Source organism: Nostoc sp. JL23, from assembly GCF_017115065.1.
GTDB classification, from domain to species: domain Bacteria; phylum Cyanobacteriota; class Cyanobacteriia; order Cyanobacteriales; family Nostocaceae; genus Nostoc; species Nostoc punctiforme_A.
Window position 1 is genome coordinate 57672 of record NZ_JABXKN010000059.1, and the last position, 115343, is coordinate 173014.

The 115343-nt window shown below is 41.7% G+C and carries 89 protein-coding genes, 1 tRNA gene and 3 pseudogenes (1 of these 93 only partly in view); 43 read left to right on the forward strand and 50 right to left on the reverse strand.

From position 1 onward, the window contains the following. The 4 genes and pseudogenes from HWQ42_RS12030 to HWQ42_RS12045 all read left to right on the forward strand — a co-directional run. Positions 1–572, forward strand: partial view of a Gfo/Idh/MocA family oxidoreductase gene (locus tag HWQ42_RS12030; protein ID WP_292812231.1) — the 3' portion only. Its footprint begins 445 nt before the window's first position; 572 of the gene's 1017 nt are visible here — the last part of the coding sequence; the start codon falls outside the window, past its left edge; it ends in the stop codon at positions 570–572. Beyond that, positions 572–1348, forward strand: coding sequence for a type I methionyl aminopeptidase (map, locus tag HWQ42_RS12035; RefSeq protein WP_292812233.1), 777 nt, complete (start codon positions 572–574; stop codon positions 1346–1348). Before HWQ42_RS12030 ends, map begins: the two co-directional genes overlap by 1 nt. Before the next feature lie 304 nt (positions 1349–1652). Then, positions 1653–2279 (forward strand): Uma2 family endonuclease, encoded by a 627-nt coding sequence (locus tag HWQ42_RS12040; RefSeq protein ID WP_292812235.1) that lies wholly within the window; start codon positions 1653–1655, stop codon positions 2277–2279. Positions 2280–2530: 251 nt separating this feature from the next. Next, positions 2531–3146, forward strand: a pseudogene (locus HWQ42_RS12045) (Uma2 family endonuclease). Positions 3147–3166: 20 nt separating this feature from the next. Here the strand turns inward: HWQ42_RS12045 and HWQ42_RS12050 are convergent. Both HWQ42_RS12050 and chlP read right to left on the reverse strand, forming a co-directional pair. Next, a complete protein-coding gene (locus tag HWQ42_RS12050) occupies positions 3167–4519 on the reverse strand; it encodes a pentapeptide repeat-containing protein (RefSeq protein WP_292812238.1) in 1353 nt (450 codons plus the stop codon). Between the two features lie 820 nt (positions 4520–5339). Then, a complete protein-coding gene (chlP, locus tag HWQ42_RS12055) occupies positions 5340–6560 on the reverse strand; it encodes a geranylgeranyl reductase (RefSeq protein WP_292812240.1) in 1221 nt (406 codons plus the stop codon). Between the two features lie 186 nt (positions 6561–6746). Between chlP and yidD the strand changes: the two genes are divergently transcribed. Next, positions 6747–7253: a membrane protein insertion efficiency factor YidD gene (yidD, locus tag HWQ42_RS12060; protein ID WP_292812243.1), complete on the forward strand. Its 507-nt coding sequence runs from the start codon at positions 6747–6749 to the stop codon at positions 7251–7253. A gap of 94 nt (positions 7254–7347) precedes the next feature. Further along, positions 7348–8364: a sulfate ABC transporter ATP-binding protein gene (locus HWQ42_RS12065; protein ID WP_292812245.1), complete on the forward strand. Its 1017-nt coding sequence runs from the start codon at positions 7348–7350 to the stop codon at positions 8362–8364. 284 nt (positions 8365–8648) lie between these two features. On the opposite strand, the gene HWQ42_RS12070 is transcribed toward HWQ42_RS12065, so the two are convergent. Beyond that, positions 8649–11465: a pitrilysin family protein gene (locus HWQ42_RS12070; RefSeq protein ID WP_292812247.1), complete on the reverse strand. Its 2817-nt coding sequence runs from the start codon at positions 11463–11465 to the stop codon at positions 8649–8651. A gap of 360 nt (positions 11466–11825) precedes the next feature. Between HWQ42_RS12070 and HWQ42_RS12075 the strand changes: the two genes are divergently transcribed. Further along, positions 11826–12293, forward strand: coding sequence for a hypothetical protein (locus tag HWQ42_RS12075; RefSeq protein WP_292812250.1), 468 nt, complete (start codon positions 11826–11828; stop codon positions 12291–12293). A 410-nt stretch (positions 12294–12703) separates the two neighbouring features. Here the strand turns inward: HWQ42_RS12075 and HWQ42_RS12080 are convergent, their stop codons facing one another. Continuing rightward, on the reverse strand, positions 12704–13180 hold the full coding sequence (locus tag HWQ42_RS12080) for a Uma2 family endonuclease (RefSeq protein WP_292812252.1): 477 nt from the start codon (positions 13178–13180) through the stop codon (positions 12704–12706). Positions 13181–13346: 166 nt separating this feature from the next. On the opposite strand from HWQ42_RS12080, the gene HWQ42_RS12085 reads away from it, so the two are divergent. Further along, on the forward strand, positions 13347–16895 hold the full coding sequence (locus HWQ42_RS12085; protein WP_292812254.1) for a YlcI/YnfO family protein: 3549 nt from the start codon (positions 13347–13349) through the stop codon (positions 16893–16895). Positions 16896–16923: 28 nt separating this feature from the next. Here HWQ42_RS12085 and HWQ42_RS12090 read toward each other — a convergent pair whose 3' ends face one another. From HWQ42_RS12090 to HWQ42_RS12115, 6 genes are all read right to left on the reverse strand, one after another. Then, positions 16924–18993 carry a prolyl oligopeptidase family protein gene (locus HWQ42_RS12090; RefSeq protein WP_292812257.1) on the reverse strand — a complete coding sequence of 690 codons (2070 nt, stop codon included), beginning with the start codon at positions 18991–18993 and terminating at the stop codon, positions 16924–16926. A 217-nt stretch (positions 18994–19210) separates the two neighbouring features. Continuing rightward, positions 19211–25039 (reverse strand): response regulator, encoded by a 5829-nt coding sequence (locus tag HWQ42_RS12095; RefSeq protein WP_292812260.1) that lies wholly within the window; start codon positions 25037–25039, stop codon positions 19211–19213. A 98-nt stretch (positions 25040–25137) separates the two neighbouring features. After that, complete coding sequence (locus HWQ42_RS12100) at positions 25138–28077, reverse strand: methyl-accepting chemotaxis protein (protein WP_292812262.1); 2940 nt, start codon at positions 28075–28077, stop codon at positions 25138–25140. A 14-nt stretch (positions 28078–28091) separates the two neighbouring features. Then, on the reverse strand, positions 28092–28622 hold the full coding sequence (locus tag HWQ42_RS12105) for a chemotaxis protein CheW (RefSeq protein WP_292739221.1): 531 nt from the start codon (positions 28620–28622) through the stop codon (positions 28092–28094). Between the two features lie 13 nt (positions 28623–28635). Beyond that, entirely contained in the window at positions 28636–29001 is a 366-nt protein-coding gene (locus HWQ42_RS12110; protein WP_069073698.1) for a response regulator, read from the reverse strand. Positions 29002–29415: 414 nt separating this feature from the next. After that, a complete protein-coding gene (locus HWQ42_RS12115; RefSeq protein ID WP_292812263.1) occupies positions 29416–30582 on the reverse strand; it encodes a response regulator in 1167 nt (388 codons plus the stop codon). Positions 30583–30966: 384 nt separating this feature from the next. On the opposite strand from HWQ42_RS12115, the gene hmpF reads away from it, so the two are divergent. Continuing rightward, positions 30967–32727, forward strand: coding sequence for a pilus motility taxis protein HmpF (gene hmpF, locus HWQ42_RS12120; protein WP_292739224.1), 1761 nt, complete (start codon positions 30967–30969; stop codon positions 32725–32727). A 257-nt stretch (positions 32728–32984) separates the two neighbouring features. Here hmpF and HWQ42_RS12125 read toward each other — a convergent pair whose 3' ends face one another. The 3 genes from HWQ42_RS12125 to HWQ42_RS12135 all read right to left on the reverse strand — a co-directional run bounded on the left by HWQ42_RS12125 (position 32985) and on the right by HWQ42_RS12135 (position 34654). Next, complete coding sequence (locus tag HWQ42_RS12125) at positions 32985–33206, reverse strand: hypothetical protein (RefSeq protein WP_292812266.1); 222 nt, start codon at positions 33204–33206, stop codon at positions 32985–32987. Positions 33207–33228: 22 nt separating this feature from the next. Next, positions 33229–34245, reverse strand: coding sequence for a tRNA lysidine(34) synthetase TilS (tilS, locus tag HWQ42_RS12130; RefSeq protein WP_292812268.1), 1017 nt, complete (start codon positions 34243–34245; stop codon positions 33229–33231). 67 nt (positions 34246–34312) lie between these two features. Next, positions 34313–34654, reverse strand: a complete 342-nt coding sequence (locus HWQ42_RS12135; protein WP_292812271.1) for a KGK domain-containing protein — start codon at positions 34652–34654, stop codon at positions 34313–34315. A 409-nt stretch (positions 34655–35063) separates the two neighbouring features. On the opposite strand from HWQ42_RS12135, the pseudogene nrdJ (HWQ42_RS12140) reads away from it, so the two are divergent. The 6 genes and pseudogenes from nrdJ (HWQ42_RS12140) to HWQ42_RS12165 all read left to right on the forward strand — a co-directional run. After that, a pseudogene (gene nrdJ, locus HWQ42_RS12140) lies at positions 35064–36293 on the forward strand (ribonucleoside-triphosphate reductase, adenosylcobalamin-dependent); the annotation flags it as partial. A 285-nt stretch (positions 36294–36578) separates the two neighbouring features. Beyond that, positions 36579–37652, forward strand: a pseudogene (gene nrdJ, locus HWQ42_RS12145) (ribonucleoside-triphosphate reductase, adenosylcobalamin-dependent); the annotation flags it as partial. A gap of 195 nt (positions 37653–37847) precedes the next feature. Then, positions 37848–38066: a hypothetical protein gene (locus HWQ42_RS12150; protein WP_292739235.1), complete on the forward strand. Its 219-nt coding sequence runs from the start codon at positions 37848–37850 to the stop codon at positions 38064–38066. 270 nt (positions 38067–38336) lie between these two features. Beyond that, positions 38337–39527, forward strand: coding sequence for a pyridoxal phosphate-dependent aminotransferase (locus HWQ42_RS12155; protein WP_292812273.1), 1191 nt, complete (start codon positions 38337–38339; stop codon positions 39525–39527). An 86-nt stretch (positions 39528–39613) separates the two neighbouring features. After that, a complete protein-coding gene (locus tag HWQ42_RS12160; protein WP_292812407.1) occupies positions 39614–40051 on the forward strand; it encodes a secondary thiamine-phosphate synthase enzyme YjbQ in 438 nt (145 codons plus the stop codon). Between the two features lie 183 nt (positions 40052–40234). Then, positions 40235–41287: an aromatic ring-hydroxylating dioxygenase subunit alpha gene (locus HWQ42_RS12165; protein ID WP_292812275.1), complete on the forward strand. Its 1053-nt coding sequence runs from the start codon at positions 40235–40237 to the stop codon at positions 41285–41287. A gap of 1 nt (position 41288) precedes the next feature. Here HWQ42_RS12165 and HWQ42_RS12170 read toward each other — a convergent pair whose 3' ends face one another. Continuing rightward, positions 41289–41966, reverse strand: coding sequence for an SDR family oxidoreductase (locus HWQ42_RS12170; protein WP_292812278.1), 678 nt, complete (start codon positions 41964–41966; stop codon positions 41289–41291). An 11-nt stretch (positions 41967–41977) separates the two neighbouring features. Next, positions 41978–42961: a dienelactone hydrolase gene (locus HWQ42_RS12175; RefSeq protein ID WP_292812280.1), complete on the reverse strand. Its 984-nt coding sequence runs from the start codon at positions 42959–42961 to the stop codon at positions 41978–41980. A 310-nt stretch (positions 42962–43271) separates the two neighbouring features. Here HWQ42_RS12175 and HWQ42_RS12180 point away from each other — a divergent pair, with 310 nt between their 5' ends. The 5 genes from HWQ42_RS12180 (at position 43272) to HWQ42_RS12200 (ending at position 49575) form a co-directional block, all read left to right on the forward strand. Then, positions 43272–43667, forward strand: a complete 396-nt coding sequence (locus HWQ42_RS12180) for a hypothetical protein (protein WP_292739247.1) — start codon at positions 43272–43274, stop codon at positions 43665–43667. Positions 43668–44072: 405 nt separating this feature from the next. Then, on the forward strand, positions 44073–45842 hold the full coding sequence (locus HWQ42_RS12185) for a WD40 repeat domain-containing protein (protein ID WP_292812282.1): 1770 nt from the start codon (positions 44073–44075) through the stop codon (positions 45840–45842). A gap of 1028 nt (positions 45843–46870) precedes the next feature. Then, entirely contained in the window at positions 46871–47863 is a 993-nt protein-coding gene (locus HWQ42_RS12190) for a hypothetical protein (protein ID WP_292812285.1), read from the forward strand. 284 nt (positions 47864–48147) lie between these two features. Then, complete coding sequence (locus HWQ42_RS12195) at positions 48148–48339, forward strand: hypothetical protein (protein ID WP_094351187.1); 192 nt, start codon at positions 48148–48150, stop codon at positions 48337–48339. 90 nt (positions 48340–48429) lie between these two features. Further along, positions 48430–49575 carry an AI-2E family transporter gene (locus HWQ42_RS12200; RefSeq protein ID WP_292739255.1) on the forward strand — a complete coding sequence of 382 codons (1146 nt, stop codon included), beginning with the start codon at positions 48430–48432 and terminating at the stop codon, positions 49573–49575. 324 nt (positions 49576–49899) lie between these two features. Here HWQ42_RS12200 and HWQ42_RS12205 read toward each other — a convergent pair whose 3' ends face one another. Next, entirely contained in the window at positions 49900–50790 is an 891-nt protein-coding gene (locus HWQ42_RS12205; RefSeq protein ID WP_292812289.1) for a DUF4231 domain-containing protein, read from the reverse strand. Positions 50791–51212: 422 nt separating this feature from the next. Between HWQ42_RS12205 and HWQ42_RS12210 the strand changes: the two genes are divergently transcribed. Beyond that, positions 51213–52382, forward strand: a complete 1170-nt coding sequence (locus HWQ42_RS12210; RefSeq protein ID WP_094351489.1) for a homocysteine biosynthesis protein — start codon at positions 51213–51215, stop codon at positions 52380–52382. A gap of 90 nt (positions 52383–52472) precedes the next feature. On the opposite strand, the gene HWQ42_RS12215 is transcribed toward HWQ42_RS12210, so the two are convergent. Further along, positions 52473–53498: a hypothetical protein gene (locus HWQ42_RS12215; RefSeq protein ID WP_292812292.1), complete on the reverse strand. Its 1026-nt coding sequence runs from the start codon at positions 53496–53498 to the stop codon at positions 52473–52475. 378 nt (positions 53499–53876) lie between these two features. On the opposite strand from HWQ42_RS12215, the gene HWQ42_RS12220 reads away from it, so the two are divergent. Then, positions 53877–54770, forward strand: a complete 894-nt coding sequence (locus tag HWQ42_RS12220; protein WP_292739262.1) for a tetratricopeptide repeat protein — start codon at positions 53877–53879, stop codon at positions 54768–54770. Between the two features lie 95 nt (positions 54771–54865). On the opposite strand, the gene HWQ42_RS12225 is transcribed toward HWQ42_RS12220, so the two are convergent. From HWQ42_RS12225 to HWQ42_RS12240, 4 genes are all read right to left on the reverse strand, one after another. Then, on the reverse strand, positions 54866–55483 hold the full coding sequence (locus HWQ42_RS12225) for a TMEM165/GDT1 family protein (protein ID WP_292812294.1): 618 nt from the start codon (positions 55481–55483) through the stop codon (positions 54866–54868). Between the two features lie 310 nt (positions 55484–55793). Continuing rightward, positions 55794–56246 (reverse strand): DUF29 domain-containing protein, encoded by a 453-nt coding sequence (locus HWQ42_RS12230; RefSeq protein WP_292812297.1) that lies wholly within the window; start codon positions 56244–56246, stop codon positions 55794–55796. Between the two features lie 238 nt (positions 56247–56484). Next, positions 56485–57444: a protochlorophyllide reductase gene (locus tag HWQ42_RS12235; protein ID WP_292739268.1), complete on the reverse strand. Its 960-nt coding sequence runs from the start codon at positions 57442–57444 to the stop codon at positions 56485–56487. A gap of 227 nt (positions 57445–57671) precedes the next feature. Beyond that, positions 57672–58547, reverse strand: a complete 876-nt coding sequence (locus HWQ42_RS12240) for an MBL fold metallo-hydrolase (RefSeq protein WP_292739270.1) — start codon at positions 58545–58547, stop codon at positions 57672–57674. Positions 58548–58850: 303 nt separating this feature from the next. Here HWQ42_RS12240 and HWQ42_RS12245 point away from each other — a divergent pair, with 303 nt between their 5' ends. After that, the gene (locus HWQ42_RS12245) at positions 58851–62390 is read left to right on the forward strand and encodes a GAF domain-containing protein (protein ID WP_292812299.1); all 3540 of its coding nucleotides are present in this window, start codon (positions 58851–58853) and stop codon (positions 62388–62390) included. A gap of 66 nt (positions 62391–62456) precedes the next feature. Continuing rightward, positions 62457–62657 carry a response regulator gene (locus tag HWQ42_RS12250; protein ID WP_334811893.1) on the forward strand — a complete coding sequence of 67 codons (201 nt, stop codon included), beginning with the start codon at positions 62457–62459 and terminating at the stop codon, positions 62655–62657. A 21-nt stretch (positions 62658–62678) separates the two neighbouring features. Here the strand turns inward: HWQ42_RS12250 and HWQ42_RS12255 are convergent, their stop codons facing one another. Both HWQ42_RS12255 and HWQ42_RS12260 read right to left on the reverse strand, forming a co-directional pair. Beyond that, positions 62679–63635 carry a heme o synthase gene (locus HWQ42_RS12255; RefSeq protein ID WP_292739274.1) on the reverse strand — a complete coding sequence of 319 codons (957 nt, stop codon included), beginning with the start codon at positions 63633–63635 and terminating at the stop codon, positions 62679–62681. A gap of 241 nt (positions 63636–63876) precedes the next feature. After that, entirely contained in the window at positions 63877–64791 is a 915-nt protein-coding gene (locus HWQ42_RS12260) for a heme A synthase (RefSeq protein WP_292812302.1), read from the reverse strand. A gap of 404 nt (positions 64792–65195) precedes the next feature. On the opposite strand from HWQ42_RS12260, the gene HWQ42_RS12265 reads away from it, so the two are divergent. The 5 genes from HWQ42_RS12265 to HWQ42_RS12285 all read left to right on the forward strand — a co-directional run bounded on the left by HWQ42_RS12265 (position 65196) and on the right by HWQ42_RS12285 (position 72947). Further along, complete coding sequence (locus tag HWQ42_RS12265; protein ID WP_292739277.1) at positions 65196–66278, forward strand: cytochrome c oxidase subunit II; 1083 nt, start codon at positions 65196–65198, stop codon at positions 66276–66278. A gap of 129 nt (positions 66279–66407) precedes the next feature. Next, entirely contained in the window at positions 66408–68144 is a 1737-nt protein-coding gene (gene ctaD / locus HWQ42_RS12270; RefSeq protein WP_292812305.1) for a cytochrome c oxidase subunit I, read from the forward strand. Between the two features lie 116 nt (positions 68145–68260). Further along, a complete protein-coding gene (locus tag HWQ42_RS12275; protein WP_292812307.1) occupies positions 68261–68887 on the forward strand; it encodes a heme-copper oxidase subunit III in 627 nt (208 codons plus the stop codon). Between the two features lie 1569 nt (positions 68888–70456). Further along, positions 70457–71701 (forward strand): serine/threonine-protein kinase, encoded by a 1245-nt coding sequence (locus tag HWQ42_RS12280; protein WP_292739283.1) that lies wholly within the window; start codon positions 70457–70459, stop codon positions 71699–71701. Between the two features lie 169 nt (positions 71702–71870). Next, on the forward strand, positions 71871–72947 hold the full coding sequence (locus HWQ42_RS12285; RefSeq protein ID WP_292812310.1) for a substrate-binding domain-containing protein: 1077 nt from the start codon (positions 71871–71873) through the stop codon (positions 72945–72947). Between the two features lie 281 nt (positions 72948–73228). Here HWQ42_RS12285 and HWQ42_RS12290 read toward each other — a convergent pair whose 3' ends face one another. From HWQ42_RS12290 to HWQ42_RS12340, 11 genes are all read right to left on the reverse strand, one after another. Next, positions 73229–73564, reverse strand: a complete 336-nt coding sequence (locus tag HWQ42_RS12290; RefSeq protein ID WP_292812312.1) for a XisI protein — start codon at positions 73562–73564, stop codon at positions 73229–73231. Then, a complete protein-coding gene (locus HWQ42_RS12295; protein ID WP_292812314.1) occupies positions 73552–73968 on the reverse strand; it encodes a XisH family protein in 417 nt (138 codons plus the stop codon). The genes HWQ42_RS12290 and HWQ42_RS12295 overlap by 13 nt, the downstream gene beginning before the upstream one ends. Positions 73969–74059: 91 nt before the next feature. Then, entirely contained in the window at positions 74060–75889 is a 1830-nt protein-coding gene (locus HWQ42_RS12300) for a tetratricopeptide repeat protein (protein ID WP_292812317.1), read from the reverse strand. Beyond that, on the reverse strand, positions 75879–77171 hold the full coding sequence (locus HWQ42_RS12305) for an ATP-binding protein (RefSeq protein WP_292812320.1): 1293 nt from the start codon (positions 77169–77171) through the stop codon (positions 75879–75881). Before HWQ42_RS12305 ends, HWQ42_RS12300 begins: the two co-directional genes overlap by 11 nt. Before the next feature lie 682 nt (positions 77172–77853). Then, positions 77854–78150, reverse strand: a complete 297-nt coding sequence (locus HWQ42_RS12310) for a type II toxin-antitoxin system RelE/ParE family toxin (protein WP_292728932.1) — start codon at positions 78148–78150, stop codon at positions 77854–77856. Next, positions 78147–78455, reverse strand: coding sequence for an addiction module protein (locus HWQ42_RS12315; protein ID WP_292812322.1), 309 nt, complete (start codon positions 78453–78455; stop codon positions 78147–78149). The genes HWQ42_RS12310 and HWQ42_RS12315 overlap by 4 nt, the downstream gene beginning before the upstream one ends. A gap of 156 nt (positions 78456–78611) precedes the next feature. Further along, entirely contained in the window at positions 78612–79910 is a 1299-nt protein-coding gene (locus HWQ42_RS12320; protein ID WP_292812325.1) for a DNA sulfur modification protein DndB, read from the reverse strand. Between the two features lie 124 nt (positions 79911–80034). Next, entirely contained in the window at positions 80035–80244 is a 210-nt protein-coding gene (locus HWQ42_RS12325; protein ID WP_292812328.1) for a hypothetical protein, read from the reverse strand. 887 nt (positions 80245–81131) lie between these two features. Further along, positions 81132–81707, reverse strand: a complete 576-nt coding sequence (locus tag HWQ42_RS12330) for a Uma2 family endonuclease (RefSeq protein ID WP_292812330.1) — start codon at positions 81705–81707, stop codon at positions 81132–81134. A 53-nt stretch (positions 81708–81760) separates the two neighbouring features. Further along, positions 81761–85747, reverse strand: a complete 3987-nt coding sequence (locus HWQ42_RS12335) for a magnesium chelatase subunit H (protein ID WP_292812332.1) — start codon at positions 85745–85747, stop codon at positions 81761–81763. A gap of 319 nt (positions 85748–86066) precedes the next feature. Then, positions 86067–86669, reverse strand: coding sequence for a hypothetical protein (locus HWQ42_RS12340; protein ID WP_292812335.1), 603 nt, complete (start codon positions 86667–86669; stop codon positions 86067–86069). A gap of 20 nt (positions 86670–86689) precedes the next feature. Here HWQ42_RS12340 and HWQ42_RS12345 point away from each other — a divergent pair, with 20 nt between their 5' ends. Then, entirely contained in the window at positions 86690–86839 is a 150-nt protein-coding gene (locus HWQ42_RS12345) for a hypothetical protein (protein WP_292812337.1), read from the forward strand. Positions 86840–86855: 16 nt separating this feature from the next. Here the strand turns inward: HWQ42_RS12345 and HWQ42_RS12350 are convergent, their stop codons facing one another. Both HWQ42_RS12350 and HWQ42_RS12355 read right to left on the reverse strand, forming a co-directional pair. Beyond that, positions 86856–88157, reverse strand: coding sequence for a response regulator (locus HWQ42_RS12350; RefSeq protein WP_292812340.1), 1302 nt, complete (start codon positions 88155–88157; stop codon positions 86856–86858). A gap of 133 nt (positions 88158–88290) precedes the next feature. Further along, entirely contained in the window at positions 88291–90702 is a 2412-nt protein-coding gene (locus tag HWQ42_RS12355) for an ATP-binding protein (protein ID WP_292812342.1), read from the reverse strand. A gap of 384 nt (positions 90703–91086) precedes the next feature. Here HWQ42_RS12355 and HWQ42_RS12360 point away from each other — a divergent pair, with 384 nt between their 5' ends. The 3 genes from HWQ42_RS12360 to HWQ42_RS12370 all read left to right on the forward strand — a co-directional run bounded on the left by HWQ42_RS12360 (position 91087) and on the right by HWQ42_RS12370 (position 93614). Further along, positions 91087–92445, forward strand: a complete 1359-nt coding sequence (locus HWQ42_RS12360) for a lipid-A-disaccharide synthase (RefSeq protein ID WP_292812344.1) — start codon at positions 91087–91089, stop codon at positions 92443–92445. A gap of 36 nt (positions 92446–92481) precedes the next feature. Then, positions 92482–93015: a hypothetical protein gene (locus HWQ42_RS12365; RefSeq protein ID WP_292812347.1), complete on the forward strand. Its 534-nt coding sequence runs from the start codon at positions 92482–92484 to the stop codon at positions 93013–93015. Between the two features lie 143 nt (positions 93016–93158). Next, the gene (locus HWQ42_RS12370; RefSeq protein WP_292812349.1) at positions 93159–93614 is read left to right on the forward strand and encodes an ankyrin repeat domain-containing protein; all 456 of its coding nucleotides are present in this window, start codon (positions 93159–93161) and stop codon (positions 93612–93614) included. A 70-nt stretch (positions 93615–93684) separates the two neighbouring features. Here HWQ42_RS12370 and HWQ42_RS12375 read toward each other — a convergent pair whose 3' ends face one another. From HWQ42_RS12375 to HWQ42_RS12400, 6 genes are all read right to left on the reverse strand, one after another. Then, a complete protein-coding gene (locus HWQ42_RS12375; protein WP_292812351.1) occupies positions 93685–94071 on the reverse strand; it encodes a hypothetical protein in 387 nt (128 codons plus the stop codon). Positions 94072–94212: 141 nt separating this feature from the next. After that, positions 94213–94902 carry a Uma2 family endonuclease gene (locus HWQ42_RS12380; RefSeq protein WP_292812354.1) on the reverse strand — a complete coding sequence of 230 codons (690 nt, stop codon included), beginning with the start codon at positions 94900–94902 and terminating at the stop codon, positions 94213–94215. Between the two features lie 159 nt (positions 94903–95061). Further along, positions 95062–95134: transfer RNA gene (locus HWQ42_RS12385), tRNA-Phe, on the reverse strand. 74 nt (positions 95135–95208) lie between these two features. Further along, positions 95209–96078, reverse strand: a complete 870-nt coding sequence (locus HWQ42_RS12390) for a metal ABC transporter permease (protein WP_292812356.1) — start codon at positions 96076–96078, stop codon at positions 95209–95211. 12 nt (positions 96079–96090) lie between these two features. Next, entirely contained in the window at positions 96091–96864 is a 774-nt protein-coding gene (locus HWQ42_RS12395) for a metal ABC transporter ATP-binding protein (protein ID WP_292812359.1), read from the reverse strand. A 78-nt stretch (positions 96865–96942) separates the two neighbouring features. Next, a complete protein-coding gene (locus tag HWQ42_RS12400; RefSeq protein WP_292812361.1) occupies positions 96943–97956 on the reverse strand; it encodes a metal ABC transporter substrate-binding protein in 1014 nt (337 codons plus the stop codon). Positions 97957–98287: 331 nt separating this feature from the next. Here HWQ42_RS12400 and HWQ42_RS12405 point away from each other — a divergent pair, with 331 nt between their 5' ends. Next, the gene (locus HWQ42_RS12405; RefSeq protein WP_292812363.1) at positions 98288–99910 is read left to right on the forward strand and encodes an iron uptake porin; all 1623 of its coding nucleotides are present in this window, start codon (positions 98288–98290) and stop codon (positions 99908–99910) included. A 263-nt stretch (positions 99911–100173) separates the two neighbouring features. On the opposite strand, the gene HWQ42_RS12410 is transcribed toward HWQ42_RS12405, so the two are convergent. Together HWQ42_RS12410 and HWQ42_RS12415 are read right to left on the reverse strand one after the other, a co-directional pair. Next, positions 100174–100797: a TenA family protein gene (locus HWQ42_RS12410; RefSeq protein ID WP_292812365.1), complete on the reverse strand. Its 624-nt coding sequence runs from the start codon at positions 100795–100797 to the stop codon at positions 100174–100176. A gap of 36 nt (positions 100798–100833) precedes the next feature. Further along, positions 100834–101604: a pentapeptide repeat-containing protein gene (locus tag HWQ42_RS12415; RefSeq protein ID WP_292812367.1), complete on the reverse strand. Its 771-nt coding sequence runs from the start codon at positions 101602–101604 to the stop codon at positions 100834–100836. A gap of 626 nt (positions 101605–102230) precedes the next feature. Between HWQ42_RS12415 and HWQ42_RS12420 the strand changes: the two genes are divergently transcribed. Together HWQ42_RS12420 and HWQ42_RS12425 are read left to right on the forward strand one after the other, a co-directional pair. After that, positions 102231–102497 (forward strand): toxin HicA, encoded by a 267-nt coding sequence (locus tag HWQ42_RS12420; RefSeq protein WP_012411632.1) that lies wholly within the window; start codon positions 102231–102233, stop codon positions 102495–102497. After that, positions 102481–102693, forward strand: a complete 213-nt coding sequence (locus tag HWQ42_RS12425) for a type II toxin-antitoxin system HicB family antitoxin (protein WP_292812408.1) — start codon at positions 102481–102483, stop codon at positions 102691–102693. Before HWQ42_RS12420 ends, HWQ42_RS12425 begins: the two co-directional genes overlap by 17 nt. 356 nt (positions 102694–103049) lie before the next feature. Here the strand turns inward: HWQ42_RS12425 and HWQ42_RS12430 are convergent, their stop codons facing one another. Further along, positions 103050–104111: an L-histidine N(alpha)-methyltransferase gene (locus HWQ42_RS12430; protein WP_292812372.1), complete on the reverse strand. Its 1062-nt coding sequence runs from the start codon at positions 104109–104111 to the stop codon at positions 103050–103052. Between the two features lie 263 nt (positions 104112–104374). Here HWQ42_RS12430 and HWQ42_RS12435 point away from each other — a divergent pair, with 263 nt between their 5' ends. The 5 genes from HWQ42_RS12435 (at position 104375) to HWQ42_RS12455 (ending at position 110687) form a co-directional block, all read left to right on the forward strand. Beyond that, positions 104375–105790 (forward strand): WD40 repeat domain-containing protein, encoded by a 1416-nt coding sequence (locus HWQ42_RS12435; protein ID WP_292812374.1) that lies wholly within the window; start codon positions 104375–104377, stop codon positions 105788–105790. 89 nt (positions 105791–105879) lie between these two features. Continuing rightward, positions 105880–107664 carry an ABC transporter ATP-binding protein gene (locus HWQ42_RS12440; protein WP_292812376.1) on the forward strand — a complete coding sequence of 595 codons (1785 nt, stop codon included), beginning with the start codon at positions 105880–105882 and terminating at the stop codon, positions 107662–107664. Positions 107665–107750: 86 nt separating this feature from the next. Continuing rightward, positions 107751–109553, forward strand: coding sequence for an ABC transporter ATP-binding protein (locus HWQ42_RS12445; protein WP_292812379.1), 1803 nt, complete (start codon positions 107751–107753; stop codon positions 109551–109553). Positions 109554–109754: 201 nt separating this feature from the next. After that, positions 109755–110009 (forward strand): TIGR03643 family protein, encoded by a 255-nt coding sequence (locus tag HWQ42_RS12450; RefSeq protein ID WP_292729005.1) that lies wholly within the window; start codon positions 109755–109757, stop codon positions 110007–110009. 144 nt (positions 110010–110153) lie between these two features. Next, positions 110154–110687, forward strand: a complete 534-nt coding sequence (locus HWQ42_RS12455) for a dihydrofolate reductase family protein (protein ID WP_292812381.1) — start codon at positions 110154–110156, stop codon at positions 110685–110687. 53 nt (positions 110688–110740) lie between these two features. Here HWQ42_RS12455 and trxA read toward each other — a convergent pair whose 3' ends face one another. Continuing rightward, complete coding sequence (gene trxA, locus HWQ42_RS12460; protein WP_292729011.1) at positions 110741–111079, reverse strand: thioredoxin; 339 nt, start codon at positions 111077–111079, stop codon at positions 110741–110743. 220 nt (positions 111080–111299) lie between these two features. Next, positions 111300–111653, reverse strand: coding sequence for a hypothetical protein (locus HWQ42_RS12465; protein ID WP_292812383.1), 354 nt, complete (start codon positions 111651–111653; stop codon positions 111300–111302). 664 nt (positions 111654–112317) lie between these two features. On the opposite strand from HWQ42_RS12465, the gene HWQ42_RS12470 reads away from it, so the two are divergent. Further along, a complete protein-coding gene (locus HWQ42_RS12470; protein ID WP_099101757.1) occupies positions 112318–112533 on the forward strand; it encodes a hypothetical protein in 216 nt (71 codons plus the stop codon). Positions 112534–112690: 157 nt separating this feature from the next. Here HWQ42_RS12470 and HWQ42_RS12475 read toward each other — a convergent pair whose 3' ends face one another. The 3 genes from HWQ42_RS12475 to aroB form a co-directional block, all read right to left on the reverse strand. Beyond that, on the reverse strand, positions 112691–113011 hold the full coding sequence (locus HWQ42_RS12475; protein ID WP_292812386.1) for a hypothetical protein: 321 nt from the start codon (positions 113009–113011) through the stop codon (positions 112691–112693). A gap of 255 nt (positions 113012–113266) precedes the next feature. Next, a complete protein-coding gene (locus HWQ42_RS12480) occupies positions 113267–113845 on the reverse strand; it encodes a Uma2 family endonuclease (protein ID WP_292812388.1) in 579 nt (192 codons plus the stop codon). A gap of 87 nt (positions 113846–113932) precedes the next feature. Beyond that, positions 113933–115024, reverse strand: a complete 1092-nt coding sequence (aroB, locus tag HWQ42_RS12485; protein ID WP_292812391.1) for a 3-dehydroquinate synthase — start codon at positions 115022–115024, stop codon at positions 113933–113935. 220 nt (positions 115025–115244) lie between these two features. On the opposite strand from aroB, the gene petL reads away from it, so the two are divergent. Next, complete coding sequence (gene petL / locus HWQ42_RS12490; protein ID WP_084227316.1) at positions 115245–115340, forward strand: cytochrome b6-f complex subunit PetL; 96 nt, start codon at positions 115245–115247, stop codon at positions 115338–115340. Positions 115341–115343: the final 3 nt, after the last annotated feature.

Genomic DNA, 115343 nt, shown 5'->3' on the forward strand with positions numbered 1-115343 from the left:
TTGGTGAAGTGTTTTATGTTCGCTACAGCACCATCAATCCCCAGAATCCTGCACCCCGCAAATGGACTTATAACCACGAGTTGTTCGGTTTTCCCTTAATTGGGGCCCTGTCTCGCCTACATCGTCTCATCGATTTATTTGGTACAGTATTTACTGTTAACTGTCACCAGCGATATTGGGAAATAGAACCGGAATATTACCGAACTTGTTTCTGCACTAGTGAACTGTCCTTTAACAGTGGACTTTTAGCCCAAGTAGTGTATGGCAAAGGCGAAAGTATTTGGCAATCAGAACGCAAGTTTGAAGTTCACGGTGAAAAAGGTGGTTTAATTTTTGATGGCGACACCGGAATATTCGTCCAGCCAGGAGAAACAACACCTATAGAGGTTGGGCCTCGCCGGGGTTTGTTCGCCAAAGATACAGCTATGGTGTTAGACCATCTTTTTGACGGGACTCCTTTGTACGTTACCCCAGAGGAGAGCTTGTATACCCTAAAGGTTGCTGATACTGCACAAAGAGCTGCACAGACAGGGTTAACTATGTTTATGAAAGATACTTTAGATAAAAGTTAATGAAAACTGAACTAATTGTTATATTATCCCAACGAGAAATAGAGAAAATGCGTCAAGCTGGGCGTTTAGCTGCTAAACTCCTTCAGCATCTGGAACCGTTTGTGAAACCAGGGGTTAGCACTCTTGAACTAAACGATGAAGCCGAACGTTGGACGCAAGCGCATGGCGCAAAAAGTGCACCTCTTGGCTATAAGGGTTATCCAAAATCGATTTGTACCAGTGTCAATGAGGTAATCTGTCATGGCATTCCTAACGCCAAGCAGATTCTCAAAGACGGTGACATTATTAATATTGATGTAACGCCCATTGTTGAAGGGTATCACGGCGATACATCCAAGACATTTTTTGTTGGCACTCCTTCCCCAAAAACGAGAAAGCTGGTAGAGGTGACAGAGGAGTGTTTGCGTCTGGGTATTTCTGAAGTGAAACCTGGGGCACGCATTGGCGATATTGGTGCAGCTATTCAAGAGTATGCTGAAGGGCAAGGCTTTTCTGTAGTGCGAGATTTTGTTGGACACGGCATCAGTAACATTTTTCACACTGCACCGGATGTTCCTCATTATGGTACTCGCGGTAAAGGCAAGCGCCTGAGACCGGGGATGGTTTTTACTATTGAGCCAATGATTAATGAAGGTACTTACGAAGTCGAAGTTCTCAGCGACAAGTGGACTGCGGTAACGCGCGATCGCAAGCTTTCTGCTCAATGTGAGCATACCTTAGCTGTAACTGAAGATGGCGTTGAAATTCTCACTCTACCTGAAGGCGAGAATTACTAAACTGGTAGGTTTTTCTACTACTTAATTAACACAATAACTCCAACTCTTGCTGCGGAAAACGCCACACTAGAGTAACTAATATTGCTCTATGGATTAGAGTTAGTTAATTCGGAAGAATTATTTCGAGAGTGATAAGATGACCTATCAAAACTCACTAACTTACATTTTTGGTGTCCGTAACGGGGGCAATAAGTTGTCTAGTCTACTCCAGATTTTGAAGCATATTAGTCAATTGCCTAATCAAAGATAGTTAGAATAATCAAGAGCAGCAATACCTGCTCTTGTTCTGAACCTGGAAGGACAAATGTCTATGGTCTCAGCCATTATTAATACAGGTACTATTAGCTCTGAGACATTCGTTGCTGGCTATCTGGATGATGGACGCTACGAGTTAATTGACGGAGAAATAATCGACTTGGAACCTACTGGACTTCATGAACAGGTTGCTGGGTTAATTAATCGTAAGCTTAACGTAGCAATTGATCTGCTCAACTTGCCTTGGTTTATTCCCATGAAATGCCTAATTAAGCCATTAGGTCAAAATTCAGCCTTTAGACCCGATGTTGTGATTCTTGATCAGACGAGTTTGGCAAATGAACCATTATGGAAAACTGAGCCAGTTATTACACTAGGCAAGTCTGTAAAGTTAGTAGTAGAGGTTGTCAGTACTAATTGGCAGAATGACTATGCTCGGAAAGTTGAAGACTACGAAGCTTTAGGTATTGGGGAGTACTGGATCGCGGATTATCTAGGTCTAGGAGGCAAACGCTACATTGGCTTATCCAAAGAACCTGTGATTACAATTTATCAGTTAGTCGATGGAACTTATGAAGGACAGCAGTTTAGGGGAACAGAACGCCTCATTTCCCAAACATTTCCCGGACTGAATTTAACCGCAGAAGAGATATTTGTTGCGGGTAGCTATAGTTAAAAATTGAGAAACACGTGGCGCTCTTTGAGGATAAATATTTACAGTGCTTAAAGCTAATCAAAAATTGGTATAACTAGCCCTTTCAAGGTAAGTGCTAAAATCTCTTGTTTTTTCTCTGTACTCTCTGTACTTCTGCGGTTTAAATACCTTGCAATCTGCAATTGAATATGTACAACAAAAATGCGAATTTTTTCAACCAAAAATCAATATTTATTGCATGATAAAGTAAAACATTCTATGGAGGTAAGATTATGACCCAAGCGTTGCCCAAATTAATCACTTTCAATGAATTTATTGAATGGTATCCCAATGATGGTAAATACTATGAACTGTACAAAAGAATAATTGTTGAAATACCACCCTCAACCGGAGCGCATGAAAAAGTTATTGCATTTTTGTCGCGGAAATTAACCGTGGAGTTTGATCGCCTTAAGTTTACCCTATGGAATCCCCAAAACTGCATTAGTCAAAACTCCTTCTGCCGAATCCGCTTATTCGCCTGATGTGTTGCTGCTAAATCTTGATAATCTCGACAATGAACCGCTTTTTCAAAAACAGTCAACAGTAAGCCAAGCAGCATCGGTTCCAATAGTCATCGAAGTTGTTTCAACCAACTGGCGAGATGATTACTACAATAAATTTAGGGATTATGAAGAAATGGGCATTCCTGAATATTGGATTGCTGATTATGCTGCATTGGGTGCAAGAAAGTTCATCGGTAATCCCAAACAACCAACTATTTTTATATGCGAATTAGTTGATGGTGAATATCAAATGACAGCGTTTCAAGGTAACACCGCGATTTCATCACCTACCTTTCCCCAATTAAATTTAACTGCACAGCAGATTTTTAATGCGGCTAACTAATTTTTTATCTAGTCTTATAATTATCTTCCCAACTTATTAGGAATACCTTCACAACCACCAGGAATAGTAGCTCTAGTTTTTTCGCCACCCCAAGTACAACAGTAGCAACGTGCAGACTCAGACATCCGTTGCACATTACTGAAATCGGCATTTTCCACTACAGCGCCAGTTTGTTCGCCGGTTTGATAATTTGGTGGTTGAGTGCGACTACGGGGTGATGCTTTATCTACTACACCATAGAATAGGCGAATCCCGTTGATGTCAGCACCAGTGAGATTAGCATTATATAAAATTGTGCGGGAGAGGTTGGCTTTTACTAAATCACAACCACTCAGGTTAGCGCGGACAAGATTAGCTTCGCTCAGGTCAGTCCAACGCAAATCAGTACCAGAAAGGTCTGCTGCGGCTAGCGTTACGCCTAAATCGATGACACGCACACCTTCTAGGCGGTCTTCTGCATATCCGCCACACCCGTCGAGAATGGCTCGACCTAATAGCCGATCGCGTTGTAAGGGTGAGAGCAACTTGGAACGTGAGAGAAAGCGGAGAATTTTCGCTTTACCACTGCCATCTACGCTACTTAAAATTGCCGCAGTGCGTCCTTCGGCGATCGCTCTCTCTTGGGGCCAATCTTCTAATAATCCTTCTTGATCTAATACTAAGTCTGAAACGCCTTGGAAATAGGAATCAATTGTCTGTTGCTGGGTGATGATGTTTTGCTGAACCGTTAGCAGGTTTTGCTGAATTGTCAAGTCTTTGGAAATAACATATTGTCGCCACGCCACGTAAACGGCGATGACGGCGATCAGAATTTGCCCCAAAGCACCAAACCAATCTGCTAGGGTTCCAGCAATGTCCCAGTCAATCTGGCGTCCCCAAAGCAGTAAGCGATCGCCCACACCTGTGAATCTGATCAAGCCGATGATGGCTACTAATAGTCCCAAAAAGGCTACAAACAGGGTGCGTTCTTGGGGTGAAAACCACTCGTCTAAAACTTCTTGGAACCAAGGCAATAATATCGCCAGGGATAACAGCAAAGTTATCAGTGTTCCGATAATGCCAACGATCCAGTTATTGAGGATAATTCCAATAAAGGTGATGGCGATCGCTATTAGAGTAATCAGCAATGCCCTCGGCTTAACTGTGAGTTGTTTGGGAGTGGGTTGCTTGACCTCAGAACGGGCTTGTTGTAAAGCATTTGTATATTGCGGAGATTTTAAAGACGCGATCGCCGCTAGTGCTTGTTGTGTCGCCAGTACTTCTGAGCTTAGGTTTTTCTCAGTTGCACTTCCGTCAAAGTCATCAGGCTGCAAATCGTTTTCGGGGATAGGTTCTGGGGTTGGTAGATTAGAGGAATCGGATTCAATTGTCATGTTTTCTATTTTGCCCTCTCAATCCACGTTATGCAGCGTTTCTAGCGTAGTAAATTCTTAAAAAACAGGCTGAAGATTATTTTTGCTTGTCCTTTTGGCAACTACGACTATTGCCCTAACAGTCATCGCTAGACCTCTTACTCACCTGACTTTAACAGCCTGGAGCGATCGCCTTCAGTTGCGAGTCTGAGATATCCTCTGGACGTTGAGACTCTTTGCACTGCCGTTAATTCTTTCGGGAACGCTAAGAGCTAACAAGTCGGGGAACCCGCCCAACGCACTGGCTTCTCTGTGCCTCTGCGGTTTCAAAGTAATTTATATAACCACAGAGACGCAGAGAACACAGAGAAAAGAGAAATTATTGTCCAAAAATTTCACCACCTTGAAAGGGCTACTTCAAAAACTAGCCCTTTCAAGGTGACTCGTAAAATCTCTGTTTTTCTCTCTGCGCTCTCTGTGCCTCTGCGGTTTAAAAGTAATTTATTTAACCACAGAGACGCAGAGAACACAGAGTTAAGAGATTAAAGAGGAATTTTTTGAGCAAAATTTTTACTCACCTTGAAAGGGCTACTTCAAAAACTTACGCATTGACAAAAAATACTAGATATACATTATTTGAAGAACTTGGTCATAGAGGCAATATTCTGTGGGAAGCAGCTTTGCGTCTACATGAATTGCCCCTATAACATGGGTCTATTTACTATCAAATGATAAAAATATATATTGTGGGGTGAGCATCTTGCACGCCCTGATTAATAAGCGTTCAAGATGTCCACCCCACAAAATTGGTAATTTATAATTTCCAGCCCTTTGCCCTCAGTTAAGGTGCAAGGGCATTACCCCGAATTAGACTACCAATGGTTTTGGCAGTAATCTTCAATTGGGTGATGGGATTAGCTGGGACAACCGTTTTATACAGATAGCTATCGAATGTTAGCCGTTGTACATCGAGGTCATCACACATTTCCACAAACGCTTCGCGGGTAGCGTCGGAACGATAGAACACACTTTGCAGAATGTCCAACACCTTATAAGTGAGTCCGTATCTTTTATCCCAACGCTTCAGGTAAACCTTGAGGTCGCCTTCTGTAGGAATACGGCTACCACTGTTAGATGTTTCTACAATGGTTTCGGCACACATCCGCCCAGATTTAGCGGCAAAATAAATACCTTCACCAGAGGACTTGGTAACATAACCAGCAGCATCTCCCACCAAAGCGATGCGACCAACGACACGACGGGGACGGGGATGTTCAGGAATGGGGTGCGCTTCAACTTTGATGATTTTACCGCCTGCCAATTTTTCGGAAGCACGGGCGCGGATACCAGCTTGTAACTGTTTGATGCTGGCTTTATTGATGTGCATTGTGCCAGTACCGACAGCTACGTGGTCATATTTGGGGAAAACCCAAGCGTAGAAATCGGTCGAAACGTCATCACCGACATACATTTCGGCGAGGTCGTTATAGTAGGCCATTTTGTCTTCGGGTAAACGAATTCGCTCTTGGAAAGCGATCGCATAATTGTAATCCCCAGCGTCCATTTCTTTAGCAACGCGGGAATTAGCCCCATCTGCCCCAATAATTAGATCCACTTTCAGAGTTTTGGCAATACCCTGTGATATACCATCTGTGTGGTCAATGTAATGAATCGTATAGGGATCGGTATTGTTTCCTGGTATCTCGAGTTTATGAACAGTGGCATTAATTAAATTTGCGCCTAGTTTGGCCGCGCGATCGCGCAAAAAACCATCTAGCACTTCCCGGCGGCACATTCCTATATATTCATCTTCATTTACCAGATTAATATCAACTTCCCGATTAGAAGGTGAAATCATTTTCATCTTCCGTACCCGGCGATCGATAATCTCTGGTGGTAAGTCAAATTCACTCACCATACATAGGGGAATTGCGCCCCCACAAGGCTTTGCATTGTCTAGCTTCCGCTCAAATAGGTAGGTTTCAATCCCAGAGGCTGCCAGTGTTTCAGCGGCAGATGAACCAGCAGGGCCTGACCCAATAACAGCAACCCGTAGTGTCAAAGGTCTTTCTCCCAATCTTCACATTTACCGAGAGCATACTACCACGGTCTTTCTAGTGATTTGGCGCTTTTCCTCTAGGTTTCTGCACAAATGCAATATTCCTTAATGTTTCGATACGAATTAGAGTTGGCTATTGGGCATTGGGAAGAATGAAGAATATTGCCTATCTAGTCCCCAGTCCCCAATATGCAGATTTCTTTATTCGATTCTTTGACTAGACAAGTTGGTACTGCCGCAATTACTGGATATCAAAAGCACATTTCCCCACACAAAGGTTTTGCTTGTGCCCACAGAATACTATATGGCGGCGAATCTTGCTCTCAATACATTAAGCGAGTAGTTGCCAAGGAAGGGTTAAAAGTAGCTTTTGTTAATTCCCGCGAACGATTTCAAGCTTGCAAGGAAGCTAACCAAATTTTGCGAATGCATAGCGAGAACTCAGAAGAATCCCCAGAGGAGAAAGCAGACAGGCAGCAACGACAAGCATCTGGTAAAGTTACTCAAAAATCCTCATTTATTAGTAACGACAATACTAACTGTTTTGATTGTGCCGATTTGGGCTGCAATTGTGCCGAGATCGTTAGCATGACTCCTGATTGTGGTTCTCTAGATTGTGGTGCTGCTAATTGCAGTTCCCTAGATTGTAGTGGTGCTGACTGTAGCTTCCTTGACTGTGGCAGTTGCGGTAGCTAAATATTGTTCATCTCTCAATAACGATATATGGTATATATAAGACACAGTAATCCTAGCAAGGATCTGTAGATTTAGTTGCAGAGGGATAGCAGCAGTGGGCATAGTAGTTGAGAACGTCTCCAAACAATTCGGGAGTTTCAAGGCAGTCGATCAAGTCAGCCTAGAAATTAAGAGTGGTTCGCTAGTTGCGTTGCTAGGGCCATCGGGATCGGGTAAATCCACGCTACTACGGTTAATTTCAGGTTTAGAAATGCCAGATAGCGGCAAAATCCTGCTTACCGGTAAGGACGCTACATACCAAAGTGTGCAACAGCGAAATATTGGTTTTGTGTTTCAACACTATGCCTTATTCAAGCATTTGACTGTCAGGCAAAATATTGCCTTTGGCTTAGAAATTCGTAAGGCACAGCCAAAGAGGATTAAGGGGCGGGTAGAACAGTTACTCGAATTGGTGCAATTGAGTGGATTAGGCGATCGCTATCCATCACAACTTTCTGGTGGTCAAAGACAACGGGTAGCTTTAGCCAGGGCTTTGGCAGTAGAACCGGAAGTTTTATTGCTAGATGAACCCTTTGGCGCACTTGATGCTAAAGTCCGCAAAGATTTACGAGCATGGTTACGCCGCCTCCATGATGAGGTTCATGTTACCACGGTTTTCGTCACCCACGACCAAGAGGAAGCAATGGAAGTTTCTGATGAGGTTGTGGTGATGAATAAAGGACGTGTGGAACAGGTGGGGACACCAGCCGAAATTTACGATAATCCCGCTACGGCATTTGTAATGAGCTTCATCGGCCCGGTGAATGTGTTACCCAGCAACTCGAAGATTTTTCAAAGTAGCGGCTTTGATACGCCACACCCACAAGTGTTTTTACGTCCGCAAGATGTGATTTTTGAAAAGGTTGCTAACGGTACGACTACGGCTGCGACAGTAAGCCGGTTGATACATTTGGGTTGGGAAATTCAGGTGGAATTAACTTTCGATGACGGGCAAGTAGTGATGGCGCATTTAACACGCGATCGCTTTAATGACTTAGAGTTAGAACCCCTACAGCGGGTGTATGTAAAGCCAAAGGATGCAAAGTCTTTCCCAGTGTCTTATTCAATTTGAAGAAGGCAGGAGGCAGGGGGCAGAAGACAGTCCCTATGAAACAAGTTTCAAAAGCCTTGGATTAAAGAATAACTGGAGACTGTTATTTTTACTCAGCACTCAGCACTCAGCCCTCAGCACGGGTTAAACGCCCCGCTACCGCTAACAGCACTCAGCACTTTCAAGTCAGGGGGAAGGAGCTAAATAATTAGTGAACAATGAAATCCCCGATTTCTCTAAGAATTCGGGGATCTTGTGATTGCGATTTTTACCAATCAAATCGCATTGCGATGTATTTGAGGTAATTAGTTGCCCTTCGTTACAGCATCTCCAGACCCGGCAGTGACAATCACCAGATTTTCTGGCTTAATTAAATCTTCAATTGCCTGTTGCATATTAGCCATAGTAACTGCTTGAATCCGCTGAGGAAACTCTCGGATTTCAGACCGTGAAAGCCCTAAAACAGCATTATCCAAAATGATACTTGATACACTGCTGGGATTAGCTAAATCCACGGGGTAGCTATTTGTAATTGAGCGTTTTGCTGTATTGAATTCAGCTTCAGTTACTCCTTGTTCGCGTAACTGTTTTAGTAAAGCGAGAGTACTGGCGATCGCTTTTTGGGCATCTCCAGGAGCAGTTTGCATTTGAATCAAGAACGGCCCAGGATTGATCCCAGCAGCAAAACCACTATATATACCGTAGGTTAGACCTTGGCGATCGCGCACTTCTGTACCCAGGCGGCTGGCTAAGGTATCACCACCCAAAATTTGATTTAGCACTAGTGCCGCATAATAACGTGGGTCTTTCCGAGAGATGCCACTGTAGCCGATGTAAGTAACAGCCTCAGCTTTACCGGGAATCACTTTGTTTAGTTGTGTCAAAGTTTTCGGAAATGGTACTGTTGGTATTTTGAGAACAGGTGGCTTACCTGTGGCTTGCCATTTACCAAATACCTGATTTAGCAAAGCTTTTACCTTAACTGAATCAAAATCTCCAACTATTGCGATCGTCGTGGTATCCGGTCGGTAGTGTGTCTGGTAGAAACCAAGCAAATCATCACGAGTAATAGTCTTTAAACTTTCGGCTGTGGGAAAGCTGTGGAATGGATGATTTTCAGGGTAAATTGCCTGTTGGAAGACTTGCCTTCCCAAACCTCTAGGGTCATCTAGCTGGACTTTCAGACTTGTCAGTGCCCTTTGGCGGCTCAGTTCTAACTGATCGGCGGGGAAAGTGGCGTTTTCTAACACATCTGCCAGAGTTTGAATCAATATTGGCAGATTTGCTGAAAGTCCCTCACCGCTGACGTTAACTCCCTCACGGCTAGCACTGAAGCTCAAACCTGCTCCCAGGTCTTCTAAGGTTTTTGCTAGAGTCAGAGCATTTTTAGTCTGCGTCCCATTCATTAAGTTGCTTGCAGTTAGATTCGCTAATCCAGCTTTTTGATTGCCATCAAATTCAGCACCAGCGTCAATTTGTCCACTTAAGTTAATAGTGGGAAGATTGCGATCGCTCAACAGCAGAACCTTCACACCATTCTTTAAGGTAAACTCTTCTGGTAGTGATTGTTTAGTTGAATCTGTTTCTGATGTAGCTGGTGGTAGATATTTCGCCAGTTCTGCTGGATCTACAGGCTTACCAGGGCTGAAATTTTCCACCGTGCGTCCAGAACCAGCGCTAGAAGTTCCTGGTTTACCATCTGGTTGAGTCGGCTCAAAGAAGCCGATTGTTTGTTGAGCCGGATTGAGGTAAGTTTTTGCTGCTTTCTGGACTTGAGCAGGAGTCACTTTCGCGATCGCAGCCAGATACCTTTCAATAAAATGATAATCCCCTGCGATCGTTTGGTTATAACCCAGTTGATTAGCCTGACTAGTGATATCTTGATTACCCAAAATATACAAGGCTTGCAGTTGCGTTTTCGCCCGTTTCAACTCTTCTGAGGTAACAGGCTGCTCTTGCAATTTTATTAAAGATTCTTGGAGTACCTGGGCAATTTTCCCCAACTCTTGACCGGGAGCCGCCGTAGCATCAATTTCATACCAACCCGGTTCGATGAGTTCGGCAGCACCACCACTCACTGAACTAGCGAGTCCAGATTCCACCAAAGCCTGATAAAGTCGAGAACTACGTCCACCTGTAAGAATGGCATCCATCAAATCAATTGCTGGAACATCAGGATGTTTGATATCTGGCAGAGGATATACCGCTTGCAATAGTGCTGTACTTCCAGGTTGCTTGAGGACAATCGGTGCTTTTTTTGCAACAGGGGTAGACGGCGAAGCGTCAGCAATAGAAGAAGATGCCGAGGAATTATCAATTGCTCTTCTGGAATTAGGGAGTGCCGTATTCTTTTTTGCTCGTTGCGATAACTTACCAAAAGTTTCTTGGACAACTTTGAGTGCGGGTTTTGTGGCAAAATCTCCCGTAATCACCAACGTGGCATTTTCTGGGCTGTAGTAAGTTTGGTAATAATTCCGCACCTGCTCCACCGTGAATTTCTCGACATCGGCTTTTGTGCCTCCCACCGATAAGCCATAAGCTCGATTGGGGAAAGCAGCTCGCATCACTGCCCGACTCAGACGATAGCCTGGTGAATTTTCGTATCCCTGTAACTCCGAGATCACCACCCGCTTTTCACTGGTGAGTTGTTCAGTCCCAATTAAGGAGTTTTCCATACGATCGGCTTCCAGTGTCAGCAGTGCTTCCAATTTGTCTCGCTGCACTGTGCCAAAGTAAGCTGTTTCGTCATAACTAGTAAAAGCATTGAACTGGCTACCCAAAGCACTAAACAACCGTCCAAACTGTACAGGACGGTCATTTGTGCCTTTGAACATCAAATGTTCTAGCTGGTGAGAAATACCATTTTCTCCCTTAACCTCGTTGCGTGAGCCAACTTTATACCAAACTTGCACACTCACCACAGGAGCAGTATGAACTTCTTTTGTTAGTACCGTTAAGCCGTTGTCTAATACAGTTTTTTGCACTCCTTGGGTGAATGAGACAGTAGATACAGGTGCAACGGCTGTTGGCGTTGCAGCATTACTGAAATTGCCAGACATTGGCACGATAGTTAAAAGAAGGCTGAGGAAAAATCCTAGAATCATGTATGGTCGCCGTTTCATAAGCAATACAAAATTTCCAATTTTAAAATAAAACCCCAAAGGGTATTTCAAAATCTAAATCTAACTCAAGTTGCTAGTGATGGAGGGATAAGACAAAAATGCAATCAAAAACTTATTGCTGCACTACTTTTTTGCCTATATCATACCTGGGTGCATTTGTTAAAACTACCCAAGGGTTATCAGGTTCGTAGCTAAAATTTTTACACAATATTAGAAATTATTGCAAATAGATTAACAAGCATTGCAATGTGTTTCATTTTACACGATTCTAGTAATATCTACTTTTAAAATTGGTTTGATACCTATTGTCATCCTATTCGGGTAAGCATCTCTGTCAAACTAGCAAAAACTTTTTTAGATATGCAAACAATAAACTTAATTGGCTCGTTCACATTAGGTATGCTGTTAACAGCAATACCTGTATTATCAGCTAATGCCTCAGAAGTAGTACCAAATTTATACCAGTTTCAAGGTAAGAATGTCAGCATTAGTTACTCAACGACAAGCTTTATTGGCAAGCCCCTTTTTACCTATAAAGATAAGCAACAGACATTAAACTTTCAAGGTACTGAGCAGATCCATAGTGTAGAAACAGAGATTGGTACACTAGTAACTGTAACTATCCGTAAGACAGTAGATACTGGCAATACCGTGTTTACTTTGATCTTACCCCGTGTAAACCTTGGAAAAAGCAACTCAGCCGCAGTAGAAACTAAGGGAATCACAACAACAAACCTCTTTTCTGTGATTCCTAAATTCAACCAAGGGCAAAGACAAACTTATACGACAATCCATTTGACTGGTACAGCCCAAGCTGTCGCGTTTTAACTACATAAGAAGGATAAAAATATTAAACTTCTTGTTCGCATCGGGAAAAGCGGTAATACTGTTCGGTTAAGGTAAGACGCGATGAATCGCCGTCTCTACAATAATCAGTCCTTCGTATAAACAGTGATTTATCGCATCTTTAACGATCTAGAATTTTCATCAAAAAACCTTAACCAAACCGTATTGAGGGTGAAGGTAAATAATTGTTTGCCTTCACCATTATCACTTAAGTTTTTGTCAAGGTTAATATCGCGTTATTTATGAAATAGATGATAATTTAAATTAAGTCAAGTTTCTTTTTATGCAATTTTTAATAAAGATTATCACTACTTTTAAGATGCATTTTAAAAATAAGTAATTTAGGCAATGCCTACGGCGGTAAACTACGCTCTCTCCCCTATTCTCTACAATTATCGTTTAATTTGCTTAGGAAACTGAGGAACTAACAAAGATTGCTCTAATTCACCTTGTTCATTATAAAATTTAATTTGACCTTGCTCATTACATAACCATACTTCAATAGCTTGAGCTTCTAAATATAAATTTCTTTTAAATTCCATTTCTTCCAAAGTGTTACCGATTGATTTGACTTCTACACAAATTTCTGGTGCAATAGAGGCTGATACTTCATCTTCAATTTGAGAAAATCTTTCTTCTGAACACCAGACAACATCAGCAACTTTCACACCATCTGATGTGTTGATAGCACATTCTGGCATTACTTCTCCTGTATTCAATAAAGATTCCAATAACCGTTGGATTCTTCCTTGATAAAAAGAATATTTAATTTTGACTGGACTCATAACGATTTGACCCCATTTATTTAATTCAATTTTGAAGGGTAAATCTTGTAATTGTTTGTGTTCGCAAACTTCTTCCCATTTCATAATTAATATTTGCCTAGAGTGAGGGATTGATTTAATTTTAACTCATCTATCAATATTAAAACTCACTCTCTGATTGCAGATAAGGAGAGTAGAAGCAAACCTAATCTTACTATTCTATGGGCACAATACAATAAATGGTATCCATATTCTAGTTACACTCATTGCTATGGAACGCGAAGCCTTAACAATCTGTTTTCCGCCTGACTTGCTTGCAAAAGCCAGGAAACTCAAGGAAGGTAGCGAATCATTTAATGATTTAATAGTTAAGGCTTTAGAACGGGAAATGCGACACCGCCAGGGATGGGCTGGCGATCGCACCAAGGCTGAAAACCTCTTTGTTGGTGGCGGCGAGATAGGTGCATTGTTGAGATCGCACGATTGGTCGCAAACGCCGCTAGGAACCGTCGAAACCTGGTCGGACAGCCTAAAAACGGCTGTGCAGATCCTATTAACAGAATTAGATCGAGTCCAGCAGCTAGAATCCGATCTGCTGCCGGAGCGCACATCAACAGATGCCTTGCGTCAAGCTGCTCAAGCTGATGCGTTTCGAGTCAAGCTCACCAATGCGCTACGCCCGCTGACTGACGCTAATGAGATTCAGGCGATCGCTGCCTTTGTTCTGGGCGAGTCTCTAGGGGCAAGCCGCGTTATTTACATTGAAGTGTTACCGGACGGCAAAGAGGTCATCGTTCATAAAAACTACACGAACGGCATTGCCGAACTGAACGGACTGTACCATCTAGAAGACTTTGGGCGCAACCTGACAGATGACCATCGAGCGGGGCGAACGGCGATCGTTCCCGATGTGACCAACTACTCTAAATACACAGCTAGCGAGAAGGCAAGGTATCAAACGATTGATATTGCCGCGCATATTGATGTGCCGTTGATCAAGAACGATCAATTTGTCGCGTTGCTGGCGGTGCATCAGGCAAACCCTCGCCAGTGGACGGAAGATGACGTGAGACTAGTCGAGGAAACAGCAGCGCAAACGTGGGCAGCCGTCGAGCGTGCCCGTGCTGAAGCAGCATTACGCGAGAACCGCACCGAACTCGAAAGGCAACTGCGGAAGTTCGACGCGATCGCCGCTGCAATTCCCGATTTTATTTACACCTTTGATTTGGCGGGACGGTTCACGTATATCAGCCCGGCGTTACTCAATCTTTGGCAGAAAACTTCGGATGAAGCTTTGGGAAAGAACTTTTTTGAGCTGGATTATCCAACCGATTTAGCGACCCGACTTCAGCAACAGATTCAACAGGCGATCGCCACGCGCCAGCCGATAAATGATGAAACACCCTACACTAGCGCAATCGGCACGCGCGCCTATGAATACATTTTCGTGCCACTTTTGGGCATAAACGGCGCAGTAGAAGCAGTGGCAGGTGTAACGCGAGATATCACCGAGCGCAAAAAAGTAGAGCAAGCCTTGCGCCAAAGCGAGGAGCAGACTCGAAATATTCTGGAGAGCATCGCTGAAGCTTTCTTTGCACTGGATGAGAACTGGCACTTTACCTATCTGAATCCATCTGCCGAAACACTACTCGATCGCACTCCAGACGATTTAGTTGGCAAGAATTTGTGGTCAGAGTATCTAGGACTGATTGGCAATGAGTTGGCGCAGGTCTACTTGAGCACCATGCGTGATCGTGTGGCTGCGTCAATGACTGCGTTTTACCCAGATCACGATCGCTGGTACGAAGTTCGCACCTACCCCGCCCCAAATGGCATCACCGTTTATTTCAGGAATGTTACCGAGCAAATTCAAGCCGAAGCCGCCCTGCGTCAATCAGAAGAACGCTACCGGACGCTGTTTGAGTCGATTGATGAAGGCTTCTGCATTGTTGAAGTGCTACTTGACGAAAATGATACGCCGATCGACTACCGCTTCTTAGAGATCAATCCCACCTTTGAGCAACAAACGGGAATTCAACAAGCTGTTGGTAAAACAGCGCGTCAGTTAAATTTAGAAGATCACTGGATTGAAATTTACGGTCAAGTCGCTCTGACGGGTGAATCCATTCGGTTTGAAAATAGCTCCAAAACCCTGAACCGTTGGTTTGATGTCTATGCCTGTTGCACGGATGAGCCGCAAGCGCGAAAAGTTGCCATTGTCTTTAAAGATATTAGCGATCGCAAACAGGCAGAACAAGACCTGCGGGAAGCGCAAGTGCAATTAGAGTCTGCTTTAGCAGCAGGAGCCATTTACACATGGCGGTGGCAGATTCCTGAGGATCGCGTGATTGTGAATAAAGCCTTTGCCCTTCTGTTTGGTGTTGACCCAGAGACGGCGGCGACTGGCTTGCCGATCGAACTGTTTGTACAAGCAATGCACGAAGAAGACTGTCCACGAGTGGTTGCAGCTATTAACCAGGCGATCGAAACTGGTGAAGAATATACCGCTGAGTACCGCGTTTATACAGCGGCAGGTGAGGAACGCTGGCTAGCAGCACGCGGTCGCGTTGAATATGCGGCTGATGGCAGACCGCTGGCTTTTCCTGGGGCACTGGCAGATATCACTGACCGCAAGCAAGCTGAAACTGAACGGGAACGACTGCTGACACAAGAGCAGGTTGCCAGAGAAGCAGCCGATCGCGCCAACCGGATCAAAGATGAGTTTTTGGCGGTGCTGTCCCATGAATTGCGATCGCCTCTCAACCCAATTTTAGGCTGGACACGCTTACTACAAAACGGCAAACTGAGCGAAGCCCGTAGAGCCGAAGCCTTGAAAACGATCGAGCGCAATGCCAATCTACAGAAGCAACTAATCGAAGACTTGCTCGACATCTCACGCATCATGCAGGGCAAACTAAGCTTAACAGCGGCTCCGGTAAGTTTGACTTTTGTGATTTCTGCCGCCATTGAAACGGTGCGTTTAGCAGCAGAAGCAAAAAATATTGCGATCGCTCTCGATCTTGACCCTGAGATCGCTCTGATTTCTGGCGATGTAGCCCGATTGCAGCAAGTGGTGTGGAATTTGCTTACCAATGCGGTTAAGTTCACACCCAACGGCGGACAAGTGACGATTGAACTGCGGCAATTCGATGGGCTAGCTCAGATTCAGGTAATCGATACTGGCAAGGGCATCAATCCACGGTTTTTGCCCCATGTCTTTGAGTATTTTCGGCAAGAAGACGGCTCAACGACACGCAAATTTGGCGGGTTGGGATTGGGGCTAGCGATCGTGCGGCAAATTGTCGAAATGCACGGGGGCAGGGTGACAGCAGAAAGTCAGGGTGAGAATCAAGGCGCAACTTTCATCATCCAATTGCCCCTCATGCAGCAGGCAACATCGATCGCATCTGAGCCAATCCCCACCCAGACAGAAGCTGAAGTGCCTTTAGACGGCGTTCAAATTTTGCTGGTGGATGATGAGCCAGATACCCGCGAGTTTCAGGCATTTGTGCTGTCACAAAGCGGGGCAAATGTGACAGCCGTCGCTTCTGGCTTAGAAGCTTTGCAAGCTCTAGAGCAGTTCACTCCTGACGTGTTAGTGAGTGACATAGGTATGCCTGAGATGGACGGCTATATGCTGATGCAGCAGATTCGATCTCGCTCACCGAATCAAGGAGGAAACATTCGGGCGATCGCACTGACTGCTTATGCCGCAGAAATTGACCAAAAAAGAGCACTTCAGGTAGGATTTCAAACTCACATTACAAAACCTGTAGAGCCAGAAAAGTTAGTAAGGGCAATAGTTAGTTTAGTCGCGTAGGGTAGGCAATGCCCACCCTACAAAGTTGCTAAAATTTCACATCCAAAACACGTACCAAAAAAGCCCATTTGTCTGCGGCTTCCTCGATAATTTTAGCCGTGGGTTTACCCGCACCATGTCCTGCTTTAGTCTCAATTCTAATTAGCGTTGGCGCATCACCAGTGTGAGCCTCTTGCAAAGCGGCGGCAAATTTGAAACTATGAGCAGGGACAACGCGATCGTCATGATCGGCTGTAGTAATTAAGGTTGCTGGGTAAGCTGTATTTGGTTTGATGTTATGTAATGGCGAATAAGCATACAGGGCTGGAAACTCTTCTGGATTATCCGCAGAACCATATTCAGAAGTCCAAGCCCAACCGATGGTAAATTTGTGGAATCGCAACATATCCATAACGCCGACGGCGGGTAAAGCTGCACCAAACAAATCGGGACGTTGCGTTATACAAGCACCCACTAATAAACCGCCGTTACTACCACCTGCGATCGCTAGCTTCTCAGTCTTAGTATACTTGTTAGCAATCAACCACTCAGCAGCACCAATAAAGTCATCAAAGACATTCTGCTTTTGATCCTTTATTCCTGCTTGATGCCATTCTTCGCCGTATTCTCCACCGCCGCGGATATTAGGCATCGCATAGACACCACCCATCTCCATCCACACCAATAGACTTACAGAAAAACTGGGTGTCATTGAAGCATTAAAACCACCATAGGCATAGAGATAAGTAGGGTTATTTCCATCTAATTTAATGCCCTTTTTGTGCGTAATAAACATTGGTACTCGAGTACCATCTTTGCTGTGATAAAAGACTTGTTTTGTCTCGTATTCATCAGGATTAAAATCTACCTGCGGTTGACGGAAAACCTCACTTTTTCCTGTCACCATGTCGTAGCGATAAATAGTGCCTGGTATGGTAAAGCTGGTAAAACTATAAAAAGTTTCAGTATCATAACGCTTACCATTAAAGCCTCCGGCTGAACCGAGTCCGGGTAGTTCTACCTCTCGAATAAATGCACCTTTGAGGTCAAAAATTTTGATTTGACTGTGAGCATCTTTGAGGTAATCTGCAACGAACTGATTATTAAGTATACCGACGCTTTCCAGAGTCTCCGCAGATTGGGGAATGATTTCTTGCCAATTTTCTGGTGCAGGGTTTTTCGTATCAATCGCAATAACCCTTCCCCGTGGTGCATTTAAATCTGTGCGAAAATAAAAGACGCTATCATCATTGTCGATAAAGCTATAATCTGCCTCAAATTGGTTAATTAGTTCTACAACTTCCGCATTAGGATTAGTTAAGTCTTTGGAAAAAACTAAATTTTTAAAGTCAGTGCCTAGCCAAATTGAAATTATTAGATAGCGTCCATCTTCAGTAACACCACCACTAAAACCCCATTGCTTTTGGTCAGGACGATGATAAATTAGTACGTCTTCTGATTGGGGTTTACCTAGTTGATGATAGTAGAGCTTTTGATAATAGTTAACATCTTCTAATCGAGTTTTTTCATTTGGTTCATCGTAGCGACTGTAGAAAAAACCTTGATGATCGTGTGTCCAAGATGCGCCAGAGAATTTAATCCACTTCAGATGGTCTTGGAGGTCTTCACCAGTTTCAACGTTGCGTACTTTCCACTCTTGCCAATCAGAACCGGAGGAAGATAGACCATAAGCTAAAAGCTTACCATCCTCGCTAATCGATAATCCCGAAAGAGCAACAGTGCCATCTTCTGAGAGTTTATTAGGATCGAGTAAAACTTGAGGTTGGTCGTCGAGGGTTTTCAAGGTGTAAAAGACACTTTGATTTTGCAGTCCGTCATTTTTGAAATAAAAGTAACGTTCGCCTTCTTTAAAAGGAATACCGTATTTTTCATAATCCCAAAGTTTGGTGAGGCGCTGTTTAATTTTTTCCCTAGCAGGAATTTCACTCAGGTAGCCAAAAGTAACTTGATTTTGTGCCTCAATCCAAGTTCTTGTTTCTTCGGAGTCAGGATCTTCTAACCAACGGTAAGGATCTGCGACTAAAGTACCGTGGTAATTATCAGCTTGATTGCTCTGATGGCTGGTTGGGTAAGTGAGAGATTTTTCAGAAGAAGGCATAGTCTTAGGTCAAAGTGCTTCTCTACATACTACAAAGATAGACCTAAGACTTGGGGTATACACTCTAATTGTTCTCAAAAAGAAAGCCCCGGCTTCTGACGGGGCAATACGTGCTATTTTTGCTTACAGAACAATTGTACTACTAAAGAATAGTATCAGCTTTAATCGAGGTAGAAGCGTGTACACTTTTCCCTCAAATCTAAATCTTTTGGTTGATTTAGTTAACGAGCTTCTCTCCTTTCAGCATCCGCGCCGCGGCTTCAAGTAGAGCTTCTTCGAGGTAGGGCTTGGTAAAGTAGCCACTAGCACCGAGTTGAGCGGCAATTTGTCTGTGCTTGTCTGCACCGCGCGAGGTGAGCATTGCGATCGGTAAGTGGTTAAGGTTAGAGTCTTTCTGGATGCGAGAGAGTAATTCCAGTCCATCGCAACGCGGCATTTCGATGTCGCAAAATACGATATCGCAAGGCAGACCAGAGCGGAGTTTATCCCAAGCTTCCTGACCGTCACGTGCCTGTTCTACGCGATAACCGGCTTTGTTAAATGTCAGGGATAGTAATTCTCGGACTGTGATTGAGTCATCGACAATCAGCACTGTCGGGTCAATCTTCGCGGGAGAGGTATCAGGAGGAGTGAGTTTTTGTTGCCAAGAATTGCCACCAGCTTGTGTAGAAATTCGTCCCTGGAAGATGTCAATTATTTCTAGTACGTCAGCAATGGGCATAATCCGACCATCACCCAGGACTGTAGCACCAGCGACACCAATGGGTTTAGGTGCTGGGCCTTCAAATTGCTTAATTACAATTTCTTGTTCGCTTAACACCAGGTCAATCTGTAGAGCAATCAGGGTATTTGCCGATCGCACCACAACCACAGAAACCATATCATCATCTCTGGTACCGCCATAGACATTACCGCGACTGATTTGGCGATTGAAGGTTAAAAGTTCCTTCAGAGGTCGGAATGGTAGCACCGTATCGCGCCAGGAAATAAATGATTGCCCATTGGCATCATGCTGAATATTTTTGACTGGAATATCCAGCGTATCTTCTACACCATCCATCGGGAAGGCGATTCTGGCGCGATCGGAGACGCAGCAGAGAGCTTTACAAATACTTAGAGTCAGTGGTAAACGAATCGTGAAGGTGGTTCCCTTACCGATCGCAGAATCGGTGTTAACTGTTCCCCGAATTTCGCTAATCTCGGAGCGCACTACGTCCATACCCACGCCACGACCAGAAATTTCATCGGCTTGGTCTTTAATCGTAAAACCAGACTGGAACAGTAGATCGTAGACTTCCAGACGAGACATCGCTTTTGCCTGCGCTTCTGTAATCATGCCAATCTTCACCGCCTTAGCCTTAACCCTGGCGGAATCGATACCTGCACCATCATCGCCTACAGATATGATCGTTTGGTTGCCTTGGTGGAAGGCACGGATAGTAATGATTCCTACAGGTGGTTTACCAGTAGCATGTCTCTCTTCTGGCGTTTCAATACCGTGAGCGATCGCATTATTCAACATGTGAGTCAGTGGATCGGTCAGATGATCCAAAATCATCTTGTCAATTAAGGTATCGCCACCTTCGATCACCAACTCTACTTGTTTGCCACACTTGATGGCGTTGTCGCGTACTCCTCGCCGCCAGCGATCAATAGTTTGAGCAAAAGGCACCATTCGCGCTCTAGTTAATCCCTCTTGTAGCTGGGTGGTTACTTGGCGGAACTGCCTGGCGACTCGTTCGGTTTCTTCGGTAACAAAATCAATGTCACTAGCCGACTCACGCACTCGTACAATGCGCTCAATCATCTGCTGTGAGAGTGTGTGGAAGGGAGTAAAACGATCCATTTCTAGCTCGCTAAAACCCCGATCGGCATTGGAATCAGGCACTTGGAAGCCGCCGGTGTCTTTCTTTTTGCGTCCAGCTAACAGAGACGCTTCCAGTAGCGATCGCTCGTACAACTCTTGCATCCTTGCCCCTACATCCGAGAGTTGTTGTACCTGAATCAGCAAGTTATCTAATGACTGTCGCAGTCGTTCATGATCCTGCTCTAAGGTATTACGATTTACCACCAACTCCCCAACTAAATTACTCATATCGTCCAGTTGCTTCACTGGAACTTTCATCGTTTCTTCAAATCTCGCAGCCCGACGAGTAGAGGGACCATTAGTTTTGTTGGTGTTCGATTTTACTACAGTAGAATGGGATATTGTTTGATTCGCTTCTGCCAGCAACTTCTCTAAGTCACCAAATTCATCTTTTATGGCTGGTGATGGAATAGCATTTTTAGCTGAGACTGGTTGAGTGTTGAAGGGCTGGCGTTGGCGTAGCCCGTCGTAGACATCGCTGTTGTTATCTGTACTTAGCAAGTCTTCCAGGGCAGCAAAATCTACTTCTGGTATCTTCTTAACTTTAGGGATGGGCGCTACGTCCTCTCCTAATAATGCTGCCAAGTCTGCAAATTCATCTTCTTGAGCAACTATTTCAGTGGTTTCTGTAAACAATAAATTATTTTCAACAACTGTATTTTCTGTTAACTCAAAGGTAGTTTCTAAATTATTATTTTCCTCTGTCTCTAAAAGTTCTGGGCTTGTGTAGGCTGAATCTGAAGTTTCCCCAAAGCTGATGGTTTCTGATAGTTCATCCACATTATTCTCTGTGGTGTCCATCTGAATATAGGTCAATTCAGTTGTAGCGACATCCTCAGAGTCGAACAAATCACCTAGCTGTGCTTGGAATGATGCTGAATCTGAACTTTCCCCAAAACTGATAGTTTCTGATAGTTCATCCACAGTATTCTCTGTGGTGTCCATCTGAATATAGGTCAATTCATTTGTGGCGACATCTTCAGAGTCGAACAAATCACCTAGCTGTGCTTGGAATGATGCTGAATCTGCATTTTCCCCAAAACTGATGGTTTCTGATAGTTCATCCACATTATTTTCTGTGGTGTCCATCTGAATATAGGTCAAGTCATTTGTAGCGACATCTTCAAACAGCGGTTGCGGATTCTCATCGAAAGAGCCGAATAAATCACTTGGCTGTGCTTCAGATGATGCTGAATCTGAACTTTCCCCAAAGCTGATGGTTTCTGATAGTTCATCCACATTATTCTCTGTGGTGTCCATCTGAATATAGGTCAAGTCATTTGTAGCGACATCTTCAAACAGCGGTTGCGGATTCTCATCGAAAGAGCCGAATAAATCACTTGGCTGTGCTTCAGATGATGCTGAATCTGCATTTTCCCCAAAACTGATGGTTTCTGATAGTTCATCCACATTATTTTCTGTGGTGTCCATCTGAATATAGGTCAAGTCATTTGTAGCGACATCTTCAAACAGCGGTTGCGGATTCTCATCGAAAGAGCCGAATAAATCACTTGGCTGTGCTTCAGATGATGCTGAATCTGCATTTTCCCCAAAACTGATGGTTTCTGATAGTTCATCCACATTATTTTCTGTGGTGTCCATCTGAATATAGGTCAAGTCATTTGTAGCGACATCTTCAAACAGCGGTTGCGGATTCTCATCGAAAGAGCCTAATAAATTAACTTCCAGATCAACAGCAGATATCTCTGGAGTCTGATTAGCAAATTCTGGAACAAAATCTAAAGATTCTGGTTGTTGCGGTCTGAGACTTTCTTCCCCAGGATGCTGTGCGAACAAAAGCGTTTCACTTGTGGAGGTATCGTTGATTACAGGAGAAATAGTTGAGCTACTTGATGTTAATTCATCAAATAAATTATCTCCAGAATCTGATGATAATATTAAATCTAGCTGTTCTTGATTCTGGAAATTAATATCAAAATCTTCTTCTATATCAAAACTGGCTATAGGAGAAGATATGGACTGCTGATTATCAGCAAAAATGTCATCAGCCGCCGCAGTAAAAAGACTTTCATCTAACGCCCTCTCCACATTCTGCTCAATTAAGGAATCGAATTCGTCCTTTTCCTTTGTGGTTTCCTGGTTCCAGAAGTTGCTCAGATCATTTTCTGATTCAGAAAACTCAGGTTCTGTTACTGGAGGCGTATCAAATAAATCATTGATTTCTAGTTCACTTGTCGATAGTTGTGGCTGTTCTTCCATTTCAGCAAACAGGTTGTCTAAAGACAAGTCTGTTGGCTGGGGTAATTCCATGTAGTCACTAGGGGTAATTTCTTCTACCCAATTTGCATTTTTAGTTTCTAAGAATAAGTTATCAAAATTATTTTGTTGGTTGGTAGATAGTTCTACACTGGTGAACGGCTCAGTTTCTGGTTGAGTGATTTCGCCTGTTGGCAATAGTTTATCATCTAACCCCAGTGTCAATAAATCTTCAACTAAACTATTTTCGATAATCTCGCCAGTAGTCTGGTTTGTATCACTAGGAATATCAATAAATTCTTGTAAAATTTCGGAAGAGGATGAGTCTAAATTTATATCAAATTCGTTAATATCGCTCAACTCTAGAGGCGTAGCAGATGTTTGTTGATTTTGCGGTTCTGAATTATCTTTTTCTAGGAAATGGTCGCCAAATAACAGGGATAAATCTTCTGTTGTCGCTGTGGTTGTTGGGTGTAGCGCGTTGCTTATATCTTCATTAAAGGAGAGTAAGTCAGATAAATCGTTATGAATGTCTTCAGCCTCAGTGCTGCTCAAATCAATTCCAAAATCATCAGTAGTAACAATATCTAAGGTTTCTTCTTGATGCCAGCTTTCATCTAGTTCGGGAGTCTCACCGTCAAATAAATCGGCAAGGGTATTTAACTCAGCTATTCCTACTTCTGGCCCACTGGAGTCAAGATTGTTACTGATTGGATGTGCTTCGTCATGTGTGATGAAAGTCAGACTAGTGTTTCTACTTTCATTTAGTGGTGTTCCTTGTAACTGAAGGGAGGGGCGATCGCCTTTGACGTTGGCGTAGCCAGACGCTTGTGGACTCGCTAACGCTGCGCGATCGCTGCTATCTTTGTCTAGATTCAGTTCTTCAGTTGTCTGGGCTAACGGCTCGGTGTTACCAGATAGAATTGACTCTGATTCTGTGAAAGCCGCAGACTGTTCATCAAACAAACCAGGGGTAACTTCTAATAACTCAAGTTCTGCAAAGCTCAAAAGTGCTTCTAGTTGCTGACTAATTGTAATTTCGGCTTCTCTACCTTGCAGGACTAATTCTTGAGCTTGTTTGATTTCGGTAATGACAATTTTAGCTAAAGTCAGATAAGTATTTTCGGGATTGCCGATCGCACTGGCTGCTGCTTGACATAAACCACACCATTTGCACAAATTCCAAGTTTCACCAAGTTTGACTAACTGGTGACAGCATTGCTGGAGGTTTTGCCGAGTTGAAGATGTTGTAGTTTGCTTAAATAATTGCAACATTTCCCGCAGTGTTTGCAGCACTTGGGCTTGAAACTCGCTCCAGTTATTATTTTCTTTAGCGGTGACTGGGGATAGCGCAGCGTTAGCGAGTCCGCGAGCGTCTAGTGCCTCTTGGGGTGCTACCGAGTTTAGAGATTCCTGATGGGTGTCTTCTACCAGATCGGGAATATCTCGCCGCATGAAAATTTCTGTAAGTGTGGAGACATTCTCTATAGAGGTTGTAAGTTCTGTTGCGTCAGAACTGCTGCCTACTCCACTCTTTGCTTGTTCTACAAGTAGTGCCAGATGCTGATACAGCCATTGAAAGACTGGCTCAGTTTCTGACATCAAAGTATTAGCTGCATCTTCAGAAAGACCATAAGGCCCACTCAAATGCTCTAACAGGGATTTTAGGGTATCAGAGACACCAAGAAATAAAGACTCTAGCTTTTGGTCAATCTGAACCGGATTATCTTTGAGAATTTTGAAACAATCTTCCAGACGGTGGGAGGTATGCTGGATGCTAGTCAATCCAAGCATCGCCGCTCCTCCTTTGATGGAGTGAGCAGCCCGGAAGACCTCACTGATCATTTCCGGGTCGTTCAGAGTACCCTCTAAATTCAGCAAGCCTTGCTCAATGGTATTCAGGTGATCCCTGGCTTCTTCGATAAAGTAACCCAAAATCCGCTGTTGTTGTTCCGGCAGCATAGTTTTTTAGTCAAGAGTCATTAGTCATTAGTTATTAGTCATTAGTCATTGGTCATTGGTCATTAGCAAAGAACAAAGAACAAAGGACAAATGACAATTTATCTGGTTTCCATAGTTTCTACTCGGAAACGTTCAACGGAGGCGATCAAGTCACGGGATACACCTACTAAGTGTTGTAAGGCACCTGAAACTCGCTGTGCTTCTTGGGAAGTTTCTTGCGCGGTCAGTTCTACTGATTGCATTACATGAGCGACGGCGCGGGAGGTTTCCGTTTGTTCCACAGTGTCGCTGGTAATGGAGCGCACAAGAATATCAATGCGATTCGCCACTTGAATAATATTTTCGAGCGATCGCTTGGCTTCTTCTGCCAATTTTGTCCCTTTAATTACTTGTTGTGTGCCTTCTTCCATCGCGGTCATTACTGAGCCTGTTTCGCTTTGGATTTGCATCACAATTTGTTCAATTTCCTTGAGGGATTTAGCAGATTTATCTGCTAACTGGCGCACTTCATCTGCAACGATCGCAAACCCGCGTCCAGCTTCTCCGGCTCTTGCCGCCTCAATACTAGCATTGAGTGCCAGTAAGTTTGTTCTGGAAGCAATTTGAGAAATCAACGCCACAATTTTAGAAATTTCTTGTGAAGATTCCGCCAACCGCTTCACTTTGCGAGTGGTTTCGGCAACGGTTTCTCGAATTTCTAAAATCCCTGCTACGGTATTTTCTACTGCTTCTCCACCCTTGATAGCGATCGTACTAGCATCGCGGGCGACGGTTTCGGCTTCTCGCGCCGCCTCTGCTACCCGATGAATCGAGTCGGTCATCACCTGTACAGAATTCAGCGTTACCGCTAACTCTTCTGCTTGGCGCAAAGCATCACTAGATAAGGCTCTGGCAAAGGTTTCGGAGTTGGTTGCACCTTTTGTCACATCTTTCGCGGCGACTTTTACCTGTTGAACGATATCCCGCAGGTTTTGAATTGTCAGGTTAAAGGCGTCAGCTACGGCTCCCAGTACGTCAGCTGTCACTTCCGCTTGGACTGTTAAATCGCCTCTAGCAGCTCCTTCCACATCATCTAAGAGACGAATCACCTGACGTTGCAGGTTTTCTTTGGCTTCCTCTTGTTCATCGGCTTTGCGTTGGGCTTCACTTGTGGTTGTGAAAATTACCCGCGCCATTTCATTAAAGCCAGTGGATAAATGCCCCAATTCATCTTCGGAATATACTGTGGCTTGAGCATTCAGATTTCCTTGACGTACAGCCTCAAACTGGGCTTGGAGGTCATCAGTTGTGCGCCGAATTTGTTTAAGCGCCAGATTCCCCATGAAGCCTGCGGTAGCAAAACCTGCAATCCCTGCTGCTAGTGACATTGCCCAACCTGTGTTTCTTACTGATTCTCGTTGTTGGGGTGGCGAAAATGTGGTGGCGACAAAGCTAACTGTAGCTACAACCAGCGCTGAGACAATGCCCACACTTCCAGCAATTAGCCATTGTTTGCGTTCGATGGAGGCATTTTCTAATGGTGCTAACCATCCCTGCTCGATGCTGACGTTGGGTTCTAGTTTCGAGATATCTGTTTGGCTAAAAACTGGAACGGCTTCATGGGAACCAGTCATTGAGAATAGTTCCTCTTCGCGATCGGCTGAATTACTTGCAAAAGCCTCCGCTACTTGAGGGCGTCCAGTGTCACTAGTTGCTGATGGAGCAGAAGGCATTGCTGCATTACCAAAGTTAGAATCTCCTTCGAGCAGGTCAAACCCCGGAATATTGCCTAAATCGTCAAATTCCTCAAAGTCATCTAAAAATTCGATATTACTCTTAGAATTTTCTCCATTTAGTATAGTGCTTGAGTTTTCATAAGAGTTTAAACCCTCTGAGCCGAAGGCAGACTCAAATGCTTCCATATCAAAATTTTCATCGTCATCGAAGCTATTTTTACCGATGAATTCACCTGATTTAAACTGCTTTTCTTTCCGAGGCAAATTACTATTAAAAGATGAGCTATCATTAGGTAAACTCGTCTGAAAATTTGATTCTGCCTCCACTTGTTCTGGTGTTAACCAGTTATGTGATTCGGTTTCAGAAAAGTTATCTTGACTGCCATATTCCAATTTATTTGTTGTTGGCGAATCATTTCTCAGTTCTTCTGCAACAATCAGTAAAGTTTCGTCTTCAAAACTAGATTTTTTATATTCTAAATTTCCCATACTCTGCTCTGGAGACTTTGGCTCACTGAACGAATCAGGGAAATTATTCTCGTTATTACCAGTTTGTGAATTAGAAGATGAAGAGTTATTATTGTCAATAGCTGAATTTCCGTGAGGAGAATTTATCCCATTATCTGAGAATTGACTATTTGCTAATGATTCTTCGGAAATATCTTCTGAGATACCTTCCTGCCAAAAAGCAGGCAACTCTAATTCTGTGTTCTCCTCCCAGCTTTTATTTGACTCTTCTTCCTGCGATTCTTCATTCATGGCAAAAGGATCATCACCAAAAGCCATAGAATAATCTGATATTTTTTCTGTTCCAATACTATCTTCTGTGGGCAGATCAAATGGACTTTTTGAAGATGTATCTTCAACGCCATTCATACTTTCTTGCTGCTCTACAAAAAAGTTTAAATCAAGGTTATCGCTGTCAAACTCCTCACTAGCACTCAAATTTTCTAATTCTAGTTCGCTATATGCAAGTACGTCAGATATCTCTGAGGAATTTATTTGTTCTTGACTTTCTGATGTATCAATCTGCCCACCGAATGACTGTAAATATTGATTGATATTTTCAATTCCATTATTGGCAAATGCAATAATTTCTTGATCGTTAGTCAAGCCTAACACCTGTTGATATTCTTCTTTTGCTACATCGTACTGCTGTAAAACATAGTAGATGTGACCCCGCAATAAATGGGTATTGGGGTCATCTGGTAAATTTTGCACCACTTGATCAACTAAAGTGGCCGCAACCTCATAATTTCTTTGAACATAGGCGGTCATCGCCTGTTGATATGTTGGCTCGTAATTATCAATACTTGCTGCCATTTCCTCCTCCAATTTCATCCTGCCCACCTAGCACTTCGTACAATTGCCATTTGATCGAGCAGTCGTAGACACTGATTCTTTTTAGCACCTAATGACCACTCTCCACGTAAAAAGGGAGCCATAGTATCTGGAACACTAGTTGGTGGCATAAGATTTTGGACATCCAACCAGTCCATACCACCGATTTCCTCTACTGCTAAACCCACTATTGTGTCTTGCTCTTCAATGGCAATCACCGAAATTTCAGCTCTATCCGTGTTTAATGCACCTGCTTCCCCCAGAAATTGACCCAAGTCGGCCACCCAAATAACTCGACCTCGTAAATTTAGAGTACCCAAAAGTAAAGGAGAAGCATTAGGAATCGGGGTGATTCTATCAGGACTTAGTTCAATTACCTCTCGGATGCCAGTTGCTTGTAGTGCAAACTCCTGATGCGAGGGAATGTAAAACCTCAAATGTAACTCACCTTCAGGACTTTCTACTTGTAATTCTGGTCGAAAGTGGTCTTGACCGCTGCCACTTAAAAAGTCCGGTTTGCTGACCATGTTGTTTTTATCCTTATCCTCGCAGCAGTTGTTTGACTGTTCCTACCAACTCGGTTGGTTGAAACGGTTTGGCTATGTAAGCGTCTGCACCCTGCTTCATACCCCAATAGCGATCAAATTCTTCGCCTTTGGAAGAACACATAACCACTGGGACATTTTGGGTTTTTGGATCGGATTTTAACCGCCGACAAACTTCGTAGCCGTTCATTCTGGGCATGACAATATCTAATACCACTAAATCTGGAGGTGCTATTTGAATTGCCTCTAACGCTTCTAATCCATCACTAGCATGGGTAACTGTTAGGCCAGTTGCTTTCAGGAGGTCTGTAATCATCTCCCTTTGCGCTATACTGTCTTCCACAATCAGAACTGTGCTCATAAGTGTCTATTTACCTCCTGATTTAGACGTTCCTAATTGGAACATTCTCTGATTCCTCCGCAAGTATTAACTGTATAAATTAATTTTATGTCTTCACTATTTTCCCGGAGATTGACGTTTCACTCAGTTAACTGACTCTGTGATAACATCTTTTAACTCATCTTTTAGTAGATCAACAAATCTTTGATCTCTTTATATGCCCCATGATGAGAGGGATGAGGGAGAAATCAATTCAAAATTCAAAATGACGCTCTCTACGAGACGCTAAAAGCGTAGCTTGCTTCTCTGTAAGAGTACGCGGACTCGCTCTAAGCGAAGCCATGCCGAAGTCTTTACGCTGCGCTAACAAAATTCAAAATTAAAGAACTCCTGCCTCCTGCCTCTTCTCCATGCCCAATGCCCAATGCCCAATTTTCATTGGTTGTTGATATATTTTTCTACGAGCATCAGTAATTCAGTGTCTGTAAACGGTTTTGTCAAATAATCTGTTGCCCCGACCATCCTAGCTTTGACTCTATCCATAAACCCATCTTTCCCAGTAAGCATAATAATCGGCGTGAGCCGAAATGCTGTTGAATGTCGCAGCATGGCACAAACCTCGTATCCTTCCAATTCCGACATAGCAATGTCGCATAAAATTAAATCCGGTTTGAGTTGAAAAACCAGACTCAGTGCCTCTAAAGGATTGGTGAGAGCGATCGCTTCATAACCTTGTGGTTGTAAGATGGAATTTATAGTCTCACCGATGGCGATCGCATCGTCAATACATACTATCCGCCCCATCGGTTTTTCTTTCAATTCCCAGCTATCTGGGTGATTAGTCTCTGAATATACTAGTTGTAGCCAACTTTGTTGCACATAAGGGTATATTGCCTTAGCGACTGTCAAAATGTCTCGGTTGAGATGGCGAGCTAGTTGTCGCAAAGATGTTTTACCATCAGCCCAATGTTGTAACTTATTCACAGTTGCTTCTGGTAAAGAAGACTGTAGCTGAACTTTGTCAGATAACACTGGCAATTGCTCTGGAGACTGAATGTGTGGATAGAATTGCTTCCACTGTTGCAGCTGCTTGGTGATTTTTGTCACCAATGGAGCAATCTCATAAGTGTTTAATTGCGGGGCAAGTGCTGCACCCTGATGGAAAATGAAGTTACCTTGGCGTAAACTTAGCAAATCAAAGAGAGTTTCATGCACCAAACCGTAAATGATACTACCAGCTATCTTTGGGTTGATAATATTCCGCTCCAAGAGTGCCCAAAGATAGGCATATTCTGGTGCATCGGTTGGTGGTAGGGAGGCAATTTGTTTGTCGGTGAGTCGCATCTCAACTCGATAATGACGTAAATAATCGCTAATTCTGGATAAACTACTCTCGCCTTCTTGGCAATAGATAATTTGTCCATTAAGGAAAAAAACGAACCAAGACTGTTGTTTAGGGCGATAAATGTTTGCTCCATCTCCACCCAGCTTGTTGTTATGGTGAGAGCTATAAGCTTCCACCCATAGTTGCCCAGTTCGCTGTCCCAATTCAATCAATTGCAGGATACTGCAAATATCAATTTCATTTAAATTTCCCTGCATTTAGCTAAAAAGTACTCCTTAAGTATTGCTGAATTGTGAATCGTGAATTATGACTTATTCTTTAAGTATTGATTATGGAGTATTGAAAAGATTTTTACTCTGTTCTGATTGTCACTAGGGAATACATTAAGCTATAAACCTTCATCTTTCGTAATACACTTTGACAAAGCTAGTGTTAACACGGAAGTCATCATCACTGTCATCAGTACAGAATATAAAGGCGCGATCAGATCGCTTGTATAAGTATCAAGACGTAACATCTTGCGTCTATAGTTTTGTCTGTCTTGTTCTGCTAAACCAAGGTTTAGTGAGACAAGTTAACAGAATTATTTAAGGTATATCTCAAAACACGAACTTTAAGTGCATCAATAAAGGACTAACGGTGTGCTGTATTTAGCAGAAGTACAAAAACAGAAAGGTGGTTTACTCAGTGGCGGTGGCAAAACCGAACTGAAACTGCTAGCTTGTCAGCGAACTGACCAGAATTGGAGTACTGTGTCGGAAGAGGTGATTGCCGCTGAGGACGCAAGCAAATTAAATGATGGCGCTTTGGTATTGGTTGAACTCAATCCCAATCGTCAAGTGCAGCGGATTCAAGAAGCAGGGCGTCCACTTGTCAACATTTTGCAGAATTTTTCCCGCCAGTTGGAGAAATTTAAGCTCAAGGAAGATGAGATCGATCAGTGGAAACAGTCACTCACATTTCAGGCGCAAGAGTTGAATCGCCGTGAAATGGACATGGAGGTACGAGCAGAACAGTTGCAGCAATTGGAGGATGAGGTACAACATCTAGAGGAGCAAAAACAGGAAGTTGACACCTCCCGCCAGGAAATTGAACGATTACAAGGAGAAATTGAGCGCAACCGCCAAGAGTTGGAAGGCGCTTGGGAGCATTTACGGGGTGAGCAGCGTCGCCTGGAAGAACGCCAAGCGGATTTTCAACAAGGGACGGTTTTGGATGAGGAGCAAAGTCGAGTAATGAGTGAGTTACTCGATCGCTTGTCTAGTCGTGTTACTCCTACGGAAAAAGTTAGAGAACACCTGCATCTAGCCTTTGAATTAGTCGAAAAGCAGCAAGCGACTCTTACCCCACACTGGCAAAAACTGGAGGAGCATAAAAGTGCGATCGCACAACAGCAAGAAGAAGTTGAGCGTTTATCACAAACTTTTAGCGATCGCCAAAATGCGTGTCAAGAAGCGCAAAATTCTCTAGTTCAGCAAACAGCACAATTGCAAATAAATACAGCAGACCTTACCAGTAAGCAAGAGTATTCTCGGCTCGTCAAAGAGCAGTTACGAAATGCCGAAGAGTTATATCAACAGATTCACTCTTTAGCTGCAACATCTAGTGACGTAGTTCTCGGCAAGCAAGCTGATGTTGAGGCTTTGGATAAAATGCCTTTAGAAGAACTACAAAAGATAGTCCAAGACTTGCAGCATAAGTTAGAAATTGATGCTAGCTTTGTTCACGATCAAGAACAAGAACTGAAATATAAACAAGAAGCTATAGAAGAACTCCAAACTAAATTAAATCAAGCATCTGACCATGACCACATCAATTTGGAACTAGAACTAACTGATGAAAAAGACCTTTATCAGATGCTAAATTCCAGTCTGGTGGGACAACGCCGCAATATGCTACAGCACCAGAAGTTTCTCAAACAACATCAAGCTGTACTGCTACGGCGGCAAGGACATAATGTTACTGAAGAAGAAAGTAACAACAAAATTAATTTAGAACCGATTCTGTTACAAATTGAAACCCAGCGACAACAATATTCACAGGAAATCCAAAAGCTGGAACGTGAAATTGAGCAGATTCGTTCTGGTGTTGAGCTAAATCAGGGAATGATTGACAATCAAACTCACGATCTAGATGAAAAGCGCCAAGAACTGAAAGCGATCGAGAAAAATTTGCTATCTTTACGAAGAACAACTGCTGAATTATCTGGTCAAGTGAATCTTTATCAAGAAGCACTACAACCAATTCAAGATTCTCTAGATGGATTACGGCAAAAGCTGCAAGGAATTGCAGAATCTTTGGATCAATTTGAGGAAACTGGTGATTATCAAGTCCAAGCGATCGCTCAGTTGCGTCATACTCTCCAGAGTTTAATGCCTCAGCCAGTATTACTAACGTCTTAACAAGTTTTGGGGCTTTAGCTAGGCTAAAGCCCAAGTACGAACTACGAGTTTAGTTATTACTCTATAAATAAACTAGATTCTACATGAAAAAACTCTCCCAGTTTCCGAGCTTGTTCTGTATTTATCTTCTCTTGTTCATTTAAAATATTATCAACCAAATTTTCTGTCCCTAAAACTGATACTAAATCATCTCTACTTATCTCAGATTCTTCTAAAAGAAATAACAACATAGACGTAAGATTATTTTGCTGGCTTGGCTAATAATATTCTTGTTCAAACTTTTCAATTAAAGTAATTAATAACTGATAAAATTCCTCTTCCTCTGGGGTGTGTTCCCGGTGCATTAAATCTCCCACTATCCCTAACGCTTGCTCGTTTTCAGCTTTACTTTTTATAAGTTTGGGAAGATACGCTGTTAATAATTCCTTGTATTTGTCTGGATTAAAAGTAAGGGTCATTTTTCCAGTTCTTTTTATCATATTCTGCAAAGCCTTTAAATAACTATTTCAAACAGATCCAGTCGCCTTCTACTTGAGCGATCGCACCACCCGGAAATGGATCGGTTTGCGATCGGTTGGGCGCTATAATTAAAGCCGTTAATTTTTCAATATGTTCAAAACTAGGGGCATCAGTCAGTATTTGCTGCAATACCTGACGCATCACGCGACGTTGCAACGCCAGTGGTGCTTTCTGCAATACCCGACGATTTAACCGTAAAGGAAGAAGAGAAGTAAGAGAATCTTCTTCATGCCCAATGCCCCATGCCCAATGCCCCATGCCCAATGCCTCATCCCGCAACTCCTGGGCAGCTTTTTCTAAATATTCCACTTCTGCTTGTAAAAGTTCTGCTGTTTGGGCTAAGGCTGATTCTACTTGGGGGTTGAAATTATTTTGCAAATATGGTATTAATTCTTGGCGAATACGATTGCGGGCATATTGCAAATCTTGATTGGTGGAATCTTCCCAAATAGGTAATTTAAGTTCTTGACAAAATTGCGCTGTTTGTATTCGAGTAATTTCTAAAAGTGGACGCACTAACACAATGCCTGTAGTTAGAGGCCGTTGCCAAGTCAAGGCTTGTAAACCATCAGCACCAGTACCGCGAATTAAATTGTAGAGGAGAGTTTCGGCGCGATCGCTGGCGGTGTGTCCTGTAACTATATATTGATAATTATTTGCTTGTGCGATCGCACTTAAAGCTTGATAGCGCCAATCGCGTGCAGCAGCTTCACTATTTATTGGTTTGTTCGCTGTCTCTAAATAAAAAGATATATCCCAAGTTTTCGCTAAGTTTTCGACGTGGTTAGCATTAGCCTCGGAGTCAGAACGCCAGCGATGATCGCAGTGAGCAATACCTAAATACCATTCCCATTTGGATTGTAAATCTAAAAGTAATTTTATTAAACACAGAGAATCTTGTCCGCCGGAAACAGCGATTAATAGCCGCTGGTTGCGCTCAAATAAGTGGCGCGATCGGATGGTGCGATGAATTTTTGCATGTAGGGGAGTCCATACCATTTTATTTTTTTCAGCACACACAGACATAGATAATTTTATATTATATCTGTGTATATCAACTTGGGTATTAGTTTTTACCTTCCTTTAGTTGCTGCCGAAGGTCGTCAAGGGGAGAGTTTTCGTGTTTGATGTCTAATCGATTATCTTCGATTTCAGTTTCGTCAGGGCAGAATTCTAGGCGTACTCTAATTTTACCTGTCCGCCATTGTTGACCGGGTATTAAAACACAACATTCAAATCCTTCTCCAAATACTCTTGATCCTGATGATGTACAGTGTTCTGCCCAAATTTTTTTGATTTCCTTGAATAACTGAAACACTATTTGAGTGCGGGGTAAATTTTCAAATGCTTCTTGATGAAAATGCACAACATCATCATCAGGATTTAAAGGTTCCCATTCATCATTCATAATCAATTTCCTGTAACTAAATTTATAGTTCCCAAGAGATTGAAGTTAATTGTTTGGATTTGACTGACAGCCGCAACTTATTTAACTATCACTGCTAGTTGCGGGAAACTAATGAAGAGTCCTGAGTACAGTTAGCAGTAGCGGAGCGTTGAGCAATTGCTGAGTAGCGATTATCACCCTGAAGATGGTGTAACAGAGATAATTTACTTAAAGAAGATAGTGCTAATTAAAACTTAGTATCTATCTCTTACCCAAGGGTAGGGGACATTATACATCATAAATTTTTGTTGTAATTAGTGCCGGGTAGAGCTAGCGTAAAGTGGGCAATTTGACAATCTTTAATACTCAAACTACTTGGCGTATAGTCATAATCTGTCCGCACGCAAGAAGAACGCAAGATACTTAATATATGGTTCAGAATCTCGAAAGAACACGCCAGAGTGCAAGGTTTCCAGAAACTGCACCGGCTGCTAATCCCGTATTTTTTAGAACTTATAGCCGCCGTACAAAGGCGGGACTTAGGGAAACATGGGATGAGGTATGCGATCGCACTATACTCGGCTTAGTCGAGTTGGGAAAGCTAACTCAAGAAGAAGCTGCCACATTGGATAAGATGCAGCGTAACTTGAAAGCTATGCCTAGTGGGCGCTGGCTATGGGTTGGTGGCACAGACTGGATAACCAAGCCAAAGAACTTTTCCGGGGCATATAATTGCACCTCTACCAATCTCGAAGACTGGAGTGCCTTCGGCTTAATGATGGATTTGGCAATGATGGGCTGTGGTACTGGAGCCGTCCTAGAACCACAATTTATTAACCAGTTGCCTCCGATTCGTAATCAACTGAATGTCACTGTCCAAGGTGAAATTGGCAGCACTCCTGTCCAACAGCGACGTGAATATACTGAAACTCATATAGAAGGCAATAACGTCACTATTCACGTTGGAGATAGCCGTGAAGGTTGGGTTGAATCATATCAAGCCTTATTAGAACTCTCTACTGATGAACAATTTTCAGCAGAAGTTGAAGTATTAGTTGATATCAGCGATATCCGAAAAGCAGGAGAAACTCTCAACGGCTTTGGAGGAGTTGCAAATCCTGTGAAATTGCCCGGACTTTATCAGCGTTGTGCTTCCATCCTGAGTAAAGCTGTAGGACGACAATTAAATTCAGTTGAATGCTGTCTGTTAATCGATCAAGGTGCGGTAACAATTGTTGCTGGAAATATACGCAGAAGTGCGGGGATGCGTCAGTTTGATTCTGGCGATAACCTAGCAGCCACCGCCAAAGATAATTTATGGCAGCAAGATGAAAATGGCAACTGGCGAATTGATCCAGAGCGTGATGCACTCAGGATGGCAAACCATACGAGAGTTTTTCACCGCAAGCCAACCTTAGAAGAATGTCTTGATGCTGTTCGCAAACAGTATTATAGCGGCGAGGGAGCGATTCAATGGGCTGGTGAAGCCGTAGCGCGATCAAACATTGATTTGCTGCCAACACAAGCTTTAAAAGTTGAGTTTTTACAAGCTTATGAACAAGGAACAGGAAAACAGTGGTTAGAAGAACGTTATTCAAATCTTGATGCTAATGAGTTAGAACATCGTTTAGCTCGCTATGGGCTAAATCCGTGTGGTAAGTGATTTTGCCTCACGTTAAAAACCTCGCAAAAACGGGGAAAGCTGAGATGCTAATCCCGTGGTAATCAAAGGAAGTAAAAAGTCTTTGACACCGTACAGCGTAGAGAGTGAAACTAGATGACATCAGAAATTTGTGTCTAGAATATAATCTCTCCAAGAGTGCGGGGGCGGATGTGAAAAACACTTTTATTATCTGAAGTCACATCTGCAAAATGTACGCGGAGCTACTGCAAATAATCAAGCAGTAGAACTAGGGGATAAAAAGCCTCTAGGGTAACAAATTTGGAAATCATCGGTAGTAACTTCCACTGCAATTTGTCAGAGGTTCACCTTAATCAAATCGACCCACGTAACTACAAAGAACAAGAAGAGGCTTTCACTGCTGGGGCATTATCTGTAGCAGCACTTTTAAATCACAAATTCCTGGAAACACGCTATCAATACAGCCGTGAATTAGACCCGATTGTGGGAGTTTCTTTTACAGGTTTATTTGATTTCTTTGTCCATGCTTTTGGTGTTGATTGGCTGCGTTGGTGGGAAGCAGGAAGACCAGCAACTCCACAAGGATTAGCTTTCAAGCGTGAGGAAGAAAAATATCTAAGTTCTTGGAGAGATATTGTACATCGTGTAGTTTGGGATTATTGCGATCGCCACAATCTCAAGCGTCCAAATCGTTGTACCACAGTCCAACCCAGTGGCACTAAGGCTTTATTAACTAATGCTAGTTCAGGATGGCATCCCCCGAAAGCCCAAAGATTCATTCGTCGGATCACCTTCGGTAAAAATGACCCAGTAGCTTTAGCTTGTATTGACTATGGTTACAACGTCATTCCCTCTCAATCAGACAAAGACGAGCAAGGCAATTTGCTTAATGATCCGTTTGATCCACGGGTGAGTGAATGGCTAGTGGAAATCCCTGTTTCTGTAACTTGGGCTGATTTATCTGGGGCTGATGAAATTGATGTTTCTAAGTTTTCAGTCTTAGCCCAATTTGATTTTGTCCTCCAGGTTCAACGTTGGTACGTTACTCACAACACATCAGCAACTTTAGAACTTCGCTCTGATGAAATCGAACCTTTAGGACAACGGATCTACGAAACTATCCAGAATGATGAAGGATATATTTCAGCTGCTCTTTTAGCCCGTTTTGACGATTTGCAATCATTCCCACGTTTGCCGTTTGAACCAATAGACAAATCAACCTATAACCGCTTGAATCAAGAGGTGAAAGCACGACGCAAAACAGATGATTTCTGTGCAGTACTAAGCCGCTACGATTTAGGCGAAATGACAGAGGCTGGCCCTAGTGGTTGTGATTCTGATAAGTGTATGTTTCCCGATCAACAACCAACCTCATAAGGTGAAGTGGCTGGGGAGTAGGGAATGGGTAGCAGGGGAGATAAGGTGAGACAAGAGGTGAGAACTTGCAACAAGTCTTTCCCCTTGTTCCCAATTCTCCTTGTCCCCTTGTCCTCTTCCCCATATCCAATGCCGTAACACGTTACGATCAATTAAGAAGTAATAATTTTTTACGGCAGTGCCAGGAGTCTTTTTATGTTCATTGATGAATTGTCACCTATATTCAGAGAATTTACTCGGCATCCAGTCTCATTTGTGGGTGGGTTTTTCTCTGGTGTGCTTCGGCTTAATCTTGCTGATGATCCGGTTAAAAGCTGGCTGGATAAACAGATCCGCTCAAATAGTTACATTAGTAACACAACGGATGCACATAACGGCAAAGCCACTGGTCCTCAGCAGATTTCTATTGACTAAAAACACCAACGATATCTAGTTAAATTTACTACAAAATAGGGAGTCAGTGCCGCCGTCGGCAGCACTGACTCCTAATTTTCTACAATAATTATTTTATTTTTTGGAAGTTACTTACTGGTTGATTGGCACTCTAAGCATGAGCGCACCCACTCGGTCTGGCGTAGGGCCGGGCTTGATCAATTGTTAAAGGTAGGTAACTTCCACCGTGCTGTACTAGTTGGTTGTTCACCTATTAAGAGATACTAAAGGCAGGTATATAGGCAAGAAAATATGGAATCCCTAACCTCTCGTATGCAGGCGGTGCAATCGCCAATTATTCCTGTGGTTGGGGAACTGATTAAAAACTCTCCTGGAACCATTTCTTTAGGACAAGGTGTTGTTTCTTACAACCCACCAGATGAAGCAATAGAATTTTTAGCCAAATTCTTAGCCGAACCCGCTAATAATTTATACAAATCAGTTGAGGGAATTCCCCCTTTACTGACAGCACTGGCGGGACAATTACAATCCTTCAACGGGATTGAAATCAATGGGGAAAACTGCATCGTTGTGACAGCAGGGAGCAATATGGGATTTATGAATGCCATTCTTGCTATCACTAACCCAGGCGACGAAATTATTCTGAATACACCCTACTATTTCAACCACGAAATGGCGATCGCAATGGTTGGTTGTCGTCCGGTATTAGTAGCGACGGATGAAAATTACCAACTGCGCCCAGAAGCGATCGCTCAAGCAATTACTCCTAAAACACGGGCTGTGGTGACGATTTCACCAAATAATCCCACTGGAGTTGTCTATTCTGAAGCCGCATTGCGCCAAGTAAATCAAATTTGTGGGACTGCTAATATTTACCACATCAGCGATGAAGCATATCAATACTTTACCTATAACGGTGTCAAACACGTTTCGCCTGGTTCATTTGACAATAGTAGCGAGTACACCATTTCTCTTTATAGCTTTTCCAAAGCATACGGTTTTGCGAGTTGGCGCATTGGCTACATGGTGATTCCCAAACATTTACTTGTCGCCGTTAAAAAAGTCCAGGATACAATTTTGATTTGTCCGCCAGTCATTTCTCAATATGCAGCTTTAGGAGCATTACAGGCAAAAGATGAGTATCTGAAGAGTCATATAGGAGCGTTGGCGCAGCCCGCCGTAGGCATCGCTCAAGTACGCCAACTAGTATTAGACTCCCTTAATCGTCTACAAGGCTTATGTAGTATTATTCCTGCCAATGGCGCTTTCTATTTTTTCCTCAAAGTTCATACCCAGATGAATGCTTTTGAGTTAGTCAAAAGACTGATCCAGGAACATAAAGTAGCAGTTATTCCAGGTACAACCTTTGGCATGGATGACGGATGCTATCTACGTATTGCCTATGGGGCGCTGCAAAAGGAGACGGCAAAAGAAGGTATAGAAAGATTAGTGCAAGGTTTGGAAACTATAGTTAGGAGTTAGAAGTCATTCAATTCCGGCCTCCTTCAAGAAGACGTTAAGCTGTGGTAGCCTACCTAGCCCACAATCCCAAGTATAAAATTCAACAGATGCCAATTATTAATAAGTTAATTGAGATTGAAACTGAGCCAAAAATTAATATTCATAATATCACCACACAAATTCAAGATTTTATTGCTTCAACACCAATTAAAAATGGACAAGTTTTAGTATTTTCTCAACACACTACCACAGCGTTATCTATCAACGAAAATGAAGTCAGATTATTAGAAGATATAAAAGTATTCTTGCAAAAATTAGCACCTGAATCAGACAGCTATTTGCATAATGACTTGCATTTAAGAGATGTCCCAGAAGATGAGCCGATTAATGCTCACTCTCATTTAATGGCAATGATGCTGAACACTAGTGAGATAATTCCCATTGTGGATGGTAAATTAGCTTTGGGAACTTGGCAATCTGTATTGTTTTTTGAGTTGGATGGCCCGCGTAAAAGAACGGTATTTGTACAAATCTCTGGCGAATAATCCAATTTCAAACCTGCAATCCTCGCAAAACAACCTAAATCTGAGAGAATTACGAACACGACTAATAAGTACATCAGTTGAATTTACCTACAGCAATTAAAAACCTGAAAGAATGTTTTCCAGCATCACCTTCCTTTCCACAAACCAGGACTTTCGTTGTGTCAAAGGCAGAGGCCATTAGTTATGAAAAATAACGATAATTTTGTATTACGTAATACTTGGTACTATGCTCTGCCTAGCGATCAAATCAAGCCAGGTATGATGATCAGCCGCATTTTCTTAGGAGAACCAGTGCTGTTAGTTCGCAGCCAGGATGGCAAAGTGTCTGCGATGACGGACATTTGTCCCCATCGTGGTGTCCCCTTGAGTTGTGGGAGATTCAATGGGCAGGAAGTTGAATGCTGTTATCACGGTTGGCGCTTTAACTCCGCTGGGCGCTGCACTGCGATACCTTCTCTTGTGGAGGAACAGCAAATGGATTTGAGTCGCTTTGACGTGCAGTCTTATGCAATTCGCGAAGCCCAAGGGAATATCTGGATATATATGCCCGATCCCGATAACCCTCAACCTGCTTCTGAGATGGAAATTCCGGTAATTCCAGGGTTTGACGATCGCTCCCATCAGTTTGTAGAGGTGGTAAAATTCCCTTGTTTTATAGATCATGCAGTGGTAGGTCTGATGGACCCGGCTCATTCACCCTACGTTCATCGCGCTTGGTGGTGGCGAAATGAGCAATTGCACGAGGAAGTAAAGCAATTTGATGCTTCGCCCTACGGCTTTACGATGCGACGACACCGATTACCAGCGAATGGTGGTCGATTATACTGGTTGATTGGCGGTGGTGTCCCGGAAACGGAGATTTCCTTTCGTTTGCCTGGAGTCAGAATTGAAGAAACCACCATTGGTAATAATCGAGTCGTTAATTTGACGGCAGTTACACCGATTTCAGACACAGAAACAGAAGTAACTTTTGCTCTTTACTGGACACTTCCTTGGGTAAACTTTTTCAAGCCACTGTTACACGTGCTGGCGCGGACTTTCATTGGCCAAGACCGAACGGTTGTGGAAAAACAACAGATTGGTTTGAAATATAACCCTGTGCTGCGGCTGATTAAAGACTCAGATATGCAGGCACAGTGGTATTACCAGTTAAAGCGCGAGTATGCTCGATCTGTCGCTGAAAGACGAGAATTTGTCAATCCTGTCAAGAGTCAAATACTGCGCTGGCGTGCTTAAATTACTCCAAAGTAAATTCGGCAAATTCTCTTTGTCCGAATAGCATATTTCGGTCTACGGCTGACAATATTTTATTATTGGCGCGATCGCTATTTAAACAGCGACCAACTAACTGCGCCACATCTGCACGATTGATGCTACCAATAATGTGCGGATCTTCAGTCAAAACGCCATTACCCGTTGCTGGTTCTGACTTAAGTCCACCAGGACGGATGATTGTATAGGTAAGTCCGCTGGCAATTAAGTGTTGTTCGGCTTTGTCTTTTTCAGCTAAAACTTTTCCCAGTACCTCTAAAACTTGGGGTGAGGCAGCAACAACACTACTGCCAGCACCTATGGAAGATACAAGAATAAACTTTTGTACTCCAGCTTTAACTGCTGCATCGATTAGATTTTTGTTACCAGGGTAATCCGGCCTTTCTACATCTGATGGTACACCGCCAATTGTACTAATAACGGTGTGAATCGGTTCATCTGTCACGATTGCGCGTTCGACATCGCCAAGATTTAAGGCATCTCCCAAAACTACCTCAATACCGATTTTCTCTATTTCACTAGCAACTGCTGCTTTTCTCAGGAGTGCTTTGACTTTTAGCTGTTGCGCTGTCAGATATTGAGCAATTTCTCGACCAACACCGCGACTTGCTCCAGCCAGAAAAATATAAGATGCACTTGTCATAATAAACTTAACTATTTACGCTCAAAGGATTTTATCAGAGGATTGGCAGTATTTAATAATTGCTCAAGCCCCTGAGATGCTTCTGGGTGATGGCGAACATAAGTGTCAATAAACAGACCAATAATTTCACTCATCAGCAAACGCAAGTTTTCTTGAGATTGAGTAGCTTTTAAGTCGAGAGAGGATCTAACTGTAGTGGAGTCTGGCTCATCAACTATCGAAAAGTGATTTGCTCCCTCTAAGATTACCAGATAGCTGTCATTTCGTCCCCCAGCGATTGCTTCTTGGAATGTACGTGTAACTGGGATAGTAGCATCCCCAGCACTTATACCATAGAGTTCGCTACTGGTAAGCATAAATCCATCACGGGTTCCTCCCATCAGTAGCAGTGGTAGGGAATCTGGTAAAGGCAAGATAGTTCCTGGTTCATACCCTATGGTTAAAAGTCCTCTGCTACTTGCGCCATAAGAAAAAGATGCAGCAACTCCAGGGAAAAACCGAGGGTCAGCATTTGTGAGCGATAATAAACTACCCGCAGAGTGTCCACCGAGAATGATGCGTTGTAAATCCAACATTCCTGCTAAAACTCCTTGATTTTGTAACTGTTCGAGTTTAGTTAGAAGTGCTGGCAAAGCCAAAGCTGTAGGAGCAGTAGGATAAATTGTGGGCTTCAGCTTTTCAAAATCAACTCCAGGTGTGAGGCTAATTACGCCTGGTAGATTTTTGGCAATCCAATTAAAGAGAACCACTACCAATCCACGTTCAGCCAATTTAACCGCTAACCATTGGTATTGTTGAGCATCACAGTTATAGCCATTGAAGAAAATCACTACTGGAAAAGGTGTCTTTTCTGGATTAGCTGGCTCAATTCCCATACTTTTTTCTAGCTGACTCTCCGGTATCTGTGCTGGATAGAGAATTTTCAGGTGAATGGTATCGTAAGGTGACTGGACACCCTCAACTTTGGCAGCTTCAAAAAAAGCACGAACTGTCATCTGTACCTTCCTTACTATGACTTCAAGAAAATCTTCCTCTCAGTGTACAACTGCTCCTCGCAAGCAAAATCTAATGATCTAAAATAACGAAGTAACTAAGTAGAAGGAAGAAGGCAGCACTAAAGACGCAATTAATCGCGTCTGTATAGGAGTCAGGAAAATCATTTCGCTGATTGGCATTTTACGTTGAATTATGTTTACCTACTGGTAATTAAAAATACGAGCAAAAAATATACTTAACCTAATTGCAGTAAGTATCGTAATAAACAATTGTGCCAATCTAATAAATAACTTTTCTTTGGATAAACTTATGGCTAAAAAATCTCAACCCAATGTAGAACCATACCAAGATGTCAGATTATCTGCTACCACAAGAATTTGGGTAATTACAGTAGCCATTCTAGGAGTTTGCGTGCCACTGTCAGCCGTTACTAGAAGCGGTGCTATTCTTCCTTTAGTTGCAATTGGTGGCGCAGCTGTTGGTACAGTTGCTGTTTGGCGTTCTGATGAGCAAAAATCCAAAACTAACTATTTGCAGCAGCAGCAAATAGAACTGCTAGAGCGGAGATTAGCGAATTTAGAAACAATTGTTAGCAGTGATGACTTGAACTTGCAAATGAAAATTAAACAGATCGAAGCAAGGGATACTTTTGGCGACTCATCTGATGTAAGTACTACACCCAGACAACCAAAACGCAAAGGTTAAAATTAGCCAATCTTCACCATTTATTTCGATTTCAGAGGATATTTCCGAGAATTATCGTTACTAGGTTATTTTTATGTAGCTATTTGCTGACTTAACGTTACTGCAATCTTTAAATCCGTCTCAAATTTAACTTTCCTTTGCAGCTAGAAGTGTTTTTCTAGAAACAGTATCTCGATCTCTATCTCCGTTAGAATTGACTGATATCATCTAATTCTATATACTTCAACTGCATCAGTTCATGAAATGTCTAAGTGCTATCCATCTATCTCTTTCCCGGAAACATTTGTTAATGGCTGTGTTTTATTAGACTGTTAATATTACTGAATTTTTAATTAACTAAGGTTATAAACTTGAGTAATTGCATTTGTATAGCTTACCGTAGGTATGCAATAGTTTGCCGCAGGAATGCAGATGGATTGGATTAGCTTACTCAAAGCTCAACAAATTGACTTCCTTCAACGTGTGAAAAAACCTAAAACTTATGACTTATCTTTGCTGGAAAGTCAAGTTAAAGGTTGTCACACTGAAGTTATGGCCTTTTGGGGCGAGCCATTGGCTAGACTCCAAGAACTTTCTCGCCAACAAGCAGAAGTTCTCGCCAAAAATCCGCCGCCGACGCCGCCGGAATATCCTGAGCCTCCTGACTGGACGATACCTTTTCCCAAATACTTCCAACAACAAGCCCAAGATTATCTTTTCCGGGAGCATATTGTTGACAGGGTAATAACTGAACGCTTGGGCAAGTTAGTAAAAAAGGTGTCACAAGATACTTTGCAAAACATGATTTTAGATGATGAGGGAAATTTGGGTGGCGAAAGTAAATTTCCTTATATACTCAAAGATCATCCTCAGCTCAGTGTTCAAGTTTACGTTGCTGATGGAGAAAGTTTTAATGGTATTAAGAAAGACAAAATTAGGTGGTCGGTTACTCAAGAAGATTTAAAAAATCACCAAGTATTAATTTTTCTCTGTTTATTTTATCCATCTACAGGTAATTTAGGTTACGAGAAACAAAGTATCATAACAGGCTTTTTACCTACAAATCAACTTGAATTTAGCGAACCAAAACTCTATGTCACTCCGAGTAATTTGTTATATGCAGGGGGGTTAAGTTGGTATTTAGAATCACTGATGGGTAAAAAAGACACGTCGCCAGTAATTAATGAGAGAGCGATCGCAGATACAATACAGACTCTACCATCAGAACATTGTCTCAAGGCTATAGTCGGTGACTGGGAATGCTGGCAGACTTTGCAAGGACACACCAGAGGGATTAATTGCCTAGCTTTCAGTTCCGGGTGTAATAATGGCAAAGCCTTACCCATTTTGGCAAGTGGTAGTCGTGGAGAGACGAAACTCTGGGATTTAAGCAAGGGCGAATTAATAGAGACATTATCAGAATATCCTTGGGTAATATCTGGGCTGGTGGATGAAGTGAATTCCCTAGCTTTTAGTTCCGATGGACAGACTTTAGTAAGTTGCGGTGCAGATTCGACAATTAAGCTTTGGCACGTAGGCGCTTTAGACTTGATAGATATTTTGCACAAACACAATGGGGTAGTGCGGTGTGCTGCCTTCACCCCAGATGGCAGAATGTTAGCGACAGGCGGAGATGACAGAAAAATTCTGTTTTGGGATTTGATGCAACGTCAGGTAGCGATCGCACTTTCTTTAGATGATACAGCAGCTCATTCCCTAGTTTTAAGTCGAGATGGCGAAACTCTAGTTACAGGTAGCTACCGTAAAATCAAAGTTTGGCGCACCTCACCCCAAACGGGAATCAAAAGTTTAAAAGATGCACAACCACTGCATACCCTCATGGGTCATTCTCACATCGTTTGTTCTTTAGCGATCAGTGCAGATGCTAGACTGCTGGTGAGTGGTAGCTGGGATCAAACGATTAAAGTTTGGCAATTAGAGACTGGAGAATTACTTCATACCCTTAAAGGACATAGAGATAGAGTCTATGCGATCGCTTTAAGTCCTGATGAACAAATTATCGCCAGCGGTAGTGCTGATAAAACCATTAAGTTGTGGCATTTACAAACCGGGGAATTGCTGGGTACATTTACAGGTCATGGTAATATAGTCACAGCATTAGCCTTCACAGCTTCCGGTGAAATGTTAGTCAGCGGCAGTTTGGATAAGACAATTAAAATTTGGCAACGCAGTTAATCGTAGTTGGTAATTCATCCTCCCACTTTCTCCGTAGCTTGCTTCTTTACAGGATTACAATGACTCGCTAACGTAATTCGTAATTGTGGAGTCTTTAAGACTCGTAGACAACAAACTTTAAAAACTCTCTTGCTCAAACCTTGTTCAAGCTGGAGACAACAGTTAATGAGCAAAAATCTAGTTTATATTTTTATCTTAAAAGAAAATAATCAATATTTGATTATAACAATTTAAATAAAGTGGGAAAGTTGGGAAAAATAAGATAAATTTTCAAGGGTATTGCTTTTCTATTTCAATTTATGTAGCTTGAGAACAAGCAACTACCATTCAGAAAAAGCGTGTAGTGGCAATAATTCTAGCTGTGAATTTACTCTAACAGCAGCTACTCGTCGTTTAGGCAAAATCAAAAAATCAAAACTTTTATTTTCTGAGCTTTCGACCTCTCATTAGATTGTAGGTTGATTTTTGTATATGAATAATATTATTCAGGGCAAACAATATATAGTAGCTAGAGCTTGGAATATAATTATTTTGACTTTTGACTTACGTTGTGATGTACTAGATTCTGGCAGTAATTTGAATATCTATCAAGTTAATAGATGTAATATAGCAGTCCTAAATCATTCGTGAAAATTATATCTCTCTTTCTTCTTTCTTTCCTTTGTATCCTTGGCGTCCTTGGCGGTTCGTTTCCTAATCTATATTTTTCACAACTCAAATAGGATTGCTATATAAATCAATTTTCTACATTTAATTTTAGGGTTGGATCAATATAAAATCCGATATCTGTGTTGCTTTTTGCTGCACACATCTCTTTTTTTTTAACCTATCTATACATTTAAAATGTTGTTTTAAAGGCAATCAATCAGGTCTGTTTAAAAAGCTATAAATAAAATTTAGACTATACTTTACGGACACTTTACAGAGAATTTAAGCTTGATTAATATTAGTAGATATCTATCCTTTGGCGTGTAAGTTACAATTCAACTAGAAAGCTAAAGCTTAATTACTGTTAATTAATAAAAATAATGTTTATTTTACAACGTGGCATTATCACCTATGCTTATGGAGCATCTTATTATCTAGAAATGGCAAAGTCATTAGCACGTTCTCTACGTCTTCATTCCCCAAATGTTCCGCGTGCGATTGTTACTGACAAGGAAAATGATAAAGATTTACTAGAACTTTATGATTACGTTATAAACATTAGACATGAATACGGTTCCAACGTAAAACAAAAGCTTCACCTTTTTGATTATTCTCCATTTGAATATACACTTTGTATTGATAGTGATTGTATAGCAGTGAGGGACATTAACTTTATTTTTGATGATTTTAAAGGCAGAAGTTTTAGTGTGGCAGGTAATGTATATCTTCAAGCAGGCGATAAAGATACATTTATTGATGTAGATGACACACTCAAGCGATTTAATCTGACAAAATTACCTAGATTTAATGGAGGCCTTTATTATTTTGAAAAAAACGATACTGCTAAGGCTTTTTTTGCAACAGCACTAGAATTGGCAAAGGATTGGAAAAATTTAGGTATTAGTGAATTTCGTGGTGATGGCCCTAATGATGAACGTATTTTTGGTCTAGCTATGATGCTACACAATCAAAGTATGTTTGAAGATAATGGTCAGATGATGCGAACACCTATCGGTCTTCGTGGTTCTTTTAATATAGATGCTATTAAAGGTAAATCTACTTTTCAAAAATACAATCAGGTGGTGTCTCCTGCTCTTGTACACTTTGCCTGCGTCTGGGGAGAGCATCCCGTATATTATCGTGAAGTAGCAAAGTTAAAAAACCTAGATAAAGGTTCAGTTAAGCCGGTCAATTCTAATATATTTTCCGCAATTGAATATAAGTTTGGCTATCAGATTGCTTTATTAAGATATATAGCTAAACGTGTACCTAAAAATTATAAATATATTCAAGCTAGAGTGAAAAAACTTTTGATACAATTGCCTGAGCTGATTAAAACTAAATATAGAATTGAGCCAGTTCGGAACAAATAAAGTTTGGTAAAACTCTGCATTCCTTTGTGCTGAAATTCAATTACTCAAAGGCTGCTTTAGTTACTTTCTGTATAGCTTTAATAGTGTATAATGTGCTGTCTGAGGTTCAGGCAGCACTAACAAAGTGTAATAGCGATCGCGTCTCGCATCCTTCGCTCCTGACAGGTAATAGAAATTATATTTTTGTGAAAACTACAAGGATTGTATCTGTGGGTTTATTCTAGAAACTACACGGTACAACGCAAATTTGTATGTACCACAAAAATCTGTATTGCCGTACTTGTATGGAAAATCAACTAGGATTAATTCTGAAACTGCTTTTACTCTCGGCTTTGTTATCGGTATTGATTAAGTATGCAGGGCCAAGTCTATCAATTCCAGCGACAGCAACCAACGCGCTGATTATAGTATTCTTGCCGATTGCGATCGTAGCGATCGCTCTACTATGGCGATTTCAAGCACAAAAACAAAATTAACTCAAACCATTTACGCACAAGTTCCTAAAATCAGCTAACCTAGCTTAATTACAAGAAAATTGCATCTCGCCAACCGTTGGGAGTTAGCCTGTGAACCTCGGTCAATGGATCGGCTTAATCGCCATACTTCTTTCTTTATACATCTTGTGGCAAATTCGGGAAGTACTTTTGCTCATGTTTGCCGCAGTTGTGTTAGCCACCACCTTAAATCGGCTAGCGAAACGCTTTCAAAGCTTTGGGATGAGGCGCGGATTCGCCGTCCTCCTAGCAGTAGCTATCTTTTTCGCAGGTGTCGTGGGTTTTTTCTGGCTAATTGTGCCGCCATTTGCCCAGCAGTTTCAAGAACTAACCTATCAAGTTCCTAGAGGGTTTGGACGCTTTAATAGTTGGCTTGATGCCCTGAGAACTCGTATTCCTGACCAGTTAGTTCCTTACATTCCAGATATTAATAGTCTCATCCAACAAGTACAGCCCTTCGCCAATCGGCTACTGGGAAACTCCTTTGCCTTTGTATCTGGCTCTTTGGAAGTTGTCCTCAAGATTTTGCTAGTGTTGGTTTTAACAGGGATGCTCTTAGCTGACCCCGTGGCTTACCGCAAAGTATTTGTGCGGCTTTTCCCTTCATTTTATCGGCGGCGGGTAGATGGGATTTTAGATAAATGTGAAGTCTCATTGGAGGGATGGATTACAGGTGCTTTCATTGCCATCTTTGTAGTGGGAGTCATGAGTCTCATTGGCTTATCAATTTTGCATGTAAAGGCAGCACTTGCTTTAGCGGTTTTAGCGGGATTTTTTAACTTGATTCCCAATCTGGGACCAACAATGAGTGTAATCCCAGCAATGGCGATCGCTTTCTTGGATGAACCTTGGAAAGCGATCGCTGTCTTGATTCTCTACTTTATCATTCAACAGGTTGAGAGTAATTTCATCACACCCGTTGTCATGGCGCATCAAGTATCATTGCTGCCAGCCATAACCTTAATTGCCCAGCTCTTTTTCGTAACGTTCTTTGGCTTTTTAGGATTATTCCTAGCACTACCTTTAACTGTTGTTGCTAAGATTTGGTTGCAAGAGGTGTTAATTAAAGATGTTTTGGATGAATGGGGGAATAACAATAGAAAAGAGACTGAGTTTGTAATAGTTTCTGAATCTCCTGGAACAGATGATAATTGGACGGCAGAAAATCCAGATATAAATGAGAATCCCTCGATTGATGATGATATTTTGAAAAAATAAGATTAGTCACTCGGCTTTCAATACGGTTCGCTTAAGGTTTTTTGATGAAAATTCTAGCTCACAAAGATGTGATAAATCGCCGTCAAAGCGAAAGACTGATTATTGTAGAGACGGCGATTCATCGCGTCTATTGACTTAACTCCATGACACGAGTTATATGAAGTCTTAGAAATTTGGAAGCGATTGGGATAATGAGTGCTGGAGTGAAAAAACAATAAGATTCACAACTTTTTTTAGAAGTCGGGAATCTCATACTTTTGAGTCAGTCTGAATAAATCCTATTTAAAAGAATAACCATGAGCATGGACAAAATTAGCTGATTAGCTATTGTTTTTTCTGGTTTGTTACTTCTGCTTCTGATTTGTTTGACTCATTAGATGAAGTTGATTCTGTCTTCTCTGATTGCGTGTCACTAGTTTGTTGCAATTGGTTTAGATGAATATTGTTCACTTGAACAATAAAATATTCTAATGCCTGACTTGCCTTTTGTTGCTGTTGGATTTCGTCAGAGACATCATAGCAACGATAAGGCGGAGTCACGCCCAATATAAATTTCTCTTGTTCCGCTTCTAATAATTCAACGGCTGTATTAGCAGCAAGCGAATTCTTCTGAAAAGGAAAAGAGGTAACTATACTAGCAATTATAGAAGCAATAGCTGGGCAAAGCACAGGGAGCCACTTCAGCCAAGCTTGTCCTGCTTCTAATTTGTCTACCAGAACTAAAATCGGTGTGACTCCTGATAAAATCACTGTCGCAATTTGCAAACTATAGTAAAGGTTCCTTGATACACCCCTAATTCTTTTATAATCGTCAATCAAGTCTTGGCTGTATTGTAAAGCCTTCCCTCTTGTCAGAGTCAGCGTATCTTTATTCCAGGAATTAGAATTTGTTAATAAATAACTATAGAGTTCAGCTTTTTTGGTGAGTTCAGACTTATAAGCGGCTTGCTTATAGTTCTGAAATACTTGTCTATTGATGAGCAACAAAAAAAATAGAAAAGTTAGAGATACTGCTCCAGAAATTACAACTGTTTTATCATCTGAAAGAAAAATAATAAAGAGTCCGGCAGAGATAAAAGCTGCAAGTAATAAATACTCTATTACCTTCAAGTTAAACAACTTTTTTTCATCTGATGGAGAGGATAAATTTTCAATACTATCGGAAATCTTACTTTGGTTTCTTTGCTCAAGATTAGTTAATTCAGAAGTAGTCATTGCCTCTTACTCAATTCGTTATCGGGTGAAATGTTTCTTTCGATTGACGTAAAATTATTTAAGTCCAGTAAATCCACCTAATCCTAACTAACCATACATACATTTGATTGATAATGCAAGACTTTTTTATAGTAATTTTACGTAGAGGCAAAAATTTTTTGGATATAGGTAGCTTATTTACCCCAAAAAATATATCATTTGGACTTTGCAATACTTGAATTGTTTTTTGAAATTTTATCCTTATTCGGGGTGTTAAGCTGTCGTGCAGAGATTGGCAATAACTATTTCGAGATGAAATTATACAAGAGTCTCGATAATCTGCGTTCACAAGGAGCAATGAAAATTTCTTTTCCCTAGTAGAAACGCGATTAATCCCGTCTCTCCCCATTCCCCATTCACCAGGAAGCGCAAGCACTTATAAGATGCGAACAATTGCAGAAATTAACGAGAAAATTAAGCGTCAACGTGCGGTGGTATTGACAACTGAAGAATTAAAAGCACGAGTTGTAGAAATCGGTGTTACTAAAGCTGCTAAAGAAGTCGATGTAATTACCACTGGTACTTTTGAGCCTATGGAATCAAGTGGTGCAATTATCAATCTGGGACATACTGACCCGCCGATAAAAATTCGCCGCTGTTGGTTAGATGGTGTGCCAGCATACTCTGGTTTTGGGGCAGTAGATTTATATTTAGGTGCGAGTTGCGCTGTGGAGACGACGGACGGGGAAGAAGTGCGAGAACGTGGTGGCGGTCATGTAATCGAAGATTTGATCGCTGGTAAATCTATACACGTGAAAGCCCAAGGACAAGTAACAGATTGTTACCCCAGAGCAAATTTTGAAACTACAATTACCAGTGACACAATTAATCAGTTTTATTTATTCAATCCGCGCAATCTTTATCAAAATTTTATTGTTGGTGTAAATGGTGGCGATCGCCCCCTCTTCACCTATCTCGGTCCTTTACAACCGCGTCTGGGGAATGCTGTTTATTCTAACCCCGGTGCGATTTCACCCTTACTCAACGACCCTGATTTGCAACTCGTTGGTATAGGTACTCGAATTTTTTTAGGCGGCGGTATTGGCTATGTCGCTTGGGAAGGCACTCAGCACTTCCCCTTACAAAAACGTTTAGCTAATCGTACACCGATTGGGCCTTCTGCCACTTTAGCTTTAATTGGTGATGCCAAGCAAATGGATGCTCATTGGGTGCGAGGGTGTTATTTCAAAAGTTATGGCCCCTCATTAATGTTAGGGGTTGGTGTACCACTACCTGTATTAAATGAACAAGTAATTGAACACTGCGCCGTCCAAGATCAAGACTTAGTAGCCCCAATAGTGGATTTTTCCATTCCTCGGCGCGTCCGTCCCACCTTTGGTTTGGTGAGTTACGCCCAACTCAAATCTGGGCGGATCACCATAGAGGGCAAAGCAGTACGCTCTGCCCCCTTAGCGAGTTTGTTTTTTTCTAGGCAAGTCGCCCTAGAGTTGAAAAAGTGGATCGAAGCAGGTACGTTTACCCTTACAGAACCAGTTTCTCCAATTCCGATGGAGCGATCTTTTCTACCCCAAGACCGTCGGACGGATTTTTGATTGGAGCAGGGGAGCACAGGAGCAGAGGAGCAGTAAATCTTTCCCCTCTGCACCTCTGCTTTTTTTGCCCCATGCCCAATGCCCCATTCCCTACTCTTGAGTCGGTTTCGGTCGCTTGATGGGTTTAGGAGCGGGTGTTCTTGGTATAGGTTTTGACACCACTGAAGTGTCGCCGCCTGTACTTGTTTTCTTGATGGGACGAGGGGTTTCGCCAGTGCGTCTCGGGGGGAATGGTTTTCTACCACCAGCACCACCAATGCCAGCACGAGGCCCACCTTTAAATGGTGGTTTGCGTTTTTTGGGTAAATCAGCGATCGCCTCAGCTTTTTCTACTACCAAAACGTCTGCTTCCCGTTTGGCTTGGAAGTCCCAGAATTTGCCCACTGCTTTGGTAGTTAGCACACCCCTCAATTTCAACTTAAAATACTTGGGTTTGTCAGTTGATTTGCGTGGAGCCTGCCTAATTTTGACTACCAAGCTTTTAGCATCAAAAGATTGGTATACTACTTCACCACGAACAGAAAAACCACCATCTGCAACTTCTGATGAAGGTCTGGGGGCAGTTGTATTTAGTTCAGAGTTCTCGGATAAGCCATCATCGAGTGTCTCTAACTCTTGCAACTCAAAATCCGATTCGTCCTCATCTGTTGAGTTTTTAGCCAGATTTTCTGGCTCCCAAACTCCGACGATTTGGATGTGCAAGGTGTCATTTTCTTGTCTAGTACGTGGATATACTACCCACAAGTGTTCTTTTTCTAAGTCTAGATGATTCTTGACTAAGCTCATAATCCGGCCTAGGAGGACGGCATTGAGTTCTACACCATCTGGGGTCAGCAGCGTACCTTGAGTAAATTGTTCGCTGCTAGCATGATAGCGACCTCGGACTAAGCCGATCGCTCGATACTGCATCGGTTCACTGGGAGGCGGAATCGGTTGCTGGCGATTAATCAAGTTCCCATTCGAGTCAGTCTCGCTGGGGTTGACAGGCAAATTGTCAACTTCTTTAGAGGAATGGGCTGCTATATGAACATTAGCGGCTGCCTCTATGTTAGTTGGGCCCTGGTTAGAGGCAGAAGAATTGGAAGATTCAGGCAACGGCATCAGGTCGGAATTCATAAAAACTCCTTGCGGCGGAGACACATCCCATTGTGGGATTTTACAAAGGCAGCTGGAAAGAGCATTTGTGCGACTGATGAAAGTATATTGGCTTTTCACAAAATCACACTAGGGTACTCTATACAATCCTAAAGGCGCTAAATTTAATGTATAAACACTAAATGTCTAATTTAGCGGCTTTACACTAGTTTCGGAAGCATATCATAGCTACAATTCTGACGGCTCCTCCTAAAGTCATCACTTACTTTAGCAGTGTGGATAGTTAATTGTTATAAAATTCACAGGCAATTGGCGGTATTCCGCAAAGTTTTGGAAATTTTTAACTTTACGATTTGTGTAAATGATAATGTCATTAAAATTTAGGAGAAAGACAAAACCGTGTCTCAACCGCGCAATCGTTGGATAGTTCAAGTCGTCTTAGCGGTGGCAATTCTTGCTTTTGTGGGTGTTTCGGTGATTCCCATAATTGGAGCATTTAATAATACGCCACCCTCAAGTCAGAATACTGCTAGCACCAGAGGCAGTTTGTCCTCCGCTGACCAAAAATCAAAACTGGAAGACGAAGCACGGGGTTATGAACAGGTTTTGCAACGGGAACCAGAAAATCAGACTGCGCTTAAGGGTTTATTACAGGCACGGCTGCAATTACTGAGTCAAAAAGATAAAAGTGAGGTTAAACCAGCTGATATCCAAGTTGTCATTGAACCCCTAGAAAAGCTAGCAAAGCTGAATCCCGAACAGTCAGAATATTCAGTGTTACTAGCTCAAGCCAAACAGCAAATTGGCGATCGCGAAGGAGCCGCTCAAGCTTATCGTTCGATTTTGTCCAGCAAACCGGGCGATTTGAAGGCTTTGCAAGGAATGGTGGCTCTATTGATCAGTCAGCAACGCCCCGAAGCAGCCATTGGTTTGTTGCAAGAAACCCTATCTAATGCAGCCCAAGCAAATACAATTCAGCCTGGAAGTGTAGATATAGTAGCCGTGCAGGTGCTGTTAGGTTCTGTTCATGCTTCCCAGAAACGTTACGCTCAAGCTAGCTCTGTATATGACCAGGCAATTAAGAAAGATCCCAAGGATTTTCGCCCCGTCGTGGCAAAAGCGATGCTCCTGAAACAACAGGGCAAAGACGCAGATGCAAAACCTTTATTTGATAGTGCCGCAGCTTTAGCACCTGCTAAGTACAGAGACGAAATTAAGAAGGCAGGAACGGTTTCTCCCATTCCTAAATCTGCTTCATCTCCCGCATCTTCATTGGGAAATACTCCCAAGTAATGGGCATTGGGAAAGAGAAAGCAGGAAGCAGAAGTTCTTTAATTTTTAATTTTTAATTTTTAATTTTTAATTGATTTCTCCCCTGCTTCTTCCCCTCACGCTCCTTCAATGGCAGCAACAATACCAAAGACTAAAAATAGGCATCCACCAATAAAGGTGAGTTGACGCTCAGAAATGCGTCCGGCAATCATTTTGCCGCCGATAACTGCGATCGCAGCACAAATAGAATGTCCTAAAATCGCACCTATTGTCACTCCAATGGGGTTATTACCTGCTGCTAGGGCAATAGTGGCAATTTGGGTGCGATCGCCCCACTCTGCCATAAATGTCAACACAAAGGCTTCTATGACAATTGCCAACCCAGTTTTTTGCTTTGGTAACTGCAAATCTGCTTGTTTCACCGCAGCTTCAGCTTCTTCCACAACTTCTGTATCACAAGCGGCGGACATCTTACTAGCGTCATACAACAGCTTGATACCGAAGGCAATAAATAAAGCTATTTCGGCGTAATGAATATAAACTTTTGGCAACAAAGATACCGCTTGTCCAAATATCACCGAAAGGATTGTCATCGCGGCTAAAGCAGCTGTCACACCGATAAATACCAGCCGCCGCGGGTGGTGCATTGCCAAAATTACAGCAATAAAAAATGTTTTATCGCCTAGTTCTGAAACTGTAATTAGTAATAAACCTGCGGTAAAAGCTGTTAACACTCTCTCAAGCTCCTGAAGAATCGTTTACCGATGTGAAGCTTGATGAGAGCCAAAAGACCTCACCAAGTTTACACTTTTCGGTGTGAACTTAGTGAAGGTCTCGCTTTCAAATATTAGTTACTTGCCATCTGAACCAGGCTCATCGCCAGTATGTTGATTCAGATGTACTGGCTTTCAAGTTTTTTGCCAGCAGCTACTCCCCTTCTATGCGTTCACGATTATACATATTTTCTATGTATTAAGTCAAGAGAGTAGGCAATATAGAGGTATAACTGTAGAGTGAAGCGGTACATACAGACCGATTCAGGGCTTACTGAGGTAAAAATTCATCATCTGTGATTTCTGCTAGCTGGTATGGACAGTTCAGAGGAAAGGATTCTATTGACAAGCCAGTTTCAGCTTTTGCTTGCTTAACCGCTTGTGTGTAACACTCAGCAAAAACTATCTCAAGATAGGATTTGAGACTAGGTGAATCATCTAGAGCTTCTTTGACACGTCTACGATGTTCAATTATGCTTCCTTCCCAGCTACCGCTTCTTTTGTCGGGCTGAAATTGCCATTTGAGCAAATGCATCAGAATTACAATCAGATTACTCTTGAAACTTCGGCGCTCACTCCTTCCCATATCAGCAATTTCTTCAATTAGGTTCTCCCACTCAACGTTTGCGTAATCCTGACTTTGCAATTTTTCTACAGTCGTTTCTATCCATTGCAAGTAATCAGTCTCATATAGGGTTTGGGAATGTGCCTTTAGGGAAGACATAGCAGTTTCCATCAGAAATCTTTAGATAATATCTCACATATCTTTACAATTAACATCGGTGCGTTAAAGTCTAACGCACCCTACGGCCTAAAGTAATTGCCAATTGTCTATAACTTTACTAAAGTCAGAGGTGACGTAATAATCACCTCAAGCATTACTTACCTGCACAATAATGCCAATTCATTCCAAAAAATGAATTTATGAATCATGCACAAGGGTAACGCCACCTCCTGTTCTGTCATGCAAGTCCAACTAACTTGGCGCTTAGTTCCCACATACGATCGCCTTTGTCGTCATCACGGGCTTGAGGAGAGACTTTTTGCACAAAAGACTTGCCATCTTTCTTCTGGCGATTTCCCCAACTCCAATAAATACCGGATTGATTATACTCAGGATCGGCAACCACAGCAGCAACCCGTTCTCCCGCTAACTCCTGAGACACATATCCCCCAGTAATATACTTCTGGAATAAGGGGAAGATTTTCTGAAACAGGGGATAGTGGTTTCTAAATAGCGGCGTTTCTGCAACACATCCCGGATAAAGAGAATTGAAGACAATACCGGTTGACTGGTGATAGCGATCGTGCAGTTCCCGCATAGTCAGCACGTTGCAAACCTTGCTGTCTTTGTAAGCTTTGACTGGTTCAAATTTCTTGCCATCAATCATCGATATTGGCTCTTTAAACCCTTCTGCAAAGCCTTGCAAATCGCCTAAGTCGGGACGTGGTGGAATCTTTCCACCCAGTTCGTCTGGATTGTGGGTGACTGTTCCTAAAATTACTAGCCTTGGCTCTAAAGATGATTTCTTCAAATCCTCTATCATCAGGTTGCACAATAGGAAATGACCCAGATGATTGGTAGTGACAGTTAACTCGTAACCTTCGGGACTGCGTAAAGGCTCTTTGATTAAGGGCATATAAATTGCAGCGTTGCACACCAAAGCGTCTAAAGACTTTCCAGTAGCTCGGAAGTTCTTCACGAAGTGTCGGACACTTTCCAAGGAGCCAAGGTCAATATGTATGCTGGTATAACTGTTGTAGGGGATTTCCACAGCTTGAGCAGCTTTTTGTGCCTTTGCTAAATCCCGACATGCCAGTACTACATACCATCCTTTATCAGCAAGAGCTTTTGCAGCATACAAACCCACCCCCGAAGAGGCACCCGTAATTACAACCGTTGGCTTCTGATGTTGTTCCATTGTGTTCGCACTCCATTGACTGTCTCTAGGATCTCATACCAGTGAGCCATGATTGTCATTAGCTTTTTCAAGGCTGCATTAGAGGATGTTTGAAAAGTCCTATTGTCGGTATCAAAAGTTTTAGATCCTTCTAAATCACCCTTAAAAAGGGAGAATCACGTGAAAAGTAGAGGCGCAAAGCCTTGCGCCCCTACTGCGTGGTCTTATACCTGAAAATAGCTGTAATGTCAATCCAAAGATTCCATAAGCTCAATACACTTGTGCATCTGCTGGCGCATGGTTTCCCGATCGGCATGAAACCTTCGCCCATGACCTGGTAGTACCCATTCAAAAGAGTAATTAGCCAAATTACGCATTGATTTAGTCTGTTCTGACCAAGAATACCAGCAAGCACCGTGGAATGCAGTCAGTTGGTGCAAGCTTTCTGACCAAGCGAGATGATCGCCAGTGAACAGAAACTTATTTTTATAAAGTAAAACTGTGTGTCCTTTGGTATGACCGGGAACTGGGATAATTAATAAATCCTCAGTCAAAGTAAATGCTTCAGAACCAGTTAGCTGTATTTCTACATTGCGCGTATCGGCAGTAATATCATCAATGTGGAGGATGCGATCGCACTGAAAATGCTCGGCAAACTTTTGATGATCTGCCACATCATCCTTATGAGTTAAGTACATGTAACGAATCGGCCCCAGTTCTTCTAAGCGCTTGACTAAAGGCGGCGTAAACCGGGGAGAATCCACCAAAATATTACCTTCTGGAAGTTGAATTAAATAGCTAGCAGCACCGTAAGATTTTTCCGAATGATAACCACAGTGGTAAATATTTTCCACTACTAATATTGGAAAACTTTGTTGAGCATCTTTGATATCTTTTGGTTTTTCAACTGTGCCGATAGAACTAGTAGGACAAGCTAAAAGTGCTTCCAGGGCTGCTAATCTTTCTGCATCATTGGTTGGTTGATGATAAACCGCCGACTGTTCATCAACACGAGAAAACACTTCAGGAGTCATCCAGCGACAGGTATCACAATCAATACAGGTAGTATCTACATAAAAATCGCCGTTGACATTTTGGGAGCGACGCTGATTTAAATGAGCCATATTAATCCTTTTGCTTCCAACCCCTTACTGGGGAGCGAGAAATCCTATCCTATGTCACTACGCTAGCAAAATTGATTTGAGATTGTAGACATAACTAAAAGTAAATCTGTTCAAAGATATAAAAACTCTTGAAACGATTTTTTATTACAAGTGAGAAATCCGGGTTCAGTGGCTTCAATGGGTCGAATTATGCTCCAAGTGAGCTTCCTATCTCCTTTAACTATTGGTTGATTTTAGGAATTGGTATAGCTTATGAGTTGCTAATGGGAACAATCAAGAATAAACCCCTTTGCCAATACATAAATGTTTAACCGTCTCAACCCATCAGAACTGAAATCTGCGCTCGTCCGTCATCCCCTGATAGTTAAAGCGGATACGACGGTGATGGACGCGATCGCTCAAATGAGTGGTGTGCGGACTCTTTGTGAGACAACTAAAACTGTGGATGGGCAAATGGATGAGCTTTATTTGGAAGCACGATCAAGCTGCGTATTAGTAGTAGAAGACGATAAATTACTAGGTATCTTCACGGAACGGGATGTGGTGTGGCTATCTGCCCAGCAGTGTTGTTTAGAGAATTTGACAATTCGGGAGGTGATAACCCATCCAGTCGTCAGCCTGCACGAGTCTGATTTTACCGATTTATTTTTTGCTGTTAATTTGCTCCAACAGTATCGCATTCGCCACTTACCGATCCTGGACGATCGGGATCGGGTAGTGGGGCTGCTAACTAATGAAAGTCTGAGGCAGTCCTCTCGCCCCGTGGATCTGTTGCGGTTGCGACTGGTGTTTGAAGTGATGACGAGTGAGGTGATTTGTGCTACGCCAAATAGTTCCATGCTGGCGATCGCTCAACTGATGGCAAAACACCGCCTTAGTTCCATCATGATTGTACAACCAGGTGGTAGCCAAACTGAACCTCTGCAAATTCCTGTGGGAATTATCACCGAGCGCGATATTGTGCAATTTCAGGCATTGAGCTTGAACTTAAAAACTTGTTTAGCAGAGGCGGTAATGAGTACGCCGATTTTTGCCGTGAAACCTGACGATTCGCTGTGGGTGGTGCAGCAGATTATGGAACAACGCTTAATCCGCAGGTTGGCGGTGACGGGGAAACAGGGTGAACTATTGGGAATTGTCACTAAGGCTAATTTGCTACAAGCCCTCAACCCGTTGGAGCTATACAAGTTGGCGGAGGTGTTGGAAAAAAAGTCAGTGCGGTTAGAGGCAGAGAAAATCGAACTCTTAGAAATCCGCAACGTTGAACTAGAACAACAAATTGAAGCCCGAATGACGCTCTTAATAGCTAAAGCCGAACGGGAGAGATTGGTGCTAGCGATCGCCTTACAAATCCGCTCATCCCTGAGTCTACAAACTATTTTGGATAGTACCGTCATAGAGGTGCGGCAATTGTTGGGCTGCGATCGCGTCAATATTTGGCAGTTTGAAGCAGATTGGCAAACCATCGCCGTTGCCGAGTCCACTGATTCTTCACTGTCACTGATAGGTCAGCGCGTTAGTGATAACTGTTCAAAACAAGGCTACACTGAAATTTACCGCCAGGGGCGGATTCGCATCGTGTCGGATATCTACAAGGCCAAAATCTCAGACTGTCACCGAGATATGCTGATTGCCCTCCAGACGCGAGCCAAAATTTTAGTGCCGCTCTTTTGCGGTGATGAACTATGGGGTTTGCTCAATGTCACCGAAAGTCAGCACCCCCGCGATTGGGAACCGGAAGAAGTCGAACTGCTGCAAGCCTTATCAGTGCAATTGGCGATCGCCCTTCAGCAAGCCACTACCCACGGAAAATTGCAGGAGCAACTAAGCGAGCGCCAGCAAGCGGAAAATCGACTGCGGGAAAGCGAACAGCGTTATATTATTCTCAATCAAGAACTAGAAGCTAAAGTCGCAGAACGCACAACTAAACTCCAAGAACGAGAGGCGCAACTTCAGTCTGAACTGTTGGTACGGCAGAAAACCGAAGCGAGGATTGCCCTGCAACTGCGGCGACAGCAAACTTTAGGGGCGATCATCCAAAAAATTCGCGAGTCCTTAGATATTAACGAGATCCTGGCAACAGTGACTCAGCAGGTTAAAGATGTACTGCACAGCGATCGCGTCATCGTCTTCCGGCTTTGTGCTGACGGTAGAAGTCAAATTGTCCAAGAATCCGTATCTGGTGAGTTCCCCGCCCTCAAAGACCAGCACTGGGGCAATGAAATGTGGTCTCAAGAAATCCACGATTGCTACTGGCAGGGTAAGCCCCGCATCGTTCCTGATGTGACGAATGATATCTGGGCAAAGCGCCTAGTAGAATTCTCCCGCGAAAGTCAAATCCAGTCCAAAATTGTCGCACCGATCTTACAAGACGTGCGAGGCAGCGAAAATCATCGCTGGGTTGCCCCTTGCGTAACTAACAAGCTCTGGGGGGTTTTGGTTGTCCATGCTTGTCAAGAAAAACGAGTCTGGAAAGACTCTGAAGCGCAACTTTTGCAACAAATTGCCAACCAGTTGGCGATCGCCATTCAGCAAGCGAGTCTGTTTGAGCAATTACAACAAGAACTCGCCGAACGACAACAGGCGGAAGCAAAGCTCACTGACAGCAATCAACAATTGGCAGTTTCTAACCAAGAACTCGCTCGTGCCACTCGCCTCAAAGATGAATTCCTGGCCAACATGAGCCACGAACTCCGCACCCCCCTAAACGCTATTTTAGGCATGACCGAAGGGCTACAAGAGGAAGTCTTTGGTGTTGTCACCGAGCAACAACTCAAAGCTTTACGAACCATTGAGCGCAGCGGCTCTCATTTGCTGGAATTGATTACCGACATCCTTGATGTGGCAAAAATTGAAGCCGGAAAAATCGAACTGGACTATGCCTCAATCTCAGTGGCTCGTCTGTGCCAATCCAGCTTGGTGTTTATTAAACAGCAGGCATTGCAAAAACGGATTCAGCTTGAAATCAAACTTCAGACAAATCTACCTGAACTGCTCGTGGATGAACGCCGTATTCGGCAAGTGTTAATTAACCTGCTCAACAATGCAGTCAAATTCACTCCAGAGAGGGGGCGCATTACCTTAGAAGTTACCCAACTTTTCCTAGACATCTCAACTACCGATTTAAAAGAGCAACATTTCTTGCACTTTGCTGTCACCGATACGGGCATTGGCATCTCGCCAGAGAATATCAAGAACCTATTTCAGCCCTTTGTGCAAATCGATAGCGCCTTAAATCGTCAATATGCAGGTACAGGCTTGGGACTGGCATTAGTGAAGCGAATTGTCGAACTTCACGGCGGTAGCGTAGGGCTAACTAGTGAACTAAGTGTGGGCAGTTGCTTCACCATCGATCTCCCCTATACTCCCAGTTTTGGCGTTTCACCAGAAATTACCGCAGACGATCAACCAGCCGTTACTCTAGAATGGGACTCTCCAAGCACTGATGAATCAGCAAGCCTTACCCCCCTAATCTTGCTAGCAGAAGATAACGAAGCCAATATCAGTACAGTTTCTAGCTACCTCAAAGCCAAGGGCTATCGCATTGTGTTGGCACAGAATGGTCAAGAAGCCATCGACGTTGCTAAAACTCGCCACCCTGACTTAATTTTGATGGATATTCAAATGCCAGGAATGGACGGTTTAGAGGCGATGAGACAGATTCGCCTCGATTCTAACTTGGTTGATATTCCGATTGTGGCGCTCACAGCGTTGGCGATGACGGGCGATCGCGATCGCTGTTTAAAAGCAGGAGCTAACGACTACCTGAGTAAACCCATAAAGCTTAAGCAACTGGCCATCAACATCCAACAACTTTTGAATGCAACCAAGGATGACAAATAAATCAGCCCTCTATTTTAGTCGTTGACGATCAACCCGATAAGTTTGATGTCATTAAAACAATTTTAAGTGAGCAAAATTATCTGCTGCACTATGCTGTCAGTGGTGAAGAGGCGATCGCATCTCTCAACCGTATTTCAGCCAGATGTAATTTTGCTAGATGTGATGATGCCGGGAACCGATGGCATAGAAGTGTGTCAGCAAATCAAAGCCATACCAAAGTTGCTACTTAATATTCTTACCTCTCTCCTAAAAGGAGAGAGGCTTTGATTTTTGCTCTTCAACGCAGTATTAGCCGATTAAGAAATGCAACTGATTGATCGCTGCACTAATTAGATTATGGGTGACAGGAAGACTATCCACGACCATCCCCAAACACAATAGCATCATGTAGGAGATGGAATAAAGAAACAACTCTTTAGCTACAGCGCGATCCTCTGGGTTGTGCAATAAGCGCCAAGATTTGTGGATAAATAATCCTCCCAGACTTACAGCGATCGCAGCATAAAGAATTCCACTTGCGCCCAAGGGATAAACTAATAACACGGTTGCAATTACTGTTAACAGCGTGTAATACCAAATCTGCTTTACAGTTGCCGTAGTACCTTCAATCACAGGTAACATTGGTATCCCAACTTTTGCGTAGTCATCTTTAATCATCAGAGCTAGTGCCCAGAAATGGGGTGGTGTCCATAAAAAGACGATGGCAAAAATCAGCCATGCTGACCAGCTTAATGTCCCTGTGACAGCAGCCCAACCCACTAAAGCCGGAATTGCCCCAGCCGCACCACCAACAACGATATTCTGAGGGGTGTGGCGTTTTAGCCAGTGGGTATAGACCAAAATATAAAAGACGATGCCAGAGAAAGCTAGCAGCGCGGCTAACAGGTTGGCAAATACTGCCAAGAGTGTAAAAGAAATCGTTGCTAGTGCGATCGCAAAAATTAGAGCATCGCGTGGCTGCACCTTACCGGAAGGCATCGGACGATGACGCGTCCGCTCCATGTCATAATCAATATCCCGGTCATAGATACAGTTAATCGTCTGGGCGCTTGCAGCAGCCAAAGTGCCACCAGTGAGAGTTACTAGCAACAGCAATGGGTCTACTTCTCCCTTAGCAGCAATCCACATACTTCCAGCCGTGGTAATCAAAAGCAACGGAATAATCCGAGGTTTGGTTAGCTGGTAATAACTTTGAACTACCTGGAAAAATGTTTCGTGGTGGCGAGAGACATTAGTCTCAATCATTTTGGCTCTGGTTCCTTATTTTTCAACAACTTATATACAGCCCCCGCTCAAGCTGGCTCTTTCAGGCAAATGAAAACACAGATTTTCTGCACCTGCGTGGGTCGCATCATCAGTGCTGAGTGACGCGATTAATTGCCTCTGTACTGGGGAGTGGGGGAGATCAGAGAGATGAGGGAGCAGGGGGAGAAGAATTAATAACCAATCACCAATGCCCAATGCCCAATGCCCCATGCCCCATTCCCTACTCAGCACTCACTGAGTCACGTAGTGATAAAACTGTGAAAGCCACCAAAGTACCCAGCAAAGTAGCTCCTATAGCTTGGTGAGAGACTGTGAGAGGCTCGACTTGGAGGTGTAATTTGAAAGTGGCGAATCCCAACAAGATTTGTAAGATTAACAACGCACCAGCCATATTTGCCAGTCGCCGCAAGGCTGGATGTAGTGCTGGTGTCCGCCAACAGATAAATACCATAGCCAAGGTTGCCACTGTTGGCGGCACCAAACCAGCAATATGGCTGTACATCACAGTACAAAGTTGAGAACCGCCGAGGCATTGGTGTAGCGCCCAGCGAGAGCCTACCAAAGCACCTAGCAGACTTTGTAAGTAAACCAGAACAGCGGCAGTTAAACTGACCCAAGGCAGCTTACCAACGGTTCCATTACCCTGATAGGGTATGAGTGCTGTGCCGATAATCAGGAGGGTGGTAAAAAACAACAGCGCCGTTCCTAAATGGGCGGTAACGATATCAAACCGCAACAATTCGGTAACGGTGAGTCCCCCTAAAATACCTTGGAAGACGATTAGAAATAGGGCGAATGTAGATGCCCAAGGCAGCCAAGAGGGTAAGAAACGACGACGCCACCAGGACAAACCGAAAAGTGCGATCGCGCTTAAACCAATTAAAGCCGCATCCAATCTGTGAAACCACTCCAAAAATACTTGGAGATTCATTTGCTTGGCTGGCACGAGTTCGCCATAGCATAAGGGCCAGTCTGGGCAAGCAAGCCCTGCATTCATGACGCGGGTGGCACTGCCTATGGCCATCAAAATTAAGGTGGCTATGCACATTTTCCACACCAAGCGCCGAATCATTTCCTTCGGCTTTTGCTGCTCAACTGCCGCTTCATTTTGTTGTTGTAGGACAAATTCGCTCATGAACGATACCTTCTGCCCGCTCTTGGTGGCTCTCTTAAAATTTTCAATTTTCTTTTAGTGTCCCATCTCCACCCTAGCGTATAGGCTATGGGTTTATAGATTAGCACTCACTTATACTTTGAATCACTCCAGCAAAGTTTTGTCTGAAGCTTTAGGTATTTTTCAAGATGTCAAAAATTGATTAATCACAATTAATTTAAGCATTCTAAATTTTTTCTTAAATTTTTTCACTAGTTTGCATCTATTTTTGGCGTTGTATGATAGTAAACTCATACTCAAAATTACTAAAATAACCAAAAAAATTAATAAAAATTTCAGACCTTTGTTCCCCATGTCTGACAGCCTAGACTACCTTAGTAAGTGAGTAGCTTCGAGATAACATAGTAAATTCAATTAAGTAAGCCGTGAAGATTCCAAGTTCCATCTGGACATTACTCATTGGCATCGTGCTAACGCTAGCCAGCCTCTGGTACGGTCAAAATCACGGTCTGTTGCCAGCAGCCGCCACTGATGAAGCCGTCTTGGTGGATGGTCTGTTCAACGCGATGATGATCGTTTCTACAGGGATATTTCTGCTCGTTGAAGGTATTTTAATTTACTCTGCATTTAGATATCGTCAGCGTGCAGGTGACAATAAAGACGGCCCACCAGTTGAAGGTAATATACCTCTAGAAATTCTCTGGACAGCGATCCCAGCAATTATCGTTATCGGTATTTCTGTTTACAGCTTTGATGTCTACAACGAAATCGGTGGCTTTGATCCCCATGCTATCCATGAAGCACCGATGAGTCAGGAGTCAATGGCAATGCCTGGAACCGCGATCGCTGCAACTTTAAGCGATACACCTCCTGGCACTGAACCCAACCTCAATCAAGAAAAATCTGATGAGGCAATGCAAGATCCAGCTACGGCAGAAGTCCGCAATGCTGACCAAATTCCCCAACTGCGGAATGCCCCAGGTGTAGGTATTGTTGCTCCGACAATTGGGGGAACTCCTGATAAAGCAGGTAAACCAGCAGAATTACAAGTCAACGTCACAGGTCTACAATATGCCTGGATTTTCACCTATCCTGAAACTGGTATAACTACAGGTGAAATGCACGTTCCTATTGGGCGAGAAGTGGAAATCAGTATGACAGCTAACGATGTCATCCACGCTTTCTGGGTGCCAGAATTCCGCCTAAAACAAGATGCGATCCCCGGTAGGCAAAGCGAGATTCGCTTCACCCCCAAAAAAGCAGGAGATTATGTCCTAATCTGTGCTGAACTTTGTGGCCCCTACCACGGTGCGATGAGAGCGCCAGTAGTTGTTGAGCCACAAGAAGCCTTTGATAAATGGATGCAAGAACAGCTAGTTGCCAGCAAAGAAACGCTAAATCAAGCGATCGCTGTTAATCCTACCGATTTATCCCCAAATGAATTTCTTGCGCCTTACACCAAGGACATGGGAATTAAGCCAGAAATCCTTCATCAAGTTCACCATTAATCATTGGTCATTGGTCATTAGTCATTAGTCATTGGTCTAAATAAATGACAAATGACATAGACGCTTCTGCGGCTTCCCGCAGGGTAGGACAACTGACAAAGGACAAATGACAAAAGATAACTAACGACTATGACACAAGCTCAGTTGCAAGAAACTGCCAATATCCCCGCCCTTAGTGAGGAACCTGGGATCAGAAAATGGCAAGACTTCTTTGGCTTTCAAACCGACCATAAGGTGATTGGGATTCAATACCTAGTCACTTCGTTTATTTTCTACTGCATTGGCGGCGTAATGGCTGACTTGGTTCGCACAGAACTGCGAACTCCAGAGGTAGATTTTGTTACCCCAGAAGTCTACAACAGTCTGTTTACGCTGCACGCCACGATCATGATTTTCTTGTGGATTGTGCCAACCGGGGCAGGGTTTGCTAACTATCTAATTCCCCTGATGATTGGGGCAAAAGATATGGCATTTCCTCGGCTGAATGCTGTTGCCTTTTGGATGATCCCGCCTGCGGGTATATTGCTGATCGCCAGTTTAGCGGTAGGCGATGCACCGGATGCCGGTTGGACTTCCTACCCTCCCCTGAGTTTGGTAACAGGACAAGTGGGGCAAGGCATTTGGATTATGAGTGTCTTGCTGCTGGGTACATCATCTATTTTGGGGGCGATAAATTTCCTGGTAACATTGATCAAGATGCGTATCCCCAGCATGGACATACACAAAATGCCCTTGTTCTGCTGGGCAATGTTCGCCACTTCGGCGCTAGTTTTGGTATCAACCCCAGTCTTAGCAGCAGGTCTGATTCTGCTTTCCTTTGACTTAATTGCCGGGACAACATTTTTTAACCCAACTGGCGGGGGCGACCCGGTAGTATACCAACACATGTTCTGGTTTTACTCCCACCCAGCGGTTTACATCATGATTTTGCCCTTCTTTGGCGCAATTTCAGAAATTATCCCCATCCATTCTCGCAAGCCGATTTTTGGCTATAAAGCGATCGCTTATTCGTCTCTTGCCATTAGCTTTTTGGGGCTAATTGTTTGGGCGCACCACATGTTTACCAGCGGTATCCCCGGTTGGTTGCGGATGTTCTTTATGATCACCACCATGATCATTGCCGTACCCACAGGAATTAAAATATTTAGCTGGTTAGCAACGATGTGGGGTGGAAAAATCCGCCTTAACAGTGCCATGCTATTTGCCATCGGCTTTGTTGGCACTTTTGTAATCGGTGGGATTAGTGGCGTGATGCTGGCAGCAGTGCCCTTTGATATTCACGTTCACGATACTTATTTTGTGGTTGCCCACCTGCACTACGTCCTATTTGGCGGTAGCGTTCTAGGAATTTTTGCTGGTATTTACCACTGGTTCCCGAAAATGACGGGACGAATGATAAACGAATTTTGGGGTAAGGTTCACTTTGCCTTGACTATTGTCGGTTTAAACATGACCTTTTTACCCATGCACAAACTGGGTTTAATGGGCATGAATCGCCGTATCGCCCAATATGACCCCAAATTCACCACACTGAACGAAATTTGCACCTATGGTTCTTACATACTGGCAATTTCGACATTCCCCTTCATCATCAATGCGATTTGGAGTTGGTTATACGGTGAGAAAGCTGGTAATAATCCCTGGAGGGCACTTACCTTAGAGTGGATGACAACCTCACCACCTGCGATCGAAAATTTCGATCAAACTCCAGTACTGGCTACAGGCCCCTACGATTACGGTTTGGAAAATGCTAATGAAGGTGTACCTTTATACGATCCCAATCCCGTCTTATCTGGTGGCCCCAATTCAGTATTAAGAGCAGAACCCGACCCAGCGGTTGCTGCCAATCCCGAAGACCGGAAATAGAGTTAGGAGTTATGAATGATGAGTTATGACTTTAATAAAGTTGTTAGTTCAAAATTTTTAACTCCTAACTTTTAACTCCTAACTTTTAACTCCCCATTCCCCACTTATCAAAATTCATGCAAAGTCAAACTATTGACCCAGCTAAAACGGAACTGAATCATCACCACACGGCGGAAGCATCCGTCGGTCATCATGAAGAACATCCAGACCATCGGCTGTTTGGGCTAATTGTTTTCCTGATTGCTGAAGGGATGATTTTTATGGGACTGTTCGGAGCCTATTTGGCTTTCCGTGCGACCTTACCTGTGTGGCCGCCAGCAGGTACCCCAGAATTAGAACTATTGCTACCTGGAGTTAACACCATCAATCTAATTTCTAGTAGTTTTGTCATGCACAATGCCGACACTGCTATTAAAAAGAACGATACACGGGGTGCGCGAATCTGGTTAGCAATTACCGCTGCAATGGGTGCTATTTTCTTGATAGGTCAAGTATATGAATATACCCATTTAGAATTTGGTTTAACTACCAATTTATTTGCCAGTGCATTCTACGTTTTGACTGGGTTCCACGGATTGCACGTTACTATAGGCGTTTTGGCAATTGTTGCTGTGTTGTGGCGATCGCGCCTTCCGGGTCACTATAGTAACGAAAAGCACTTTGGTATTGAAGCAGCCGAAATCTACTGGCACTTCGTTGACGTGATTTGGATTATTTTGTTCGGATTACTTTATCTACTGTAAGTATTAATTAACTAGTTGTTCAATCCACGCTGACAACTTAATAAGCCCCCTAGTGGGGGCTTTTTTTAATTAACAGAATAAAAATATGAGTCAAAAGATTGTAGAGACATAAGTAGTCAGACAGAATTAATTACACAATGTCATTGCGAATGGAGCGTACCCCTACGGGGAAGCAAGCTACGCGGTAGCGTCTCCAAGAGTTGCGGAAGGAAGCAATTCGCTTGCGGCTGGGATTGCTTCTCTTGGAGACGCTCCGGGAACGCAATGACTGTAAATATTTTTGTCCGATTACTTAGTAGTGCTACGTCTCTACAAGGGTTAGATATAATCCATATTTATCCTTTAACTAGAAAAGTTAAAGAAAAAATATATCAAAATAAGCGTATAAGACCAGCCCTTTCAAGGTGACTCGTAAAATCTCTGTTTTTCTCTCTGCACTCTCTGTGCCACTGCGGTTTAAAAGTAATTTATTTAACCACAGAGACGCAGAGAACACAGAGTTAAGAGATTAAAGAGGAATTTTTTGAGCAAAATTTTTACTCACCTTGAAAGGGCTAGTTCTAGCGTAGACCATTCTCACTATTACTTTTGCTAGATGCAATTGAGTTATTGCAAGTGATAGAAATACAAGTAAAGTAAAAGGTGGGAAAAGTTGGAAAAGTAGGATGTTTTGAAGGAAGTATTGAATAACCAGTTAAGATACTGTAAATTGATATTCTAAGAACTGAGTAAACCAATAAATAAAGAAAATTCGCAAATTTATGCGGATTGAATTTCAGGAAATGCAGTCCTAATATTTTTTCTAGTCGTAAAAGTGGAAACTTGAAGTTATTCGAGAGATTGCAATCATTGCAATTCTCCATTTTGCTTTCTCATTTAAGTAGCTCAACGCGCACTCTCGCCTTGCTAAGGGTAGGTAAGTGTGGATTCTTTTTTAACTATTGGTATCACATATTAATTGTGGTATTTCGTGAAAGCGAATACGCATTCCAGATTTGTCAGAATTATGAGTAGATCGAGATCGTAAAATGTGTGAGTGATTGAAAAGTCACACCTAATTTAACTCAAAAACCATTACTCGATACTTACCTCAAAAACTTACCCGATCTTTTTTAGGCTTTTCGTTGAACTCACATTGATCTGACAACACGATCGCGCTTAGGAATGACTAAAATCTGGTAACAAAATTGTGATGAATACTGTAAGGGTATTTGTGCCTTTAAATTTTTACTGTTCAAAGTTTTGTCAGTAATCAGACTTAACAGTTAAAATAAATAAGTATCCTAACTCCTGAATATTATTTTCTGCCCACAGTTTAAAGACTGTGAACTAGTGTTAAATTTACTTAAGTGATAAAATTACAGAAGTATTTCATAAATTAATCTGGTATTAAAATACCTATAAAGGTATTAAATAAAGCAATTAATCAACTAAGTATCACATTTATCCAAAACATAGGTTGCCCAATGGCTAACTGCCGCAAATACTAGCAAATCTAGCAGCAAGCAGTTATTTATAACCTCACCCAAGCTCTGAATGGTCAGTAAATTAAGAAGTAGTATACGCCACATGAGCCAGAACCCTCTAGTCAGAAAAACACTCCGAAGTCGCTTTGAAACTGTCAAAGTGATGGGAAGCGGAGAATCTGATAAGACTTACTTAGTAGGGGGTACTATACGTAACAGACACCGATACTCTTTCAACAGAAAAACACTTCGGAATCGCTTTGAGATTATCAAACAGTTAGGAAGTGGAGGTTCTGGTGATACCTACTTGGCCCTTGACTTGGATTTACCAGGACAACCCCATTGTGTCGTCAAACATTTCCACCCAAAAGATTCCAATCCTGCTGTTCTACCCATCGCTAAAAAGCTATTCGATCGGGAAGCGGAAGTTTTATACCAGCTAGGCAACGACCACGACCAAATTCCGAGACTGTTTGCCCATTTTGATGAAGATGGAGATTTTTATTTAGTCCAGGAATTTATTGACGGTCATGCCTTGACTCAAGAAATTACACCAGGTCAGCGTCTTAACGAGAATACAGTTTTAAATTTATTAAAAGACATCCTAGAAGTACTGGCTTTCGTCCACCAACACGATATCATTCACCGAGATATTAAGCCTCAAAACTTAATGCGACGGTACTCAGATCAGAAGATTGTGCTAATTGACTTTGGCAGTATTAAGAAAATTGGTGCTTTGGGAGCAGGCTTAACAATTGCTGTTGGAACTCCTGGCTATATGCCAAGCGAACAGGCTAAGGGAAAGCCAAAACTTTGTAGCGATATCTATGCAGTCGGGATGATTGGCATTCAAGCTTTGACAGGTTTAATGCCTGAACAACTACCAGAAGATCCTAGTACTGGAGAAGTTATCTGGCGCGACAAGGCAGAGGTAAGTGATGCCCTGGCAAATATTTTAGATACAATGGTTCGCGATCGCTACAACCAACGTTATCAGTCTGCCACAGAAGCTTTACAAGCGCTTAATTCTGATGGAGCGTTGTCACAGTCTTTACAATCTGCTGACATCAACCACAAGGCTGATGATAGTTATTTGTTAACTTATAGAAACTTTATTTTACTGCTGGGCATCGGTCTTGGCGCAACCACGAGTTTGATAGTAATAGTTTTAATCTATACATTCATTAATACGGGGACATCGCTTCCAAGCCAACCTACTCCACTAAAGAGTTTTTTAGAAAGATTTGTTGAGTTTCCGTCAGCTAAGACGAATAGTCTACTAGCTAAATCAGCACTTAACAGAAGAATCTGTCAAAGCAATTGCACCATTGCAAAAAACACCAAATAGCAAGTTTAATTTCACTACATTAGAAAAGTTAATCATCTAGCAGCAATCATAAGACTGGCTATTAACTAGCTATTAAAGATTTATTTTTAATTTAAATATTTCAAGATGACTGTAGGATAAATACTTAGATATTCCTGTAAGATAAATACAATAAACAAAATTTAAAAATATGGACAATACAAATCAAAGGAAAGCTTTAATTAACAGCGAAATCGCCCTCTTTCTTAAAGGTTTGATTATTGGTAAAGTTCTAACACTTATGGTTATTGGCGGATTACTTTGGTGGTTATTAAAGCCAACTTTGTTGTCTCGCAACAGTGCTAACTCTTCCTCTAATCAAAATTTCAACCGCGTCTCTAATAATGCATCAACTTTTCAGACAGTTGCTGATGTTCCCCCTGCCTCATTCAACTACGGAGGTAGTACCGCTTGGGCATCTATTCGGCAATTGGTAGATTCTCAGATCCAGAGCGATCGCCCGGAACTACAATTACGTTATGTAAACCCTGTTGATGGTAGTCCTGGTTCTAGCTCCGGTATTCGGATGTTACTTGATGGCAAACTAGACTTTGCTCAATCCTCCCGTCCCCTCACAGATGAAGAACAAGCTACGGCAAAAGAGCGAGGCTTCACCCTTGAGCAACGTCAGGTGGGTATGGATGGGATAGCAGTGGTTGTAAATCCATCACTCAATGTATCGGGTTTAAGTGTTGAACAATTGCAGCAGATTTATTTGGGTAAAATTACTAACTGGAATCAAGTCGGTGGGCCAAATCTACCCATCACAGCTTTTTCTCAACGACCTGAGGACGCAGATACAGTAATATTCCCTAGCAATAGCGACTCAAAGGGGCAAGCATTTGGCTCTAATGTGCAATATGTCTACTCGGCTACAGAAGCAGTGCGCCAACTCAGTAAAACCCCTGGTGGTGTGTATTACGCCTCTGCCCGTTCAGTAGTTTTTCAATGTAGTGTGAAGGCTTTGCCATTGGGTAACACTTCTGGTCAGCTAATTCCCCCTTATCGGGAGCCGATGGTTTCGCCTGAGCAATGTCCACGTCAGCGCAACCAGCTAAATACTCAGGCGATCAAAAATGGCAGCTATCCGATGATTGCTAATTTGTTTGTGATTATTAAGCAGAATAAAGGTTCAGAACAGCAGATTGGAAATGCTTATGCCAATCTTTTATTAACTGACCAAGGGCAAAGAGCAATTGAACAAGCTGGATTCGTTGGCGTTCGCTAGTAGATTTGGAAAACAATTAAGCTTCCTTTCCCACAGTTCCCTGACTTATTTAAGAAGTCGGGGATCTAGGGGAAGCGATCGCTTTTCTATTTATTCACTGCTTGTTCAATATTCATTTATTCCTCACTTGAGGTGAAGTTTTCCCTACTTAATGCTGAGTTTTGAGTGAATTAAGAATTACTCAATAATTATTTACTTGCTAGAAGCCCGGTCCTTGTGTGCGGTTTTTCAACTCAGCACTCAGCACGGGCTAAACGCCCCGCTACCGCTAACAGCACTCTTCACTCGACAGCATAGGAGGTAAATTGGCGCTTAAAAGCAGAATGAAATCCAATAACAATATCAGAAGGGGGTACACCTAACTCAACCAATCGTTCAGCAACAGACTCTTCCGTACCGTTATACTGTATCCATATTTTCCCATCTTGAATATCAAAATGCATGACCGGGCCAAACACCCGCTTATCTTCTTGCCAGCCAACGTAAGCTAGTTGATAATGGTCGTTTTCGTTGTCTAAAATTAATTGTGATTTGACAGTATCGGTATTAGACGTGATTTGTTGATGTTCGCTCAGAATTTGTTTGATAAATTGTCGATAGCGTTCTATTTTATCCATAGCCGAATTTCCTCACGTTTTGGATCGTAAATTATCAACTTAACTTGGTAACGATCAAGGGTGCGTTGGACAAAAGAAAGTTGGAAAAAGTCTTGATATGTTTCGATAGGAACGGCTAAATAAAGCACTCTGTCTGCTTCTTTTTCTTCAATAGCTTGGGAGTAATTGAGATATTGTCCCAGTGCAGTATGAAATTCACTGATATCTGAATCTGCAATAAAACTCTTAATTTCAACAGCTATTTTCTCTGTATTCCGTTCTGCGGCAATGGCATTTTCAGCGGCTAAGTCTATTTGTAGTTTAATCGCTTCACTAACACGAATTGTAAAAGGGTCGTGAGTAATTATCCACCCATCTTTGATTAATGCTTTTTTTACCTGTAGATGGAAAACATCTTTAGCCATTTTGCTATCTCTAGATTAGAGTCTCAAAATGAAAATATTCTATTTTTATGATATTTTAGCGTTTAGCTTAACCCAAAATTAGATTTTTGCTCTATGCAGTGCGTTCTCCAAAGGGGTTGTCGTTCGCGCAGCGTGTCGTAGACAAGACATCGCACTCTCCATTATTCTGCATTGCTGCGGCAAGTTTTTCTAGATTTTGACGAATAGAGACAGTACGGTGATGATTTACACCCCAGACTTGCTCACAAATATCTAAAGCTTGCAAATAAAGCGGTTGTGCTTCATCGTAACGTCCAGTTGCACGATAAATTTCTGCCAGATTATTGAGACTTTCGGCAACATTGGGATGATTTTCTCCCAATAGGTGCCTATCAAGCTCTAAGGCTTTTATACATAAGGGTTCTGCTTCATTGTAACGTCCTTGTTCCCTGTACATATAACCGAGAGCATAGATAGTATCTGCTAATAGTGGATGCGCTTTTTGTAATACACGCTGCTTGAGTTCTAATGATTGCAAAAACAAAGATTCCGCTTCACTGTAGCGTCCTTGAGCGCGGTATATTAAACCTAAATTGTGCAAATCTGTTGCAACATCGGGGTTCTCTTCTCCTAAAAATTGCTTATCTAGTTCTATTGCTTGTTGCGACAACGGTTCAGCTTCACTGTAGCGTCCTTGATGATAATAAAGTAGCGCTAAATTATTTAGTATGAGAGCGAAAGAAAGATGATTTTCGCCAACCAGACGTTTTTCGAGTTCTAATGATTGCAAATACAGAGGTTCTGCTTCGTCATAACGTCCTTGTTCATCATATAGTAATGCCAAATTGTTGAGACTGACGGCAACATCGGCATGGTGTTCTCCCCACAGACGTTTCCTCAGTTCTAAAGCTTGTTGATATAGAAGTTCTGCTTTACTATATTTTCCAGTAGATTTATAAAGTCCTGCCAAATTATTCAGGCTAGTAGCAAAAGCCGGATGGTTCTCTCCTAACAGGCGTTTCCTCAATTCTAAAGCTTGTTTATACAAGGGTTCGGCTTCAGTGTAGTTTCCGATTGCACGATATATTCCTGCTAAATTGTTGAGGCTATTAGCTAAGTCTATCTGCAAACCTAATTCATTTTGTAGCTCACTCGCCTGACGCCAATATTTAATTGCTAATTCCTGTTCTTCTTGATAATTTTGAGATTCACCCCGATCTAATCTGCTGTGGTAAATATCGCCTAATCTTGAGTATAACGTAGCCAAGGTAGGATCTTTTGTTCCCTGTTCTTGTTCTACTTTCTCGATTAACCTTTGTAAATCTTGAATGGGTAAGAAAAAGCGATTAGTTTCATTAGTATCTGTGCTAGCTAATTCTGTGTCTCTAAAAACAAAGCGGATATTTTCTAATTCTTTACCAGGAATAGCATTTGTTTTTTTAGATTCAAACCGAAATACACCATTGCGCCAACTCCAAAAATCAGGGGCTTTTTTAATCAGGTTGACTAAAATTTGGTTAGTTACCCAAAGCACGATCGCAAATGGAAATTCTCGCAATCCTTCCCTTGTCCACTGTAAGTAACCAAAAAACTTTTCCTGTTCTGATTGCTCATTTCCCAACCGGAGAAAATACAATTGTTCAGCACCCGTGACAGTTATCACCGCCAGGTTCTGCTGACGGAGATATTCTTCTTGTTGTACTAGTTGGTTAAGAGCAGCTTTGAGGCTTGGTTCTTGACGTGCTAAAGTTACTCGATATGCACGGAAGGCGGGTTGTAGTTCAGCTTCATATTGAGCAATAATCTGATCGCGAAAGCTAGCATCATCGCAAACTGCAATCAGTAAATTTAATCCCCGCTTTTGAGCTTCAATAGAAACAATTAAATCATCATACGCATCTTGATTTTCTCCTTCATCATCTAATAAATCTTCATTTAACATTAATCGCTCCCTGTCTTCTCAAGCTTTCGATAATAATTGGATGAACATCATACCAAGTTTCATCAGTGCGATATTCTAAAACATACAGCCCATGTAACAAATCTAAAAACTCTGCTTGTTTGGGATCGTTGGGCATAAATTGTTCATAAACGCTCTGCAAAATATCGATATCAGTTTTTCCTAAGCGTATGGAAAAATCATTGCGAATTTTATTGATTGCTTGCAGAAGAATTTTATCATCTATAATAACTTTGCCTGAAGGATTTCGTCGAATTGTTCGCAAACATATACGGCAACATTCCTTAGAAATTCGAATTAACTCTCGCAATACGCCACCACTGTAAATTACGATTTTTTCAGCCGTTTCTGCTGCGATTAATTCATTAGGAATCCGTTTTTGCAAAACTTCACCGAGAATCTTTGTTGCTTCCGGGCGAGGTTGGGCATTAGAAAAACGATTTTTACCTTTATCAAATATTTTTAAGACAGGCATTGCCACAACTTGATCGTTGGTTTCAGTGGCAATTATTGTGCTAATAAATGTTTCTCGAAGGACTGCGATCGGGATGGTGTAGATAATTTGAAAGTTAGGCTGACAAAGGGCTTTAATGTTATCTCGATAAATTTCGTTAACTCTACCTAAGTCAAGCTTATCTAAATCATCAATAATTACCAAAACATTTTGTTTAGTAGCAGCTTGAATTAGAGCAGCAATTTCATTAATTCTGGCAACTAAATCTGATAACTTGCGTTCAAACTCTTGCTTAATTTCATCCCGAACGCTGGCATCAGCTTTTAATTTAGAACTAATCAATTTTAGGAGGTCAAAACCGATACTAACTTCTGCTTGCAAATTTGATTCTTCAGTGCGAGTGCGGGTAGCAAACCACTTATAAAGAGCTTCTTTAGTAGATTGCGGAATATCAACTTTGCGGGCTTCTGCCTCTGTCATTAAATTAACTGCGATCGCAAACAGTATATTAATATGATTAACAGCCGACATTTCAATTTTGTCAGCAATAGAAAAGAGAACTACAAAATATTTATCTTGAATTTGTCGGCTAAATTCAGCTAACAAAGTAGACTTACCACATCCCCGATGTCCTGTAAAGACAATTTTGCCATCTCCATTAGGACTATCTTCCACTAATTGGTTCAGGTCTGCAATTAAATCATCACCATATTCGACTCTAAATCTTTCCATTTCGTTCCGTTCCATCAAGGGAAACAGTTCGAGATTGCTGTATGCTTCTTGAAAGGAGTTTAATAAGTCTTCAGACATTGGATAGTGCCGTAAACGTGCTAACTATTCATATAATGGCTCATGATTTTTGAAGCACAAGTTCAGGCAATGTATAGGATAGAGTATGCCTACATAACTTCTCAAATTCCGTTAATAAATAACTACTAGGTGAGTGGTATGTTATGTTTTAAAAAGAGATACCCTAATACCCGGATTTCAACCTATCAATAAGTAACAGAGGTCAATAATCAATCAGACTGAATGATAGATGATACATTCGATAATTTAAACTGAATGATAGATTATACAGATAACATCCTGAAAGCTACCTAACACATAAATAAAATAAAATTTTCAGTTATAAAAATAAATTTTTAGTGTGCTTCGTCTCATCCCCCTCTAGCAATGCTCCAGTTTTGCTCGTCAAGGGTGTAATTAGGATGTCTTGAGAAACATGTGGCACACTTACAACAATAGCAGGTATAACTTTTGAACTGGACAAATCTGAAAAGGGATACTGAACCAATTTTATGCTTCGATTGTTTATGAGGAGCGATGTCTACGACGGGCTACGTCTACGCCTTGCAGAAAACCTCAAAAACTAAGCGATCGCCTGTTGTGGAAGAGAGGTGCGTTAGCGTAGCTCACCGTAGATATCGCCTTACAGAAAACCTCAAAAACAATAGCGGCTTGTCGCTAGACATCGCCCGTAATTATAGTGTTAGGTTCGCGTCTGCCACGATTTTGGATCTTTGCGACCATGAAAAATTGCCGTCACTATTACTCGACTCGACACAATCCGATAGTACACAGCATAGGGAAATCGCCGCACTACTGCTCGTCGAATATCACCGTAGACAATTACATAGGATTCTGGCATCTGAGAAATTCGATTCACCGTTTCGTCTACACAGTCTAAAAACTCGTCACCCAGACCGGGTTTCTGACTCTCGTACCAACTGTGTGCATCATTGAGTTCTTCTCGAACCTCTGGGCGAAACACCAGGACATAATTCATTGTTGCCCCTTAATTGATGCTTTGATTTCCTCCCAAGTCAGTACATTATCTGGATTTGAATTATAGTCAGCAGTTCGACGATCAAGCTCTTGCTTTTGTGCATTGGTTAAATCAGGGTAAACTTGCTCTGCTGCGATGCTATCCCAAATTGCCTGTACAATACGGATTCTATCTTCAACACTAAGAGTTGCGATTTCGTTCAAAGTAGCTGTGATATCCATGCTGATTAACTGGGAGTGAGGAAGCAACTGGTACACCTTAAATATAGCGGACAAGATTTTGTCCATCAAATACAAATGCTGCATCTGCTTTGATGCTCAATAGAGCAATTGCCTTGTAGAAAACCTCAAGAACAAAGCGATCGCACTTCATATTGTCATCAATTAGGCAGACATCAAACGCTCACTCAGTTCAGGAATTGAACGAGCTAGTTCTTGAGCAGTTTCAATCCATTCCTGCATTTATACTAAAGGTTCTACAACTTCTACTGCCTCTACTACAGGCTTAGGTAAAGGCATTAATTTAACATCAGGGTCATTAATATCTACTCCATGTGCGCTGCTGTATTCTCGTTGAATCTGTGCAGTTTCTTCTTCCGTCATTTTGTCAGCTGCAATTAAGTATGCAATGAGCTTTCCTCCTAAATTCTGTGCTTGTTGTGCCCTAGCCATTGTTCCCCCTGGAGTTACAAGCACGTTTTTCCAAACAGGTAAAGACATAGCCCAGTCAATTTTATCAGCCCGTCGCACAGCTTCTTCAAGGCTTATACGATTCTTACGTGTTGCTGCGATCAGACCTTTGAATAAAGCAATCTGTGCAGCTGCCTTAAATAGTAGTGAGTATGGGTGGTCATCCTTACGCATTTCTGGAATTTTGCTGCTGTCAGATAGTGCCTTCTGGTAAGCCTGTAACCCCTCAAGCACTTTATTCCAGAACTTTTCAACATATTCATAATATTGTTCCAGTTCCTCTTCTGAAGGGCGAGAGGTAGTATCATTGGGCACGCCATTATCGCTAAGAATAAGCTTTACTGTTTCGTAGACAACACTTATAGTTGTCAACTTCGTGCTACGAACTGCAATAGTATTGTTCTTCCACTCAACGATTACATCACTACTACCTTTGACCCTCACACCTAGTGGAGCACCATCACTTAGTAATTTTCGTGCAATGATAGCGCTGCGGTCATCCTCACTGGTGATAATATTGTCACCGCGACTAGTTGGTTTAGCATAGCGGTTAACTTTATTGAAGATACGCCGCGTTTTTTCATTGCTTTCGTGAGCGAGAAAAATGACGCAAACATCATCGTTTGGTACTTGCTCACGGTACTCTCCTATTACTTCGCCTTTGACCACTTTTTCAAGAGCTAGAAGGCGATGTTGACCATCGAGCATAATCAGAGCGCCACCCTCAATAGTAATGACACCTATATTATCTGCCACGGATTTGTAAACGTGCGGGGCTTCTTCACCCACATATCTTTTGATGCTCTCAAAATTAATCTGTCCCTTATAAACAAGCACAATCATGGAACCGAAGAAACGATCCTTCGCTTCAGCAATGTAAGGAGCAATTTGTTCTTGAATTCTTTTAAGGTCAGGTTCCCTTTGTAATCGATCCTCAATGCTCATTGTTGTCCATTCATCGAGTTCGTTAGCTGCACGTACTCCTTGCACTAGGTCACGAGCCTTTATCGTTGCTTGATAAAAGTTGGTGTCACCCATTCGTCCTTTTATACCGGCGATGACTAAAGCCATTAACTACCTCCAAATGAAACGTGCTATGTTTGTACAAACATAGCACGTTTCATTTTGTTTTTATTAAAAATAATACAGGGTGCTGTTTAATACCGTGCAAAAAAACTATTTTTTCAAAAATAGTTTAGTAGTTTATTTCAACTGTATGAGGAAAATTTTGCATTTCTCTCAGGACAATACCTGGAATGATATTATTAGAGTTTCTAATCCATTCTTGTATTTGAGCTACATCCATGTCTTTAAACGAAATAAACTGCTGTATGCCCATACCTTTTTTTATTCTGATAGCTAGAGCTACCAAGTATTCTTTTGACATTCTTACTGTTGCTTCCATATTTTTGGGCGTTTGAATTGGTATATACTCTACCAAACAGCCAGATCAATGTCAAGTTTTTTAGTAAATGCCATGTTCTGTAAATATCTAGCTTTTCATGGTAATTCATCAAGCCACAAAGAGTATAGCCTTTTCTACAGCCTAATCCTCGATAGTTATGAGTTAAGGAAAATATCTAACTCAAAAAACATAGAATAGATTAGTAAATATTGAAAATGACCTTTTCCCGATATGTGAAAAAGATTAGATGTAAATATATTCTCTCTTTTATCAAAATATTAAAATTAACTTTGCATTTATTGCCTTGCTAATTTTAAGAATTTTTTTTAATACTCAAATTTTACAAAAACATTACATATTAAATGTTATAACTTAACTTTTTAGCCAAAACTTGTAAGTAATTAGAGATTAAAAATATACCAGCAGCAAGATACAACCTAGTATTATTTAAGGATTAATGATTTATATTTTTCTAGAAACTTTTCCTATATTTTATACTTGTTCTTTATAAACAAGCCTTTTGATTGATAAATTTTTATTTATAGTAGATTACCGATAATTGTACCAGATAAAACTGTATATCAACTTCATACAAAAAATATCTCTATTCTCTAAAATTATCATCATTGTTTTTAAAAAACTACTAGGTAAACTTCTATAGAAACATTTTATTTGTTTGCACAAACAAATAAAATGTTTTTAGTATTGCAATTTTTGCAGTTCATGAGAATGGAAGTTTATAACAGTACCTCAAAAGTATAAAAAATATTACTTAGTATTTTTTATACAAAAATACCAATATAGACTTAACATATAATGTCTCTATAGGTCTTTAGATTATATTAAGATTTATCAAAAAAAACGTGTTTTTATTAATTGTTATTCAGTTACCAAATCGCCTCAAGGTTTAAAATAAACCCCTGTAAAACATCTTCCCCTGACAAGGTAACAGGCGATTCCAACACCTCAACTTCTTTCCCTTGTCGATAAATCTCCACTTGTCGAGATTTACGATTAATTAACCAACCCAAACGCACACCATTATCTATGTATTCCCTCATCTTTTCCTGAGCAACTTTCAAACTATCACTTGGCGAAAGTAACTCAATCACAAAATCAGGAGAAATGGGAGGAAACTTTTGTTTTTCTTCTTCAGTTAAAGCATCCCATCGTTCTAATTTTATCCAAGAAGCATCAGGTGAACGATCTGCACCATTAGGTAATTTAAAACAAGTAGAAGAATCAAACACGATGCCAGTACCATCGGTATCTGACCAATTAAATAATTGTTGATTTAGTCTACCATTACGATTTCCGGTTTCTCCCCCGGTTGGTGGCATGATAATTAATTCTCCGGTTGCAGTGCGTTCAAACCTCAAGTCACGGTTTGCCTGACATAGATTAAAAAACTGCTCATCTGTCAGTTCCAATACTGATTGAAGGTTGACCGTTAAAGCATTCATAGTCATATCTCAGATTGAAAAGTTAAGGCAGGCATTATGCCTGCCCATGTAATCTAGTCTATCCCTTCAATCCGGTCTTCAACTTCCTGGTACAACTCGCGCAGACGATCTAAATTCTCCTCGCTAGTCTCCCAATAACCGCGTCCATTCACTTCCAACAAAGTTGATACAATCTTGCGGAAAGAATGGGGATTAAGGTTCAACAACCGTTTCTGCATTTCTTCATCTTTGATGAAGGTTTCGTTAGTATCCTCGTAAATCCAGTTATCCACAGCGTCGGCTGTCGCACTCCAACCAGTGGTATTCACCAACCGCTTGGAGAGTTCGCGCACACCTTCGTAACCGTGAGACAGCATCCCCTCGTACCATTTGGGATTTAATAATTTGGTACGCGCATCCAAACGCACGGTTTCTGATAATGTCCGCACTTGGGCGTTAGCTGTGGTTGTATCTGCAATATAAGATGCTGGTTTTTTACCATCACCCCGCAGACTTGCCACCAGCTTAGTGGGATCTGAATCAAAGTAGTGGGAAACGTCCGTTAAGCTAATCTCGGAAGAATCCAAATTTTGGAAAGTTGCATCAGCAGTTTTCAATGTACTTTCAAAAATCTGCCGGGATTCGTCCATGATTCCGGGGTTATCGGAATTGAAGGAGAAGGATTTCCGGTTGAGATACATTTCCTGCAACTCGGCTTCGCTATCCCAAGTGCTGTTTTCTACCGCCAAGTTAATATTTGACGAGTAGGAACCAGAAGCATTGGAGAAAACGCGAGTTGCTGCTTGACGCAGATTAATCCCCATGTCTTCGGCTTGTTGCAAAGCGTGTTTGCGAACAAAGTTCATTTCTAAGGGTTCATCTGCCTCAGCTGCCATCTTCACCCCTTGGTCTAGCAGGTTCATTTGGTTGATGAACAAGTCGCGGAATACACCAGAACAGTTGATTACCACATCAATTCTGGGGCGTCCTAACTCTTCTAAAGAAATCAATTCCAACTTGTTCACCCGTCCCAAGGCATCGGGAACTGGACGCACACCCACCATCCACATAATTTGGGCTAGGGATTCACCGTAAGTTTTGATGTTATCGGTTCCCCAAAGGACACAGGCAATGGTTTCTGGCCATTTTCCTTCGTTTTCCGCCTTGTTACGGATCAAAAGCCTGTCTACGACGATTTTGGCTGATTGTACTGCTGCCGTTGTTGGGATGGATTGCGGATCTAAAGCATGGATATTCTTACCTGTAGGCAATACATCCGGGTTGCGGATGGGATCGCCACCAGGACCGGGTAGGATATACTCACCTTCTAAGCCTCTAAGTAATGCTCCTAGTTCGTTGTCGGCACAAACTTGTTGCAGGCAGAATTCCAAATACTCAAATAGGGGTTTTAGGGCTGCGCCATCGACTTTGGGATAACCGAGTTTATGCAATGATTCTACCCAAGGTTCCTTTTTACCCATGTTGAAGAAATTCAACCGGGAAACTAAAGAAACTCGTCCTTCCGCGTCGATTTGCTCTTGGACAAGGGCGGTAACTGCTGCACGGGTTGCCAAAGTGATATCTTGCAATAACTGGACATCTTCTAAAATGCCTCTGTCGTTATTTTGGTAAATATCGTCAATGTTACGCCCAATGCTGTTAGCGATAATTCCCGGTAAGCCTTGAAGTCCTTCTTCTTGACGATCTAGACTAGCAATATTGACGAGAGTTGCGATCGCTTCTTCTGCACTTGGCGGTTTACCAATAACGTGCAAACCACAAGGCAACAACCGCGACTCGATTTCCATCAACTTGCGGTAGACGTTGCCAACAATATTATCCCGCTCATCGGCACTCATGTCTCTGGCATCGGTTTCTGGCAGGTGAATATCCTTATCCAGATTCACGATCCGGCATTTATCCATGATGCTGTTGACAATGGAAACACCGCGTCCGCTATCTTTCAAGGTTTGGTAGGAAGCAATTAATTCGCTCAGTTCCTTCAAACCTTTATACAAACCAGCATTTTCTGCCGGTGGTGTCAAGTAAGAAATTGTTTCGGCATAACTCCGACGTTTGGCAATTGTCGCCTCACTTGGATTATTGGCTGCGTAGTAATACAGGTTGGGAATTGAGCCAATCAAGTTATCTGGATAACAATCACCAGACATCCCCATCTGTTTACCTGGCATGAATTCCAAGGAACCATGTGTACCGAAGTGCAGTACAGCATCAGCTTTCCAAACTTGCTCTAGGTAAGTGTAGTAAGCAGCAAAACCGTGGTGAGGACTAGCTGAACGGGAGAACAACAGCCGCATCGGGTCGCCTTCGTAACCAAATGTGGGTTGCACACCGATGAAGACGTTACCGAATTGCTTACCATAAATCAGCAAGTTTTGCCCGTCGCTGTTGAGATGTCCCGGAGGTGGGCCCCAGTTTTCCTCTAAGCGTTGAGAGTAAGGTGTCAGCGCCTCATACTCAGGAACCGACATTTTGTAAGCAACGTTCAGTTCTGGGCTGTTGTACTGCGCTTGAGCGTCATGGATGACTTCTTGCATCAACGCTTCGGCGGATTCTGGCAATTCTGGTAAGTCGTAGCCGTTATTTTTGAGGGCTTTCATCACCTCATACATGGAACCGAATACATCCAAGTAAGCGGCGGTTCCCACGTTGCCTTTATCTGGCGGGAAACTGAAAACGGTAATGGCGACTTTCTTATCCAGCTTCGGTTTGCGGCGGAGGTTAGCCCATTTTAAGGCGCGTTCGGCTACAGCTTCAACCCGATCGCGCAGTGCGATCGCTTTGCCAGTAGTTCCATCTCTACCCGATAAGATAATCGGCTCAATTGCTCCATCCAATTCCGGAATTGCAATTTGCAAAGCTACTTGAATTGGATGTAACCCTAAATCGCTATCCATCCACTCTTCTGTGGTTTGGAATACTAAGGGTAACGCCACCATGTAAGGACGGTTTAAGCGTTTGAGTGATTCAATTGCTTTGGGATGATCTTGTCTAGCTGGGCCACCCACTAAAGCAAAACCAGTCAGCGATATCACTGCATCTACCAACTGTGTGTTAGTAGTTGGTTCGTAGAAGTAGGCATCCACAGGCTTGGAGAAATCCAAACCACCAGCAAACACAGGTAGTACCCGTGCGCCTAGTGCTTCCAACTCCTGCACCATTGCTACATAATGGGCATCATCGCCTGTAACTAGGTGAGTGCGTTGCAATACTAACCCGACACAAGGAGCTAGGGGATCTTTTAGATCGCTAGAAATATCCTTACGAGCTGTATACCAATTGAGGTATTCTCTGACATCTTCAAACATACTCGGAGCCAAAGGATGCCAAATCCCTAAATCGGGATAAACCACCGGCTGTTCGTATGTAGAAGGTGCAAAATTTTGTTTCTCTAAACCTTTAAATACATATTTATCAGCTAGCATCAGCAAGAAGTTTTCCAGATTTTCTGGAGAACCACCTAACCAATACTGAAAACTGAGCATGAAATTTCGGGCATCCTGTGCCTTATCCATAGGTAAAAACTTCAGCACTTGCGGCAGCGTTCGCAGAAGCTTTAGCATCCCATCCTGGAATCCTGCACCGGATTTTTCTTTGCGTTTCCGCATGAATTGCGCGATCGCACTTTTTGACTGACCCAACTGTGCCAAAGAAAAGCTGCCCATTTTACTCAGGCGCATTACCTCTGGCATGGAGGGAAAGACAACAGAAACGTCCAAGCGATCGCGGTGTGGTTCTACTGCTGCTACTACTTTCTGTGCTAAGTCTTCGATGAAAATGAGGGAAGCGATGAAGATATTCGCACTCTCGATTTCTCGTTTGAACTCTTCGTAATTCTCTGGGTCGCGGAGTTCCTCAATCAAGTACCCGCTGATTTCAATCGCCAAGTTGGGATTGTTCGCGTTAATCGTGCGAACTGCTTGCGACAAAGCACTCTGGTACTGGGACTCAAGCACGACATAGACCACCTTGATTAAACTACGTCCGCGTAAGTTATCAGGCGCAATGTGTCTAATGGTGGACTTGACGTGTGTGAACATGCTTCTTCGGCTCCTTTGATGCGTGTTCTCTCTGAAAGTTCCTAGCGGCATCATCAGCCACAGGTAACTTGTGATCTTTTAGGCAATATCTGTTTTTTATCAGAAAACGCTTGCCCAGTAGGCATTTTATCGCCTATATGACACAAATCGATATAAAAAACGAAATATTTCTTCGTAATTGTTGACTTTATCTAAAAGTATTTACTCACTTTATGTAAATTTTTTGTAATATTAATTTTATAGCTAAATAACTATTTGACTATATACCATTTTAAAAAAATGAAACCCATGTAAGCGGTTTGTTAAAATCAATTCTGAATCAACCTTCCCGCACCATCCAAACTAACATTCCCAATAGTATTTCCACTGGTGGAACGGTATAATCATTCAAATCAATACTCAGTGTTTGCCCTTCTAATTTCAAAAATCGCCAAGCCGTACCGCTGCTGACGCTGCCATAAATTGTTTTAATCGGTATATTATTGATTTCATTAAATTTTTGGGCGGCAATCATTTCTGCTGCACATTGCCCTAAACCAGGTTTTAAATCACCTTTTTTCGCTTCAATAATCACGATCGCAGGAGCTTCAATAAATATTTGTTCGGGCGAGCGACTAATTAAAAAATCACAAACTCCACTTAAGCCTAGCTCTGATGCAACGGTAAAATCTTCACCCGAAAAAAAGCTGACTTTGCGTTCAAGAATTTTCCGAACTTCTACAAGTATTGGACTAATAATTAACTCTGAGCGCGCTTTTTCTGAACCAGTTGCTGTTGCTAGCGGTAGTCCTTCGCTTAGTGCTTCTTTGAGGTAAAAACTAGGTTCTATAGACTGTGTTTCTGGTAAAAACCGTCCACTTTCAACTGTAGTTAAGTTAAAGTCGCGTTTGACTTTTGACAGCGAGAAGTCACTATAAGACATGATAAATATGATATTACTCTATGAGTATTGATCCTATCGTGTTTATAGATGTTTTCTTGGGGATGGGAGCAACAAGAGCGATCGCCTTATCCAAATGCTGTGTCAAAGAGGCTACGATCACTCTTTTTACTCAGAAGTCGATAGAGTTCAGGAAATGCGATCGCAATTAGGATTTGGGATTCTAATTTATCGGATAGGTAATTCAATCACAAACTCTGTACCCTCACCTTGTGTTGAATGGCAACTTAGCTTACCGCGATGATTGTTAACTACAATTTGGTAAGCAATAGATAAACCTAGCCCTGTTCCTTTACCGATGACTTTTGTAGTGTAAAAAGCATCGAATATCTTTGTCCGATTTGCTTCGCTTATTCCTGAGCCATTGTCTGCAATTCTGATAATAACTCCCTCTGCAATGGCTTCAGTTTTAATCCAAATCATACCAAGATGTCTAAATTTTTCATCGAAATATTGATTTTTTTGTATTTCTTCAATTGCATCGATTCCATTACTAATCAAATTCATAAAAACCTGATTTAGTTCGCCTGGATAGCACTCAATAAGTGGCAACTCTCCATATTCTTTGATTAATTTAACTGTTGGACGATGAGCATTTGATTTAAGCCGATGTCCAAGAATGAGTAGCGTAGTTTCTAATCCTTCATGAAGGTTAGCCAGTTTTTTCCCTGCTTCTCCGTATCGAGAGAACTTATTCAACGATGACACAATTTCGGTAACGCGATCTGTACCCAGATGCATAGATTGAATAATTTTGGAGAAATCATTTAACAAATAGCTGATATCTTTTGTTTTAATAGCATTTTGGATTTCCGAAGGTGGGTCTGGCAGATACTTTTGATATAGTTCGAGTAAATTAACAATCTCTTGAAAATACTGTTCAATAAAATTCAAGTTTCCAGCGATAAAATTGATAGGATTATTTACTTCATGGGCAATTCCTGCTGTCATTTGACCCAAGGTTGCCACCTTTTCTGCGTGAATCAGTTGGGTTTGAATCTGTTGTAATTCGGCGTTTTTGGCAATCAAGGTTTTCGTCAAATTTCTCAGTTTCAGTTGCTGCTCTACTCGCACCAACACCTCTTCATATTGAAAAGGTTTAGTAATATAATCTACGGCTCCTAGTCGCAATCCTTTAACCTTATCAGCAGTATCTGAAAGAGCAGTCATAAAAATGATCGGAATATCCCGGACACGAGGATTGCTTTCACTTTTTAGGTATTTACAAGTTTCAAAGCCATCGATACCCGGCATCATGATATCAAGCAAGATTAAATCAGGTAAATTATCATTATCTAATCTCTGAATGGCTTTTTCACCACTGCGAGCTGCCCAAACTTCAAAGCTAGACTGATCCAAAAAGCTCGACAAAACTTGTAAGTTGGCAGGGTTATCGTCAACGACTAAAATAATTCCTCTGCTAGGCTCGCGATTTAGGGAATCTCTTTGATCGCCTATTGTTGCTGTCATAATATTTCTACCCTATATTGATTCACGTTGCTTCTCTACAAGACGCCAAAGGCGAACATTCCAAATTCACAAGTTACGCATTCTAATCCCTATAAATAAATTTATATAAATAAGTTTAGGGAAAATAATCATTTTATTTTTCGGTCAAAAAAGTGAGGATTAAATCTTCATCAAACTGCCTGGCAAGCTGCCGCAATTGGTTAGCAAAGGGAGCAAATTTTGTGTCTATTTCTTCTAGTTTATCTGCCCATTTGAGAATGTCATTGAAGTTACCTTTACTTGCTAAATTCATCAGTTCCCGCAATACATCGGGGGAAGGAGGAGTCAATTTATCTGATAAGCTATCAAGTGTTGTAGCCGAAGAATTGATTGTTTTTTCCTCAGACTGCTGGTAAATCCATACCAAATCTAAATGACACTCTAATTGATGCAGTAATTCATCTACCTGTACAGGTTTGCTCAAAAAGTTGTCACCTCCTGCTTGCAGACTGCGATGTTGGTCGGCTTCAAAGACACTAGCAGAAGAGACGATAATCTTGACATCCTTGATACCTGGGGTATGACGCAGGTGTTTAATTAATTCAAACCCATCCATTTCTGGCATCAGCAAATCTGTAATCACCAGGTCTGGTTTAAGGGCGATCGCTTTTTCTAAACCTTCTTTACCGTTGCTGGCTTCAACTACGTTGAAACCCAATGGTTGCAGTAAATTTGTAATTACTGTGCGATTCTCCCAGCGATCGTCCACCATCAGGATAGTGCGGGGACTACCTTCAAAGCCAATGATTTGTCCCTTGGATGCAGCCATAGCAGACTCTACCCATTCGCTGGCTTCGGCGATCGCAATTTCAAACCAAAAAGTACTACCTTGACCGAGCTGACTTTTAACCTGGATATCGCTACCCATCATCTGCACCAACTGCCGAGTAATAGCTAAACCCAGCCCTGTCCCTTCTATCTGATGCTTTTTCTCACCCACTTGTTCAAATGGCAAAAAAATGTTGTCTAATTGGGTTGAAGTTATGCCAATTCCTGTGTCTTTTACACTAAAGCGAATGCGATATTTCTCTGTCTGCCCATCACCAGGAAGTCGATCGATTACCTCAACCTCGAAGCTAACCTTACCCTCATCGGTAAATTTAATGGCATTTCCCAGCAGATTCAAGAGAACCTGACGTAACCTTTTGACATCGACATGAACACCTGTGGGTAAGTTGCTGGCGAGTTCATAGACAAATAAAATACCTTTTTGCTCTGCTCGAATCTGGCAAATTTCCGCAATTCCCTGTAAAAAAGACGGAAAATGCACATCTTGAGAATGCAGTTCTAGTTTTCGCGCTTCAATTTTGGAAAGATCCAAAATGTCATTAATTAAAGTCAGTAGATGAGAGCCACACTGTTCAATAATGTTTACATGATATTGCTCTGGCTCCGGCAAACCTTTAGAACGCAGCAAAATTTGAGCGCAACCCAAAATACCATTCAAGGGCGTTCGCAGTTCATGGCTCATGTTGGCTAAAAATTCGCTCTTGGCATGATTTGCGGTATCAGCCGCTGCTTTAGATTTTTTCAGTTGAGCTTGTTCAAAGGCTTGTACCTGCCACAAGACAGCAATCATCGTCACTGTCAATCCGCCCACAATTAGGGCAATCAGATCGAGAAATTGTAGCCGAGATTCAATATTTTGGCGCGGAATTACCAAAGCTACAGACCAATTAGCTTCTCGCAACGGCACATAAGCAACATACATTTTAGTGCCGTCAATTTCCCTCAACTGAATTCCCTGTTGTTTTTTTACCATCTGCTGCGCGATCGCATTTAAATTGCGATCTGGAATTTTCAGCAGGCTGGGTGCAGGTTTTTCTACCGTTGACATTAACGTTGAGTTGGGATGGACGATCGCTTCTCCTTGGGAATTGAGGGCGAACGCATAGCTGTTATTGCCGTAGTGCAAAGAGTTGACTACCTTTGCAATGCGATCGACTTTAACATTGCCGTGGAAAACCCCAATCGGTGAACGATTGGTAGGAGAATCAGACCAGATTGGAGTGGCGATCGCAATTAAAGGAATGCCTGTGGAACGGCTGATAAAGGGATCGGAAATGTTGCTTTTTCCGGCTAGTGCTTTTTGAAAGTAGTCTCGATCCTTAATATTCTTATTTGAGCGACCAACCTTAGTATTAAAATACGAACCATCCGGGGTAACTATTTGGAAAAAGAAAAATTCATCGATCCGCTCAACTTCTGATTTTAAATAAGGTTCTGCTAAAGACCAGTCTAAGGAGCGTACAGTTGAAGTATGAGCAAGGGTTTCCACCTCTACTTTGCGGACGTGTAACCACTCCTCAATTTCATCAACCCCTCTCTGTACCTCTAAAAAAGCCTTTACTCTCAAGTCTTCTAGCGTTATTTTCCGAGCAGCCTCATAGCTAAAATAAGCAGAAATACTCACAATAAGAGTAGTGCCGCCAAGAATAAATCGAATCAACAAATTCCGCGAGGAATACATTTTGGTGTTAGATGGGCTGTAGTTGCCTTGTATCACAGGGTTCACCCTCTAAACAATGGGTTAACAAAAAAAGGGCTATATTTTAGATTGCCCAAAAAATTATTAATAATCGCAGCTATGATTGTTATCCATAGCTGCGATTGTCAATACCCCAAACTTTGCTAACCATCCTTTACAGACCTGTATTGGGAAGGACGTATAGGTTTACCACTGGGTAAGTTCAAAAAATACATTTTAGAGAAAATATAATCATCAACTTTATCGCTATATTATCTTTGATAAAGCAGACAATATTACTGAGATTTCAGTCATTAAAAATGGTCAATTTTTATTGTAAAGGAGGTGATCAAATCTCATTAAAAAGCTACAGTATATATCCATAACATAAGAACGAATTAGGTAGTATTTGCCTTTTGACTAATGACTCAAATAGATATTCTGATCCTTTCAAATGGCCCAGGTGAAGTAACAACCTGGGTGCGTCCAGTAGTAAAATCGTTGCGGCAAGAATTAGGGGATGACCGTTCTTTAGCGAGGATTTCTGTGGTATTGTCGCCTTGCTCAAATGCCAGTGGTAAAGAAGCAGCGATCGCTCTTTCTTTCCCAGAAGTAGATAGAGTTCAGGGAGCAGAACATTTTTGGCAATTTTTGCTTTGGGGCAAAACATTTGAAAATTGGGATTGGAGAAGTCGCGGTGTTATCGTTTTTTTGGGCGGCGATCAAATTTTTCCAGTGATTATAGGCAAAAAGCTCGGATATCGCACAGTTGTTTACGCCGAATGGGAAGCCAGATGGCATAACTGGATCGATCGCTTTGGAATCATGAAACCCGAAGTTGCAGCCCGTGTCCCCCAGAAATATGCTCACAAATTCACTGTTGTCGGTGATTTGATGCTAGAAGCTAGTAGTCAAGAGTCATTAGTCATTGGTCATACCCTGCGGGAAGGCGAAACGCCTATGTCCTTAGCAAACGACAAAGGACAAATGACTAATGACATAGACGCGTCAGCGACTTCCCACAGCGTAGGACAAAAAACTGAATTGATTGGTTTACTCCCTGGATCTAAAGCAGCAAAATTAGCCCAAGGAGTACCATTATGTTTAGCTATTGCCGAATACGTTCATGCAAAAAGACCCCAAACTAGATTTGTGATTCCTGTAGCGCCAACTTTGGATTTACAAACTTTAGCTAGTTTTGCCGATCGCCAAAAGAACTCTATTGCTGAAACTTTTAGCTTTAGTGCTGCTTCCTTAATTCTCCCAGAGGATGCTAAAGGCAAAGCATTGCTCAAAACAGCAACGGGCTTAACTGTGGAACTGTGGCAAGAAAACCCTGCATATCACTTATTATCCCAGTGCTGCATCTGCTTAACTACGGTGGGGGCAAACACTGCCGAACTTGGTGCTTTAGGAGTACCAATGATTGTTTTACTACCAACCCAGCAACTTGATGCCATGCGTGCTTGGGATGGTTTACCTGGATTGTTGGCAAATCTGCCAGTAGTCGGTACGCCCTTAGCTAACGTGATTAATTGGTCATTTCTGAGATTTGTGAGACACAAAGGTTTATTAGCATGGCCAAATATCTGGGCACAGGAAGAGATAGTCCCAGAAATTATGGGTAAAGTCCAACCGCAAGATATTGGAGAAATGGTTTTAGATTTTTTGACGAATCCAGAAAAATTGGATGATATGCGCGCTAAACTCCGTAATATTCGCGGTGAAAGCGGTGCAGCCCAGAAGATAGCACAGATTGTTGGTGAGGAAATTGGGAAGTAGGAACAGATCGGCAGAATTTAATTTGAATTTTGAATAGTGGGACTTAGACAAAAATTAAGCCCAAATGTAGCCCAAACTGGCTTTATAAGTAACAAACACATCACGATAGATGGTCAACCAATCGAAAAATCGAAAAGGTATAGCCGTGTTGTCTTACGCTTTAGGTTGGGAATTATAGAAAGTAATACTTTAAATACAATTATCCTTATGCGGTTTTTTTTAGTACCCGCTTATATAAGTATTTTATTGGTAACTCTTTTAGCTGGGTGTTCATCACCACAAAAAGTGCAATTAACAGTAAAATCACCCATTTCCTCGCCAAACGCTGAATCATCTCCGCCTCTAAATAATTCTAAAATTTCATTAGAATCGCCTAAAAATACTTTTCAAGATGCAGTAGATGCAGCTGTTAGCGCTACTACTATAAGTCAATCATCTGTATCTAAAGATGATTGGAATTTAGTTTATAGTAAATGGCAAGAAGCAATAAATTTGATGAGAACTATACCAGATAATAGCCAAAATTATGTGATGGCTCAGAAAAAAATTGCTGAATATAGAAGAATTTAAGTTATGCAAAACAGCAAGCTACAAAAACAGAAATTATCACAGAAGAAAAGGTATTAATATTAATTCCTCCTGTAAGCAGAGAAACGTGTCGAGAGAAGGAAATAATAGAGTCTTTATTTAAAGATGTTGAAAAAGATCCTCAGATGATTAATGAGCCGATACCTAAATATGCCCCAGGTGCTTGGGGTTCGCCATTTCCTTTATTGCATACAGCAGTTGGATTTGGTTGTAAAGTATACGTCGAACTACTAATTTCCATGAACGCAGATGTTAACAATGTGAGTTCTGAGGGCTTAAGACCACTTGATTTTGCATACAGAAAAGATATTGCTGCATTTCTCATTGTAAAAGGTGCAAATATTAATGCAACAAACGATAAAGGTTTAACTGCACTACACTATAAAGCACAAATTAATACTAAAGAAGGTAAGGCACGTATTCATTTAAAAGATATTTTAGAAACATCTGAATTTTTGATATCTAAGGGTGCAAATATAAATGCTAAAGATCATAATGGCAAAACTCCTCTTGCTTATGCAAAATCAATCAATTTTCAAGAAATGATTAGGCTACTGAAAAGCTATGGAGGACAAGAATAGGTATTATGATATCAAGCCACCCTTAAAAAAGCTTCTCGAACAATCTTGGTGAACTTCTAAAGACCAGCACCTAATCCGAAGATTCGCCATTGCGTCGTCCCAATTCAAAAATGCCACAACTAATACACGCAAGTATACCTAAGCTGATTCCCCAACTAGGGCCTAAACTGAGTTCCACACCCCAGTTAAATAAAGCGCCAACTACCAAGAAAGGCACAATGCTAAATAGTGAAGCGTAGAAAGCGTTTTGGGATTCTCTGGCTTTACGAGTCTTTTCAAATTCTGACTGGCTGGTGTAGAGCGATCGCTCGGCAAAGTTGAACCAGCGATTGAGTTGCTCGATTACCCATTCATTGACTCTGGAAAAACCTAGATATAGCGCCAATGACCACAAACTCGCTCCAGCGATCGCGATCGTGTCTAACTCAAAACGGAAAGGTAAAATTTCAGTCAGCATTGCTTAGGTGAGTCCTGCAAACGGTTAACTTTAGCTGTCAGTAGATGCTAAATAAACCTCTTGTGCAATTTTAATCATAAAAGCTAACAAGATTTCAACTACTTAACAACTTCCCGCTTTTTAGCTTGAAGCAAACCTAATTTACGGATTGCTGGGTAAATTATCGGGGTCGATACCAAGAGAACGTAAATGCTGTGCAAACTTTTCTGCTTTTTCTTCTGCCGTTAAATACCGATTTCCTTGTTCGTCATACCAAGATAGAAATTCCTGACCAATTCCACCAATAACACCTTGATGTCGTCCAATTCCTAAACCAACCTCTGGCATCCAATGGGGTTCGCCAATTTGTAATTGATAATTTTTATCTACCAATTTGTAAATTTCAAATGGTTGGTGTCGATCGCGTTGCCAATATTCGGGGTTGTAAATAATGTAGTAAAGTACGCCAAGTTTCCGATAAATTTCTAACTTTTCGTCGTATTCACTTCCTGGGGAATGGGATACCATCTCCAATGTTAGTATCGGTACTACCTCATTTTCTTCCCAGACAGCGTAACTTCTACGCGATTTACCACCTTTTTTGCGATCGACTCCCAAACTCAGAAACCCATCTGGTACTATGGGGACTCTCGCATTAGCCCCTGTCGTGTGGTAGATTGCCATGTCTACGCCGAAAAACCAATCGGTGCGCGTTGCCCAAATCGAGGTTAATAGGAACAGTAGAATGTTGGGCAGAAAATTTTGATCCTCATTATCCACAGGTATATCGTCCGAGCAGGCTAGTTCTTCAGTGCTTGGAAGCCCAACGACTTTAAGGTTTTCTGACAGCATGACTATTACCGCGGTGGCTTCGGTTTCTTTGATTATAGGTAAATTCAACTTGCTAAGGGTGTAGGGAAGGAACGCATTCTAATAGCGTTCTCCACCCCAGCTAAAAACAACTTGCATTTGCTTATGCAATATGTCAGAAGTGTTTTAGTCTGTAAAGTATGCCAGGAACCGGACTTGAACCGGTGACACGAGGATTTTCAGTCCTCTGCTCTACCAACTGAGCTATCCCGGCTGGGGCTTTTGTGAGCCACGATTAATCAATGTAGCAAAGATAAAAGAATATAGCAAGTCTTTGGAGAAAAATAGTTATGCAGCTTTCAAACTCAACTTAAACCAGACGAAAACGGCTACAAATAGGAGAAACTGGACAAGAACAATACTTGGTCCAGAAGCAAGGTTGAAAAGACCTGAGACCATGATGCCAGCAATGCTGCTGATGGAACCAACTATCACCGACATGACTAGAAAGCGGCTAAAGTGGTGACTCATCAGTTTGGCGGTGGAGGCGGGAATGACCAAAAAGGCGTTCACTAGTAAAACACCGACAGCTTTAATCGCTACAGCAACGGCGAGTGAAAGTAAGACCACAAAAGCGTAGCGGTACAATTGGACGGGAACGCCTTGAACTTGGGCGACATCGGGGTTAAGGGTCAATAAAATTTGCTGTCGCAGAGTTGATAGTAAAAATATGCTACCTCCCACAAGGACTAGCAGCGTCAAAATTAAATCTGTGGTGTCGATCGCTAGAATATCCCCGAACAGTACAGCCATCAAATTGCCACGATATCCTTTAATTAGGCTCGTGAGAATTAAACCGATCGCTAATGCCCCAGATAGCACTATGCTAAGTACGCTATCGCTAGCTAAGTCGGTTTTGTCGATGAAGTAGAGGACAATAACCCCAAAAACTAAAGTAAAAGGTAACAACATCAAAGTAGGATTTATTTGTAGCAGCACACCTAACGCCACACCTACTAATGCTGCATGACCTACCGCGTGGCTGAAAAATGACAACTGGCGCAAGGTGACAAAACTACCCAACATCCCGCCAAGTATTCCCATCAAGGCAGCACCGACGATCGCACGCTGTATTGAGGCAAGTTGTAACAACTCTAGCAAGTCATTACTACTAGCGATCGCTAGCCAATTTATCTGACAATCATTGAATAAATTCATATTTATGGAAATTTAATGTTGGTGCTGGTAGCGGCTGAAACCTGGACCATAGGTTGCTAACAGGTTTTGCGGTGAAAGGGCAATTTCTGGCTTACCAGTACAAACAATGCTTTGGTTCAGGCAAAGCACGCGATCACAATGCCGATTTACCATATCAATATCGTGAGAAACTTGTAATACTGTCCAACCTTCCTCTCGCTTTAATTCATTTAACAAAGCGTAAAAGTCTGCTGCACCTTGCACATCAACACCAGCAAAGGCTTCATCTAGTACCAAGAGTTTCCGAGGCATTACCAAACAATAAGCCAATAAAACCCGCTTCAGTTGACCGCCACTAAGAGTACCAATAGCTTGATGCTGTAAATGATAAGCATCAGTTCGCCGTAAAGCTTCCGTTACTGCTGCTGATTTTTCCCGGTCTTGTCTCCACAGCTTGGAAAATAAATTCTTTCTTTTCCCTTCCTTAGTCCATCCCAGTCCCACTAATTCGCTGACAGAAATGGGAAAGCTGCGGTCAAAAATAAAGTTTTGTGGCATATAGCCCAACGTGTGACGTAAATGCCCCAATCTGGAAATTGGACGACCCAAGATTTCAATCGTCCCAGCACTTCGAGGTATCAAATCTAAAACCGCTTTTACCAGGGTACTTTTACCAGCACCATTGGGGCCAACAATAGCTGTATCTGTTCCTGGCAATAATTCAAAGGAAACATCTCGAACAGCTAGATAGCTGCCTTGATAAACAGTTAATCCTTTTACTTTCAAAATAGGAATGTCATTGGTCATTGGTCATTGGTCATTGGTCATTGGTCATTGGTCATTGGTCATTTGCAAAGGACAAAGGACAACTGATAAATGACAAATCTATTTACACGATGTTTCCAAAGTTTGCAAATTAGCTTTCATTGCCTTGAAATAATGTTGTGGATCTGTTTCGCCAGTTTCTAGAGAATCCAGAGTACGCAAATTTAATTTCAAGTCTTTAGAGAGGCTGTTCAGCAGTTTATTATCTACTCCTGGTTCGCTAAATAAAGCTTTAACTTTGTATTTTTTCACAGCGCTGACGGCATTTTGCACATCTGTTGGTGAAAGTTGATCTTCGGGAATTTGCACCACAGCAACTTGCTTGAGGTTGTAGCGTTTGGCTAAATATGGAAACGCATCATGAAAGGTAATAAAGGTGCAAGTGGGATTTTTCTGCAAAGTCTGCTGAAATTCACTGTTTAAACTTTCTAATTCTTTAATATAAGCTGTAGCATTTGCTTCGTAAGTAGCTTTGTTCGCCGGGTCGACAGCAATTAATCCATCTCGAATATTTGTTACCTGCTGTTTTGCTAAAATTGGATCTAACCAAACGTGCGGATTACCCTGACTATGTTCGTGGTCTTTTTCATCTGGCGTCGTTTTGACGACAGGTGAAATTTCATTTAAGGGTTTAATATCTTTACTAGCATCAATTTCAGTTAATTTGGGATTTTGGGCATTTTTGACAGTACCTTCCAGAAATTCCTCCAAGCCTAAACCATTTTTTACTAAAACCTTAGCAGTAGCGATCGCTTTGACATTTCCTGGTGTCGCTTGGTATTCATGTACCTCCGTACCAGGTGGCACTAGTATTTCTACATCTGCCACATCCCCAGCTACTGCCTTAGTAAACAAATAGATCGGCAAAAATGTCGCTACTACTTTAGTTTTTCCCGACTGTGGCTGTGAGGTAGAAGCAGCTTCCTGTGTTTGCGGCGACTGTTCGGAAGTTGTTCCCTGATTTGGATTCGATTGGCTACACCCAGTAGTCATCGACAACATTAGCAGAGCAATTATGGACAAGATGCCGCTTCTTTGCTTACCTGTTCTAATTTCTCTACAATTCACAATCACGATATTTCTCCTCAAAACGGATGCTTGTTCTACCTCTGTCATCATCGCTATTGACAATGGGAAGTATTCTAAATTTTATACTATAATAATTCTCATTCTCATTTTAAGTACATAATATCATTCTGAGTTTGCAGTGTAATGAGTAACAACAAAACTTTTTCAGACGGTATAGCCCTCTGCAATTTAGTTTTCCCTGAATAATTAGGATTTCTTGACTTCTTTATTAAAAAGGTTGCTTAATTCTGATAAGATTGCTGACAAATATTCTCATAAAATACACGTTTTTTAAACGTGGTTTGGGTGTGAGTTGGAGATCAGTGTGAGGAGAGAAATGCAAAAATTCTGGAAATATCTGCTAGTTAGTCCAGCAGTCTGCGGTGTCATGCTATTTGTGAATACTGCTACATTTGCAGGTGAAACATCGAGTAAATCTGAAATTAATCAACCGCAAGTTTTAGCTAATCCAGATGCAAGAGCTACGAACATCGCCCCAGATCAGAAAATGGGACAAGTTACCTCCGTGTCTCAATTTTCTGATGTACAACCCACTGACTGGGCATTCCAAGCATTGCAATCCTTGGTTGAGCGGTATGGCTGTATTGCAGGATACCCAAATAGTACTTATCGCGGTAATCGGGCATTAACGCGATATGAGTTTGCTGCTGGTTTGAATGCTTGTCTCGATCGCGTTAACGAACTTATTGCTACAGCCACTGGCGATTTAGTTAACAAACAAGATTTAGCCACATTACAAAAGTTGCAAGAAGATTTTTCCGCAGAACTGGCGACACTCAGAGGTCGTGTGGATGCAGTAGAAGCTAAAGCTGCTGAATTGGAGGCAAATCAGTTCTCAACTACAACTAAATTGCAAGGACAAGTTGTTGCAGTTGTTAGCGATGTGTTGTCAGGAAATACAGTCAACGGTGCAGAAATTACAGACGAGAATACAACTTTAGGGGTACGAGCGCGCATAGAATTAGTAACCAGCTTCACAGGGAAAGATACACTGTTTACCAGAATCCAGGCTAATAATATTCTCAGCCCTAACATTGGTACGCCAGAGGGTAACTTGTTTTTTACTGGCGAGGATGGTACTACTGATGCTGCGATAGATGCCTTGTTCTATAGATTTCCCTTGGGTGAAAAAACGGAGGTTGTCGCTATTGCTAATGCAGGTGCAGCAGACGACCTTACCAGCACTGTCAATCTCTTTGATGGTGATGGCGCTTTTGGTGCTTTGTCTACCTTTGGTACACGTAACCCAATTTATAACCAAATAAATGGCGCGGGATTGGGAGTAACATACGAGTTCAGCGAAAAATTGGCATTAAGTCTAGGGTATTTGAGTGGTACAGCTAATAACCCTACACCGAATAATGGTTTGTTCAATGGTTCTTATGGTGCGTTGGCACAGCTGACAGTTAAACCAAGCGATCGCATTTCTATCGGTTTAACTTACATCAATTCCTACAATCAACCACTACTCACAGGTAGTAATGCCGCCACTTTCCAGGATATAGCAGCTATCCAGGGTTTACCAGAAGATCAAGTAGGATTTTCCAGTAATTCTTACGGCGTCCAAGCATCCATTGGCATTACTGATAATATCGTCTTGGGTGGTTGGGCTGGATACACCAACAGCCAAAGCTTGAGAGGAACCCGTGGAGACGTTGATATTTGGAACTATGCTGTCACCTTGGGATTCCCTGACCTCGGTAAAAAAGGTAACTTAGCAGGGATCATCGCTGGTATGGAACCGAAAGTGACAAGTTCTGACATCGCAGGGTTGGATAGCGATCCTGATACATCCTATCATCTTGAAGCGTTCTACCAGTATAAGCTGAGTGACAATATCACCATTACTCCTGGAGTCATCTGGTTAACATCTCCAGATCACAACGACACTAATGATGATGTTGTTATTGGTGCATTGAGAACCACATTCAGTTTCTAATTTTTTAAATCTTAAAAGAAGACGCAAAGGAGAAATTTGCGTCTTTTCTTTTGTGTATAGTTTTAAAAACAGAACTCAACATTTTTACTGGGCTTGATATCTTCAAACAATGTAAGTTTGACGGTTAGGAAACGTCAAATAATACCAATTTGAAAAATGATTGCGACAGATGGAAAACTGAAACACTTATCTAATGGATGTTTCACAATCCAAAATCTAAAATCTAAAATCCAAAATGGTATAAGATTCCTGTATGAATTTGCTCAACTGAACATCCACGCAGCCTGAAAAAAGTCGCGCTCACAAAACATCGCATAACGATAAGTTGAATGCACAACAGAATCAGTAACGGCATAATTGTCAACCAAATTTTCTAATTGTTGTGTTAGTGGTTGAAAATCTGCGCTGCTATAAGTACGAATCCAGTCTGCATATTGATGATTAGGAATACCGTTACAAGCCAATTTTTCTCCTAAAAAGGCATACAAACGCATACAAGGAGACATTGCCGCAGCAGTCAAACCTACATCTTTGCTCCAAGCAGTTGCTAACAAAAAATCAGTATAGCGACGGGTGGCAGATGCAGGTTCTACAGCATACAAATTGACTCCCCACTCAGAAGCATAGGCACTATGCAGCCTTAGTTCTTCTAAAACTCCACTAGCTAAATTATGAAATGTGGTGAAACCTAACCAGTCTGGTGCTTTAGCTGAGGCGATACTGTAGGCACGGGCAAAAGCTTCTAAGAAAAAAGCATCTTGCCCTACGTAGTAAGCAAATTTAGCTTGCTCAAGAGTACCATCACCAATGCCTTGAACGAAAGGATGCTCTAGGCAAGCTTGGGCTAAGTCTTGATTTGCTGCCCATAATTCGTTAGATAAAATCATTTTTTATTTGTCATTTGTCAACTGTTATTATCCCCTTTAAAAAGGGAAGAACTGGAGCAAGACTGAGCCAATACTTCCCAAAAAGTCAACGAAGCTGGGTTTACCAGTACTTACCTTCTCATTGACGGGTGTTTGCAGTTCTTTTATAAAAGTTTGGGCTGTTAGGGTTCCAGTGCTGTTGTTTTGGGATGTAAACAATTTTTCTGCAACTTGAGCATCTTGAAATGCACCTTGTCTATCTAGTATTTGGTAACGGGCGACACCACGAGCGAGATAGGCATCCGCATATTCTGGTTTAATTGCGATCGCTTGATTAAAATAACTAATTGCTTGCTGTTGGTTGCCTTTTTGCCCTTCTGCTACACCCAAAGCATAAAATTCTGCTGGTGAAGCAATTTGTGATGGTATCGCAACTGCACCTTGAAAGTTAGTCCCATTTAAGTAAGCGCCAGTTAGTTCTGCATTTGCTAAATAAGTATTTCTCAAATCAGCACCCGTCAAATTTGCCCCATTAAATTTAGCGTTGCTCAGATTAACGCCAAATAAACTTGCGCCACTTAAGTTTGCACCCCGCAAATCTGCACCGCTCAAGTTTGCACGGCTGAGGTTAGCACCTGTAAGATTAGCACCGCTTAAATTGGCGCCAGATAAGTCAGCCATCACTAAACCTGCACTCGTCAAATCACAGTTTTGACATTGTTTGGTTGCCAATAACTGTTTAACATGTTCAGAATTTGCTGCTTGTACGGTTGTTGTCAAACTAATCGTGGTTAGAAATGCAACTGCACTTAGAAGTAGGCTTTTCATATTTATGTAATATTTTTTACTCAATAACATTATTAACTGAGATGGATTTATACCTCAGCATTATGATATGAGCAATCTCAATAATTTGCCCTCTGTAGTTGCCTAGATCACTTATAAATTGGTGATACCTTTTCTATGGAATGTTACGCTAAAGGATTCTAGAAAAGTCATGAAAGTATAAATCGAGCCGATATAAAGACTGACAACCCCAGTAAAAAGGGTAAATGAGCATCATTCGTCAAGACAAATGATACACTCCACTAGAGGCGAAACTGGTGTTACAAAATTAAACTCACTGCAAAATATCACTTCCAAGAAATCATCTGTAACATCCAAATAATTAGTATTTTTTAAAATCAAGTCAATTACTAGAGCAGTATCCAAGCCTAAAGTTTGCCCTATAACTGGACTAGCACTGCAAGACGGAATTAAAAATTAAAAATTAAAAATGAATACAGCATAAGGGTTTCGTTGATTTGGAATGATTGGTTTATTTTCGCCGTGTTCTACTAGTAATTGTCATCAGGGATGCTCTGACTCAGGAGCAAAATGATAGATTTGCTTTTGGATACCCTGATTTTAAATAAATATGAGACTATAGAAACATTAAAGTATTCAAAAAAAACGTGAGTCAGCAAGACAAACTCTTAGACAAAATTCTCTCTGGGACTTCTGATACAGATATCCCCTTCGCCCAACTGTGGCAACTTTTATATACGCTAGGCTTTGAAGAACGGATTCGTGGCGATCATCGTATTTTTGTCAAAGCCGATGTTGAGGAAATATTGAACCTGCAACATAAAAAAGGAAAAGCCAAAAGTTATCAAATTAAACAAGTTCGGGCAGTGATTCTCAAATATAAGCTAGGAAGTAAAAATAATGTTTCGGTATGAAATTATTCTCTACTGGAGTGAATTAGATCGAGCCTTTATTGCTGAAGTCCCAGAGTTATCAGGCTGTGCTGCTGACGGTGATACTTATCAAGAAGCCCTGCATAATGTAGAATTAGTTATGCAGGAATGGATAGAAACTGCTAAAGATTTGGGGCGTCCAGTTCCTGAACCTAGACCACGTTTGATGTACATTTAATTGATACACAAACCAAGTTAAACTGATTTTTTAGCATCATCAAAAATATTTAATACCATATTAGATACGGATCGTAAAAATTTTCGCTAAAAGACCTAAAAAATTCTACTGGCTGCCATTATGGTATCTAAGTTATAGCGATTCTCATTTGAATGGGTACACGGTTGCCCATTATTGTCAACTTAAGCTCAAACGCTTGTACCACAAGTCGAATTACCCCCCTTAATCCCTCCTTATAAAGGGGAAAAACAAGAAAATCCGGTTCCCTCCCCAATATATCGGGGAGGGCTAGGGTGGGGTAAAAGAATATTTGATACATTAATCATAACTTTTCAAACATCCTCTAAGTGAAGAACTTAGTTAGTAGCAACCTTACAAATCACCATAATATGTGATTTGTATTTGTTAGTAGTATAGTGAATAAGTTTTAATCCAGAACGTTCTAGTTCTTGCAATAGTTTAGGTATTTCATACTTGTGATGCCGCCAAATAGTAATCTCTTCACCTTTAGAGATTTCAATATTTTTATCTATACCCATCCGACTAAAATTTATAGTGTAATCATGACGTAGTTTCAGATTAGCAACAATACTATCTGTTTTTAAATCGTATTTTCTCACTAGTTCACAATCTTCAGATTTAATGCCAATCTTCTTTTTCACCCATCCATATACTTCTTCTACATGATACTTGCAGCCCCCTCTAACTATTCCATCCCATGTAGAGTTAGAACCAGTTTCGTTAGTAAATACTAAAAGATCATTTTTTCCCATGCTATCTCTAAAGTTTTTAAACACCTCATCTCTATTTTGATGATTTCCAATGGTAACTCCTAAGTGTAAAAATATTTTAGCTGTGTCGTCCATTTCAAGGCTAGCTTGATTTTGGAATAAAATTTTGGGTACACAACTACTTTCTATGTCAATTGTAGAACTGAGAAACTCTATTAATGGAAACCATTTTTTAAAATTACTTTTAGAGACATGAAGCAATTCTTCACTAATATCTAAGGCAATATATTTGTTAACCTTTTCTAATTTATTTAGTCTGCGAATAAACTTTTTAACTGGATAGGAATTACCTGCACCAACGTCTATAATATTTACTCTATCACCAGATTTTATATTACCATTCAGGTATTTAAAATTATCTTTTAAAAGGTCAATTTCTACATTTGCTCTTCCATACCATCTAGGAATAGCATATTTCAGATAAAAATCGTTCCAAATTTTTGCACCTCTCCCTTTATAAGAATACTTGAGAGGAATTTCTCGTCTGACTTCTAATGCATGAATTATCCCTAAAACTTCTTCTTCACAAAAAAGAGAGTAGAACTCAGAACTTGGCTTTGCTGTGCGACTGATAGCAGGTGAAATATCTAAGGGAAGTTGGGAATTGCTATGAAAATTTTCAGCCATTATTCTTGTTCTTTAGTTTTTTCGGTCTTGAAATTGATTAGCCGCAATGCTTGCTAAAAATGTATTATCCCATACCACTATCCCAAAACTTGAAATTTTAATCACAAATAATTTGCCGCAAGTCATACAGTATTTAATCAAAAAAAACATAAACCTTGCTACTCTTCTTTTGGCAGAGATGCTATGCTAACGGGAAAGCTCCGCAAACGTCGTTCCTTTTCGCAATTACATATTAGATTTAATTATGTCTGCCTACTTACATTATGGTAGATAATTCCCAAGAGCCAAAAGAGCATGATATATCTCTGTGCGGTCATTCTAAATTCCCCGCAGACGGTGTAGTTTTGGGAGAACTTGAAAGAATTAACCAGTTGATGGCGTATGGAAGGATTGAGCAAAAAGTTGATGCTCTTCTGGATGCTTTTGAATATGGTCAAGCTGCCTTAGAAATAATTATTCATTCGTTGCATGACTCTTCAAGAGAAGTGAGGGAAGCTGCCTATTTTCTATTTCAAGAAAGTACAGAATTGTCAGCAAAAGAGGTATTACAAGAATATATACCCTATGAATTTTTTAAATGCCTTCATGCATGGAATGGGGAAACTGTAATGTCTTTGTGTTTTTCAATCAGTTCAGATTGGAAAACTCTAGTAAGTGTTGATAATGGAAAGTGCAACCTTTGGGATTTAATAACAGGTCAGCTAATACGCACTTTGGATATAGATTTACCAAATGATGATGTTGATGATGTTACTGATTATGTTAATATCGCTTTCATTCCTGATACGCAAACCCTTCTCATTGCATCTGAAGGTATAGTAAGCGTATTGGACATACAAACAAACGAGATAATTCGCACTTTAAAAGGGAATTACGCTGGCTCTTTCGCTACCAATTTGCTGAATAAAACAACCATCTATCTTGGTCGTCGCGATCGTGATGACTACTCTGACTCTGAACATCCTGTTCAAGTCTGGAATTTACAGACAGGTCAGCTAGTTAGTACAATATACGGGCATAATACAGGTGAAGAGAGTGACCTGATAATCAACCCCTCAGAGCAGTATATCACTATTATGTATTGTCACTTTAAGGATGCACATGGTTTTTATGACATAGTTCTTAAAATGTGGGATTTACAAACTGGTGAACGAATTGATACATTTAATGTGCCTCTTAGTAAATCGGATAAAACTTTTTTCCCTACCTTAAGCGAAGATGGAAAAACTCTTGTTACTTGCAGTGTGGATGCCAGCATCAAAGTGTGGAATTTACAAACAAAGAAGATAATTCATATTTTTCAAGGTCATCGACTTATTCACGGTCATCAACCTATTTTCCTAAATCCCCAAGCCAATATTCTTGCAAGTGGAGGGCAGGATAATAGAATTAATACTATCATTTTATGGGATTTAATTAGAGGAGAAAAAATACATACACTTCAAGGTTCCGCACCTGTGGCTTTCAGCACAGATGCTAAAGTTATCGTTAGTGGAGGTGCAGACAATACAATCATTGTGTGGGATTTACAAACGGGTGAAAAACTTTGCATACTGGAAGGTCATTCATCTCGAATTGTAGACATTGCTATCAGCCCAGATGGTCAAACTATTGTCAGTTCCAGTGACGTTAGTAGTTACTTTGCTAACGATGCTACTATCAAAGTCTGGGGAGTGTGATAATACTAACACCCTAGATGGACTAGCCAATTGGTTTTTTACAATCAAAAATAGGAGATAATTTTCCAAAGATAGAGGGGTAAATACCATTGGTTCAACAAGCAGAACTTCAGGAAACTTCAACTTCGTCAATCAAGTCAACCCAGCGTGTGCTTAAGAGTTTAAGCACTTACCGATGGACTTCACTGGGAGCATTAGTCAGCTTATTGCTGTTAACGATCGCAAACGCTGTAACCCCACAATTATTTCGGTGGGGAATCGATCAAGGGATCACGCAAAAAAACCTCCAAATTGTGCTATATAGTGCCGCCTGGATGGTAGTTGCTGCGATCGCTCGTGGTGTATTTAACTTTGGACAAAGCTATCTAGCAGAAGCAGTGTCTCAGGGTGTTGCTTATGACCTGCGAAACAAAATTTTCAGCAAGATTCAAAATCTCAGTTTCAGCTTTCATGACCAGTCGCAGACTTCTCAACTACTAACCCGCGTCACCAGCGATATTGAGCAGATCCGCACCTTTGTTGGCACTAGCTTAATTCAAGTCGTCGGCTCAATTGTGACATTGGTGAGTATTTCGGTAGTTTTGCTGCTGATGAACTGGCGATTAGCACTAATTACCCTCACAGTAGTGCCCATCGCTGCATGGTTGATGGCGCGATTCATCAACCAAAATAACAAGCTTTTTCGGCAAGTACAAGAGCAACTGAGCAACCTGAATGCTGTATTGCAAGAGAACTTGCTAGGAATCCGGGTAGTTAAAGCTTTTGTGCGGGAGTCAACCGAAAGGTCGCGTTATACAGCTCTGAATGATGGCCTAGTCAAGGCAAACATGAAGACCATTAGCGCCATCCGTGATACTTTCCCGTTGATCTTTTTGCTGAGTAATTTGGTAACACTGGCCGTTTTCGCCTATGGGGGAGCGCAGGTGATTGGAAATCGGTTCTCCATTGGCGAACTGGTGGCGTTTAACTCCTACCTAGCATTGATTCTCCAACCGATTTTGTTAATTGGATTTGCCGCACCCGCGATCGCTCAAGCAGCTGCCTCTGCCGAACGAGTTTATGAAGTTGTGGATGCAGAGGTAGAAATTCGCGATCGCCCCGGCGCTGTGCCCTTTGACACCTGCGGTGGTAGAATTACCTTTGAAAATGTTTCCTTTCGCTATCCCGGAGCGACAACCGAAACTCTGAAAGAAGTATCCTTTGAAACCAAGCCTAACGAGCTAATCGCCGTTTTAGGAATGACTGGTTCGGGAAAAAGCACAATTATGAACCTAATTCCCCGCTTTTACGATGTTACCAAGGGAGCAGTTCGTATTGATGGACGAGATATAAAAAGTTTCACACTCAAAAGCCTCAGATCGCATATTGGTATTGTCTTTCAGGAAACCACCCTCTTCTCTGGCACAATCCGCGAGAATATTGCTTACGCCAAACCTGATGCCACCTTAGAGCAGGTGATTGAAGTTGCAAAAACCGCCCAAATGCATGATTTTATTAGCAGTCTAGCCGATGGCTACGAGACGATTGTGGGTGAACGGGGCGTAGGCTTATCTGGTGGACAAAAACAACGAATTGCGATCGCTCGTACCTTACTAACCGATTACAGCATTCTGATTTTGGACGATAGTACGTCGGCTGTTGATGCCAAAACTGCTGCCCAAATTCAAGCCGAACTAGATGGCTTAATGCGTCAAAAAGCTTGTACAACCTTTGTAGTGGCTCAACGCATTAGCACCGTTAAAAATGCCGATCGCATTTTTCTCATGGACAAAGGACGATTGGTAGCACAAGGCACTCACGAGGAATTGATGCAAACCAGTCCACTCTACGGTGTAATTTTGGAATCTCAGGTAAAGGCGAAGGAGAAAAAATGATCTCCAATTAGCATAATTAATTTTGCTTACAGCCTTGTAATAAAGACTTTTAATCTAAAATCCAAAATCTAAAATCCAAAATTTTTATGAGAGGCACCATTCCCGTTGTTGCATCTGAGGAAAACGCGAGTCAGAAACTTTCCACCCTGCGGCGCTTTTTACAATATGTGCTACTTTATCGCAAAGAAATTCCCATCGCCCTGACATTAGTATTAATTGGTGCCATAACTCAGGCAGTTGGGCCATTCTTTCTCGGCTGGTCGATCGATCATCTGATTGCACAAGGGAATTTGCAAGGACTGCTGGTATTGTTAGGGCTACTAGGGTTGAACTATGGACTTGGTGTCTTAGCAATTCGGGGTCAAATTATTCGAGTCGGCTGGATTATGCAGCGATTGCTGGCTCAACTAAGGCAAGATATTTTCATTAAAATCCAAAGTCTGCCACTCAGCTTTTTCGATCGCAGCGAAGCAGGCGATTTAATGAGCCGATTGCTGAATGATGTCAACACCGTGAATCAAGCATTTGGACTGACGATCGCTCAAATGCTGGGCAACACTTTCAGTTTAATTGGCATTGTGATTGCCATGCTCTCAATCAACCTGCAACTTGGTTTGTTGAGCAATCTGGTTGTGCCACTGATGATTTTTACCACAAGCTTATTTGCGCGTTGGGCAAGAGCTAGATTTCGCGTCACCCGACAAACCATTGGGGAACTTTCTGCCAAGTTAGAAGAAGATATTGGCAGCGTGCGAGAAGCGCAAGCATTTAATCGCGTACAGATGAATATTGAAGAATTCGATGTTCTTAACGCCGCTAATAGAGATGCCAACGTTGAAGCTGTAGCAATTACTTCAGCCTTTTTACCCTCCATCGATTTTCTCAACACATTAGCAACGGCAGGCGTGCTAGCCTATGGCGGTTATCTAGCGGTAACAGGAGCTGCAACAGTGGGTGTAGTGACATCCTTTTTACTTTACGTCCAGCAGTTTTTCCGTCCTATTCAAATTCTCAGCCAGTTTTATACTCAAGCTCAATCTGCTTTCGCCGGATTAGAAAGAATCTTTCTATTATTAGATGAACCGTCAGAACTTAAAGATGCACCCGATGCCACAGAAATGCCGCCTATTCAAGGTGAGGTGACATTCTCGAATGTCAAATTTGGCTATAACCCAGATCAACTGGTTCTCAGAGGAGTGAATTTGCACGCCTATCCAGGGCAGATGGTTGCATTAGTCGGGCCAACCGGTTCGGGAAAAAGTACAATTATTAACTTGATTTTGCGCTTCTATGATGTATCAAGCGGTGCAGTCAAAATTGACGATCTTGATGTGCGTAGCGTGACTCAAGCAAGTCTGCGCCGTCAAATTGGCATCGTCCTGCAAGATAATATTTTGTTCACCGGTACCGTCGCCGAAAATATAGCTTTTGGCGCTCCTTACGCCACTCAAGCTGATATCGAAGCGGCTGCACAACTGGCAAATGTGCATGAGTTCATTACCTCACTACCACAGGGTTATACAACTCAATTAGGCGAACGGGGAGCGCCTTTGAGCCAAGGACAGCGACAACTAATCAGTATTGCTCGTGCGGTATTAATTAATCCCCAAATTCTGATTCTCGATGAAGCCACCAGCAGCATCGATACCCGCACAGAAGCGCTAGTACAAAGTGCGATCGCTCGTTTGCTCCAAGGTCGTACTAGTTTCGTAATTGCCCACCGCCTCAGTACAGTTACTCAGGCAGATCAGGTATTAGTAATTCAGCAAGGGCAAATTGTAGAGCAGGGTACTCACGCCCAACTCGTTAATCAGCAAGGTGTTTATGCCAACCTTTATGCTCTCCAACTGGGTGCAGCAGACACAATGGTTCTTCAAAACGAAAAGTAAAATATATTTGAAGAAGGAGTCAGAATCCAGAATTCAGAATTAATTTAGTGGTGGGTTTGAATTCCCCATTAATTTAAAGACCACTAAATTTAAAATTTAGCGGATTCTTAAACCCACTTATTCGTCCGCTAAGAATATTTATTTCATACTGAATTCTGACTCCTGATTCCTGAATTCTTTTTTTATTTGCCAGCAAAAAAAATGAAGCTACCTAACCTAGATTCGGAAACCATCGATCGCATTATTGAAATGGCATGGGAAGATAGAACATCTTTTGATGCGATTGAGGCTCAGTTCGGGCTGTTGGAGAAACAGGTAATCGCCCTAATGAGGCGCGAAATGAAAGAATCTAGTTTCAAGATGTGGCGAGAACGAGTCACCAAACGCAATACGAAGCATTTATCTCAGCGAGAATTTATTGCAGGTCGGTTTAAATCGCATAATCAAAAAACGTAAGTAATTGGGTAAACGTTGGCGTAGCCCGTCGTAGATATCGCTGTTTTGTGATATAAACCAACAAAGGCTAAAACTACTGTAAAAAGAAGTAAGCCTGTGTTCGCTTGCACTCATTGAGTGAAAACTACCAAATTCACAAGCACAATGACGAAAGTTACACTCTACATTGCAGCTAGTTTGGATGGCTACATTGCTCGCAGCGATGGCGGAATTGAGTGGCTATCAATCCTTGATACAGAAGATGAAGACTACGGTTACACTGATTTTTACGAATCGATTGATGCGATCGTCTTAGGTAGCAAGACGTATGAAGTAGGGCTGGGTTTTGATCGATGGCCTTATCCAGAAAAAAAATCCTTCGTATTCACCCAACGTCATCTTCAATCCGATCGTGAGGACGTTGTGTTTGTTTCTGACCCATTAAAACAAGCGTTAGCTAATATAGAGGCTCAAGGTTTTAAAAATATCTGGCTAGTTGGTGGCGGAAAATTAATCAATTCGTTTCTTCAGCACAGCTTGATTGACGAATATATCATTTCAACGATTCCAACTATCTTAGGTGGCGGTATATATCTTTTCCCACCACCTACCCCTGAAGAAAAATTGGAGCTGATTAACTCAAAACAATATTCAAGTGGTTTACTGCAAGCGCATTATAGGCGAAAAGGAAATTTTTAAAAGAATTCGTAATTCTTAATGATGTTCTCTACGAATTACGAATTACGAATTATTTAAAGAAGCTTCTGAACAGCATTGCTAAAGTCTTCGTAAGGAGAAACCCCCACAATGGTTTCTGCTAAAATACCATCTTTGAAAATTAAAACTGCTGGAATACTGCGAAGACCAAATTTTTTGAAAATGGGCTTATTGCTGTCAACGTCTACCTTAACAACTTTAGCGCGACCTTTGTATTCTTCAGCAAGTTGCTCCATTAAGGGACTGACTAAGCGACAGGGGCCACACCAAGTAGCAGTAAAATCAACAACAACAACTTTCTCTTCACTTCCATTTAAAACAACATCAAATTCACTTTCTTCAACGTAAGTAACTATGTCAGTATCAGTAGACATTTTTTAATTCCTTAGTGTCAAACTCAAATTTCAGCAAAAAGCTAACTATACAAACTATACTCCCTTCTGAGTGTCAGATTCATTAGTTACCTACATTCATGGGAAACTCCTGCACCTGATTTTTACTTGTGATGGTATATTTAATAACTTAGCTTTTTGTACGTGGGGTGCGATCGCATAACACACCCTACCAACCAACCTAATCCAAAAACCCATACCTTCAAGGCATAGAAGCGTCAATAGTCATCCTGCTGACCAAATAGTCTAACAACCCAATTGTGCCGACAAAAAAAGTATAAGTTGCATATTTTATTGGCATCTTTTGTCTAGAAGGTGCATAAAAAGCTGCTATAATGCTCTCAACAAAATGGCTCATCATGGCAAAACGCTCAATCCAAAAAATTGGATTCAGGCTGCTTGGTACATTAATATTAGTTATGATTGCATAAATATTCCACGATTCCAATCCAATTGCGCTTGTTATAAGCACTGTAGATATAATTTTTACAAAGGTATAAATCTTTTTCTTGATAAACTTTAAATCCATACTGTTCATACAAATAATATTTAACATATCTACAAAACTTGGAAAATTAACAGACAAGTTAATGTGTGTTGTCTCAAAATTTGCCCTAAGTCAACCAATTTTATCTCATGATTTCCATTTTTGTAAAAGCCTACAAAATTATAGGTATAGTACAGAGTTAAATTAGCACAGCTAGCTATACGCCCTCATGAATATCTGGCATGGCAACCTCTATATTAGGAACTTACAAAAAATAAATTATCCCAAGTTATTTGTACATTTGTATTAGGGCGCACATCTGTGCATTGGTGTCAACTTAAGCCAAAACTCTTTTAAAATCTCGTTTCCAGCCTCTGGCTGGAAATGCTAATCCTGGCGACTCTGCCGCCACTCAAGAGGTGGAACCTCAACGACGGGCATTCCCAGTCGGAGACTGGGAACGAGATAACAAGATAATCTGCTAAAAGCTTTTTTTAGCACTGGCTTTAAGCTTAAGTTGGCACTAATGACATCTGTGCGCCCCTAAGATGAGATGTTTTTTAACTGGAAGTCCCTTAAGTCAATATTCCCAAAATTTTGAGAAGACAACAGGCTAAAAACTATGAACCATCAAGATTAAATCACCAGATATTTAAAAAATGACAAAAGTGTGGAATAATACATAAGTGGAAAATTTCATTGCACTCCATAGATTGATAATAAATGTAAAGCTATGATTGCTCAACATTACAACTCAATTCATGTTGAAAATGACTTGCTTAAACAAATCAAAATTAAAGAAAATCAACTCAAAATTGCCCAAGAGTCTGAGATGCTTCATGTAGCAGAAGAATTACAGAGTCAATTATTAAAGCTACAGTCTCAATTATCAGAACCACAAGAGCAAGACGTTGAAATTCAAGCCTTGATGAGTTTGCTAGACGAATAAGATTGTAAAATTTTATTGCTAAATTTATTGAAAATATAAAACCTCTGTTAGCCAAAAGCAAAGCATAGTGATTGTGATGCCTGGGAATGTAACTTATGTGCTACAGCTTAAGAATTAACAGCACAAGCAAAAGCCATAGAAGAGTGATAATTCTTACTTAGATAAGAGGTTGGGGTTTTTGCTGAATATGTGGTTTTTTGCTTTGCGGTACTGAATCAATCTTAAGAATAGGTTTAATTGGGCGCTGTTGCCTTTGATTAAGAATTTGAATTTCTCTCTCAATTGAATCTTTTCCTTGTCTAAAAAATTCTTGAGAATTATATGGAACCAAGTCACGGGATAAATGTTGAGCTTGTCTTGGAGTCAAACTAGGAACTGCTTGTTCAGCATTGGCAGAAGCCTGTACAGCCAGTAAAAAAGCTGTTGAAATCACCAAAGCTTTTATTTTTATACATCTGGTAAATATTAGGTTTAACATAGTTGATACATCTGTTGCGTGAATACAGCATCCAACCATATTAGTGTTGGTCTGATTATAAACAAAGTATACCTATTCCCTTACTAATTACCTCCTACAAATGGATGAATTAATCAGCCAAACCATTAATACAGTACAGCTTACATACAGCTACCATATAAATTAACCAGATAAGTTGCTCAAGCAACTGGTTAAAGTTAGACAAACCTTCCACTACTTTAAATTTCGATGGATGTTTAAAGCAAGAGAATTGTGCTATTCAGTAGCTAATGGTATTTTAGCCTTTTGAAACACCTGCTCAACAGTAAATTGCAGTCCTTCAAACAAAGAATCTGTGAGTAGTTCTTCTCCCATATAAGTTTGTGGTGCTGCATCTGGATAAAAAACAGTAATGCTTCTGGCTTTACTATCTAATACCCATACCCGCAGCACCTTAGCATCCAAATAGTCTTTGGCTTTAGCCGCCATTTGTCCAAAAGTTTGCCCTGGGGAAATAATCTCAATCACCAAATCAGGAGGAACAGGACAAGCTTCGTTTTCATCCCAGTTAGCGGGTAAACGCTCATAAGAAATGTATAAAATATCTGGAATTGGCATCCAATCTCGTCCCCGACGAGTTAATGCAACATCCCATTCCGGGCAAACTTCTCCTTTCCCCTCACACGATTGCTCAATAAAATTGAGAAGAACGCGGGTAAGTTTTGCGTGAAAAAATTTTGGTGACATTTTAGGAATTGCTTGACCATCAACAAGTTCGTAGGTGATATCTCCCTCGCCTGGTGGAAGATTCAAGAACTCTTGCAAAGTTAATTGATTTTTGGCTTGGAGTATCATGGCTCATTAATTCGTAATTGAAGCACAGAGCAACTAACTTTTATTCTGACTCCTAAATTCTGACTCCTAAATTCTTTTTTAAATTGTTTACATTCCTCGTAACACTTGGCGAATAATATCCGATGGCACTTCATCGGTAATTGTTACTACACCAATCTCTGTTGGTAAAACAAACCGCACTTTCCCGGCTTGGACTTTCTTATCTAATTGCAACGCCTCAATAATTGCTTCAATATCTAACCCATCTGGCAACTGAGTCGGTAAACCCGCTTTTTGAATTAAAGCATTTTGACGTTCTGTGTCTTCCTTTTGCCACAGTCCTAAATCCACAGCAATTTGACCGGCTGCTACCATACCAATAGCCACCGCTTCACCATGATTTACTAGACGATAACCAGTCAAACTTTCCACTGTATGACCAATGGTGTGTCCATAGTTGAGAATTGCCCTTAATCCGCCTTCTTTCTCATCTTTGCCAACAACATCAGCTTTTGCTTGACAAGAGCGCGTTAATATGCTGGTCATTAGGTCAGGTTTGACATAGCGGAGTTGGTCGAGGCGTTTACTTGCTTCCAACTGGGCAAACAATTCGGCATCCCAAATCACACCGTACTTAATAACTTCTGCCATTCCTGCCCGAAACTCGCGCATAGGTAGAGTTTTTAACACATCTGGGTCAATCAAAACCAAACGCGGTTGATGGAATGCCCCAATTAAGTTTTTACCGTGGGGATGATTCACGCCAGTTTTGCCACCAATTGCCGAATCTACCATCGCCAACAAAGAGGTAGGCACTTGAACAACATTAATACCGCGTAGCCAAGTTGCAGCCGCAAAGCCAGTCATATCGCCAACGACACCTCCGCCCAAAGCCACCATCGTAGAAGAACGTTCTAGGCGGTTTTCCAAGGCTACATCGTAGAGTTTTTTGATGGAATTGAGTGTTTTATAGCGTTCACCAGGTGGTAGAGTGCAGCTAGCAACTTTAAATCCAGCAGATGTTAGGGATGTAATTGCTCTTTCGCCAAAATGCTTAAAAATCGTCGGATTAGAAACTAGCAGTACCTTCTTGCCTAGATTGAGACTGGCCATCTGTTGACCCAGCTGATCTAAACTTGAAGGGGCGATCGCAATCTCATAAGACTGCTCTGGTAAATTTACATTAATTACAGAAGTCATTGCCCAACCCCAAACAAGCGCTTGTGGGCTGTATTGTATCGCAATCGAGGAAATGGGCATAGGGCATTGGGCATTAGGGATTGCTAAGAAGCAGGCAAGCAGCAAAGAAGTTGTAGTAAGTATTTCTCCTCTACCCTTATGCCCCATGCCCTATGCCCTATGCCCAATACCCAACAACTAATGATTCAATAGATTTAGGAAGTATTCTGGAGAGCAATAAATGTTTGCAATTGTATCTTATGTCGTCTTCTTGGGTTTATTCTTTGGCTTATCTGTAGGTTTGCTGTTCGGTCTGCGAACTGCCAAGATAATTTAATCG

What these genes read in the sequence shown, in the direction of transcription:
- map (WP_292812233.1), top strand. Translation starts at nt 572, where the DNA reads ATGAAAACTGAACTAATTGTTATATTATCCCAACGAGAAATAGAGAAA.
- HWQ42_RS12040 (WP_292812235.1), top strand. Translation starts at nt 1,653, where the DNA reads ATGTCTATGGTCTCAGCCATTATTAATACAGGTACTATTAGCTCTGAG.
- HWQ42_RS12050 (WP_292812238.1), bottom strand. Translation starts at nt 4,519, where the DNA reads ATGACAATTGAATCCGATTCCTCTAATCTACCAACCCCAGAACCTATC.
- yidD (WP_292812243.1), top strand. Translation starts at nt 6,747, where the DNA reads ATGCAGATTTCTTTATTCGATTCTTTGACTAGACAAGTTGGTACTGCC.
- HWQ42_RS12070 (WP_292812247.1), bottom strand. Translation starts at nt 11,465, where the DNA reads ATGAAACGGCGACCATACATGATTCTAGGATTTTTCCTCAGCCTTCTT.
- HWQ42_RS12075 (WP_292812250.1), top strand. Translation starts at nt 11,826, where the DNA reads ATGCAAACAATAAACTTAATTGGCTCGTTCACATTAGGTATGCTGTTA.
- HWQ42_RS12080 (WP_292812252.1), bottom strand. Translation starts at nt 13,180, where the DNA reads ATGAAATGGGAAGAAGTTTGCGAACACAAACAATTACAAGATTTACCC.
- HWQ42_RS12085 (WP_292812254.1), top strand. Translation starts at nt 13,347, where the DNA reads ATGGAACGCGAAGCCTTAACAATCTGTTTTCCGCCTGACTTGCTTGCA.
- HWQ42_RS12090 (WP_292812257.1), bottom strand. Translation starts at nt 18,993, where the DNA reads ATGCCTTCTTCTGAAAAATCTCTCACTTACCCAACCAGCCATCAGAGC.
- HWQ42_RS12095 (WP_292812260.1), bottom strand. Translation starts at nt 25,039, where the DNA reads ATGCTGCCGGAACAACAACAGCGGATTTTGGGTTACTTTATCGAAGAA.
- HWQ42_RS12100 (WP_292812262.1), bottom strand. Translation starts at nt 28,077, where the DNA reads ATGGCAGCAAGTATTGATAATTACGAGCCAACATATCAACAGGCGATG.
- HWQ42_RS12105 (WP_292739221.1), bottom strand. Translation starts at nt 28,622, where the DNA reads ATGGTCAGCAAACCGGACTTTTTAAGTGGCAGCGGTCAAGACCACTTT.
- HWQ42_RS12110 (WP_069073698.1), bottom strand. Translation starts at nt 29,001, where the DNA reads ATGAGCACAGTTCTGATTGTGGAAGACAGTATAGCGCAAAGGGAGATG.
- HWQ42_RS12115 (WP_292812263.1), bottom strand. Translation starts at nt 30,582, where the DNA reads ATGCAGGGAAATTTAAATGAAATTGATATTTGCAGTATCCTGCAATTG.
- HWQ42_RS12125 (WP_292812266.1), bottom strand. Translation starts at nt 33,206, where the DNA reads ATGATAAAAAGAACTGGAAAAATGACCCTTACTTTTAATCCAGACAAA.
- tilS (WP_292812268.1), bottom strand. Translation starts at nt 34,245, where the DNA reads ATGGTATGGACTCCCCTACATGCAAAAATTCATCGCACCATCCGATCG.
- HWQ42_RS12135 (WP_292812271.1), bottom strand. Translation starts at nt 34,654, where the DNA reads ATGAATGATGAATGGGAACCTTTAAATCCTGATGATGATGTTGTGCAT.
- HWQ42_RS12150 (WP_292739235.1), top strand. Translation starts at nt 37,848, where the DNA reads ATGTTCATTGATGAATTGTCACCTATATTCAGAGAATTTACTCGGCAT.
- HWQ42_RS12155 (WP_292812273.1), top strand. Translation starts at nt 38,337, where the DNA reads ATGGAATCCCTAACCTCTCGTATGCAGGCGGTGCAATCGCCAATTATT.
- HWQ42_RS12160 (WP_292812407.1), top strand. Translation starts at nt 39,614, where the DNA reads ATGCCAATTATTAATAAGTTAATTGAGATTGAAACTGAGCCAAAAATT.
- HWQ42_RS12165 (WP_292812275.1), top strand. Translation starts at nt 40,235, where the DNA reads ATGAAAAATAACGATAATTTTGTATTACGTAATACTTGGTACTATGCT.
- HWQ42_RS12170 (WP_292812278.1), bottom strand. Translation starts at nt 41,966, where the DNA reads ATGACAAGTGCATCTTATATTTTTCTGGCTGGAGCAAGTCGCGGTGTT.
- HWQ42_RS12175 (WP_292812280.1), bottom strand. Translation starts at nt 42,961, where the DNA reads ATGACAGTTCGTGCTTTTTTTGAAGCTGCCAAAGTTGAGGGTGTCCAG.
- HWQ42_RS12180 (WP_292739247.1), top strand. Translation starts at nt 43,272, where the DNA reads ATGGCTAAAAAATCTCAACCCAATGTAGAACCATACCAAGATGTCAGA.
- HWQ42_RS12185 (WP_292812282.1), top strand. Translation starts at nt 44,073, where the DNA reads ATGCAGATGGATTGGATTAGCTTACTCAAAGCTCAACAAATTGACTTC.
- HWQ42_RS12190 (WP_292812285.1), top strand. Translation starts at nt 46,871, where the DNA reads ATGTTTATTTTACAACGTGGCATTATCACCTATGCTTATGGAGCATCT.
- HWQ42_RS12195 (WP_094351187.1), top strand. Translation starts at nt 48,148, where the DNA reads ATGGAAAATCAACTAGGATTAATTCTGAAACTGCTTTTACTCTCGGCT.
- HWQ42_RS12205 (WP_292812289.1), bottom strand. Translation starts at nt 50,790, where the DNA reads ATGACTACTTCTGAATTAACTAATCTTGAGCAAAGAAACCAAAGTAAG.
- HWQ42_RS12210 (WP_094351489.1), top strand. Translation starts at nt 51,213, where the DNA reads ATGCGAACAATTGCAGAAATTAACGAGAAAATTAAGCGTCAACGTGCG.
- HWQ42_RS12215 (WP_292812292.1), bottom strand. Translation starts at nt 53,498, where the DNA reads ATGAATTCCGACCTGATGCCGTTGCCTGAATCTTCCAATTCTTCTGCC.
- HWQ42_RS12230 (WP_292812297.1), bottom strand. Translation starts at nt 56,246, where the DNA reads ATGTCTTCCCTAAAGGCACATTCCCAAACCCTATATGAGACTGATTAC.
- HWQ42_RS12235 (WP_292739268.1), bottom strand. Translation starts at nt 57,444, where the DNA reads ATGGAACAACATCAGAAGCCAACGGTTGTAATTACGGGTGCCTCTTCG.
- HWQ42_RS12240 (WP_292739270.1), bottom strand. Translation starts at nt 58,547, where the DNA reads ATGGCTCATTTAAATCAGCGTCGCTCCCAAAATGTCAACGGCGATTTT.
- HWQ42_RS12245 (WP_292812299.1), top strand. Translation starts at nt 58,851, where the DNA reads ATGTTTAACCGTCTCAACCCATCAGAACTGAAATCTGCGCTCGTCCGT.
- HWQ42_RS12255 (WP_292739274.1), bottom strand. Translation starts at nt 63,635, where the DNA reads ATGATTGAGACTAATGTCTCTCGCCACCACGAAACATTTTTCCAGGTA.
- HWQ42_RS12260 (WP_292812302.1), bottom strand. Translation starts at nt 64,791, where the DNA reads ATGAGCGAATTTGTCCTACAACAACAAAATGAAGCGGCAGTTGAGCAG.
- ctaD (WP_292812305.1), top strand. Translation starts at nt 66,408, where the DNA reads ATGACACAAGCTCAGTTGCAAGAAACTGCCAATATCCCCGCCCTTAGT.
- HWQ42_RS12275 (WP_292812307.1), top strand. Translation starts at nt 68,261, where the DNA reads ATGCAAAGTCAAACTATTGACCCAGCTAAAACGGAACTGAATCATCAC.
- HWQ42_RS12280 (WP_292739283.1), top strand. Translation starts at nt 70,457, where the DNA reads ATGAGCCAGAACCCTCTAGTCAGAAAAACACTCCGAAGTCGCTTTGAA.
- HWQ42_RS12285 (WP_292812310.1), top strand. Translation starts at nt 71,871, where the DNA reads ATGGACAATACAAATCAAAGGAAAGCTTTAATTAACAGCGAAATCGCC.
- HWQ42_RS12290 (WP_292812312.1), bottom strand. Translation starts at nt 73,564, where the DNA reads ATGGATAAAATAGAACGCTATCGACAATTTATCAAACAAATTCTGAGC.
- HWQ42_RS12295 (WP_292812314.1), bottom strand. Translation starts at nt 73,968, where the DNA reads ATGGCTAAAGATGTTTTCCATCTACAGGTAAAAAAAGCATTAATCAAA.
- HWQ42_RS12300 (WP_292812317.1), bottom strand. Translation starts at nt 75,889, where the DNA reads ATGTTAAATGAAGATTTATTAGATGATGAAGGAGAAAATCAAGATGCG.
- HWQ42_RS12305 (WP_292812320.1), bottom strand. Translation starts at nt 77,171, where the DNA reads ATGTCTGAAGACTTATTAAACTCCTTTCAAGAAGCATACAGCAATCTC.
- HWQ42_RS12310 (WP_292728932.1), bottom strand. Translation starts at nt 78,150, where the DNA reads ATGAATTATGTCCTGGTGTTTCGCCCAGAGGTTCGAGAAGAACTCAAT.
- HWQ42_RS12315 (WP_292812322.1), bottom strand. Translation starts at nt 78,455, where the DNA reads ATGCAGCATTTGTATTTGATGGACAAAATCTTGTCCGCTATATTTAAG.
- HWQ42_RS12320 (WP_292812325.1), bottom strand. Translation starts at nt 79,910, where the DNA reads ATGGCTTTAGTCATCGCCGGTATAAAAGGACGAATGGGTGACACCAAC.
- HWQ42_RS12325 (WP_292812328.1), bottom strand. Translation starts at nt 80,244, where the DNA reads ATGGAAGCAACAGTAAGAATGTCAAAAGAATACTTGGTAGCTCTAGCT.
- HWQ42_RS12330 (WP_292812330.1), bottom strand. Translation starts at nt 81,707, where the DNA reads ATGAATGCTTTAACGGTCAACCTTCAATCAGTATTGGAACTGACAGAT.
- HWQ42_RS12335 (WP_292812332.1), bottom strand. Translation starts at nt 85,747, where the DNA reads ATGTTCACACACGTCAAGTCCACCATTAGACACATTGCGCCTGATAAC.
- HWQ42_RS12340 (WP_292812335.1), bottom strand. Translation starts at nt 86,669, where the DNA reads ATGTCTTATAGTGACTTCTCGCTGTCAAAAGTCAAACGCGACTTTAAC.
- HWQ42_RS12345 (WP_292812337.1), top strand. Translation starts at nt 86,690, where the DNA reads ATGAGTATTGATCCTATCGTGTTTATAGATGTTTTCTTGGGGATGGGA.
- HWQ42_RS12350 (WP_292812340.1), bottom strand. Translation starts at nt 88,157, where the DNA reads ATGACAGCAACAATAGGCGATCAAAGAGATTCCCTAAATCGCGAGCCT.
- HWQ42_RS12360 (WP_292812344.1), top strand. Translation starts at nt 91,087, where the DNA reads ATGACTCAAATAGATATTCTGATCCTTTCAAATGGCCCAGGTGAAGTA.
- HWQ42_RS12370 (WP_292812349.1), top strand. Translation starts at nt 93,159, where the DNA reads ATGATTAATGAGCCGATACCTAAATATGCCCCAGGTGCTTGGGGTTCG.
- HWQ42_RS12375 (WP_292812351.1), bottom strand. Translation starts at nt 94,071, where the DNA reads ATGCTGACTGAAATTTTACCTTTCCGTTTTGAGTTAGACACGATCGCG.
- HWQ42_RS12380 (WP_292812354.1), bottom strand. Translation starts at nt 94,902, where the DNA reads ATGCTGTCAGAAAACCTTAAAGTCGTTGGGCTTCCAAGCACTGAAGAA.
- HWQ42_RS12390 (WP_292812356.1), bottom strand. Translation starts at nt 96,078, where the DNA reads ATGAATTTATTCAATGATTGTCAGATAAATTGGCTAGCGATCGCTAGT.
- HWQ42_RS12395 (WP_292812359.1), bottom strand. Translation starts at nt 96,864, where the DNA reads ATGACCAATGACATTCCTATTTTGAAAGTAAAAGGATTAACTGTTTAT.
- HWQ42_RS12405 (WP_292812363.1), top strand. Translation starts at nt 98,288, where the DNA reads ATGCAAAAATTCTGGAAATATCTGCTAGTTAGTCCAGCAGTCTGCGGT.
- HWQ42_RS12410 (WP_292812365.1), bottom strand. Translation starts at nt 100,797, where the DNA reads ATGATTTTATCTAACGAATTATGGGCAGCAAATCAAGACTTAGCCCAA.
- HWQ42_RS12415 (WP_292812367.1), bottom strand. Translation starts at nt 101,604, where the DNA reads ATGAAAAGCCTACTTCTAAGTGCAGTTGCATTTCTAACCACGATTAGT.
- HWQ42_RS12430 (WP_292812372.1), bottom strand. Translation starts at nt 104,111, where the DNA reads ATGGCTGAAAATTTTCATAGCAATTCCCAACTTCCCTTAGATATTTCA.
- HWQ42_RS12435 (WP_292812374.1), top strand. Translation starts at nt 104,375, where the DNA reads ATGGTAGATAATTCCCAAGAGCCAAAAGAGCATGATATATCTCTGTGC.
- HWQ42_RS12445 (WP_292812379.1), top strand. Translation starts at nt 107,751, where the DNA reads ATGAGAGGCACCATTCCCGTTGTTGCATCTGAGGAAAACGCGAGTCAG.
- HWQ42_RS12450 (WP_292729005.1), top strand. Translation starts at nt 109,755, where the DNA reads ATGAAGCTACCTAACCTAGATTCGGAAACCATCGATCGCATTATTGAA.
- HWQ42_RS12455 (WP_292812381.1), top strand. Translation starts at nt 110,154, where the DNA reads ATGACGAAAGTTACACTCTACATTGCAGCTAGTTTGGATGGCTACATT.
- trxA (WP_292729011.1), bottom strand. Translation starts at nt 111,079, where the DNA reads ATGTCTACTGATACTGACATAGTTACTTACGTTGAAGAAAGTGAATTT.
- HWQ42_RS12465 (WP_292812383.1), bottom strand. Translation starts at nt 111,653, where the DNA reads ATGTTAAATATTATTTGTATGAACAGTATGGATTTAAAGTTTATCAAG.
- HWQ42_RS12470 (WP_099101757.1), top strand. Translation starts at nt 112,318, where the DNA reads ATGATTGCTCAACATTACAACTCAATTCATGTTGAAAATGACTTGCTT.
- HWQ42_RS12475 (WP_292812386.1), bottom strand. Translation starts at nt 113,011, where the DNA reads ATGTTAAACCTAATATTTACCAGATGTATAAAAATAAAAGCTTTGGTG.
- HWQ42_RS12480 (WP_292812388.1), bottom strand. Translation starts at nt 113,845, where the DNA reads ATGATACTCCAAGCCAAAAATCAATTAACTTTGCAAGAGTTCTTGAAT.
- aroB (WP_292812391.1), bottom strand. Translation starts at nt 115,024, where the DNA reads ATGACTTCTGTAATTAATGTAAATTTACCAGAGCAGTCTTATGAGATT.
- petL (WP_084227316.1), top strand. Translation starts at nt 115,245, where the DNA reads ATGTTTGCAATTGTATCTTATGTCGTCTTCTTGGGTTTATTCTTTGGC.